The sequence below is a fragment of the Vallitalea sediminicola genome (assembly GCF_054408565.1).
Genome location: NZ_BTPT01000044.1, coordinates 1 through 102,539, shown reverse-complemented (window position 1 = coordinate 102,539; position 102,539 = coordinate 1). Strand labels below are relative to the sequence as shown.

The following is a 102,539-nucleotide window of genomic DNA, read 5'->3' as shown; positions in this document are numbered from 1 at the left end:
ATATATTTAGTATACAAGGAGTTTATATGAAGAATGAAGTCGAAGTAGAAAATGTAAAAAAGAATAATATAACAATAAGAAAAAAAATAATATTTTGCGTAAATATAATATTTTTATTAGCACTAGGGGTATTAACAATAATTAATATATTTACTGTAAACAAATATGTGGGCAGTGATACATATAATGGTGCAATGATAAGAGAATCAATATTGATAGCGGTCATTTGCTTAATAGTAGTTGGAGGAATCCTTACTATCATCATCAATAAATTATTAAAACCATTAAAAATAGCTTCAAAACATTTAGAATCCATGGCAGATGGAGATTATTCAAAAGAAATATCCAAAGATAAAATTAATATGAACGATGAAATCGGAGTCATGGCAAAATCTTTAATAAAAATGCAGGAGAATTCAATTGAATTAATTAATAAGATTAAATACGAATCTAATAATGTATCTGATTCTTCTAATACCCTTTCATCAATTGCAGATAATTCAGAGAAACAAGCAAAAGAACTTGCAAAAGCAATGGAGAGCCTTGCTGATAGGACTGTAAGAGAAGTATCATACAGTGATAAGATTATAGATATATCCAAAACGTTAGAAGAAGATATATCAGAAACTATCGAACATCTTGATGAATCACTTGAGATATCCGAAGATACAATGAAGCTAGGTAATAAAGGTGTTAAAATAATGGATGAATTATACAACACTACTGAAGATAGTACTAGACAGATAAAAGATATAGTTAAAATTATAGATATCGTACATAAATCATCTTTGAATGCAGAGAATATTATTGGTTTGATAGAGAATATTGCCAGCCAAACTAATCTATTAGCACTAAATGCAAGTATTGAAGCAGCAAGAGCAGGAGAAGCGGGAAAAGGATTTGCTGTAGTAGCAGGGGAGATAAGAGACCTTGCAGAAAATACTGGTAAAGCGACGAAGGATATTCAGGAACTGATTACTAACATACAAGAAAAAACAGGAGTAGCAGTTGATTCCATACAAAAAATTGATAATGTAGTAAGTACAGGTGCTGATTATATGGTTAGTACAAAAGAAATATTTGATAAGACTGTAAAGTATATTGATAGTATAGTAGATAACCTAGATGACTTGAAAAATGACCATGCCACTAGTATGGTCAAAAGCAAAAAAGATATTCTAGATGCTATAAATGAAATATCTCAAATAACTCATGAAACTGATTCCAGTACACAGCAAGTTCTAGCATCAACAGAAGAACAAATCGCATCAATAGAAGAAATATCAGCAAAAGCAGAAGAAAGTAAAGAGGCTACAGCAAGGTTAACCAAAACAGTAGATTTATTCAAAATATAATCATTTATTTTTTCTGTGTTACTTGCAAATAACGTAATCAAGTTTGACTTTTGATAACACCTATGATAATATCTTTATAGAATATGAGCCATGAAGGCTTAATATAGAGACTTATAGAAACTTAAGTTTACGACATAAACAGCCCATGAAGGGTACTAATTTAATTAGTACTTTTCATGGGCTGTTTTACGTTATAAGAAACTCTTATGAAATGTATACATAAGGCAAAATACAAAATTTGAGTGCAAATAGTATAGGAGAATATGGAGCAGTGAGCCATATAAATAAGGAGGAATATCATGAATAAAAAGTTATGGGAAAAATGTAAAGAATTCCACGGACATGAATGTCCAGGTCTAGCTATTGGATACAGAGCATGTGAAATAGCTATGGAAAAAATCAATTTAAAATTCTCTGAAGATGAGGAATTAGTATGTATTACAGAAAATGATGCCTGCGGAGTAGATGCCGTCCAAGTGATTACAGGCTGTACAATGGGAAAAGGCAATCTAATATATAAGGATACCGGCAAGATGGCATTCTCATTTTTTAATCGTACCAATGGAGATAGTATAAGATTGATACTAAATGAAGTTAAAAGTGAAATGACCAGAGATGAGAAAAAAATACATATATTAGAAGCACCAGCAGACGAAGTATTCAGTATAAAAAAACCTAACTATGAAGTACCTTCTCGTGCCAGAATATTTAATACTGTAATATGTGAAAATTGTGGTGAAGGAGCCAAAGAAAGTAATATAAGAATTAGTAATGGAAAAAAACTATGTCTTGATTGTTATGAAGAATACTCAAGAGGCTGGTAAAACACAATGATATGAAAGATGTGATAAAAATCAATTATAAATCAGCTGTAAAAAAGAATGGAATAGAAGCATATAAAAGCTATACAAATAAAAAAATAGCTATAGGAATCTGTTCTATCATCATAATGTTTATATTGTCAATTGTTGCAATAAATGCAGGTTCTACCAATATAAGTTTCCATGAAATATTGGGATCAATTATTGGTCGGGGAACAGAAATTTCTAATGTTGTTGTTTTACGAATTCGCTTACCAAGAATTATTGCTGCTATTGTTGCTGGTGCTGGTCTATCCGTATCAGGTTGTGTTATGCAAAATAACTTGCGAAACCCCTTGGCATCACCGTCAACATTAGGAATATCTAACGCAGCAGCTTTTGGAGCTAATCTAGCTATAATTATATTTGGAGCAGGTAGTTTTCGAAGCTTGGGAGCTGATGCAGTTATTATTAATAATCCTTATATTGTCACTTTATCAGCGTTTACTCTATCCATGGTAGCTGCTTTTGTCATTTTGCTATTAGCGAAGCTGAGAAGTTTTTCACCTCAATCAATCATATTAGCAGGTGTTGCACTAGGTTCTCTTTTCTCTGCGGGAACTACTTTAATTCAATATTTTGCTGATGATGTACAGGTGGCAGCAGCAGTTTTCTGGACTTTTGGTGATCTTGGCAGAGTATCATGGAATGAAGTATTAATAATGACTGTTATCATAGGTGTCGCACTAATCTATTTCATGCTGAAAAGATGGGATTATAATGCGCTGGATAGCGGCGAAGAGTCTGCCAAAAGTCTAGGTGTCAATGTGGAAAGAGTACGTTTTGGCGGGATGTTTGTTTCATCATTAATAACATCAGTGGCAGTGGCATTTCTTGGAATAATCGGGTTCATTGGACTCATATCTCCACAGATAGTAAGAAGGATTATTGGTGGTGACCATAGATTCTTAATACCCATATCTGCTGTAACTGGTTCAATAATTCTATTGTTCGCTGATACATTAGCAAGAACGATTATAGCACCAGTAGTATTGCCAGTAGGAGCAATAACATCTTTTCTAGGTGCTCCATTATTTCTATATTTACTGTTAAGGGGGCAAAAGAGAAAATGATTCTATCAGTACAAGGGTTAGAATTTAGTTACCCAAGTAATAAGGTTTTGGAAGATATTTCTTTTTCAATACAAAAAGGTGAATGTATTGCAATACTAGGTACTAATGGGACAGGAAAATCAACCCTTCTAAAATGTATAAACAGAATTTTAAAACCCCAAAAGGGAACAGTTCTTATTAATAAATCAGATATTCAAAAATTAAGCCAAATAGAGTTAGCTAAGAGGATAGGTTATGTTTCTCAGAGCAATCAGTCATTTAGAACGACAGTATTCGATACTGTACTTATTGGTAGGAAACCATATATTAAATGGGACGTTACAGAAAAAGATTTTGACATTGTTAATAGTGCCATAGAAATGCTTGAGTTACAGAAACATGCGTTAAGGTATATAGATGAATTAAGTGGTGGAGAACTACAAAAAGTAATTATAGCCAGGGCATTAGCACAAGAGCCTAAAATACTTATGTTTGATGAACCTACAAGCAGTCTTGATCTTAAAAATCAGTTGGAAGTTATTAATATTATTAAAAATGTAGTTGAAAGCAAGAAAATATCTGCTTTAGTCACTATACATGATTTGAATTTAGCTTTGAGATTTGCGGATAAATTCATCCTATTAAAAGAGGGCAAAATATATGCAGCTGGAGGAATAGAAATTATGACTTCAGAAAATATAGAGTTTGTCTACTCAGTTCCAGTGAAAGTTGAAAAATTGAACAGTAAGATGGTTGTAGTACCAATATAATGAATAGTATATAAGTTGAATTGAATAATTGATATAGAGACAGCAATTATATGGTTCTATTCAACTTATAAAATCATGGAGAATATATTGAATTTATGGATATGAGTGATAGATGTTTAAGTTCAATAGATAAAAGGAGATTTATGAATATGAATAACAAAAATATAAAAGTAGTGATTATAACGTTTTTGATAACGACAATGTTGTTTATTGGATGTGATTCCAAATCTACAATTAGCAAAGATTCAAGTACAGATGAGTTAACCTTGACAGATATGCTAGGAAGAACTGTCTCTATGGATAACAATGCAAAGAAAATAGTTGCTATTGGACCAGGAGCATTAAGGCTGTATTGTTACATAGATAGTACAGACAAAGTAGTCGGTATAGAACAGATTGAAAAGGATCATCCTACAGGAAGACCATATGCTCTTGCTAATGAGTCATTAAAAGAACTAGAGGTAATCGGTCAAGGAGGACCAAATAATTCCCCAGATGCTGAAAAACTTCTATCAGTCAAACCAGATGTAATATTTTCTATGTATGCATTTGATAAGGCTACTGTAGATGAACTCCAAGCTAAGACTGGTATACCAGTAGTGGCATTAAGTTATGGTAAAGTATCTACTTTTGATCCTGCTGTATACCAATCACTAGAAATTATTGGAAAAGTTATGGGTGAGGATAATAGAGCCAAAGAAGTCATTGATTTTATGAAAGATTGTCATGATGATTTGAACAATAGAACAAAAGATATTGAAGAAGATAAAAAGTTAAGTGCATATATAGGCGCTTTATCATATAAAGGAAGTCATGGTATAGAAAGTACCTATGGTGATTATTCCCTATTTAAAGCGATAGGTGCTAAGAATGTTGTAGATGAAGTTGGAAAAACAGGTTCTATCATGATAGATAAAGAAAAGCTCATTGAGTGGAATCCAGATAAGATATTTATTGACTATGGTGGACTTAATCTTGTAAAAGATGATTATAACAAGAATCCAGATTTCTATAATACATTATCTGCCTTCAAAAACGGTGAGCTGTATTCACAGTTGCCATATAATTTCTATCATACCAACATAGGAACTGCAATGGCAGATGCATATTACCTTGGAAAAGTTCTTTACCCTGATAGCTTCAAGGATATAGAGCCTGAGGAAAAAGCAGAGGAGATTTATAAGTTTCTACTTGGAAAAGAAGTTTATAAAAAAATGGCTGAGGATTTTGGTGAGTTCGGTAAAATCTCAATAAATTGATTAATCTTAATGAAATAAATGATTGATATCCATGAAAATGATAAGGAGTAGACTTTTATGAAAATTTTATACTATGATTGTTTCGCTGGAATCAGTGGAGATATGAACTTAGGTGCATTAATAGATTTAGGTGTGGATAAAGAATATCTAATAAAAGAACTTAACAAGCTTACAATATCACAAGAATTCAAGATTAAGGTTGAAACAAAACAAAAGATGGGAATTACAGGAACGAAAGTAGACGTGATTTTAGAAAATAGTAATCATACTCATGAACATGTGCACACACATACGCATAATCACGAGCATAGAAATCTAAGTAGTATATATAAAATTATTAACGATAGTGATTTAAACGGGAATGTCAAAAAATTGAGTAAGGATATGTTTTTAATTGTAGCAAAAGCTGAGGCAAAAGTACATGGGAAATCTATAGATGAAGTCCATTTTCATGAAGTAGGTGCTGTTGATTCCATAGTTGATATTATAGGAGCAGCTATAAGTATTGATAATCTTAAGGTAGATAGAATTATGTCTTCTACAGTAGAGTTAGGTGGTGGTTTCGTTAAATGTGCTCATGGAATTATCCCTGTTCCAGCCCCTGCAACTACAGAGATTCTTACTCACATACCTGTACACATGGGAAAAGTGAATTCTGAGACAACAACTCCTACTGGAGCTGCCATATTAAAGACTATGGTTAATGAATTCACTGATGAAATGGATTTTAAAATAATAAGAACAGGGTATGGACTAGGTACCAAAGATTTTGAAATACCAAATGTATTAAGAACTTTTTTAGGTGAAGTTGATGATAAAGTCAAAGATATGCAGACGATGTTAGAAATCAATATTGATGATATGAATTCAGAGCTATTCGGCTATATAGAAGATAAACTTTTTGAAAATGGAGCATTGGATGTATATAAAACACCTATCATCATGAAAAAAGGAAGACCAGCCATTAAATTAAGTGTCTTAGCTGACTCAACTAGTTTACATAAAATAGAGAATGTATTACTAGTAGAGACAACTACCTTAGGTCTTAGAAAATATACAGTTGAAAAAGTAATGCTGGATAGAGAGTTCATAACCCTTTCAACAAAATATGGAGACATACCTATAAAAAGAGGGATACTAGATGGGAAAGTCATAAAAATGAAACCAGAATATGAAGAATGTAAGAGGTTAGCAAATGAAAATGGAGTACCAATAAGAACTATTTATGATGAAATATATAAATTAACTTGAGTGGAGAATGATTATGGACAAATATAATACTCTAATACAATACTTAAAAAAATTAGAAAAAGTAATAATAGCTTTCTCAGGTGGAGTAGACAGTACTTTTCTATTATATGCAGCAAAAGAAGCATTGGGCGATAATGTGAAGGCTGTAACAATAAACTCACCTTATATAGCAAATTGGGAAATAGAAGAGGCCAAAGAGTTTACACAAAAAATAGGAGTAGAACACGATTTTTTTCAGGTAGATATCTTGGAAGATATAAAAAATAATCCCATAAATAGATGTTATCTATGCAAGAATTACATTTTTCAAAAAATAAAAGAAAAAGCCAAACGAGAAAATTTCAAATACGTTATTGATGGAACTAATTTTGATGATATTAAAGATTATAGACCAGGTATGATGGCATTGAAAGAATTAGGAATTGTAAGTCCTTTATTATCATGTGAAATCACTAAATCAGATATTAGGGAAATGGCAAAAAGTAAACAGTTGGAAGTATGGAATAAACCTTCCTACGCTTGTCTTTTAACAAGAATTCCACATGATACAATAATTGAAGTAGATACATTAGACAGAATAGAAAAAGCTGAAAAATATCTGATGAATAAGGGCATGAAAGCATGTAGAGTGAGGGTACATGGAACCTTGGCTAGAATAGAAATAGATAAAAATGAATTGACCAAGATTTATGATCCAGAAGTGAGGGAAGATATTATAGAATATTTTTCTGAGATAGGATTTAACTATACTACGTTAGATTTACAAGGCTATAAGATGGGCGACTTCAGTAAAAAAGATATAGAGGCAGGTGCTGAAAATGAATGAAAAAGATATAATTAAACTATTAGAGCAATTAAAAGAAAATAATATATCTGTAGATGAGGCATATGAGGTAATAAAAGACTTGCCATTCAAGGATCTGGGTTTTGCTAAGATTGATAATCATAGAGAAATAAGAGTAGGATATCCAGAAGTAATATACTGTGAGAGTAAAACCATATCTCAAGTAAGAGAAATAATAAAATTCATGTTAACTAAAAATAATAATATTTTAGCAACAAGAGCTAGTAAGGAAATGTTTGAAGAAGTTAAGGAGCTGAATAAAGATTTAAAATACAACGAATTAGGTAGAACAATCACTTATGAGGTGAAGAAAGTTCCAAGAACAGAATCATATATTGCTATAGTCTCAGCAGGAACTTCTGATCTTGCAGTAGTTGAAGAGGCAAAAGAAACCGCATTGATATTAGGAAATAGAGTAGAGGTAATAACGGATGTTGGTGTAGCAGGTATACACAGATTATATGCTAGATTAGAAATCATTAGAGCTGCAAAGGTCATTATTGTCATAGCTGGTATGGAAGGAGCTCTAGCGAGTGTAGTAGGAGGATTAGTAGATAAGCCAATTATAGCTGTTCCTACAAGTGTTGGATATGGTGCTAATTTTAATGGTTTGTCAGCGCTGCTTTCAATGCTGAATAGCTGTGCATCTGGCGTTTCGGTAGTTAATATTGATAATGGATTCGGTGCTGCTTATAATGCCAGTATGATTAATCAGATATAATTAATATAAAACTTTAGAAAATCTTAAGAAATAGTTCATCAAATATCAATTTTCCCATTCTGCATCTATGATATAGTTTAATAAAAATAGGAAAGGGAAGATTGATGTGGAAAACTATCCAGATAATTATAGAAAAGCACAAAGGAATACCCGTAGAAAACAAAACAACCAAATAGGAAAGGGTGTTATACTCTTTTTAATAAGTTGCAGTTTAATAGCTTTTATGGCTTATAAAATAATTAATCCTAATAATGGAGTTACAAACAATATTAGAAGTGAAGAGATAAACTTTAAATATGATAGAGAAGTTACAGGAAGAGAAAATATAACTACCAGTGACTCTCTAGAGGACTATCCAGTTGATTTACCTAATAGAGAAAAGCTCATAGAACTAGCTAAAGAATATCCAGATGTAAAAACGATACTAGAAAATGCTGAAGAATATTCAGATGAACTTTTGGAACTTGTAGTAAGGAATCCAGAGACAATTAAATTTGTATTAGATTATCCTAATCAATATCCAGCTTTAGATAATAAAAGTTCTATAGATATCTCGAAGGAATACCAAGCAGGAGGAATTCCATTGTTCTTACAATGGGACCAACGCTGGGGATACTATAATTATGGTGATTCACCAATAGGATTGTCTGGTTGTGGACCAACAGTTTTATCAATGGTTATAGTTGCACTTACTGGTGATACTGATAAAAATCCAAAAGTTATAGCAGATTTTAGTTATGAGAACGGATACTTTGTTGAAGGAGCTGGTTCTAGTTGGTCTCTTATGTCAGATGGTGCCCAATCCTTTGGATTACAATCAAAAGAATTACCATTAAACGAAAAGACTATTAAGTCAACTCTAAGAGATGGTAAACCTATTATTGTCAGTTTGAGACCAGGAGATTTTACTACAACAGGTCATTTCGTTGTTATGACAGGTATTACAGATGAGGGGAAAGTCATAGTAAATGACCCGAATAGTATAGAAAGAAGTAATAAAGAATGGGATATGGAAGTTTTTATGAAACAATCAAAAAATCTATGGGCATTCAGTAGTTAACGCTTTACATATACTTGTATGTATGCTAACATTAACTTATACGAACAAGTTAAGATGAGGTGTACTGTAAATGATTAACAGAAACGAACCAAAGTATAAGCAATTAATGAATTTTATTATAGAATATATAAAAAATGGTGATCTAAAACATAACGATAAGATTTTTTCAGAAAATGAACTAATGGAGAAATTTGATATCAGCAGACATACTGTAAGAACAGCCGTAAATAAATTGGTTAATGAAGGATGGTTATATAAACAACAAGGGAAAGGTACATTTGTATCTGACCCATCCGCTTATCTGAAAAATAAGGGTAAACTAATTGGTGTTGTAATAACTTATTTAAAAGATTATATATTTCCTGATATAATAACAGGTGTGGAAGAAGTATTGAGCAAAGAGAATTATAGTATAATTTTGGGTAGTACCAATAATAAAATTGAAAAAGAGAGACTGGTTCTTTCCAATTTATTAAACAATAATTTGGCAGGTCTTATTATTGAACCTACAAAAAGTGTTTTCCCTAATCCTAATAAAGATATATACCAAAAATTTATTAATAGAGGGATACCAATTATATATATACATGGACATTATAATAATATACCATCTTCTTACATAGAAGAAGATGATACTTTAGCCGGTTATATGGCAACTGAACATTTAGTGAAATTAGGACATGAGAATATCGGAGGAATCTTCAAAGGCGATGATATTCAAGGTCATGGACGTTATGAAGGATTTTTGGATTGCTTGAGAAAGCATGAGTTACCAATATCTGAAAGAGGTACAATGTGGTTCAGTACAGAAGATATTGATACATTATACAATGATGAGTCATATAGTAAAATAATAATAGAAAGATTAAGTAACTGTACAGCAGTGGTTTGTTATAATGATCAAATAGCTCTTAGAATATTAGAGATATTTAATGAAGCTGGAATTAATGTACCAGAAGACTATTCAGTAATAGGTTTTGATAATTCCAAGATAGCTGATTCTGCTAAACTAACAACAATAGCACATCCTAAGTCTGCTCTTGGTTCAAAAGCTGCAAAGTCCTTAATTAGTATTATAAATAATCAAAATTTAGTTATTAGAGAAAAGATGAAGCCGACTTTAATAGTGAGAGAATCGACAAAAAAAATAAAATAATTTTTTTTAGAATAACTTGTACGTACAAATTATAGTTAAGTAGTAATATATGTAAGTATATATTATTCATAATATAACATAAAAAAAGAAAGAAGGAGATTTATGTGGAGAACATAAAAAAAATGGAAGTTTGGTTTGTTACAGGAAGTCAACATTTGTATGGTGAAGAGACTTTAAGGCAAGTTGCAATTGATGCAGAAACAATAGCAAATGGGTTAAATACAAAAATTAACTTTCCTGTTTCAATTATCTATAAGCCAACTGTCAAAACAAGTGATGAAATCTACAAAATATGTTTAGAAGCAAATCATAATGAAAACTGTATTGGAATAATTACATGGATGCATACATTTTCACCAGCGAAAATGTGGATAGCAGGGCTTACTAACTTAAAAAAACCTTTTGTTCAATTTCATACACAATCTAATAGATGTATTCCTTGGTCAGAAATTGATATGGATTTTATGAATCTCAATCAAACTGCTCATGGTGGTAGAGAATTCGGTTTTATTGGAAGTAGATTAAGAAAAGAAAGAAAAGTCATAGTAGGTTATTGGGAAGATAAAGAACCAATACATGAGTTGGAAACTTTTATGAGAGCTGCGGCAGCATGGCATGATAGTAAACAATTAAAGATAGCAAGATTTGGTGACAATATGCGAGAAGTGGCAGTTACCGAAGGAGATAAGGTCGAAGCTCAGATCAAGTTTGGATATTCAGTAAGTGGATATGGACTAGGTGATTTAACTAAACATCTTGCGACAATACAACAAGATGATATAGATGCATTATTAAAAGACTATGAAAAAAAATATATTGTAGATGAGAAATTAAAAGAAAATGGTGGAATGAGAGAATCTCTTATTGAGGCTGCCAAGATAGAAATAGCATTGACTAGATTTTTAGAGGAAGGCGAATTCAAAGCTTTTACGACCACTTTTGAGAATCTATACGGATTAACACAGTTACCTGGTTTGGCTGTACAACGTTTGATGGAAAAAGGTTACGGATTTGGTGCAGAAGGAGATTGGAAAACTGCTGCTTTAGTTCGTGCTATGAAAGTTATGAGTTATGGATTAGAAGGTGGCACTTCATTCATGGAAGATTATACTTATAACATGGATAAAGAAAATGAAATTGTTCTAGGGTCACATATGTTGGAAGTTTGTCCATCGATTGCAGAAGGAACTAAACTATCTCTTGAAGTTCATCCACTAGGTATAGGTGGTAAAGAAGATCCTGCTAGACTAGTATTCAATACTCCAGAAGGGAAAGCAGTTAATGCTTCAATAATGGATATGGGAAGTAGATTTCGTATGGTAGTTAATGAATTAGAAGTTGTGAAACCTCTTGCTGATTTACCTAACTTACCTGTTGCGAGAGTATGTTGGAAGCCATTACCTGATCTAAAAACTTCTGTAGCAGCATGGATATATGCTGGTGGTGCACATCATGCTGGATTTAGTAAAGCAATAACTACTGAACATCTAAGGGATTTTGCATCTATGGCGGACATTGAATTAGTTGTCATTGATAAGGACACTAAGGTAGAAGAGTTCAAGAAAGAATTAAGATGGAATGATATTTATTACCATATAGGTAAAGGAATCTAAGCATAAATGATATTTCAATTATCAGAAAGGGGATTAATATGAGTAAATATACAATTGGTATAGATTATGGAACACAATCTGGTCGAGCTGTTATTATTGATGTTAATACGGGAGAGCAGATAGGAGAAGCTGTTACATCATATCCAGATGGAGTAATTGATGAAAAATTACCTAATAGTGATATCAAGTTAGAACATGACTGGGCTCTTGAAAATCCAGATGATTACTTATATGTATTAGAAACAGCAGTACCACAAGCAGTTGAAATGTCAGGTGTAGATACTGGAGATATTATCGGAATAGGAATTGACTTTACATCATGTACTATGATGCCTGTCAATAAAGAGGGAAAAGTTTTATGTCAACTTGACAAATACAAAGAGAATCCTCACGCATGGGTAAAGTTATGGAAACATCATGCAGCTCAAGATGAAGCAGACAGATTAAATGCTATTGCTAGAGAACGAAATGAAGAATTTCTTAGTAAATATGGAGGCAAAATATCTTCTGAATGGTTAATACCAAAGATATGGCAGATATTAAATGAAGCACCAGAAATATATGAAGCAACAGACTATTTCATGGAAGCAACAGATTGGGTTACAATGCAGCTTACAGGGAATCTAGTAAGAAACAGTTGTACGGCTGGATATAAAGCCATATGGAATAAGCAAAAAGGATTTCCGAATAAAGAGTTTTTCAAAGCTCTAGATAACAGATTAGAGAATCTAGTAGATGAGAAATTAACAGGTCCTATTGAACCTATTGGAAGTAAAGCAGGAGAATTAACAAAAGTTATGGCTGATAAGTTGGGACTGAAATCAGGTATTGCGGTATCTGTTGGTAATGTAGATGCTCATGTTGCGGCTCCAGCAGTAAAAGTGGTTAAACCAGGAAAAATGCTTATGATAATGGGGACATCAACATGTGATATTTTACTAGGAGACAAAGAAAAAATAGTTGAGGGTATGTGTGGAGTAGTAGAAGATGGAGCAGTTGCAGGATATTTTGCATATGAAGCAGGTCAATCAGCTGTAGGAGATATTTTTGAATGGTTCGTCAATAACTGTATTCCTGAGAGTTATATGCAAGAGGCAAAAGAAAGAAATATAAATATACATAATCTACTAGAAGAAAAAGCTGATAAGTTACAGCCAGGGGAAAGCGGTCTGTTGGCTCTTGATTGGTGGAATGGGAATAGATCAACATTAGTTGATACTAATCTTACAGGTATGTTTTTAGGAATGACATTATTGTCAAAGACAGAAGAAATGTATAGAGCACTAATTGAAGCTACAGCTTTTGGTAAAAGAATGATTATAGAAACATTCAGGGAAGCAGGGGTTCCGGTTAAAGAACTATATGCATGTGGTGGTTTACCAGAAAAAAATAGAATGTTAATGCAGATATATTCTGATGTAACTAATATGGAGATTAAGATTTCAGCTTCAAAACAGACTCCAGCACTAGGTTCAGCTATGTTTGGAGCAGTAGCAGCAGGAAAATGTAATGGTGGATATGATTCCATTATAGAAGCAGCTGAGCATATGGCAAAAGTAAAAGATGAAAGTTATGTGCCAATTGAAGAGAATGTTCATATATATAACAAGTTATTTGCTGAGTACAAAAGGTTATACCAATATTTTGGTACAGGTGAAAATGACGTAATGAAAAGGCTAAAAAAATTAAGTCGAATCTCTAACTAGGGAGGGATAATATGTTAGAAGAATTGAAGCAGGAAGTTTTGGAAGCTAACTTAGAATTACCCCAAAAAGGCTTAGTGGTCTATACATGGGGAAATGTTAGTGGTATTGATAGAGATAAGAATCTAGTTGTAATAAAACCTAGTGGAGTAAAATACGAAGATATGACTATAGATAAATTAGTTGTAGTTGATTTGGATGGAAATGTTGTAGAAGGTGATTATAAACCATCTTCTGATACAGCTACACATCTAGAATTATATAAAGCATTCCAAGAAATCGGTGGAGTTGCCCACACTCATTCAGAATGGGCGACAAGTTATGCACAAGCAGGTGTTAATATTCCACCACTAGGTACAACTCATGCTGACTACTTTTATGGAGACATTCCATGTACGAGAGCTATGAGAGCTGAAGAAATACAAAATGAGTATGAAAAACAGACAGGTAAGGTTATAATAGAGACATTTGACGGTCATAATCCCTTGGAAGTTCCAGCTGTATTAGTAAAAGAACATGGACCATTTACATGGGGCACAGATGCTCATAATGCTGTTTATAATTCAGTAGTTCTTGAAGAAGTTGCTAAGATGGCAGTTAAAACATTTACTATAAAAAATGATATATTTAAACATAAGATGAGTCAAGATTTGCTAGATAAACATTATCTAAGAAAACATGGTGTTAATGCTTATTATGGACAGTAAAAGATTGGCAAATAAACCATCCTCAATTCGTAATTAAATTGAGGATGGTTTATTATTTTATCTATTTAACAATCACTTCCACAGTGTAATAAAACTATATAAACCAAGAAGATACCGATATAAGTATAGAATAATACTTTATGATAATAATAATGAACATAAGGACAATTGTCCTTTTTTATATTTTTCAAGTTACTATAATAAAAATATAATATATTACAAATTTCGATAGTGAATTTCATTGAATATAGATATTTATTTATATAAAGAAATGAGGAATTAATATGTTATTGGAAGAATTTATGAAAAAAAATACTGAATTGCAAGAATTATTGAGCAGTATGCCTAAAAACATTAAAGAGAGATGTTATATCAAAAAGTTTAGGAAGAAAAATCTTATTCTTAAAAAAGATGAAAATGTTAAATTTGTTTATATAATATGCGAAGGAGAAGCGAAAGGCGTTAATGAGTTCGCAAATGGGAATTTATATGTTGTTGAAAAGATAACACCTTTTGCCTTTATTGGAGAATTATCCGTTTTAGCTGAAAAATTAAAAGCATCAGTTACAATTGAAGCATCTACAGATTGTACAACAATCCAAATATCAAGAGAAGATTTTTGTAAATGGCTTGAAAAAGATCACATCATAACTATGACAGTTGTAAGAGGTATTGCTAAGAAATACTATCAATTCGCATATAATAAAGGGATTCAACATTTCTATCCAAGTCTTTATATGCTACAACTATTTATTATTAGACAAGTTAGAGCAAAAATAGAAAATAATGAGTATGTGATTATTAATGAAAGACGTCAGCAAATTGCAGATGAAATGGGAGTCAATATAAAAACGGTTAATAGAGGTATTAAAATATTAAAAGATGATAATCTAATATCAATAAATAGAGGAAAACTATATGTCAATAGAAATCAATATTTAAAAATAATTAATATTTTAGAAGAATGGGATAGAGGTTAAGTAATCCAATATATCGTTATCCTCTAATAACATAATAAAAGACAAAAATATATAAGGAGGGATAAAATGCAAAAAATACCAGTCATTATTGATTGTGATACAGGAATTGATGACGCTCTAGCACTTATTATTGCTTGTGCATATGAAAAAATAGATATAAAGGCTATAACAACAGTTATGGGGAATGAAAGATTAGATAATACCACTAAAAATACTCTTGGTGTTATGGAACTGTTAGGTATGGATATTGAAGTAGCTCGAGGAAGTGATAAACCAATAGCTAGAGATATTATAACTGCTAGTTATATACATGGTGAATCAGGATTAGGAGATTATAAATTTAAAAGTTTGAATTTACATGAAAGCAATAGGTCTGCTAATGAAGTATTATATGACGAAATTAATAATAGTCGAAAAAAGATAACAATTATAGCTTTAGGTCCTTTAACTAATATTGCTGTTTTATTTCAAAAACATCCAAAAATTAAAGACAAGATTGATAAAATTATATTTATGGGTGGTTCAATTCGTAGTGGTAATCCTACTGCAGTTTCTACGTTTAATGTTTATGCTGATCCAGAATCAGCAAAAATAGTTTTTGAATCAGGGGTACATTTTGTAATGTGTGGTTTAGACGTAACACGTCAAGCATACATAACAGCTGACGAAATCGAAGAAGTTTCAAAACTAAAAGGAGAAGTAGCAGAAATGGCTGCAACACTTATGAATTATTATACAAGTACTGCATATAATTCAAAAAGATTTAAAGGATTATGTTTACATGACCCTGCAACAGTAGCCTATGTAGTAAATCCAGATATATTTACATCCACTTTTTATCATGTAGATGTAGAAACAAAGGGAGAATTTACTACAGGTTGTACAGTTGTTGATGATGAAGATGTTATGGGACAAGATAAGAATATTGAAGTTTTATTAACTATAGATAGAGAAAAATTTATAAAAATGTTTATAGATGCTATTAAGTCGTATTTATAATTTTATATTACCTAAATAAGCAAGAATAATATTATAAATTATTGGAAAAATTCAAAAGTAGCCAATATACTGTTAATGACAGAGCGTTTTTGAAAATACTAACAAATATTAAGGAGGGATTATTGACACCTAAAAGATAAGCTTCATATCAGATATTCATATTTTGGTTAAAAAATTAAATCAATGGAGGTAATAAGAATGAAAAAAATTTTAGTATTTATGTTAGCTTTATCAATGATGTCAATTGTTATATTTACAGGTTGTGGTAGTAAAGATATTAGTGATAATACAAATGAGCAAGATCAAACAAATAATGATAGTAAAGATAATGATAGTAAAGATGATGATATTAAAGATGAAGAACCACTTAAAATAATACTAACACTATGTGGTGAATTAGGAGACAAAGCATTTAATGATTCTTCTGCTCATGGATTAGATTTAATTAAGGATAAGTATGGAGATAAAGTAGATGTTAAGTTAGTTGAAATGGGATTTGATGAACAAAAATGGGAACCTGGATTTTTAGATGCAGCTGAATCAGATGCTGATATTATTATTTCTGGTACTTGGTCTATGCAAAAGTTTGCTGAAAGATATGCACCAGATTATAAAGATAAAACATTTATTTTATTTGATGCATCTCCAAATTATGAAGAATATGACTTGCCAAATGTTTATTCAATGCTATATAAGCAAAATGAAGCAACTTTTCTTGCTGGTGCCTTAGCAGCTAGTGTAACTAGTTCAGATATGGCATTAGCAAATGATGAGAATCGTATTGGATTTATTGGTGGAATGGATATCCCAGTTATTAATGATTTCTTAATAGGATATATCAAAGGAGCACAATATATAAATGCTGATATTAAAGTTTCAGTTTCATATGTAGGTTCTTGGACAGATACTGCAAAAGGGAAAGAACTTGCTCTTGCACAGTATAATCAGGGCACAGATATTATATTGAATTCAGCAGGACAAGCAGGATTAGGATCAGTAGATGCAGCGAAAAAAGTTCAAAAATACACAATTGGCGGCGGTGCTGATCAAGAACAGATATTTAAAGAAATTGATCCTGAGAAAGCTGAGTTAATTACTACATCAGTGATTAAAGACGTCGATATTTCATTATTAAGAGCCATAGATCAATATTTTGAGGGAACATTAAAATTTAATGAAACTGAAACTTTAGGATTAAAAGAAGGTTGTGTAAGTATAGCTACTCCTAATAAAATAGTAAATCAAGATATTGTTGATAAGATTGATGAAATTAAATCAAAAATAGCTAATGGAGAAATAGAGGTGCCATCAGTATATGGTATGACTACAGAACAAATTGACCAATTGAAAAATGCTGTAAAATAATAGTGAGATTTTGAGACGGTATCGTGAGTGGTATTGTCTCAAAATATTCAAAGCATTAAATAAAATATAAAGAATTATATATAATATCATATAAATTTTTAATTAGATTATTTTAATAGAAAGGGATAATTATAATGGATGAATTATTAAGAATGGAAAATATCATAAAGGTTTATCCCAATGGTATACTTGCTAATAATGATGTATCTTTTTCTGTTGAACGTGGAGAAATTCATGCATTAATAGGAGAAAATGGAGCAGGAAAATCTACATTGATGAAAATATTGTTTGGCATTGAATCCGCTGATAAAGGTTTTATATTTTTAAAAGGTAAAAAAATAGAAATATCATCTCCAAATGTTGCTCTTGAAAACGAAATAGGTATGGTTCACCAACACTTTATGCTTGTCTCATCATTTACTGTTGCACAGAATTTAGTATTAGGAATGGAACCTAAAAAAGGTGTTTTTGTAGATAGTGAAAAAGCAGTAAAAATTACAGAAGAATTATCAGAGAAATATAATTTGCATGTAGATCCGAAAGCCTTAGTAAAAGATATATCTGTTGGTACTAAGCAGAAAGTAGAAATTTTAAAAGCTCTATTTAGGGGGGCTAAAATACTGATATTAGATGAACCTACAGCAGTTTTGACACCTCAAGAAACTGAAGAACTTTTTATACAACTTAAATTATTAAAAGAAAAAGGACATACAATAATTTTTATTTCTCATAAACTGAATGAGCTAACTGCAATATGTGATAGAGTTACTATTATGAGACATGGAAAAGCTTTGGGAGTATATAATATTAAAGATGTTAATGAAGAAGACATTTCAAGGATTATGGTTGGTAGAGAAGTAATATTGAAAGTTGAAAAAGAAAAAAGTAATCCCCGAGAAAATATACTCGGCGTAAAGAACTTACAATATGTTAATAAAGCTGGAAAAGAAAAATTAAAAAATATTTCTATTGGTGTAAGAAAAGGAGAAATAGTAGGAGTTGCAGGAGTAGAGGGAAATGGACAGAAAGAATTAGTGGAGATAATTACAGGAATTAATAAAGATTTCAATGGAAATGTAGAGATTAATAATCAAAAGATAAATAACTTAAGTATTAAACAAATTAGAAATCTAGGTACATCTCATATACCTGAAGATAGAATGACACAAGGTGTTGCAGGGCAAGCCAATATTGAACAAAATCTTATATCTGTCAAATTTGATTCAAGTGAATTACATGGAAAATTTCTAATGAAAACACAAAAAATTAAGAATTTAGCTAAATCATTGGTTAAAGAATATACAGTATTATGTAATTCACCATATCAAGGCGTAGCAATGCTTTCAGGTGGAAATATACAAAAAGTTGTTGTAGCTAGAGAATGTTCAGCTAATCCAGAGCTACTAATTGCAAATCAACCTACAAGAGGTATAGATGTAGGAGCTACTGAATTTATTAGAAAACGAATTGTTGAATTAAGAGATGAAGGTACTGGCGTATTATTAATAACAGCAGACCTTAATGAAGTTTTAGAACTAAGTGATAGTCTTGTAGTAATGTATAATGGTGAAATTACTGCTTATTTTGAAGATGCTTCAAAAATAACAGAAGAAGAATTAGGTTTATATATGTTGGGGATCAGGAAACAATCATCAGAAGAAATAAGGAGGGCATTAAATGAATAAGAAAAAGCATTTTGGCATTAAATTAGATAGTTATCTTCAAATAATACGAACACTAGTAGCGTTGTCTATAGCTATCATTATTGCTGTAGTAATTATTTTTATGGTTAGTGATGAACCATTAAATGCTCTTAACTATTTTTTCATTTCTCCTTTTAGATCTTTAAGATATTTTGGTAATATTATTGAAATGGCGATACCTTTAACATTTACAGGATTAGCAATTAGTATTATGTTTCAAGGAGGACAGTTTAATCTTGGAGCAACAGGTAATTTCTGGGTAGGAGGAGTTATAGCAGCTATTCTTGCAATTAAATTAGATTTACCATTTGGAATTAATGCTATTGTTATTTTGATATTCAGTGGAATATGTGGTGGACTAGTTGGATTTATTCCTGGGTATTTGAAGGCTAAGTTTAAAACTAATGAAATGGTTACATCATTAATGTTGAATTACGTAGTATTTTATTTAGGATTTTTTATCATTCGTCAATATTTTAGAGATTCAAGCGCTAGTGATATGGTATCCCTTACATTTCATAAATCAGCGGAATTAATAAAAATAATTCCCGGTACTAGAATACATATGGGGTTATTAGTAGCAATTGGTGTTATTGTATTATGTTATTTATTCTTATATAAATCTAAATGGGGTTACCAGATAAGAATGTTAGGATTCAATAAAAAATTCGCAGAATATTCAGGTATAAATACATTTAGGACTATTATTTACGTACAAGTCATTGGAGGAATAATAGCTGCAATTGGTGGAGCTACTGAAATGTTAGGTATGTATGATAGATTTGTTTGGAAAGAAGAAAGAACATATGGATGGGATGGTATTATGATAGCTATATTAGCTAGACGTAATCCTGCCTTAGTACCTGTAGCAGCTATATTCTTAGCATATATTAGGGTTGGTGCTGATATTATGGGTAGACATACCAATGTACAGAGTGAAATTGTTGCGTTAATTCAAGGTATTTTAATATTATTTATTGCTGCAGAACGTTTCTTATATGCATGGAGGAATAAGATGATATTTAAAAAAGCGACAAAAGAAGCTGAAGGAGGAACTACGGTATGAATGAAATATTTGAAATAATTTTTTCTGCTAATTTTGGATATTCGGTTTTAAGGGTAGCAACTCCAATATTGTTTGCGGCACTTGCTTCATTAATTAGTTTAAAAGTAGGCATATTAAATATAGCTATTGAGGGTATGATGTTAACTTCAGCATTAATGGCAGTTGTAGTGAGTGCATTTTCTGGGAATATATGGCTGGGTCTTATAACAGGAGTGTTCACTGGTGGATTAATAGGGCTGATTTTAGTATATTTTTCATTAAAGTTAAAAACGAATACTACACTTACTGGAATTGCTTTGAATCTTATGGCTGGTGGAGGAACAGTATTCCTTTTATATATAGTAAGTGGTAATAAAGGGATATCTTCCTCATTACAAAGCGGTGTATTACCTAATATAGATTTACCATTAATTAATAAGATACCCATAATTGGAGAAATATTATCTGGACATAATGTCTTAACGTATATTGCATTATTAATGGTAATAGTTATTTATTATTTTATATATAAAACACCATTAGGTTTTAAAATTAGAGCAGTTGGAGAAAATCCCGATGCAGCAGATTCAGTAGGTATAAATTTGATGAAAATTAGATATATAGCTGTAATAATAAGTGGTGCTTTAGCGGGATTCGGTGGAACTTATATGTCTATGAGTTATGTATCTTGGTTTTCAAGAAATATGTCAGCGGGAAGAGGATTTATAGGTATTGCTGCAGAATCAATGGGTGGAGGTACCCCAATTGGAACATTTATAGCTACATTGATATTTGGTTTTGCAGATGCTCTCTCTAATAACTTACAATTTTTAAAAATTCCTTCTGAGTTAATTCAAATGATACCATATATTCTTACTATAATTGGTGTTGTGTTAATCCCTTTAATTCATAAAAAAAGAAATATTAATAAATAAAAGAAAAGGAGAGTTGCATTATGAAATATCAACCATTAACAAGAAAAGAAATAATTTCTGTTATTGAAGGCAAAGGTATTGCTACTCGTATTCCTATCATGCTTCAATACTCAACTCATGAAGAACAATTTGGTGATCGCAAAGAGGTAGTTACTGAAATCAAAGATAGTTATCCTGAAGATGTACAAATTATTAGAATCAACATGCCCGAGATGTTTGATGCTCCAAAAAATGAACCTGAGTATCGATGGGTTAATTTTGATAATCCCTATAAGGATCAAGTGGTTGGTATTGATGCACAAGTAGCGCTTAAAGATTGGGAGAATTTTGATGAAATACTTAAAGATTTTCCAGATCCTAATTATGAAGGTTTGTTCTGTCAAAATCCTGAAGATGATGGTAGATATCGTTTAGTTAATTGGTGGAATTTATTATTTGAAAGACATTGGAAATTTAGAGGAATGACTGATGCTTTAATGGATTTCTATATTGCTCCTAATGAAGTTCATCGTCTATATAGAGCCGTGACAGATTTTTATCTAGTTGTTATAGAACGTGCAAAAAAAGAATTAAATGCAGATGGAATTTTTGTTAGTGATGATCTAGGGACACAAAACAGTTCTTTTTTTGCGCCAGAAATCTTTGATGAGTTTTTTAAGCCATACTATAAAGAAATAATTGAAAAAGCACATAGTTTAGGAATGCATTTTTGGTTACACACTTGTGGTAATGTTGAAATATTATTGCCAAAATTTGTAGAAATTGGCTTGGATGTAATTCATCCTATTCAAAAATATACAATGGATGAGAAAGAAGTTGCTTTACAATATGGGAATGACATTTGTATTTGGGCAGGTTTTGATGTTCAGCAAATAATTCCTTGGGGAACTTCTGATGAAGTAAGACAAGAAGTTCGTTATTTAATGGAGACTTATTACAGACAAGATGGTAGATTTATGTTTACTGCTGGTAACGCTATTAATGGAGATTGTAGATTGGATAGTTTAGAAGCATTGTACGATGAATCTTTTAAATATGGTAGTTTAATAAGCAGACATAATGATTAGGAGGATAAAAAATGAAACAAACACCAATAAAAATTTTTGTGGATACAGATTTTGGAAATGTATATGATGATATTGGAGCACTAGCAGTATTACACTCACTAAAGAACAAAGGGGAAGCAGAAATTATTGGGATGACAACATGTGTTGGAGCACCTTATTCTGCAGGTGCATTAGATGTTGTTAATACTTTTTATGGGTGTAGTGATATACCTTTAGGAGCAGTACATGACTTGAATTTATGGCCTGATATGGATAGGTATTCAAAAGAGTTGGTAGAACTATTTCCAAGTAAAATCAAGAGGAATACAGAAGCAATGAATTCAGTGACACTTATGAGAAAAGTGTTTTCTAACCAGCCAGATAACAGTGTGATTTTGGTAGCATTAGGAGCGACAAATAACTTAGCAAATCTATTGAAATCACAGAAGGACGAGTATAGTGACAAAGATGGAATAGAGCTTGTTGAAACAAAAGTAAAAAAATTATGTATTATGGGTGGATCCTTTGATGATGAAACCACATGTAGAATAGATAATCCTAATAATGTATCAAAGGGATGGACGTATAACTGGTCATATTATTCACCTATGGATTCAAAATATGTTTTTGAGAATTGGCCTACACAAGTTGATATAACTACATCAGAAGCTGGATATATTATTAGAACTGGAGAATTAATTTATAAAGATTGTTTTAATGAAAATCCTGTTAGACTAGCTTATGAAATATATGATAAGAAGAAAGAAAGAGGACATACAATTGATGGTGCCTGGGATCAAATGACTATACTACAGGCAGTTAGAGATTATGGAAAGTATTATGATATTGTAGATAATGGAAGCTGTGAATGTGATGATAATGGTTGTTCAATATGGAATACTGATAAGAAGAAAGATCATAGATTTGGAATTATTAATAAAGAATATGCAGAAGAATTATCTTATTTATTGGATGATTTAATGGTAGAGGGATTAAAGAATAAGTAAATATAATAATTAGTTAGGCGGTGATAAGAATGATCAAATTAGTACCAAGTGTTGCTTGTGCAGATTGCTTGAATTTAGAAAAAGATATATTGGAAATGGAAAGAGCAAAGGTTGATATATATCATATTGATATAATGGATGGACATTATGTACCTAATTTATGTTTGAATTTTGACATAGTAAAGCAGATAAAAAATATTACTGATACACCTATTGATGTACATCTCATGGTGGAAAATCCCGAAGAATATGTTGATTTACTTGCACAATTAGGTGTTGAATATATATGTTTTCATAATGAAACAACTAGATTTCATATAAAATTAATTCAGAAGATTAAAAGTTATGGTATAAAGGTAGGCGTTGCTTTAAACCCAGCCACTAAGATTGATATACTGACTCATTACATAGATATGGTAGATTATGTACATGTAATGACAGTAGAGCCTGGATTTTCGGGACAAACTTTTATTGAAGAAATGTATAAAAAAATTGAAGAACTTAGCGAATGGAGAGAAAAAAATAATTTGGAATTTGCCATAGAAGTAGATGGTGGAATTGACTTAAATAATGGAAAAGAATGTGTGAAAAGAGGAGCTAATTATTTTGTGGGTGGAGTTTTTTGCATATTCAATCAAGAAATAGGTATTTATGAAGCATGTAAGCAATTTAAAAAAGAATTAGAAGGGGTAGAATATGTTAAATCAAAAGCAAATCAATGAACTGAAAAAAATGGCAACGAAAATTAGAATGCATGTTGTTGAAGAAACTTATCATGCAAGTTCAGGACATCCAGGAGGAGCACTTTCAATAACAGACGTATTAACAGTACTATTTTTTAATGAAATGAATGTAGATGTTAATAATTCAAAATGGGAAAATAGAGATAGATTTGTATTATCAAAAGGACATTCTGCACCTGCATACTATGGAGTACTTGCGGAAAAAGGATATTTTCCTAAAGATGAATTAACAAAATTACGCTCATTTGATAGTTTCCTTCAAGGTCATCCTGATATGAACAAAATAAATGGAGTTGATATGTCTACTGGTTCTTTAGGACAGGGATTATCTGCTGCTAATGGTATGGCTTTAATGGGTAAGAAAAAGAATTTTAGAGTCTATTGTGTATTGGGAGATGGAGAGATTGAGGAAGGTCAAGTATGGGAAGCAGCAATGACTGCTGCACATTATAAACTTAATAATCTTATTGCTTTTGTTGATAATAATGGGCTTCAGATTGATGGTGAAATAACTAAAATAATGAATCCACAACCTATTAGCGACAAATTTGCTTCATTTGGTTGGAATGTTATAAGCATAGATGGTAATAATATTGAGCAGATTTTAGAGGCACTGGAAGAAGCTAAAAAAGATATTGACAAGCCAACTGTAATTATATGTGATACAGTAAAAGGTAAGGGCGTATCATATATGGAAAATAAAGTTGAATGGCACGGAGCAGCGCCTAATAAAGAATTAAGAGATAGAGCAATAGAGGAATTAGAAGAACAACTTAATAATCTGGAGGTATTGTAATATGGATAAAATTTCTACTAGACAAGGATTTGGAGAAGCTTTGAATACATATGCTAAGGAACATGATTTTTATGTATTAGATGCAGATTTATCAAAAGCCACACAAACTATTAAGTTTTCTAAGAATTATCCTGAAAGATTCTATAATATTGGAATAGCAGAAGGAGATATGATGACAACAGCTGCTGGAATAGCGAGTTGTGGGGAAATAGTAGTGGCAAGTACATTTGCTATGTTTGCCGCTGGTAGAGCTTTTGAGCAAATAAGAAATTCAATTGCTTATCCAAATCTAAATGTTAAAATAGCTGGAACTCATGGAGGTATATTAATAGGAGAAGATGGAGGTTCTCATCAATGTATAGAGGACATTTCATTAATGAGAACAATACCAAACATGACTGTATTAGTACCAGCCGATGTTCAAGAAGCAAAGGAAGTTGTTAAAAAGGCTCTATTACACTCAGGACCTGTATATATGAGATTTGGAAGATTAGCTGTTCCACAAATATATGATAAGGATATGGATTTTGAAATTGGAAAAGGAAAACAATTGATTGATGGAACAGATGGTACAATTATTGCTGTTGGTGATATGGTATATGAAGCGTTAGAAGCAGCTAAAGAATTAAAAAAAGAAGGTATTTCTATTAGAGTTATTGATATGTGTTCGGTTAAACCTATTGATAAAGATTTAATTATTAAAGCTGCAAGAGAAACAGGTGCTATTATTACTGCAGAAGATCATAATATTATTGGTGGTTTAGGCAGTGCTGTTGCAGAAATTCTAAGTGAAAATTCTCCTGTACCCATGAAAAGAATTGGAGTTATGGACATATTTGGAAGATCAGGGAAACATGATGATTTAGCAAAACATTATGGGCTTAATTCAGAAAATATATCAAATAATGTTAAAAAATTATTAAAAAAATAATATTTGGTACTTAATTACTTTTTGTAGATTAATCTTAATGTTATTAAAACTAGACATAGGGAGCGAATAGAATGATAGCTATAGGCAGTGATCATGGTGGATTTGAATTAAAAGAGTCCATAGAAGAGTATTTAATTAAAAAAGGGTATAAAGTTAAAGATTTTGGTGTGGATAGTTTTACAGAAGTTGATTATCCAGATATCGCAGAGGATATTTGTACAGCTGTTATAAATGGAAAATGTGAAAAAGGAATATTGGTATGTGGTACTGGGATTGGTATTTCCATTGCTGCAAATAAAATAGATGGAATTAGAGCTGCATTATGTTCAGATAGTTATTCGGCTAGAATGGCTAAAGAACATAATAATGCTAATATTATTACTATGGGTGGAAGAGTTATTGGTGTTAATCTTGCATATGAAATTGTTGACGCATGGATAGAAGCTGAATTTATGGGAGATAAACATCAAGTTAGAGTAGATAAAATACATTCATTGGAAAATAAGGAATAAATCTAATTAATCCAATACATGTAAGTGAATGTGCAAGAATAGGCGCTCATATAGCTGCGATACCTTATAATATAATTGAACAAATGGCTAAACATCCATTAACATATATTGGTATTGAAAAGTTTCTAAAAGATTGGGAAGATGTAAAATAGAATTAATATAGATAAAATCCCCTTGATTCGTTAATAATCAAGGGGATTTTTTTATAGGTATCTATGGGTTTTAGCATAGTTGGATATGGTCATTCCTGTTACTTTCTTGAATATCCGACTAAAGTAATATTGATTATTATATCCAACATATTGCCCTATCTCATAATATTTCATGGAAGTACTTGCAACTAGTGATTTAGCTGTGTCAATCCTGATTTTTGTTAGATATTCCATAATAGTATAGTTAGTATTTTTCTTAAATAATCTATTCATATAGTCATAATTAAAATGAGTTATATCTTCAACAATTTCAATAGTTATATTTTTAGAGTAATTCTTGTTGAGAAAAAATATCAGATTGGAAATAGTATGATATGTATTCTTATTCTCATTATCCTCGATACACGAATTAATATAAGCTTTTGCATATAGAATAAGTGTCTCATTGAAGATACATGAGATTTGAAGTTTGTAGTATTCTGTTTTGGAAAAAATTATATCCAGGGCTTTATCAAGCAGATTAAATATTTCATTATATAAATTACCAATATTACATGATAGAGGAACATATATATAAGAATCATCTTCTTTATATGTGGACCATATAGAACTGGATATCCAATTTTTTCTGATATCTCTCATAAAAGTATTAATCTTAGCAGTACTAATATGTACATTAGAAATATTAGTATGTTCAAAATGTATATAATAGTAGCTGCAAGGAGCTTTTTTATATCCAGAGTGAAATAATCCTTTTTCTATAAAAAGGGCATCATTTTCTTTTAAGTGATAATTCTTATTATCTACAGTTAAATATAAATCACCAGTTTTAATTATATACAGTATATATTCATCAGAGACTCTTTCAAAATGAGACCAAGGGGTGACATAATTAATGAAACCCATATTTATTGTTTTTGGCAGGATATTTGTTTTGATTTTGAACACAAGAATCACACTCCATATTTTAAGTCGAAATAGGATAAAAAATACGATTTTGTTTATTTTATTATAGCACATTGTTTGCTACAATACAGGTGTATTTTAAAAAGAATATTATTTTATAATTATTTATTAATATCCTGTTAATTATGGACTTTACAGTGTTGTCAGTCATGGATATTAACTTAATATTAGAAAGGGGAGGTATAAAATGAAGAATAAAATTAGAATGGGAGTAATAGGATTAGGACAAATTTCTGATACTCATATTAATGGTATTGTTTACAGCCATGGGGGAGAAGTTGTAGCATTATGTGATGTAGATGGAAAAAGGTTAAATGAATATAGCCATAAGCTTAATATTTCTGATAACATGTGTTACATGGGATATAAGGAAATGATTGATGATAAGAATGTAGATGCTGTTTCCATATGTACTCCCAATGATACTCATTTTGACATTGCTAGGTATGCTATAGAGAAAAACAAACCTTTTGCTTTAGAGAAACCTATAACGTTGAATAGGGAACAGGCAAAAATATTATGTGACATGTGCTACAGTAAAAATGTTAACCATATGGTATGTTTTTCGTACAGGTTCAAATCAGCAGCTAGATATGCAAGACATCTAGTCAAAAGTGGTTTTATTGGTAAGATTCGTCATGTGTATGGTAGTTATTATCAATCATGGGCTAATTCTGAAGAAATACCACTTTACTGGAGATTCAACAAAGCAAGGAGCGGTTCTGGTACATTAGGTGATATAGGGTGTCACATGATAGACTTAATCTCATTTATTGTGGGAGATATAACAGAAGTCTCAGGGGATAGTGGTACTATTATAAACTCTAGACGAGAAGAAAATGGTGATAAAATGTTACCAGTTGATGTAGATGATTATTTTAATGCGCTTATAAAGATTAAAGATAATATTTCGGGTACTATTACTAGTTCACGTTTTGCATATGGTAGAGGGAATTATCAATCTTTAGAAATATATGGTGAAAAGGGTGCAATAAAATATAATTTAGAACAGAAGGATACCTTAGAAATTTGTTATAGTGAAGTTATGTCAAGAGGATGCCAATTTGTAGAAGTTACTATTCCAGATGAATACAAAATGCAACAAATGCAGCAATTTTTTAACATACTCAATGGAAAAGGTGATGATTTAGCAGGAACGTTAAAAGATGGTTATATAAATCAAGTTATAATGGATAGCATGTTAGAAGCTGATGAAAAAAGACAATGGATAAAAATTAATTATTAGGAGGATAATGATGGAAAATATCAAAGTAACTATTTGGAATGAATTCAGACATGAAAAAAGTGATGAAAAAGTAAGGAAAGTATATCCTAATGGAATACATGAAGAATTAAAAAAACAGTTGGGTTCAGATAAACAATTTGTAATTAGAACTGCTACACTGGATGAGCCAGAAAATGGACTTGCAGATGAGGTATTGAAAGATACAGATGTATTATTATGGTGGGGACATATGAGCCACGAAGAAGTTTTAGATGAGGTAGTTGAAAGAGTAAGGCAAAGAGTGTTACATGGAATGGGACTTATAGTATTACATTCAGGACATGGTTCAAAGATTTTTACAAAACTATGTGGAACCAATACTGGAGAGTTAAAATGGAGAGAACAAGGAGAAAAAGAGAGACTATGGGTAGTTGATTATTCTCATCCAATAGTTGAAGGAATAGGAGAATACATAGAATTAGAGCATGAAGAAATGTATGGAGAACCATTTGGAATACCAGCACCTGATGAACTTGTTTTCATAAGTTGGTTTGCAGGTGGAGAAGTATTCAGAAGCGGTGTAACTTATAAAAGGGGATTAGGTAAAATATTCTATTTCCGTCCAGGACACGAATCCTATCCAACTTATAAGAACGAAGATGTCATCAAAGTAATCACAAATGCTGTAAAATGGGCTAAACCATTGAATTATCCAAAATCAGTAGTGGGTAATACTAAACCATTGGAAGAGATATAAATGAAAAAAATTATTTACTTACGTCGAATTTTGAAGATAAATGGACAGAATTAAATAAATTAATGGATTATTAATTAAGTAGGAAGGTATCTAGCTTGACAAACTGGCTTATAAAGTTTGACAAGCTAGATTTTATTATGGATTTCTTTACAATAGAAATTAAATTACATAAAAATATAAAAAACAATGAAATAATATTGCATAATTCTATAAAAGCTTATATAATTATAATGAACAAAAAATAGGGATAAATAACAGCAAGAATCCTATTAAGAAATGATTTACAAATCATCATAATATAATATAATAAATATATAAGGTCAAACGAAATCACATTAATGATGCAAAAAAACTTAATTAGAAAGAGTGATATTATGGGTTGTTTATCAATAATTAATCAGTTATCTGAAGAATTTACTGTTTCAGAGAGTAAAATATCTAATTATATACTTAAGAACACTAACAAAGTATTGGGATTAAATGCCAATGAACTTGCAAAAATAAGTAAAGTATCGCCTGCATCTGTTGTGAGATTTACTAGGAAATTAGGATATGATAGCTATAGTGAAATGATGATTCAGCTTGCCAGAGATGTTGAATCTCAAAATAGTGAATATCTAGACTTTCTTTTGCATTCAGATGATAGTTTTGAAGAGATGACTAAAAAAGTTATGCTTAACATTACATCCACATTGAATGAGACTTATAATCTAATAAAACCAAAACAATTAGAAGCTGCAATTGATGTACTCAGGAAAGCCGAAACCATATATCTATTTGGAATAGGTGCCTCAGGTATCGTAGCCGAGGACATGCTTCAAAAACTTGTAAGAATAAATAAAAAATGTGTATATTATCCGGACTATAACCTTGGAGTAGCCAGTTCTGTTCATATTACAGATAAGGATGCAGTAGTTGCATTTTCATATGGTGGGAAAACCAAGGAAGTTAATATAGCAGTACAGACTGCAAAGAGTAAAGGTGCTAAGTGTATAGCAGTTACCAAGTGTGGCAAATCACCTTTATCAACTATAGCAGATATGTGTTTGCTTTTACCTAATAGAGAAAATGAAATACGAATTGGAGCAGTACAATCTAGATATGCTCAATTATTTATTGTGGACTTATTATTTGTTGGAGTAGTTAAAGATAACTTTGACAAAAATGAGGAGTATCTACAAAAAACAAGAGAAATAATAGGTCAATTAAGATTATAAATCAGATTTAAATATTACCCTGCAAACAGGAATTTACAGCTTATGCAGGGTAATATAATAGATAATTATTGAAATAATATTTCACATAATACAAATAAAGGTTGAAATCAGATTCTATATACTATATAATAAATATACTAGAAATATTCAAAATAATAACTTGTGTTAGGATTAAAGGTGATACTTATATGCAATATATTATAGGAGTTGATGCAGGAGGCACCAAAACAAGTTGTGAAGCTTATAGTCTTGGAGGCAAACTTTTATCTAGTTCAACTAGTTCTTTCGGTAGTGTTGTTGTAGATAAGAATGAGGCTCTATGGAATATTAAAACAGGAATAGATGAATGTATGAGTTCCTTGACAGCTTCAGAATGTAAAGGGATTGTAATTGGTGCAGCTGGAGCAGAAACAGGTAATGCATTAGAAGAGATAAAATCTTATCTGACTAAATATTACGATACTAAAATTATTGTGACTAATGACGCAAAACTAGCTATGTATGGTTATTTAGAAGGAAAAGATGGAATATTACTTATTTCTGGAACAGGTTCAATTGGTTATGGAAAGAAAAGTAACACTATTGAAAGATGTGGTGGCTGGGGACATTTAATTGATGATAAAGGTAGTGGATATTATATTGCAATGGAAGCTATAAGATGTATTGTAAAAGAGCGAGATGAAAAGAGAGAATTCAGTAATCTAAGCAAGAAGATATTAAAACATATGGGCATTGACGAAATAAAATATCTTATTGACTTTGTTTATAATTCTCCAAAAGGGCAAATTGCTTCCATAGTACCTGTAATATTGAACGAAGCTGAAAATAATGATAAAACAGCTATAGATATCTTAGTAAGGGCAGGGCAATGTTTATTTGATATAATAAAGACTTTATACAACTCTATGGATTTCAAAAATGATTACATAACATTTTCAGGAAGTATAATGAAGATACCGCTAGTTAAAAATACCGTAATTCATAGAATGAAAAACGAATTACCCAATTTACAATTGTTAGACAAAGAATGTTCTCCTACTATTGGAGGATATTACATATTTATTGAAGAGAGTTCTATCTAGCCTTGGAGGAGTTATAAAAATGAGCATTAAAGTTAAAAACGGAATAGACAATATTAATAACATAAATAATTTATTAAAGGGTAAAAAAATAGGGCTTATAACTAATCCAACAGGTGTAGATAAGAATCTAGAGGCAACAATTGATATTATTGACAGGGACTATAATCTTTGTTGCCTCTATTCTCCAGAACATGGAGTAAGAGGGAATGTACAAGCAGGGGCGAAAGTTGAATCATATGTGGATGAAGATACTAATAAACCTGTATATTCCTTATATGGTAAGAATAAGCGTCTTTCAGGTGATATGTTAAAAGATATAGATATGGTCATATTTGATATTCAAGATGTAGGAGCTAGATTTTATACATATCTATATACAATGACATATGCTATGGAAGGGTGCCGAGATAAAGGAATACCTTTTGTAGTATTAGATAGAATCAATCCATTAGGCGGAACTAAAGTTGAGGGAACTTTATTAGATGAAAGATTTCAATCTTTTGTAGGAAAATATTCTATACCTACAAGATATTCTTTGACCATAGGGGAGTTTGCTAAGCTGATAAATGCTCAGAAAAATATTAATTGTGATTTGACAGTTGTGCCTTGCACAGGGTGGAAGAGAGAAATGTATTATGATGAAACAGATCTACAGTGGATTATGCCATCACCTAATATACCAACAATCCAATCTGCATTGGTATACATAGGTACCTGTGTTTTTGAGGGAACTAATGTTTCAGAAGGGAGAGGGACAACGAAACCTTTTGAAATAATAGGGGCACCTTGGCTTGATACTATCAAAGTTATTGAAGCCATGAACAAAAAAAGTTTGAAAGGTGTAAAATTCAGACAAACGTATTTTAAGCCTACTTTCTCTAAGTATAAGGATATGGACTGCAAAGGAATACAGATACATGTAATGGACAGAAATAGTTTTGAACCTTTTAAGACCGGTTTATACTTATTGGATGAGATTAAAAATAGCAATAAAGAATTTGAATGGTTAAAACCTTTCAAAGAAGGTGGGCATCATTTCATTGATCTTCTACTTGGGACTGATGAAATAAGAGAGAAAGATTTTCATGTAGAGAAATTCATTGAAAAACAGAGTGAGCGTGTTATGGATTTTGATAAAGTACTAAAGAAATACTATCTTTATCGTTAAGGGAATAATCCTTATAACATAAATTATAGAACCTGATAAATAAAGGTTCTTTTTTTTATGTTTTGAAAGTTATTATTTTGTGTAAATAATATGAATAGCCAATAGCTATGTTTAAGTAGAAGAAAAGATATATCTAGTATTGATATATAATATATCTATATTCGATATATGGAGGTCTTAGAAATGGCAAGAAAACAACTCCAAAATTTAACAGAACCTATGTATTATATCCTTCTTAACTTAATTAAGCCGATTCATGGATACGGTATAATGAAAAATATAAAAGAAATGACAGAAGGTAGAGTAAAGGTAGGGGCAGGAACCTTATATTCACTCTTATCTAGGTTTGAAAAAGAAGATATTGCTATGAGAGTATCTACGGAAGAAAGTAAAAAGATATATAAGCTTACTGATAAAGGAAGGCACATATTAAGACAAGAACATGATAGATTAAAACAATTGGTAGCAGATGGCGATTTGCTGTTAGGAGATGATAAAAATGAGTAAAGACACTAAAAAAGTAATTAGGCTTAATTCTATCACAGAGTATAAAACTCTAGAAAAATATCTTGAAAAGAAAGCAGCTAGGGGACTGATGCTTTGTGAGATTAAAAGGAATACACTTGTATTTAAGAAAACTACTCCTAGGATGTTAATATTTAATGTCAGCCTTTTTTATCATTCGACACCATTTGATTATCCAAATTATGAAAAGGAAAAAGATTATAGAGAGTTATGTGAAGATAGTGGATGGGAATATTGTACAAGTAATGAAATATATCAGATCTTTTATAAAGAGAAGAATGTAGATGCCGTACCAATACATACTGATAGTGAAGAAGAATATAGAATAATTAAGAATATATTTCTAAAAACAGATTTTATTTCTATGCTTGTTATAGCTCTAATGTTAGTCATGGGACTTGTTCAAGCACTGAACTTTGACTATAGTGATTTGTTTAGTAATATCTCATTATTTGTTATAATATCTCCTGTTTTTTTATTACTAATTATTTTGTTTTTGTATATACCAACACTAATCTGGTTCATAAGAAATAAGATTAATGTAGCTAGAGGTAATGAATTAGTTTATATATCCTATAGAACCAAGTTGGTTTTAACGGTAATGACATGGATTTTGATTGCGGTATATATAATTTGTACTTTTTTAGCTGTTACTGATGGTTATATAAATATTAAGGGAGTAATAGCTTTTATTCCTGCTATTATTGTTTTTATAGTTGGAAGGTATTGTGACAAAAGAATCAAAACAAAGAAAAATACCCGTAAACATAATATTATATTGGTTTTGACGGTTAGTATAATAACGGCTATTATTTTTACAGCTAGTATTACAATGGGCATTATGCTTAATTTTAGAAGTTTTGAAAACAATGATGATGTTCCTGAACAAATAACAGTTTTGAAACTTTCGGATTTTGGTACCATGGATGAGCCAAAAAGATTTCATACCTATAAAAAATCAAGTATATTGGTTCCTGTATATGTTGAGTATTATGAAAGTCTTGGAAGAAAAGGGAAAGAGAATGAAATTACGACTGTAAGTACTACATTCATTGAATGTAGAGATAAGAGCATAGCAGATTATGTCTTTGATGGATATATGAAAGAACAGCAAAAATGGCTGGAAAGAACAATATTGGAGTATAAAGAATATGGTGAATTAGAAAAAGCTAAGGAAGAAGAGGATAATATTAGTAAAATCTACAATGATTTATGGAAAGTGGACAGAGGATACTATTTAACAGATAATAAATCAAGAATTATAGTTCAAAAAGATAATATTATATATATCCTTGAGAGCGACGTTGATTTTTCAGAAGAAGAAATAATCAATAACTGTAAACGAAAATTACATTTATAGAATAAGTATTTATGATATACAGTTAATCGTATTTATTTATCATTACTGAGTCGATAGGTAATATAGTTAATGCCAATTAAATAAAGATGCAGAGACATGATTTCTCTGTATCTTTATTTATTAGTCTAGTTTCAATATTACAAGTTATCATAGCATCCTACATTTTTATGTAGATATTATTTCATTTAAAGTGAGTTCTTTTTTAGATAATCGATTAATGTATCAACTGTAGTGAAAGCCATACCTGTTACTGTATCTGCACATCCATAATACAAGGATATCTTTCCAGTATCAGCATCTGTAAGCGCGGCACATGGGAATATAACATTTGGTACATCACCGATGCATTCATAATCTGTTATTGGTGTCATTATATAATCTTTGGATCTGTATTTTACTTTCCATGGTTCATTGATATCAAGCAACGCACAACCCATTCTATAGACAAATCCATTACATGTTGTAATAACTCCGTGATATATTAATAACCATCCTTCATCTGTTTCAATTGGAATTGGCCCAGGTCCTATTTTAGTAGACTGCCAAGCTGAATCATTACCAGGTATAGTAGCCATAACATGACGGTGGTGACCCCAATATTCCAAGTTGTTACTTTGACTATAAAATATATCTCCAAAAGGTGTATGCCCATTGTCACTAGGTCTACTGAGCATAGCATATTTTCCATTTATTTTTCGAGGGAAAAGTACACCGTTTCTATTGAAAGGAAGAAAAGCATTTTCCATCTGAAAGAATTCTTTGAAGTCGAATGTATATCCTATACCTATTGTAGGACCATGATAACCGTTACACCATGTAATGTAATATCTATCTTCTATGAAGCAGATTCTTGGGTCGTAACGAAATTCTTTATTCAATATTTCTATATTGTCACTCTTGAATATAATAGGTTCATGTTCTATTTCCCAATTAACACCATCTTTACTAAACCCTGCAAAAATATCCATACTAACTGATTTGCTATCACAGCGAAAAGCACCTGCATAACCGTCTTTGAATGGTACAACTGCACTATTAAAGATACTGTTAGATGAAGGTATAGCATTTCGTTTGATTATAGGGTTGTTCTCATACCTCCATATAGGCATTTCATAACCTTCAGGTTTTTCCTGCCATGGGATATTAGGTAGACTATTTCCAATAATTTTTGCCATTAGCATGACCTCCTTACTCTATTTACATTTGTAACCCATATTATTCATGACATTCTAATCTATGTAATCTTGAAGTCTTAGTTCTATTATGAATAATATGGGTTAAATTAAAATATTTTAATGGCAAGCATTAACAATAAGTATTAATCTTTAATAGTAATGACCTTCTTAAAAGATTAGTGACTTAACCTTAACGCTTGCCATAAAAGATTATATATATTACGTTACATATTAATAGGATAGATTATTTACTGAACTCATCAACTTGCTTTTGTGCTTCAGTAATTATTTTTTGATATCCAGCAGAGTCTAATTCTTCAGTAATTTTTTTAGTTAACTCTATAGGATCTTTTGCTCCTGTTAATAGTTCACTTCTGTATTTTAGATATATAGCTCTACATTCTGCTAATTCTGTTTCAATACTAGAAGTATTTAAACTAAAACCTATTAAAACTGAAGGGGTAGCATTGGCATTTAATTCTTTTACTTCATCCCATTGATTGAATGTGCTAATATCTTCTTGGGATACATTGAAGAAAGTACCTTGAGTATATCCAGCCATTGTCCAATCAGAATTGAATTTATGGACTTTTCCATCGTCAGTATATTCGAAGTTTTCTCCTTCAAGTCCATAGTAGAATGCATCTCTCACATATGAATCTTGATTCATTAATTCTATAAGTTTTAAACATTTCTCAGGATATTTAGTACCTGAATAAATACCGTTAAGTGAACCACCAACTGTTGTATTAGAAACAATAGTTTCTGATAATTGTACTGCTTCTGCTTCTATACCTGTGTTAGGTCCCCATGTTGTTTTTGCAGCAGATGGCCATCCTTGTGCAACAAATGCAACTCTATAGCCTGATTGTTCGTCAAGTGCTGGTGCATCAGCATTGATGATACCTTCCTTATACCAATTGTGTAATATACTTAAATTATCAAGTACATCTTTTTGTTCTAAAGTGTTGACAACAGTTCTCTTATCATCATCAAAACGAACTCCTAATGTTGGTAAACCTGCTTGCATAGTATCATAGTTAAAGAATATATAGTCCAAACCATTCTTATATAACTTGAAAGGAGGAATATTTTCTCCGTCTCTCACTTCTCTGAAAACATCAGTTAATTGATCAAGACTTTTGAGGTTTTTAATATCTATGTCATATTTATCAACCATAGCAGTATCCCATACTAAATATTGTGTTGCTGAACTATCTTTGTATGTTGGTACAGAGAAGATTTTTCCGTCTATTGAAACAGCATCCCAGTAATCTTTAGGAATATAATTGTATAGATCAGGAGTTGCTGTTTTCACTAATTCAGTAATGTCTTTGAATGTACCTAATGAAACTTCTGTATTATATCTTCCTTCATTTGTAAATAGTATGTCAAAGTATTCGCCAGAGTTGACGATTAGACTCTTTTTATCATCCCATTCTCCCCAAGGAATGACACTTACATCAACATGAGCTCCTATTTTTTCTTCTAGATATTCATTGATGTGCTTTTGCCACTTATCATAATTGGTTGGCATTCCGTTACCGACTGTATACCATTTAAGAGTTGGAATTTTTTCTTTACTACTATCATTATTTTGATCTTCTTTAGAAGTCTGACCAGATGTATCGTTATCTTTTGTGTCTGTTTTTTTTGCACATCCTGCAATAGATATCAACATTGCAATTAATACTACCCATAGAACTAACTTATTTCTTTTCATTATGTTTTTCCTCCTTTTTTTGAATAGACATAAACTGTCTATTTATATCATTGATTATGTATATATATATTATACAAGCATTGATTTTGCTAATATAATATGATATATCAATGTTATCCTTTTACAGCACCAATAGTTAATCCTGTAATAAAATATTTCTGGAAGAATGGATAGATACAAGCGATTGGTAAAGCAATTATAATCGCAATAGCCATTCTAACGCCTTCTTTTGGCATCTGATTTTTATATTGTTGTAAAGATACTCCTGCGGTAGGATTATTAGCTAGGTATTCAATATTCTTTTGTATATTATTTAGTAAAGCTTGTAATGAAATTAAATCGGAATCATTTATATATAAAGAAGATAAAAACCAGTCATTCCAATATCCAAAACTTAAAAACAGACTAATAGTAGCTAATACAGGTTTGGATATAGGTAATACAATACGAATGAATATATTCAGTTGTGAGGCTCCGTCTATCCTAGCAGATTCAATAATGGACTCAGGTATTGTTGTTCTGAAAAATGTCTTACAGATTATGACATTGAATGAACTAACTGCTAAGGGTAATATTAAACTCCAGATAGAATCTTTTAATCCAAGGAAATTGGTGTACACTACATAAGTAGCAATCATTCCACCATTAAATATCATTGGTATAAATACTATCCAAGTTAAAAAACCTTTTAATTTGTAATCAGGTCTTGATAAGACATACCCCATTGTTGTTGTAAGGATAACACCTATCAGGGTTCCTAAGCAGGTAACCAGAATTGATATAAACAATGCTTTTATAATAACATCTGCTTCTTGGTATAAAAACATGTACGCATCTAATGAAAATTCTTTTGGTATTAAATGATAACCATATTTTGCCAAAGATTTTTCTGATGTTATAGATATCATGAAGACAAATATAATAGGAGCAATACATATAATCGAAGCAATTATAAAAATAATATTAAATATGCCATTGGAAGATTTTTTTATTTTATTAAATTTTAGTGTTTCAGTTTTTTCTTTATTCTTTTTTAACATAATGCTCAATCCTCCATTCTATATGATAGCATTTTCATTATCTATTTTACGTACAATCCAGTTTGCTAATAAAATAGTAATACAGCCGGTTACTGATTGAAAGAACGTTGCTGCTGCAGTCATTCCTATAGGTGAAGCAGAACGGAGCGCAGTATATACATATGTATCAAGAGTGGATGCTACATTATATAACGATCCTGGAATGCTTCTTGTTATTTGATAGAACAATCCAAAATCTGTATTAAGTATACGACCTACATTAAGAATGAACATCATGACAACGATTGTTTTAAGTGATGGAAGAGTTATGTATTTTATCTGTTGCCATTTAGTTGCACCATCAATTACGGCTGCTTCATATAATTGTCCACTAATTCCTGCGATACTTGCTAAGTAGATGACCATGTTATATCCAACTGTTTTCCATAGTTGCATAAAAATTAGAATATAGGGCCAATATTTTGATTCCATATACCATTTGATCGTATCTTTACCAAAAAAGGATAATACGTTATTGAATACACCTTTATCCATACTCAAGAAAGCATATACAAAATAACTAACGACAACCCATGACATGAAATGAGGGAAGAACATCATGGTTTGATAAGCTTTTGATCTCCTTTTATTATATATAAGGCTTATCATTATAGCTAAAGTAACTGGAACTATAATTCCTAATAGGATGAAAATGAGATTATATCCTATTGTATTTCTTAGTAAAATAAATATTGTATTTGATTTGATAAGATATCTGAAATTATCAAAGCCAACCCACTCACTGCTAAACAAGTTGTAGAGGAATCCTTTTCCCGGGAAAGTTACATATTTCTTAAATGCTATAATGATTCCAAACATAGGAAGAAAACTAAATAATATATACCATATTAAAGTGGGAGCTGCTAACAATGTTAATTCAAAATCATCTTTTCGCCATTTTCTTTTAATTTTAATAGTATGGTTTTTTTTCTTTTTTGTTCCCTTAACTATTACCATAAACCATTTTCTCCTCTCCAGTTTTATTATATATATACTTTATCATATTTAACAAATAAATACAACTTTTTTTAACATTATTAAGCTTTTAGTTGTCAAATATACCTATTATATGAGGTATATTAATGGATTTTAGTATAAAATAAATAACTGAAATTGAAAAATATTGATGGGTTAACATATATTTTAATAAAATGTTAAAATTAATGTTAACAATATATTTAACATTTTTACATTATTATTTTTTTATACAGTGTATTAGTTATAAATAACACTTTACAATTGTTGTACTCTTTTTATCATTATGCTATAATCTATAAAGTAATTGTTAATGTTAAAAATAGATACCGTATCATTGATGTATCTAATTGTATTAAAACAAACATAGTAGTATAATGTTAAAATAATTTGATTCGTATGTTAAATAACCGTATTGATAGGGGTAGTATAATGAAAAAAATAACTATGCAAACAATCGCAGACCTACTTAATATATCTCGTGTAACTGTTTGGAAAGTCCACAATAACTATCCGGGGGTTTCTGATTCATTACGCAAGAAAATCTTAGATAAATCTAAAGAGTTGGGGTATGAAAAATTACGCCCTACTGATGATGAAGAGGATTATAATATAGAAGTCCTCAATTCTAATGTAGAGAAAACAACTATATCCGTAATTGTCTGTCGTCCAGAATCTTCAATTTTTTGGATGGATATAATTCATAATATAGCTAAAACCTTATCGTTGCTTAACATAAATTTGATGTATACATATCTTCCTGCTGAAGTAAAAGGGGATTATAGATTACCTGATATTTTAGTTGATGGAACAGTTCAAGGTACTATTGTATTGAATGTATATGACTATAATATATTGTCGTTGATAAACAACCTTGCGATTCCAAAAGTGTTTTTGGATATGGTACCAACCATACCAGTAACAAAACTTACTGGAGATTTGGTTTTGCTAGAAGGTCATAATGCATTGTTTGACATAACTGAGAACATCATAAAAAAAGGAAGAAAAGAAATAGGATTCATTGGTGATATTAATTATGCTGTAACCAATCATACTAGATATGAAGGTTATGTTGCAGCAATGAAAAAAAATAATTTAACTATAAATACAGATTTTTGTCTTGTTCATAGTATAGGTATATACTCATATGCTGACGAGATAAATGATTTTCTATCTAAACTTGATAAGCTACCAGAAGCTTTTGTTTGTGCAAGTGATTATATTGCGAATTTTGTTTTGGATTATCTTAAAAGGAATGACTATAGCGTACCTAACGATATAGCAATTTCAGGGTATGATGATAGTAGAGAATATACTCATCTATCCGGAGATCTAACCACTGTTCAAGTTAAAAATGATGCATTAGGAGAAAGGCTTGTTAGACAACTTTTGTATAGAGTAGAACATCCTGATTATCCAACTGAAATAATATCAATTCAATCAAAAATTCTTTTTAAGAAATCTACTGATTTCTAATTTCGTAGATACTATTACATAAGAATATTAAAATAAACCACACCCGGTCATTCATACACTATCATTAGATTGTCAAGAGCTAAACAGTAAAAAACTAGTAAAAATAACACAAGGAATATATTGCACATGTGTAATATATTCCTTGTGTTATTTTTATTAAAGTGGTACATGAATCTATTTTGAAATAAATACTGTAGAAAATTTCAATCTTTATCTAGTTAAATGATTGCGTATTCTACCGACTCACTACAAGAGTATTTGTAAAAGCATCATACATTGTAGAATCCGCATTTTTTTCTTTTTACTCCTAGGAATCCCCTATAATTTGCTGAAAATAAATCCTCTCCATACCTATCATATATATCTTTAAGCCATTTCCCTGTTGCTGAGAATACAACAGAATTCCAACAATCTCCTGACTCATGAAAATACTTATCTGCCTTTATTTTTATATTTTCTTTTATTACAATTAGACTGTTTTTATTTATATAAAGTTTTTCTATCATTTCAATTCCAAGTTCTTTTCCACTAACTTGAATATTATCATTTTCAAACGCTTGTTGCGCACACTTAACAACTGTATCTATTTCCTGTTTAACATTAACTGATTCAGATACGTTATGTACATTATTTGTAGTACAGTAATAACCCTGTGCTATGATTATTCTATTATCGCTTAAATCAATAAAATCTATTTTTTTATCGTTATTTCCATCTGTAATTCCATTCGTTGCTAATTCTTTAATATCATTTCTATCTAGGTACAACGCCATTACCCATGCAAGATGCGCATTACCTTCTGAAAATTCTTCTATTAATTCAGTATTAGGGGTACCGCCAACATTTCCGACAAAACTCACGTTAAGACAATATTTGGAAATAAAAAAGACGATTTTGTTCACGCTAAGGAGTAACAATTACAAAAACCCCATGAATACTTAACGTTGTTACTTCTCATCTTACTGGTGCTACCCTTTAAAAAATAATCAATAATCTAAAGTTCCTAAAATATTTTATTTTATGTCGTGTTAATGTCGTGTTGGATAATGTTATGATATATTCAAGTCAAACAAATTGGTTATATTATATAAAATCGCGATTTATATATACAAATTAAAAAAGAAAGAAGGAAAAAGTATGTCAAACACAAGATGGGCTTTAAGAGACGCTGATACCTATTCTACGTATCAAGCCACTGAAGTAATAGGTGAAATTTATAAAGACGAAGAAGTGGAATACCTTAATCAAAAAGTAAATGGATATGCGTATATTGAATATAATACTTCCAGTGGTAGAAAGAGAGCTTGGGTTTATGCTAATAATTTAGGAACATCTAAACCACCAGTTAAAATTATGAAGGATCCTATTTCTCCATCATTAAATTACACATATCCTAATCACAAAGATTATCCAGTAGGAAAAGGAACTCCTGTATATGCAATGTGTGATGGAACATTTAAATTTGGGTATTATTGGGGTAAATTAAAAGAAGATAGTTCATACTCTTATATCAGTTTAGGTCGAGGATTCAGATTAACTCCTGATTCGGGTTGGCAAACTGCAGATGGAAGAAAAGCTTCATATATTGAATACGGTCACTTATCAAAACTTAATGGATATTCAACGCCAGATTATGTTGAAAGATGTCCAAACTCAACATATAGTAATTGTGTTGAGGCAAATGTTAAAACACTAGCTACGAAACATGTGCAATGTGGAGAACTCATTGGATATAGCGGTAATTCAGGAAATACATTAGGGGCAAATGGTCTACACTTACACATCCGCCTTAAGTAATACATAAAAATAAAGAGCTATTCACAAGTTATAAAATGAATAGCTCTTTATTTTATACCCTCAATTATTCTAATATCATTAATATTTATAATTATTGAGTTAATAGCTTATTATTTTACATGATTTGTACATAAATGGCAAAACATTATCGTCTGTTAAAATAAATTGTATAGTAACCTTTTCTGTCATATCTAATATCTCATTATAATTTTCTTTTAGAAAAATACTAAGTATTGTTTCCTTAAATTCATTGCCTTGCATGTAATCCTTAGTACCTGCAGCATCTCTAATCGCTTTGATGTTCGAAGAAGCAAGCTCATATTCATCTACTATTTCCACTTCTCCAAAAAATAATCCATCAAATGTTGCAGTATAAAGTCCGGCTTCATCTTTTGAAATGTTTGTCAAACGGTAATATCCAGATCTCATAGTATCTCCTGGTTTACAGATATAAGTACTATTTGAATATTCAAGATAGGAAGATTCTTTATCTGTATATTTCATTTCACCCCAATATTTATTTATAGTTTTTTTGAAATCTTCTTTACTAAATTCCGCAATATAATTTTGAGACTCATTTATAAAATTTAAATATGTATATAATGTAAGTTGATCCCAATCAGGTTGACTTGATGAATTAAATTGAGGCAATTCTGCTAATTCATATAAATGCATGTTATAATAATCAAAAAAAAGCCTAATAAAATCATCTGATAATTCCAGTTTATCAACAATAAGTAATTTAACTAAATCGTTATTCGTTGATACAGGTATTGAGTTTATGTTTGTCTCTTTTGAAATATTTTCTGATTGCTGGGAATCAGTAGGATGTGATTCTTGAGGCGGATTAATTTGGTTATTGGTTTCATTTTTTAAAGATTCACATGAACATAAAACTAAAATAAGTGTAATAATGGTAAAAATAACTTTTAATGTTCTCATTTTTTATACTCTCCCTTATTCTTAAATAGTTCCTTTACATTATTTCTGAAAATATATTATACTATATTTAGTTATATACCATAAAAATAATGTGAAATTGCAAAAGATTACTGTTTGTTCAAAATTATTATAACATTATTGTTTTAGATGTCAAAGAATTATAGTAACAGTGTTCTTTCATAAAACAAAAAATGATAGAAGATATGTATGCAACATAAGATAAATTATGTTGTATTCTAGTTATTGGAATGCTTATTTAAACCTTTGAGCACAACATAATTGAGATTGTACTATTAAAAAGTCAGTGCAACATAATTGCTTAGCGTGAGTTTTGTCGGAAATGTTGGCGGTATCCCTATTAGCTCTAAACTTATCTAAATGTCTCATATTATCTCCCCTTAACTAAATTATTATTTGGTAATCAATAAAACTCACAATTATCATAACAAATAAATTGCTATTACACAACTTAAACAGACTATTTTAAATATGAACTTTATATATTGTAATTAATTTACTTTTTTATAAATATCGCCATAAGCGACTTTTAACTGTTCTCTTAACTCCTTATTTTCTTTTTTTACCCTGTTTAATTTGCGTTTTAAAGATTCAATTATTGCATCCTTGTTATTTTCATCCATTTGGTACTTAACATGTGAAGGATTAGCTACTTTTGATTGTTGATGTCGTAATGATTCAATCCTTTCCTTATATCAGGATGATTATATAATGTTTTTTTAAACAAACCCGATATAGTTGCAATACTATTAAAATTTATTTTGTTATTTAATCTAATAAGCTTATTAATTGCCTCATCTACTTATTTGCTCGACCATATATTATGTTCCCTGTTTTAATAGTAGCTGCAATATCTTCATACAGCCTCAATAATTCTTCATTTTCTTTAGCCATTTCATTCCTTCCATGTTTTTTAGCTTGATCAATAAGCGATTTTGTAGAATTTATATGTATTTGGTACTTTTTTATATCTCCTTCAAATGCTCCTATACACAAATCTTTACATGGGTTACCACCATTACAAGTTAGGCAAGGAGGCTGTTTAGCAAAAGAGCATTTACCGTTACTTCGTTGTAAGCATGTTCCGTAGGATGTATCAATTGCATTTAGTTTATGATTAGTCCAAAGCATTTTGAATACATCTTCAGATATTTCTTCTCTTATTTTAAACCCTGTATCTAGACTAAAAACTCCTTGTTTTACTGCATTATCAAAAACTCTTCGTTTCGTATCATCAAGTAATCTGGCATATCTAATTGTCATTTCAGGAGAGGCGTGGGCCAACAATTCTTGAACTGTTAATATATCAGCCCCACCATTAATCATTTTAACAGCATAAGTGTGCCTAAATGAATGATTTTTAAAATGATATAAGTTTCCTAATTCATCAGTAATATTACATTTCCTTGCAAATTCGTTTAATTTTGCTTGAACCCATCCGCTTATATACGGTCTTCCTTTTCTACTACCCTTATATCTGATGAATATAAATTTATCAGGATTGTTATTTGGATTACTGTGTTTCTTAGATTTGTTAATAAGAACTGCAAGAATATCTGCTAATTTATTGTCAATAGGTATTCTATGGTTTTCTATTTTCATTATGGTAATACTAGTTTCTATCCAATATGATAACACTTTTATTCTACGTTGAGGCTCCTTAAGTTTTAGTATATTTTTTCCAACAGGAGTTCCTTTGTTTAAATGGTACAGAAAATCTTTGTATTTTTTCCCTTTACCAGAGTAAGTATATCTCATTAGTTGTTTAAGTATATTATTTTTATTCTCTTCTGTTTTGTATAGATAATCATAAAAATTACCAATCACAGTTATTGCGTGATTTACTGTAGTTTCTGATCTCTTAGCTTTTGCTGGTTGCATACCAGTTACTTTACTATTCCCATAGGGATTTCTTAACCATCCCACAAAATTAGATAGATCATTAATAGTAATCTGTAGGTAGTTCTTATCTATTTCCTGTAGGTATTGAAAATATAACTTTAAATCATAGCAATATGATTTTAAGGTGGTGCTACTTTTAGCTATATTATCTAGATGCTTTAAGTATCTAACTACAGAGACTATAGGTATACCATCATCATCAAGCAAGATATATCTACGCCTATAACCTTCTAATATTATCTCTTGTACTTTCACTTTTTCCTCCCATATCTTATTGTTTATATATTTTTATTCCAAATATATATTGTACATATTCTACTAAATATTTATGCTCCTTTTAATAATTTTCTTACATAAAAATTATAGGGTAAATAGTAATATACGTTACTATTTACCCTATACAAATTATACTATATTTAAATAGTGGAGAGTGACTGGATTTTTTTATCTATAAAATCATTATAATGTCCGTATATGATTCTTACATATGATGTACCAATGAAAAAGTATATGAGTTGTAAATTGATGATTTATTTTTGGGGAATTATTCTATATAATGAATATATGAATTTTATTTCATTATGAAAAATAACAACTATAGAATGCAATAAAGTAATATAAGAGGTGAAGAATATGATGAATATATTAATGATTATTTGTGATCAATTAAGTGCTACAGCACTTAAGGCATATGGCAATGATTATGTTAAGGCACCCAACATTGATAGTTTATCTGATAATGGTGTTATATTTGAGAATGCTTATACATCATGTCCTTTGTGTCAACCTGCAAGGGCATCTTTTTGGAGTTCCAAATATCCACATCAAACAAAAGTGCTTAGTAATTTACCTGATCAAGGGTTTGATAAATTCTCTACAGAGATTGAAACACTGGGAGACCTATTCAGTAAAAATGGTTATGATTGTGTACATATAGGTAAAAGACATGACTATGGAGCGTTAAGAGGTTTTAAAATAACGGATTATGAGCAGATAAAGAGTGAAAGAGAAAATCCTGCTATAACTGTTAACTACGAGACATTTTATGATGAAGATACAACTAGGAAGATGGTTCATTATCTAAAAGAAGAAGCTTCTGATAATCCATTTTTAGCGGTTGCAGATTTGCAAAATCCACATAATATATGTTCATACATTGGTGAAAATGAATTGGGTCATAAGGATTTTGGAATTGGCAAAGTAAAATTGCCTACATTACCAGATAATTATAATTTTGATGATGCGCCAAATCGTCCTGAATTTATACAATATATGTGCTGTGGTCATAGACGTCAGAGCCAAACAATTCATTGGGGAGAAGATGATTTCAAACATTATCTATATGCTTATTATCATTACATAGGTGTTGTGGATAAGCAAATAGGTAAGATATTAAAAGCTCTAGAAGAATCAGGAAAGAAAGATGACACTATGATAGTATTTTTTGCAGATCATGGTGAAGGAATGGCATCTCATCGCTTGGTTACTAAGTACGGTGCTTTCTACGAAGAGACTAATAGGGTTCCTCTTATCTTTGCAGGAAATGGAGTGAAGGGTAATAGAAATATTGACGGATTAGTTTCACTTCTAGATATATACCCAACACTAGCTGACTATGCAGGTATACCAACTTACAAAAAGGAAGAAGGCAGAAGTCATTATAAACAGATTATAGGAGAAAGTGATACTGCAGATAATGAATATGTAAGTGCCCAGTGGTATGATGAATATGATGGTTACATAGTTCCAGGTAGAATGTATCTTGATAAGGATTATAAATATACCGTATATCAAGAGGATAATAGCGAAGAGTTATTTGACATGAAAAATGATAGATTAGAAAATATCAATTTAGCTGTAAAACCAGAATATAAACATATTCTAGAACAATATAGGGAAAAGCTAAAGAATCACATAGAAAAGACTAATGATAACTTCTTCAGTCTTAAGAGTGAATACGATAAAAAATATAGACAGCATAAACCTGGAATGGAAAATCACACTGGTCCTAATGCGGTACTGGATTATTCGGAAAGATTGAAACAGAAAAAATAGGTTGATTTGATAATTATAAAGTAATAGATTGAAAGGTATAGATTAATTATTTGTTAGGTATACAAATATTAACCTATACCTTTTTTATGATTTTTAGTACTAAAAATTTATATATGAATCATTTATTTAGATATATTGAATTTTCGTATTTTATCAAATCTACACCCATCTACTTCTGGTAATGAAGGGTATTCTTTCTCATTTACTAGAAAAAATGTATCATCTGGAGACCACCAAAAAGATAGATTTAATTGGACTTCTTTATATAAACACTTTTTTGATATAATAATGTTTTTATCAATATGTGCTAGATACATACTTTTGTTTCCATGATTTTCATTAATACAATAGAGTATCTTTGTTTTGTCATTAGACAGAGTGTATGAACTGATGTTAGATGTAAACACTATATTTGTAATTTCTTCCGTATCAATATCATATATAAATATTCCTCTATGTTTTTCGTAAGTTCCCGAGAATATTATACTTTTTCCATCATTAATAAAATTAAACTGGCTTATATAATATGAATCGTTTGGACTTTTGTCTATGGTGCAAATTATTTCAGGAAATAAAAGTATTGGGTCGTCTATGTTCAGTGTTTCTGTATCCAAACTATATATACCTATATTATGACGAGCCATTTTTTCATCTTCTTTATCTAGTCCTTCATATATTATATGATCTCCTACAAAATATAATTTATTATTAGAAAAAGGATGGTTACTATTACTATCTACAAAATATGTCCATGTACCATGATTATTATCATAAGTTTTGAGCTTTCCAGTATCCAAATCTAAGATTTTATTAAAATCATCACTTAATACATATCGACCATTGTAATCTGCAAAAATTGCTTTATACCAACCAGTTATAAGATCAGTTTTGTTTTTTTCAATATCATAGATATAGATATTTCGATATTTACTCGTATTACTATTGTTAGTAGAATAAAGTATTTTTTTCCTATCTGTGGATAAGTAGTTAAAATTCAAATTTTTACCCGTACCTATTTCTTTTAATATGTATGTATTAATATTATATAGACAAAAATTATCTTCTGAATCTTCACTATTTTGAATTAGAATCATTAAGTTTTCGTTATCTATAAATCCATAAGTTTTAACGGTATTTTCGGGTAAAGAAATTGTAGTCCCATCTTCAATATCCTTTTTTATTGGGTTTGATTCATCTTTAATATTAGAGACATTTTGACATACATCATTAACTTCAACCTCAGTAGCTTCGTCTTTAGAATCAAAGCCACATGATGTTACAAGTATAGATATTATAATAATAACAGTTAATATTTTAAAATTATAGTTTTTCATTTGGTACCTCCGAACAAATTTTAGAGATATTTATTAATAGCTAGTTGTTACAATAATAGCAATTACTACCAATATTAAATGGACTAAAATACTAGTTGGTTTTGAAGATAGATTTCAAAAAAATAAAATAAATCAACGTGGATAAACAGCTCTGCTGTTAAAACACGTTGATTTATTCTGTCCATCTCATAGGTCTATGATAATTTTAATCATTTCTGATATTGCTTTGATTTTCTTGGAGGAACAATCTTTTAATAATGCATTGATTTCAGGACTTAGATAGTCATCTGATTCTGTATTTATTCCTGTTAATAAATAAGCTGGTGAAATGTTTAATATATTACTCATTTTTACGAGCATTTCTAGATTTATCTTTGCTGTTCCTGTCTCTATTCGACTAATATATTCTGGAGAAACTTTGAGTATTTCTGAAACATTTTCTTGAGTTAGCTTCATTGATTTTCTGCTATCTTTAATTCTCTTACCAATCAGTTTGTAATCTATCATTTTTATCACCCTATTCAATATATCAATAATAACTAATAAGTTTAACGAACTTATAGGTTAACGTTTAACTTATAGGTTATTTATATTATAAAAAATATTATTAACCTTTTGTATTGATATCTTCGCAAAAATAGTTAGTAGAATTAATAAAAATTCAAGATAAGTTTAAAGCTCCATTTTTTGTTGGATTCGTTCTATACCTACATCGCTTAAATCTACTTCCAAATTAAAGCATTTTTTTAGAGCAATTGTTCTTTCGATACAAGCATAACTATACCAAAAACAATTACTATCAGATAGCTGATCGTAAATATCGACCTTTGCATATAGTAATTTAGCTTTTTTATAATATTCTATTGCTTTATCTTTATCTAATAGTAGGTATAAATCACCCATTAATTCTACATTTAACGCATATTCATTAACAAAGCGAGAATTAATATCTGTAAATTCATTTAGTACACTCTGATGTGAATATATAATTGATTGTAGAAGTAATCTATAGTATTCATTTTCAGCATATTTGTAATAATAACAACTTATATTTAGTAGACTAATTGCATAGTAGTTAATAGTTATATAATTATTAAAGAATAAATTATTCATACTCTTATAATGATTACCAATAAGTTCATACATAGACGCTAGATTGCTGTATTCCTCCTTGTTCAATAAGTTTATTCTAGCATCAGCCATGAAATTATCTAATAGAACAGGACAAGCTAAATTGTTTTTTAAGCATAGTTGCGATTCTTTAATCAATGATTCTATATAATCTTTATAAAGATTAGTTGAATTTTTAATCATGAAAATATCCTCTCTTCTACATTAAATATATTATGAATTATATACCCCATCTTATATATTTATAAGATGGGATATTTAAAACTATTTATCTGATTGAGATAATGTTATTGATTTAAATCCAAATAGTTTTTGGTGCTAATTGGCGAGTTTTTAGATTGCTCAATTGCCTTCCTCCTATTATTTTATCAGAAATCAAATATATTTCCAATAATTAAGTAATTCAATAATAATTCTGTATTTAATTACTCATATAATAATTACACCAAAAAATGGATAATTTTCTATATAAAGTTAATAAAATCACTGAAAAGTAATAAAAAATTTGCCCGAAAACAAGAAATAGTAGATAGTTGAAAAATGCACATTTTAAAATATGCATATAAAAAAGTTGATTATAATTAATTATTTGTGATAAAAGCACATAAGTTGTAAATTAATGATTTATTTAATGTTTAATATTATGTATAATCCATGCGTATAGGAATAAATAATGATGCAAATAAACAAAATGCAGGTGGGTTTTTGGATAATCGCTGTAAAATGATGATTATTTTATAGTTGATGATTATTGTTTGTAGTGATTGTCTTGAAAAATATACATTCTGTAACAATATTAACTAAGCAATTGTTACAGATATGTAAAATAACATAGGAGGTATTTAAGAATGAGAACATTTAAAAAAGGGGTACTATTATTACTGATACTTAGTATGTGTATTATGCCGATTAACCAAGTACATGCTACGGATTCAAAGAGTGAGCCTAAATATGAAACTGAAGCAAAAAAACTATATGATTTTGGGTTCATAAAAGGCAGTTCTGAAGTAAATCAGGAGTTGGATTTAGAATCTTCTGTAACAAAAGAAGAAGCAATAATATTAGCATTAAGATTAAGTGACAATGAGCAGGAAGTAGAGAATTTGACAGAGGATGATATAGTAGAGCAATTAGGTAAATACACAGATGGTAATCATGTGTCACAGTGGGCAAAAGAATACGTTGCATATGCTATCAAAAAAGAAATTATAATTGGAAAGAAGATTGAACCTCAGAAAAATATTGATGGCGAGAGCTTCGCAATGATGCTATTAAAACTTTTAGGGTATGAAGAAAACGAAGATACTAAATTGCTGGAATTATTAGTAGGAGAAAAGAATGGTTGGACAACAGAACAGATTGAAGAGTTCGATAAACCATTAACTAGAGATGATATAGCTGGAATGATGTACAAATCATTGAATCTAAGAAATGCCAGTGGTACTTCTATTATTACTAACGTTATAGAAAGAAAAGCTAAAGAAATAGATACCAAGCTATACACATTTGAATCAGGAATACCAGATGACTTGAAATCAGATAATGAATCAGAGATTTCACTAAGCGAAAAACATTTCAAGGGTGGTTATAGATCACTGGAGTGGAATTATTCCAAAGATTCTAGTTTGGTATTATCAACACCTATAGGTTTTGAATTGTTTGATGAGAATTCTGGTTCCAATAAATTAGATACATTTGCTTTTTGGGTATACAATGAAAAGCCGGTAGATGATAAGTTAACAGTGGAGTTTGGAAGAGGAGATGAGGTTGATTGTTACTTCACATTTAATCTTGATTTCACTGGATGGCGTACTGCATGGGTATCTTACGAGAGAGATATGCAGGGCGAACCACGTGAAGACATGGATACAATGAGAATTAAAGCTCCTTCTAATGTAGAATCAGGAACACTATATTTTGACCAAATCGTATTAGCTAATCCTGTAGATTCAAGACATCAAAATAGAGATTTTCAAGTGCCTTTTGTAAATATAGAAGCTGATAACATGGCTAACAAACATTGGGTATCTCTATGCAAATTTTATAACTTGAAAAGTAAAGAAAAACTACAAGAAAAAGTTACTACTGAAGACATTGAAGGTTTTAACCTGATATCACAAAGATTATATGATAATCTATTCATCAAAAAGAATATTGATGAAAAAGCTATGGATGCCATTAGAGAAAAATTCTCTACTTATAACATAGTCAGAAATGAAGGTACAATAACTGGTAATTCAGTAGACCTGCCATTTGTAAAACAAATCTATCCGCAGGAGATCATGGATGCAGTATATATTGATTTAAGACATACCAATGTAAGAAAGCAATATACAGATATAATGTATAACGTTGCCAATATGTATCATTCCACTGATAATGCTGAGTATAAAAAAGAATTGAATCAAATCTTCATTGATATGACGGAACATATGTTGGATCAAGGATGGGAAGCAGGAAGTATACTTGGAACAGTACACCACATAGGCTACAATGTGAGAGGATTCTATAATTCTGTTTTTCTTATGAGAGAACAGTTAAAAGAGGCAGGATTATTAGATAGAGTACAAAAATCTATTTACTGGTTCACTGGAATGGGAAGAATATTTGACTACGAAGATAAAGAACCAGGTAATGTAGACATATTGAATACTACAATACAAGGTATGTTAATCAGCATATTGATAGAGGAAAATACTACTGATAAAGTAAGAGATTTTGAAGGATTCTCCGATTGGATGAATAGATGCATGATAACTACACCTGGTCTAAGCGGTGGATTCAAGGAAGATGGATCGGGATTCCATCATAGAAATGGATATCCAGGTTATGCTAATCCTGCTTTTAATGGATTGACTCCAGTTGTGTATTACATGAGTGGAACTAAGTACCGATTAGAAGAACAAGCTCATGAACTACTTAAAAAAGTAATAATGGTAACAAGGCTCTACACTAACAAATATCAATGGTTAGTAAGTCTTTCGGGACGTGGTGTTGATGGAACCTCAAAAATAACAGATAAATGCTTTGGATTCTTAGCTTTAGCAGGTACACCAGACGGTAAAGAAGAAATAGATTCAGAAGCCGCAGCTGCATACTTACGATTAACTAATATTAAGAAGCCAAGTAAAACAGCAAAAATACTCCTTGATAAAGGATATACTCCAGAGAATAATCCTATTGGTAACTGGACTATGAACTATTCTAATCTTGGATTACATAGAAGAGATGACTGGTTGGCAGGGGTTAGAGGTCATAGCAAATATCTTTGGGGTAATGAAACATATACCAATTCCAATCTGTATGGACGATACATTGCTTATGGACAAGTGCAGATTATGAGTCAAGGTGACCCAATAAACAACAAGGATAGTGGTTATAATCCTAATGGTTACAATTGGAACCGTTGGCCTGGAACAACTACAATTCAATTGCCAATTGATGAGCTGAAATCAGATGTTCGTAATCTTGATGAATTTTCAGGATTTGAGGAAATGTTAATCTCTGATGAATCATATTCAGGAGCGCTTAATATTGAAGGGGAAAATGGTATGTTCGCTATGAAACTTCATGAACACCCTAAATATGATGAATCTCATAGAGCGAGAAAATCTGTATTTTTCTTTGATGACAGAATAATATTATTAGGTTCAGATATAGAGAATGATAATGAAAAATATGAAACACAAACAACAATATTCCAGAATTATCTAGCCAATAAAGATATGACTGTATGGGTTAACAGTAAAGAGAGTGTCAAAGAATTCCCTTACGAACAAGAGTTACAGTTAGATAAAGACTTTTGGGTAATGGACAATAACAGTAACGGATATTATATTCCAAAAGGTTATAATGTTGAAATAACTCGTTCAACTCAAGATTCTAAGAATCACAAGAATGGAAAAGATACAAAAGGAGATTTTGCAACTGCTGTCATAGATCATGGGAAAGCACCTAAGAACCAAGAATATGAATATGCAATTCTTGTAAAAACAGATGTAGAAGGTATAAGTGACTTCACTGAACAAATGGTCAATGTAGAAACTGCTTTATATAAAGTATTACAAAAAGATAGAAATGCTCATATAGTAAAAGATAGATTGACTAATACAACTGGTTATGCAATATTTGAAGCAAATGATAATATAGACAAAGGGATTGTAAAAGGGGTAGATACTCCAACAATGATTATGACTAAAAAAACAGAAAATGATATGGTTCTTAGTATTGTTGATCCTGATTTACGACTATACGAAGGAATAGATACTACTCAATATGATGAAGATGGCAATAGAAAAGAAGTTAGTATATATTCAAGAGAGTGGTGCAAAAATGAAAGTAAACCATCAACTGTAAAATTAACAATTGTTGGGGAATGGAATCTGAAAAATGTAAATGAAAACTGTAAAATAATAAGTAAAGACTCATCCAAGACTCAGTTGGAATTTATCTGTAAAGATGCCAAACCTATAGAAATAAAACTTAGTAAGAATTAAATGAGGAATACAGAAATATTATGAAAAACCTATAAAAATAAAGAGGTTTTCTTAACAAGTTGGGACTTATAATGAATAGTTATAACTCCTTTCTTGTTTTTTTTGTGCATTAATGTTATTATTATACTTGCATTATGAAGCGATTTATATATAATAGATAAAAATGGCAATAATAGGCCTTTTTTTATTACTATAAAAGATCCATCATTTTTTAAATAAGCTAAATAATTGATGATATGACATATATATTAAAGGATGTGGGAAGGATTATGGTACGTGGCAAATACAAGAAAAAATTGAATACAGTATTTTTACTTGTGTTTACGTTAATCATTGCAAGTTTCATGAGTATTTTTGTGAAAATAGTTATTGACCAGAGGTCTAAAGAATACGAAACTACCATTATCAATACTATTAAGACGACTCTTAACAATAGTCAGATAAAACTAGAAGTCATTAATAGTACATTAGATTTGGTAATGGAGAGTGATGAAGCCAAGAACTGGTCAGAAAGCGATAACAATGAGATGTTTTACTTGGGACTATTAAAAGTTCAACAAAAAATCAGGAAATCATCTTCCAAAGTTAATAATGTTAATTTTCAAATCTCAGCAACTTTCTTAGACGAAGATTCATTAGTTATTACACCAGTTTCCAGTGAAGCAAAAGAATATTATTTTGAAAAGAATCTTGGTTTAACCAAAGATAAAGTACGGGAGATCTACGATCATTTTCAAAATAAATCTAGTTATATGGCTTTCACTATCAAGAATAGAGATGGTTCTTCACAGATATGTTACATCACCAAGAAAGCATATAGAAAAAGAGATATATTATACTTAACAACTATAAATTACAATTCATTTGTTGAGGAAAACCTAGAGCAAGATTGGTATTTATGTAATAACAGCGGTATATTTGCGATGAAAGAAGATGCAAGAATTCCATCCAATGAAATTTTTGAGGCATTCCAAAATAGTGATTTAGCCTCTAACAAATTTATCTACAAGGATTACAATGTTTTTAAACAGTCATTTTATAATATCGATTGGATATTATTGTATTCATATAAAGATAAGAATGTTGATACAGCAGTGATTTTTATATACTTTATGATTCCATTTATATTACTTACGTTATTATCAATATTTCTATCAAGAGTTATCACCAACAAATTATATCGTCCAATAAAGGAAGTATTAGATGATTTCTTCTCTGATGATAATTATCAGAAGGATGTAGATGAATTCAAGATACTTAAACAAAATTCCAATATGATAAAAACGCTTAACCAACAGCTGAAAGTGGCTATTAGTGAGAGAAATAACCTTATAGTACAGAGATTGAACAGGGATCTGTTATTTGGTATTAATATTAATAAATCTATATACAAAGACCATCTAATAGGAGATGATAACTATTGTGTAGCTGTATTAGAATTCCTTAACAATCCTTACGAAGATGTAGATGACAATATTTTCTTATATAAAAATGAAATTCTTGCATACACACAAGATATCAACAAGCTTAGGTATGCCAATATCAATTACTACACATGTGCTATTATAATACAATGTGATAAAGTTAAAGATGCTATTGCTATGGTGCATACACTTCTAGAGACTGTTGAGATAGATTATGATTATGATATCAGAGTAGCGATAAGTAATGTAGCATATGGAACTAAAATGATTAAAGAGTGTTTTGAAGAAAGTAAAAAAATATTAGAATATAAATTTTTATATAATCAAAGAACCATACTGACGATGAAACAGATCAAAGAAGATTTAGACCGTAATACCTATTATTATCCTCTAGTAATAGAGAATAAACTCATTCATAGCGTACTTAATGGGGATATAAAGGCGGTAGAAATATTCAATGAATTGATTAATGAAAATAGTGCAGGTGATAAGTTATCACCAAAAGCATTTAAGAATTTGATATTTGCTATTATAGGTACAATTAGTAGAATAGTACAGGAGCTTAAAATTGATCCTCGTAAATTCCTAACGGATAATGATGATTTTTCCACTCTTTCTGATCAATGGAGCAGAAAAGATATCATACCAAGGTTAAGAAAGATATTAGAAGATATCTTACTGTATGTAAATAACAATAAAAAAGATAGTGAGAATTCTATTGCAGAAGAGATGCTCACGTATATACATGAACATTATTGGGAAGATATCATGTTAGTGGATATGGCTAAAAAAATGAATGTATCAGAAAAATATTGCGGCATTCTATTTAAAAAGGCTGTAGGGGATAATTATAAAAATTACTTGAATAACTACAGGATAGAAAAGGCAAAGGAGATTATGTACAGTAATACTAAAATAAAGGTTTCAACATTAGGTAAACAAGTAGGTTTCAACAGTTCTAATACTTTTATACGAGTATTCACTAAGTATACAGGGATGACACCAAAAGCTTTTGCCGAGCAGACTAAACACTTATAAGTAAAAAATAATAGTGAAGAGATATAGTAGATTGCAATCCTTGATGAAAAATGGATATAAAATCAATTATATCTCAATTTTTTTTGTCTATTTTTTTGGAGTTGGATAAATCACCATAATAAAGTATTGATAGAATTTTACATGTTGAAATGTGTGATTTTCTATTTTTTATTACTAAAATCATTAAAAAGCAATAGAAAAATGGTGAAAAAGTGGCAAAATGCATATAGTTGAAAAATGTACATGAAAAAACTATTGATATAATCAGTCCTAAAAACAATGTCTCTTTGTACAAAAAGTAAATGAGTTGTAAATTGATGATTTATTTTTTGTTCAAAACTATGTATAATTCGTTCATAAACAACTTTTGATTGTACAAAACAAACAATTGAGAAAGGAAAAGAAAAGGAGACAATAATATGAGCAAAACAAGTAAGGCATTACCCATGCATAATAAAGGATATGTCAAAGGCAAAAGAAAATTCACTAAACGATTTAGAAGAGATTGGGATTTGCTTCTTTTATTATTGCCAGGTTTGATATGGTATATTATGTTTGCTTACAAACCTATGATAGGACTTAGAACAGCATTTTATGATTACAATATATTTAAAGGCTTTTCAGGTAGTACATTTGTAGGTTTAGATAATTTCATTCAATTTATACAAGGTGCTGATTTCGCTAGAACGGTAACAAATACCTTGATGATTGCTTTTTGGCAGTTGGTTATTTGTTTCCCTATACCTATTATATTAGCTATAGCGGTTACCGAAATGAAGAACAAATTTGTAAGTAAGTTAACTCAAACAGCTACATTCCTACCATATTTCATTTCAATAGTAGTAGTTTGTGGTATGACAATTAACTTTCTTTCACCAAGTACAGGAGTTATTAATTTCATATTAGAGAAATTAGGATTCGACTCAGTTTATTTTATGGTGAAACCTGAGTATTTCAGAGGAATATATACTACTATGACACTATGGAAGACCGCTGGTTTTAGTGCTATCGTTTATATCGCAGCTATTATGGGTATTGACGGCCAGCTTTATGAAGCTGCAAGAGTTGACGGTGCAGGAAAATGGAAACAGATTAGGCACGTAACCATACCAGGGATTTTACCTATTGTTGTTGTAATGCTTGTACTGAATATAGGTAAAATGGTTAAAGTAGGATATGAAGCGATTTTACTTCTTTACAAACCAACAACTTATAGCACTGGTGATGTAATTGCAACTTATGTATATAGAACTGGTATAACAAATGGAAATTACGGACTAGCTACTGCAGCTGGGCTTTTTGAAGCATTTGTTGCACTAATATTGGTAGTTCTTGCAAATAAAATAAGTAAACGTCTTTCAGAGACATCACTATGGTAAGAAAGGAGATAAATCATGACGAAATCAGATAAACTAGTTTCTAGAAATGAAAATGTATTCAATGTTGTAATGACGGTAGTAGGAATAATAGTATCAATCATTGCACTTTATCCTATATTTTATGTTTTAATAGCTTCATTTAGTAAACCTATATTTGTTGAAAATGGAGATGTAATGTTTTGGTTCAAAGGCTTCAATCTTGAAAGTTATAAACAAGCTTTCATGAAAGATGGTATTTGGATAGCATATGGAAATACTATATTTTATACAGTAGCTGGTGTTTTTGTTAATATGTTTTTTACAACAACAATGGCTTATGCGCTATCAAGAGAAAGATTGATATTTAGAAAGTTTTTTACACTAATGGCAATATTCACTATGTGGTTCAATGCAGGAATGATTCCATTATATATGACTTTCAAAGACTTCAATCTATTAGATACAAGAACAGCAATAATAGTTGGATTCGCTATTAACACGTATAATCTTGTAATCATGAAAAGTTTCTTTGAACAAATACCAAAATCACTTGAAGAAGCAGCTTTTATTGATGGTGCCAACAACCTAAAGATATTCTCAAGAATATTCTTGCCACTTTCAAAACCTGCACTTGCAACAGTAGGCATGTTCTATGCAGTAACAAGATGGAATGGTTATTTCTGGGCTATGAACTTACTTCAAGATGATAATAAAGTACCTTTACAAGTATTATTGAAGAAACTGATTGTAGATAAAGTAGCTAATGAGACAGAGGCTGCAATTGTAACTCCGAATTCATTATTTTCTCCAACGACAGTTATTTATGCAATTATAATCATTGCAATAATACCTATGATGATTGCTTATCCTTTTGTACAAAAGTATTTTAAGAAGGGTGCTACAGTTGGAGCGGTTAAAGGCTAATTTTTACATAACGATTTTTCCACAGATAATGGTATTATTAATTATATAACTTATTAAGATATCAGCTGTGAAAAAATAAATTTGAAAACTAAAAGAAAAGGAGTAAGGATTATGAAAACAAAAAAGATATTAGCACTTTTGTTAACATTAACTTTAGTGGGGACATTATTTATTGGTTGTGGTAAAAAAGATGATAATGAAAAGGATAAAGATACACAGACAAAAGCAAAAACAACATCTGATAAAACAGAGAAAGAAGAACTAGAAGGTAGCTTAATCAGTTCTGAACCACAGACATTTTCAGTATTCTTAAACTTTAATAATATGCCTTTTAATCCTGAATGGCGTGTTTGGCAAGAGATTGCAGAGAGAACAAATATTTCTCTTGAAGGTGTAATTTCACAATCTAATTCCAATGAAGAAGAAGCTTTCAATTTAATGCTCTCCTCTGGAAAACTTGCTGACATTATTGGATTCAAGAATCCAGCTGAATTAGAGAAGTTAGGTCGTGATGGTGGCTTAATTCCACTTAATGATTTAATCAAAGAACATGCACCAAATATTCAAAAGATACTTGATAATGATGCAAAATTCAGACAAGGTGCAACTGCTCTTGATGGAAATATATATTATATACCCAAAAATCAAACTTTAGTTTCTGCTGAATTCTGGTGGGTTCGTCAGGATTGGTTAGATAAATTAGATCTAAAAGTTCCAACAACAGTAGATGAATTATACACTGTACTTACAGCTTTCAGAAATGATGACCCTAATGGAAATAATGAAAAAGATGAAATACCTCTATTTGATAGAGCTGGGTGGAAAATGCCAGATGAATATTTATACTTATGGGATACAAGTACTGAATTCTATCCTCGTGATGGAAAAATGACTTTTGAACCACTGGAAGAAAACTTTAAAACAGGTGTTACTAATCTTGTAAAGTGGTATAAAGAAGGATTAATCGATCCAGAGATATTGACTCGTGGTGCAAAATCCAGAGATATTTTATACAGTGCAAATATTGGTGGTATGACTCATGACTGGCCAAGTACAGGAAACTATAATAGAAGCCTTGCAGAAGATATACCAGGATTCAACAATGTAAGTATTGCACCACCGGCAAACCAAAATGGCGAAGTTATTGAAAGAACAACTAGATATCCAGGAGTGGGTTGGGGAATTTCTTCTCAATGTAAAGATCCTGTAACGCTTATGAAATTCTTTGATTTCATGTTTACAGAAGAAGGTTCAACTCTTATGAACTGGGGTATTGAAGGTGAAACATATACTGTTAATACTGATGGAACAAAAGCTTATACTGATACAGTACTTAATAACGAACAAACACCTTTGGGATACTTACGTTCATTAGGTATTCAATACCGTATTGGTATGTTGCAAGATGCTGAATATGAATATGCATTCATGACACCAGAAGCTAGTGCGGCTGCAAAATTATATAACAGTAACACTCAATGGTTCTTGAAAGACATGCCTCCATATCTTGATGGTGAGCTAGGATTAAAATATTCTTCAGAAGATGAAGCTGAATATAAAAAAATCATGTCAGAAGTTAGACCTTATGTAGATGAAATGTTCCAAAAATGGTTATTAGGAGCTTCAGATTTCGAAAAGGATTATGATGGATTCATCAAAGAATTAAATAAAAGAGGAATCGAAAGAGCTATTGAAATTAACCAAAAAGCATATGATACTTTCTTAGGAAAATAATATATTAAGGATGGAAAATTAAAATGAAGCTTAGGTATAATAACTTTTCAAAAGACTGGAAAGAGGGATTACTTATTGGAAATGGTAGACTTAATGGTATCCTATGGGGAGATAAGAATAAAGACATTCTCAGCCTTAATCATGAACGTCTATGGACTGGTAAGTATGGAGATAGAAAGAGCAGAACTTCATATGAATACTTACCTGAAGTAAGAGAACTTCTAAAAGAAAAAGATTACTTTAGAGGAACAGCCTTAGCTTCCTTGGCATTTGGTGGTGATGGGGGAATTTCCCCCTATCCACGCCAAGAAGATTCATATAAGCCTGCTGGGGAATTAGTATTTACATATGATGAAGAACAAGAGAATCTTGTAGAGAGAATACTTGATCTACATAGTGGAACAGCAACAGTAGTAAGAAAAGATATGATGACAGAAGTTTTTGCAGACTGTGTAACAGAAATTATGGTTGCCTCATGGGAGAGTAGAAATGAGTTCAGTGGTACTCTTTATTATGAAAGACAAGAAGACGGTGCCATAGAAGATATAATAATAGATAGAAAGCATATAATTTATAGTTGTAAAATAGATTCAGTAAGTAGTTTTAAAGTTATTGTAAAAGTAGATACAGATGGTATCTTAGAATATGGTAAAAAAGAAATGTATATCAGGAATGCTACCTATATAAAAACATTCACTAATATAGGAGTATCATTTAATGATATTGAAAAAGAACTTGGTAGTTATTCTTTTCCAGTAGAAGATATAGATAAGTTGAAAGAAAGACATAGACAAAAGTTCTTAGTAGCAATGAGTAAAACTGATATTAGTATAACTGATAACAAAACAGATGATTTATCTGATTTATATATAAATGAAAGAATTGAAAGAGTTAGAAAAGGAAATAAAGACGTTAATTTGATAGAGATATATGCAAAATTCGGTATATATTTATTGGTATCAGGTTCAATCTGTGGAGAACTACCATTGAATCTACAAGGAAAATGGAACTGTGATATAGTACCTCCTTGGTTTAGTGATTATCATTTTAACATTAATATACAGATGAACTACTGGTTCACAGAGCAATTAGGTTATCCAGAGTATTCAGAGCAATTATTTGATTACGTCAATAAATTTGCAGAAAGCGGTAGAGGAACAGCTAAATCATTATATGGTTGTAAGGGTACGGTGTTATCACTTAATGGAGACCATTGGGCAGTGTCAACACCAGAGGCTTATAATTATGCCGCATGGATTGGCGGAGCTGCTTGGATGGGACAACATTATTGGTGGCATTACCAATATAATGGAGATAAGACTTTCCTTAGGGAGGTAGCTTATCCTTTGTTTAAATCAACTGTAGACTTTTATATGGATTATATTGAAGTTGATGATAGTGATATAGCTCAGATAATGCCAAGTCAATCTCCAGAAAATCGTTTTGAAGGTACAGGTTATTTTCCAGTAAGTATGTGCATATCATCAGCTATGGATGTACAATTAGCCTATGATGCTTTTACTTATGCAATAGATACTTCAAAATTATTAGAAATTGATCAAGAAGAGTGTACTGAATGGGAACAAATACGAGATAGATTACCTGACTTCAAAGTTGGAGAAGATGGACGGTTGCTAGAATGGGATAATGAAGATAAGATTGAAGTTGAAAAAGGGCATCGTCATTATTCTCATTTATATGGTGTATTTCCATCAACTTTATTCAATTCCATTAATAGAACCGAGCAATTTGAGGCAGGTAGAAAATCATTAGAATATAGATTAGCCCAGAATGGAGGAGGTACTGGCTGGAGTAGGGCATGGGCAGCATGTTTATTTGCACGTCTACAAGATGGTGAAGAAGCTAACCATCAATTAAGCTATTTACTCACAGAACTGTCATCCTCTGCATTGCTTGATTTACACCCTAGACCTCCTAGATGTACAGTGAGGAATGATGATACTGAATTCGTTTTTCAGATTGATGGAAATCTTGGAGCAACGAGAGCGGTGCTTGAATGTATTATTCAATATTACGAAGGGAAGATATTCTTATTGCCTGCGCTTCCGACTTCATGGGAAAAGGGAAGTATAACAGGTATAAAGACAGTAGGTGGGCATAAGATAGACCTTACTTATGAAAAGGGTAAGATAACATCATTAGGGATTGAAATGGGATTTGAAGAAAAGATAATAATTGACAATAGTAATGGACTTTTAGACGGAGAAAAAGATATTGTTTTACAAGGTGAAAAAGGAAAAGTCTATAAGTTGGTGTAAGTTTTTTGGAAGGAGATTCATATGGCTAAGAAAAATTTATTATATATTTTCGCAGACCAATGGCGAAAGATAGCAGTAGGAATAGAAGGACAAGATGAGATAATAACCCCTAACATGGATAGATTCGCAACAGAGAGTAAAGTATTTGATAATGCTATTAGTACATATCCACTTTGCTCACCTCATAGAGCTGCACTGATGACAGGGAAATATCCTTATAGCTGTGGCATGTGGACAAATTGTAAAATAGGATTAGATGAAACAGTAATGTTAAAACCACAAGAAGAAACCATAGGAAAAACTCTTAAAAGAAATGGATATGAAACGGCTTATATAGGTAAATGGCATTTAGATGCAAGTGAATTGAACTTTGATAATAATCCTGAATCTGGTGCTATTAATTGGGATGCTTATACACCTGAAGGAGAAAGACGGCAAGGATTTGACTATTGGTTCTCATATGGAGCTATGGACAAACATTTAAATCCACATTATTGGAAAAACACACCCATAAAGATTGAGCCAGGGAAATGGTCGCCAGAAGTAGAGACAGATGTAGCACTTGATTATCTTGAGAATAGGGATAAGAGCAAACCATTCTGTATGTTTGTTTCATGGAATCCACCTCATCCTCCTTACGATAAAGTACCTGAGAAATATGTAGATATGTATGATGATATTCCTCTTAGAGTAAATGTACCAGAAGAAATGAGAGAAGATAAAGAATATCTGAGAACTATCAAAGAATATTTTGCAGCTGTTACAGGGCTTGATGAAAACTTCAAAAGGATACTTGATTATCTAAAAGAAAACAAATTGGAAGAAGATACTATCGTAGTATTATCAGCAGATCATGGAGACATGATGGGTTCACAAGGAATATATGGCAAAAATATATGGTATGAAGAATCAATAAATATCCCTTTCATGATTAGAGGAAAGGATATAGAAGCTGGAAGGACGGATTGTCTATTCTCAAGTATTGACCATATGCCGACTCTACTTGATTTATTAGAGGTTGATATTCCAGATACAGTACAAGGGCAAAGCTTTAGAGATATTATAGAAGATAAAAAGATGGACGAACCAGACTCAGTATTTTTATCAATGATTCCAGGAATGCCTGAACTTATTGAACCTTATAGAAAAAGGGGATTAAATAATAAGTCTTTCGGATGGAGAGGAATCAGGACTAAAAAATGTACCTATGTTATTGACAATGGCACTCATCCAGATGAAAAACAAAAAAGGTATCTATATGATAATGAAAAGGATCCTTATCAATTGAATCCAGTAATATTGAGTTCAGACGATGAACAATGTAAGAAGTATGATGAATGTTTAGAAGATTATTTGCAAGAAATCAAGGACCCATTCTTAATGAAAGGATTAGATAATAATGGTTGATATATCCAAGTACAAAAAGCCAACAGATGCAGAAATAGAGCAAGCATCCGATAATGCCGTAGCACAAGTAGAAGCAGACTTAGCAGATTTTACGTATAAATTCAAGATAAATGGAACTACAGATAACTTTTATGAACCTAATGATAATATCTCATGGACATCAGGGTTTTGGACAGGACAGATCTGGATGGCATATGAAATGTCAGGTGATGAAAAATATAAAAAAGCGGCAGAAATTCAAGTAGACAGTTTCCTTCATAGGATAGAGAATAAAATTGAAACCAACAATCATGATATGGGATTTTTATATAGTCTATCATGTGTAGCGGCTTATAAATTATCAGGTAATGAGAATGCAAAGAAAGCGGCTATATTAGCAGCAGATAATCTTATTTCACGTTATAGAGAAGATGGGAAATTCATACAAGCTTGGGGTAACGTTGGAGCAGATGATAATTATCGTTTGATTATTGATTGCCTTCTCAATCTACCATTATTATATTGGGCAAGTGATGTAACTAGTGATGATAAGTATGCTAAGATTGCCAAACAACATATAGATACATCACTAAAGGTTATTATGCGTAATGATTGTTCTACATATCACACATTTTATTTTGAACAGGGAACGGGGAAGCCACTATATGGTGAAACAAGACAAGGCTACAGTAATGATTCATCATGGTCAAGAGGTCAGGCTTGGGGTGTATATGGAACAGCGTTAAGTTATATGTATACTAGTAATCCAGAGTATATTGAAAAATTCTATAAGATAACAGACTTTTTCATTGAGAATTTACCAGAGGACTTAGTACCTTATTGGGATTTCAAGTTCAATGATGGAAGTGAGGAACCAAAAGATAGTTCAGCTGCTGCAATAGCTGTATGTGGTATGCTAGAAATGTCAAAATACCTTGATGAAGAAAAATCTAGGTACTACAAAGATATAGCGCTTAAGATACTAAAATCTCTGATTGATAATTATGCAGTTAATGATCCCAAGATTTCCAATGGTCAATTATTACATGGTGTGTATGCAAGAAAATCACCTTATAATCCATGTAGGAATAGAAATGTTGATGAATGTAATACATGGGGCGATTATTATTACATGGAAGCACTTATAAGATTAACTAGAGATTGGAAATTATATTGGTAGTAAAATGCTGAAAAGAGTAGGCTTAAAATAGCCAATATCATTTAGTACCAAAAAAGCATCTAAGACCCAAAAGTGGTTGCTAAAAAAAGAAAAAAGGCATTGCTGCCTTTTTGATTTAACTATTGACTAGCATAATTTATTTTTCTTTGAAGTTTAACAGCGAATATGACAGTAAGTATTGTAGTCATAACATCAACTATAGGTTGTGTAAATATGATGCCATTTAATCCTAGAATGCTTGGTAAAATAAGAATTACTGGGATAAAAAAGATACCTTGTCGAGCAATACTTAATATTGTACCTTTGAATGCTTTTCCAAGAGCTAAGAATAATGTTGTGTATATATATTGAAAACCAAACAAAATAAAAGTAATGCTGCTTGCTCTTAAAGCAGCACTACCTATTGCAATAACAGAGGCATCTTTACTAAAGAGACTAATAATTTGTCTTGAAAAAATCAAGAGTATAATTTCAGTTACTGCACAAAAAATGGTGGACCATTTCAGTGAAACTAAAATAGCTTCTTTCAATCTTTTATAATTTTTTGCACCAAAATTAAACCCTGCAACAGTTTGGAATCCTTTTGCATATCCAAATATAACATACGAACCGAGAGCTAAAACCCTTGTAACGACTCCCATTGCTGCAACAGCTGAGTCACCATAATGGCTTGATGCAGTGTTTGTCAATCCCATTGAAGCGCTTGATAATAACTGAAAAAGTAAAGTTGGTATCCCAATCTTCAATATTTGAGCATATATTGTCTTATCTATAGAAAAATGTTTAATCGAAATATGCAAGTTGCTTTTCCCACTGGATATATACCACACATAAATAAGGGTGGTAACTCCTTGTGCAATCACAGTTGCAATTGCGGAACCTTTAATTCCCCACTGAAATGTATATATAAAAATTGGATCAAGAACAACATTTAACCCAGCTCCCATAAGCATTGATGTCATGCTGATTTTTGTAGCACCCTCTGATGCTGAAATATTATTCATTGTTACGTTAATAACATTTAATATTGACCCTGGTATATAGATAATAGCAAACTCTTTTGCATAAGGCAAAATTGTTTGAGTAGCACCTAAAAAAATTAACACTTTATCAAGAAAACACATTGTTACCCCAATAGTTATCAATCCTACAATGATACTAGTAAATAATGCTGTTGAAGCAGTAAAATCAGCTTGTTTATTATTCTTTTCACCTAAAAGTCTTGATATGTAAGATGCAGAACCGCTTCCAAATGTTAACCCTAATCCAATAATTACCTGCACAATCGGATATGCAATTGAGACAGCACCCATTTGACTTGTCCCCAATCCTCCAACAAACATAGCATCCACAACATTATAAAGTGAAGTCACAAGCATTCCGATAATAACTGGTATACCAAGCTGGAATAATACTTTTGTAATATTACCTTCACTCATCATTTTAAGTTTATTTTCTTTTTTATTCATTGATATGAACCTCCTATAATTTATTTACGATACAGAGTATAGTAGCTATACACTTTAAGCAAAAAAAATATTTTCAACATACTCATTAACTGAAAAATGCTTATATAGAGATTTACCGTTAATGAGTATAGCAGCTATACACTTTGAGCAAAAAACATTTATTATGTAAACTTTTCTTCAAAATCTTCAATTTGCTCTTCGACTTTATTTAAAACATTCTTTAGGAATGTAATTTCTTCATTTGAAGCATCTTTTAATATATCATTAATTAATGTATCAAATTTTTTATGCAATTTTAAATGATTTGCGTCTGCAATTTCACCTTTTGAAGTTAATTTTATAATAAGTTTTGATTGATTATATAAATCAGCTTCTTTTTTTACGAAACCCTTTTTATTCAGTTTATTAACAATTTGTGATACAGCCCCTTTTGTTACACCTAATTTATTTGCCAATCCTGTAATATGAATACCCTCCTCTTCTTTAATTGCTCTTATCATATGTATTTCTGAGCTGAATAAAGGTGTATCAGTCCCATAATAACGAGTTTGTTTATCATTTTCGTTAAATTTGTAAATTACCCTTAATAAAGAATAACTTATTTTATTTTTTCGTTCATTATTTAAATTCATCATACTAAAAGAGTATAGTAGCTATACACTTTTGTCAAGTCCTATCTTTTATAAAGATTTTTAATTTTTCAAAACATATATTTCCTCTTAACTGGGAACATATCACTTTCCTAGGTGAATATTCTTTTGATGTCAATGTACAGTTTGAGACAGATAATTTAAGAAAGCTTAATATATGATGGGATAACTCGTCAATATTTCTTGTTGGTGTGATTCAGAGAAATATTGGCGAGACCCCTATTTCAAGTATAAAACTCTCCTTAAATTGCTTAACTAAATGACATTGTTAAAATAGCCTGCTTTTTTATGTTATAGAAAAATATTACATACAATATTCATATCACAACTTGTGTTAATAATTCAAATAATAAATACTAAGTTATAAAAAGTAATTTTATCTGTAAAGAATGATTATTAAATGAATGAAAGATGAAGAATCACTTTTATATACGTTAATTATGAAGTATTTGGTCATAAAATAATTAAGAATTGACCATATAACTTTACTTGACAAGAGTCGAATTATAGTCCATTATATTATAACAATGCTTAAAAAAACTAGATAAGGGGGATGATTTGGTAGTGATTATAAAATCATTTAAACAGTACATAGGTTTGCCGAAAGAGATCTATATTCTGGCTATTCAGAGATTTGTTAATTCGCTTGGTGGTTTTGTTTATGCCTTTTTAACTCTGTTTCTGAGTAAGAGATTAGGTTTACAAGAAGATGTTATTGGTAGATTTATGTTGATATGTTCTCTAGTAGGTATACCTGGTTCGCTTATTTCCGGTCATTTAGTTGATAGATGTAATAGAAAAACAATTTTGCTTGTTTCTAGAACTATATCAGCTTTCATTTTTATTATTTGCGGTTTCCTCGGTAATTCAATAATGGTTGTCTATTTACTAATTATATCAAGTTTCATATCAAGTTTTTCAGGTCCAGCAAGTGGTGCTATGACTGCTGATTTAACAACTCCTGAAAATAGAAAACAAAGTTTTTCTTTATTATATTTAGGTATGAATGTCGGATTAGCTTTAGGTTTCACCATTGCAGGTTATTTATTTAAACATTACACTAGATGGATTTTTTGGGGTGATGGTATAACTTCTTTGCTTAGTTTATTATTAGTAGTTTTTTATATAAAGGATACTAGACCAACAAAAGCTCAAATAGAAGAAATCAATGAATCAGATAGAGATGGAGAAAAAGAAGAAAAGGGTTCTATTATTACTGCTCTATTCAAAAGACCATTTTTATTGGGATTTGTATTAATATCTTCTGTTATAGGTTTTATATATAATCAGCATGGTTTTATTATGCCGCTGCATTTGGAGAAATTATTCCCAGATAATGGAGCAAGATATTTTGGTAATGTTATGACTATTAATACATTAATTGTTGTTTTATTTACACCAATTATAATGCATTTTATAAGAAAAATTAAACCAGTTGTCAATGTGGCGATTGCAACCTTAACATATATTGTAGGTTTTGGTATGATGGGTTATTCTAATGAATTATGGGTCTTTTTTGTTGCGGTATTCATATGGACTACAGGTGAGATTATTGCAACTACAAACACCGGAGTTTATATTTCCAACCATTCACCAGTTAACCACAGAGGTAGATTTAATTCCATAATAGGTATGATTCAAGCTGCTGGACGTTCTTTTGCTCCATTCTTCATGGGAATGTACTTAGTATCACACAGCAACTCACAGGGTTGGATATTAACTGCTTTTGTTGGTATAATCGCATTCATTATGCTTTGTGTTCTATTTTATAGTGAAAAGCGTCACAATAATAGAGTTGAAGAATTAAGCAAATAGATATAGGATATATAGAAAGGATTTATTTATGAAGAACAAAAATATTGATACTACTAAAGGAGATATTAAGAAAAATCTGTGGATATTGGCATGGCCTATAATGATAGGTAATCTGATACAGGTTATTTATAATATGACAGATACATATTGGGTAGGGAAACTTGATAACAGTACTGAAGCAATTGCAGCTGTAACAATAACATTTTCGGTTGTATTTGTATTAGTCTCATTAGCAGCCGGATTAGGTATAGGATCAGCAACATTAGCATCTCAATATTATGGTGCTAGAGAATATAAGAAAGTTGATCAAGTAACGTATACATCATTAATTGTTATTGGAGCAATAGCACTGATATTTGTTGCTTGTGGTATTATTTTCTATAGACAACTATTTGATTTGTTACAGACACCAGCTAATATCATACCCATTGCAAAAGACTATTTTATAATAATCATGGTAGGTATGATATTCATGTTTATATTTTTTATCATGAGTGGTATATTACGTGGAGTCGGTGATACGAGAACACCAATGATTGCAGGAATAGTATCAGGTATAATAAATATGATATTAGACCCATTCCTTATATTTGGTTGGTGGATATTCCCTGAGTTAGGTATTTCAGGAGCTGCTTATGCTACAGTGATTTCTAGAGTATTTGCTTCGGGTTATATTTTCTATGTAGTACTTAGAGGTAAAACATTCCTTAAAATGAATTTACGTAATTTCAAGGTGGACTTAAAAATTACAAAACAACTATTTAAAATAGGAGTGCCATCTAGTATATCTCAAGCAGTTATTAGTTTGGGTGGAACAGTTATAATGAGTAGAGTAAATATGTTCGGTGATGTTGCAATTGCAACTCACGGTATTGGAAATAGATTAGAATCATTATTAGCCATGCCTACTATGGGGCTAGCTCAAGCGGCAAGTTCAATCGTTGGACAGAATCTTGGTGCTGGGCAAAAGGAACGAGCTTTTAAAAGTGGTCAATATGCTATGAAGTTTTCCTTTATTATCCTAATAATAATGGGGGCTATATTTGCTATTTTCCCTACTGTATTCTTTGATGTATTTTCAGATGATACGCAAGTAATTGAGATGGGACGTTACTATATATATGGAGTAACACTATTATATGCATTTGTAGGTTGTAGAATTGTTATGTCCAATGTTTTTCAAGGTGCAGGAGCCGCTTCGGTGTCAATGTGGTTAAGCCTTATCTGTTTATGGGCATTCAGAGTTCCGCTTTCTTATGCACTATCCTATACTCCATTAGGGATAAAAGGAGTTTGGTTAGGTGTTGGATTATCATTCATTGTTAGTTTCTTTTTTATGTATTATTTCTATAAAAAAGGTAACTGGATGAATAAGGTTGTTGTAGAAAAGAAAGAACCTGTAGAAGCATAGCTTAACAATTGATTACAATATGGGCCTGTAAGGGCTCTTTTTTTATAATTCTAAAAATGTTATGTTATTACATTATTTAATTTTTATATATTTTCACACTTTAAAAAAATTATCATATGTGGTATTGTTGTATTAAAAACTATTGGAATAATATTCAATAGAATTTCTAATAAACGGAGTGTGAGGAAAATGAACCCAAAAAGACAATACATAAAGAAAAAAGATATGTATAAAAAAGAATTAGAAAAACTTAATCATAAAATTAATGTTTATGGTAATGTAAGACTTATTGTAATACTTGCAGGATTAGCACTTACTATATGGTCATATACTAGAAAATCATATTTACTGAGCTTGAATAGTTTAATTATTACACTTGTATTATTTATCAGTCTAATAATTATACATCAGAAGAATATCGATTTAAGACCTAGATTAACAGCTCTACATAAAATTAATGAAAACGGTATTAAACGTTTAAAAGGTGAATGGAAAAAATTTCAGAAGACAGGTGAAGAATTTATTGATGAAGACCATAATTATTCATGGGATCTAGATATATTTGGTAAAAATTCATTATTTCAATGGATAAACCATACCAATACCCCGATGGGTAAGAAAAAGTTAAGGGATTCACTTATAAAACCTAATAAAAATATTGGATTAATAAGAAAAAGACAGGAAGCGATAACAGAACTTTCCCAAAATATGGATTGGGTCCATGAATTAGAAGCAGCAGGTATGATAGAAGATAATAATAATATAGATGAAGGTGAGTTAATAAAATGGAGTAAAGATGTAGTGCCATTTTATCTAAACAACTTATTAGGATTATTTGTGAAGATACTTCCTATTGTTTCAGTATCAACTATAGTACTACCTTTTTGTATACCTTCTTTCTCTCATGTATATGGTATTATATTTATGAGCTTACAAATACTTATTGTGTTTAAAGGTCTAGGTAAAAGACATAGTAGGTTATCTACTATTGACAGTTTCCAAAAGCAAATAGCAATTTATGATAAAATGATAAAATTGATTGAATCAAGGGATTTCGAATCAAGTCTATTGATGGATTTAAAAAAACAAATGGAAAGTGAAAATGAGATTACTTCTAGTCAAATAAAGAAATTAGATAGTATTATGGATATGATAAATGTTAGACATGTACAATTCTATTTAATATTTGATATAATTACTCTATGGGATTATCAATGTGCTATTTCACTTGAAAATTGGAAAAGCAGGTATGGAAATAACTTTACAAAATGGTTAGATTCGTTAGGTGAATTTGAAGCTTTAGCTAGTTTGGCTACAATAGCTTATGAACAACCAGATTGGGTAATGCCTACAATAATCAATGAATATAAAGTATCAGCTACTAAGGTAGGACATCCTCTGATAAATGATAATGATAGAGTATGTAACAATGTTATTTTTGGCGGTAGGCATTCTTCTCTATTGGTTACAGGTTCTAATATGTCCGGTAAAAGTACATTCCTTAGAACTATAGGTATCAATTTAGTATTAGCTTATGCAGGGGCTCCGGTTTGTGCCAAAGAGTTTTGCTGTCCTCTTATGGATTTATATACATCTATGAGGGTAAAAGATGATATAGACAATAAAATATCTTCATTCTATGCAGAATTGTTAAGGATTAAAAAAATAATTAAAGCTACTAATGATGGGGAAAAAGTATTCTATTTATTAGATGAAATATTTAAAGGTACCAATTCAAGAGATAGACATATAGGGGCTAAGACCTTAATTAAAAAATTATGTAAAGGAAACACACTAGGACTTGTTTCAACTCATGATCTAGAATTAGCTGATTTAGAAATAGATCCAGATTCAAGAGTTAAGAATTATCATTTCCAAGAGCACTATAAAGATAATAAGATTCTATTTGATTACAAATTATATTCAGGTGTCTCCAATACATTTAATGCGGTATTTTTAATGAAGGAGATAGGGATAGATATATAGAAAGGAGAACCTCATGAGTTTACAGGCTTACGGACTACTAAAGGGTAAAGCAGTAGATACAAAAGAGGAAAGGGATAATAATAGACCTCATTATCATATTCTTGTTAAAGCTAATGAAGAAAATTATAGGATATCAATCAATATAATGTCCAATGATGTGTTATCTGAATTACTTTTTTATACAAACGAAAATTTTGACCATCCTATGACAAAGGTGATAACTAAATTACCTTATGGTTTTTATTTTAGTAATGATTGTTCTATTGACTATATAAGAGGTAATATGGGATTTGTCAGAGAGGATATGAAAAAGATTCCTCATGACAAAGTGGGTCCTAATAATGATCTTAATGAAAAACTTAATCATTACATAGATAAAGCCATTTCATCAGATGATACAGATATTTATATATATGGTTCAAAATGGAAAACTGGTAATTATTGTAAACCTGATAGAATTTTTGGTTTCAGTCCATCAATGGGTATGCATGATATTCATATGAATCAAGGTAATATCAGAAAATGGAAAAAAGATAGTGGAGTATGGCAAGATGGGTGCCTTATGATACATTATAAAGAGATAAACAAATGGGTTGGAATATTTCTTGCCTTCCAATCTCAATCATGGGATAATAATGATTGTACAGGTCAGGCTAACTATAAATATAAGAAGAAAAAAAGATAAGGAGGATTAACATGTATTATGGAATACTTAATTCGCCTTTATTTCCTATTATTGTTGTAGGAGATGAAAAGGGGCTATCTTATATACATCTTCAAACTAAATCAGGTAAAGAACTTAGTCTATCTGAAGATTGGATTAGAAATGATAATTTTTTTACAGAGACATTTAACCAATTAGATGAATATTTCAGTGGCAGGAGAAAAGAATTCAATCTAAAATTAAATCCACAGGGTACCGAATTCCAAAAAAAAGTATGGAATGCATTAACTAAAATACCTTATGGTGAAGTGTGTTCATACAAAGATATAGCCATAGCAGTAGGTAATGTTAAAGCATGTAGAGCAGTAGGAATGGCTAATTCAAAAAATCCCATATCTATTGTAGTTCCATGTCATAGGGTAATAGGCAGTAGCGGAAAACTCGTTGGATATGCTGGGGGATTAGATACAAAAGATGAACTTTTGAAATTAGAAAGAAAATATAATGAATAATGATAAATTAAGGGGCAGTTTCAATAATATATTTGACTTTGTTAGTCAAGAATGTATATGAGACTGCCCCTTAGATATTAATATGTAATTAAATAATTATTATTTATATAAAATATTTATTCAGAAACAATAAAGCTTTCAAATCCTGCCTTATCTACAAGGTCTTTTCTTTTAGTAGCATTTTTCATTTGTGAAAAAGTACCTGCAATAACTCTATGCTTGTTATTGTTAGGAGCTACATATGCGTCAATATTCTTGGCAATAAGTTCTTCTTTTAATTTAGTAGCATTTGCTTTTTGGTCAAAAGAACCTACAATAACTCTAAAATATTTTTTAGTACTAGTTGAAGTCTTGGTTGAGCTTGAAGTCGAACTTGATTTTGAATCAGATGAACTAGTATTTACTGTAGAAGAATTAGATTTCTCTTCTTCTTTTTCTTCTATTTTTTTAGTAAGTTCTTCCTTTTGACTTGTGAGGTCTTCGATAATCTTATCTTTTTCTGATAATGAATTTTCAAGTTCTTTGATTTTTTCCATTGATTCATTGTCTTCAGTTGATTGGTCAGAGTCATCATTAGTTGTAATGTCAGTAGTTTCTTGTTGCTTATTTGTTTGAGTATCTTCATCATTCACCATGTCATTTAGAGATGGTTTCTTCTGACAACCAACAAGAACTAAGGTTAATAGTAACATGCTTATTAATACTTTTTTAATCATTTATTATCCTCCTCGATATGATTATTATACATAAGTCAGGTTAATTGACATGAGTAATCTTACCACTAATAGTGAGGATGAATTAATCATGTGTTAATTATTGTAATAACTTATGTCATATTAGATTATATAGCAGATAAATGTCGATTTCAATAGTAGATATGTTTGAGGGTTGACTTTTTATGCATAGAACAGTATATTTATATTATTATATTTACATTTATTAATTTCCATGGTTTAATGTAATAAAAAGGCAAAGCGTTAAAGCTTACACTAAGGAGGCAACATGAAGCGATTAATGATTATTGACGGTTACGATTCAAAAATGAGTCTCATGGAGACAGAAATAGCAGTAAAACAGACAAAAGATTATTTTGAGAGTTCTTTATCAAAAGTCTTGAACCTTACTAGAGTATCAGCCCCATTATTTGTATTACCAGAGACCGGGCTTAATGATAATTTGAACGGTTACGAAAGACCTGTAAGTTTTGATATAAAAGAAACTGGTAAAGTTGCAGAAATTGTACACTCTCTAGCCAAATGGAAAAGAATGGCTCTTCACCGTTATAATGTTGAAGCAGGAAATGGTATCTATACAGATATGAATGCCATCAGAAGAGACGAAGAAATGGATAATCTCCATTCTATTTATGTAGATCAATGGGATTGGGAAAGAGTTGTTACAAAAGAGCAGAGAAATGAAGAATTCCTAAAAGATATAGTAAAGAAAATTTATCAAGTGTTTAAGGATACAGAGGATTTTTTGTGTGAAAAATATCCATTTTTAGGCAAACATCTACCTGACAACATCAAATTTATTACTACACAAGAATTAGAAGACATGTACCCAGATGTAGATCCTTCAGAAAGAGAAGATAAAGCAGCAAAAGAATATTATGCTATTTTTATCATGAAAATAGGTGGAGTGTTAAAATCGGGTAAAAAACATGATGGAAGAGCACCAGACTATGATGATTGGGAACTAAATGGAGATATAGTATTTTGGAATCCAATATTGAATAGAGCTTTTGAATTATCATCTATGGGTATTCGTGTTGATGAAGAATCACTTGAAAGCCAATTGACCATTGCTGGAGCAGGGGAAAGAAAAGAATTGAAATATCATAAGATGATATTGGATAAAACACTTCCTTATACAATTGGTGGTGGTATAGGTCAATCAAGAATATGTATGTATTTCTTAAGAAAAGCACATATTGGTGAAGTACAAGCCAGTATTTGGCCAGAAGAAATGATAGTAGACTGTGAATCTCATGGGATTAATTTATTATAAATTATTTTTTTATGTTAAATGTTTTTTGTACTAATTTATTTTTTATGTTTTTCAAGTATGAGTATAGTTATCATTTCTTTAGGAATATTTGACAATAATTCTTGAATGATAATAAGTAAAATGTATGTTTGTTACAAAAAATACTGGGTTATCCTAGCTATTTCATTAAAAGCAAAAAAGTTGACAAAGGGATTATCGTTAAATATAATAGTAAAAGTAATGAAAACCATATAGTATTGGTAAATGAGTTTGAGTATCTTTGGATAAACAATTTTATGGACCAGTTTCTCTTATAGCTTTCTATAAATATAAGCTCTAATTGAACTGGTCTTTTATATGGATTTTTTTAATTAAATTTATTTTTTCTAGGGAGGGTCAGACATGACTAAAGGACAATTAGAAGCATTGATAAGTACTAAAATGGTAGCTTTCCAAAGAGAACAATTAGGTAGAGGAGCTGAAGGAACAAAAACTTATATTAGTGGAGATATGATTATTATAAGGATGAAAAATGTTCTTACACCAGCTGAAAAACAATTAGCAATCACTGATCAAGGCAAAGGTTTAATAAAAGAAATAAGGATTCAGTTAGAAAGTATCATTCGTCCAAAATTAGAAGATTTGATGCAGAATTTGACTGGAGCAAAAGTAATAAGTATACACAATGATATTAGTACGAAAACAGGTGAACGTATTGATATGTTCATATTGGATTGTAATCTAGAAGATAGATTAAAACTAGATTAATCTTCACAATTTTTACGGATTTATTAATATATTAAAACATTGAAGCAGTTCAAGTTTTTAATATGATAATAAATGATTACATTGATATGATTAATAAACTAGAATTTAAAATAAGGAGAGTGTCATAATGTTATCATATGGTTTTTTCTTGGATTTAGCGATTATCTTACTTAGTACAAAATTATTAGGTTTAATAACTAGAAAAATACGTATGCCACAAGTAGTAGGAGCACTTCTTGCGGGATTAATACTTGGACCAGCATTACTGAATGTTGTTCATGAAAGTGATTTTATAGATAAAATGGCCGAATTAGGCGTTATAGTTTTGATGTTTTCAGCAGGTCTTGAAACAGATTTGAAAGAATTGAAAAAATGTGGAAAAGCTTCTTTTATTATTGCAGTATTAGGGGTTGTATTGCCACTTGTTGGAGGTCTTGTAGTAGCTGGATTGTTTGCAGGAAATCTAGCGCATATGACTCAAAAAGAATTACTTGAAAATATATTTATAGGAGTGGTTCTTACAGCAACATCTGTTAGTATTACAGTTGAAACACTAAGAGAAATGGGGAAATTAAAATCTTCATCTGGAACTGCTATTCTGGGAGCAGCGGTTATTGATGATGTACTTGGAATAATAATCCTAACAGTTATTTCTAGTTTCGCTGACCCTAGTGTGAGTATTGTAAGTATTTTAGTAAGAATATTATTATTCTTTGTATTTGCAGCAGTTTGCGCATTTGTTTTTTACTATTTGTTTAATAAGATGTCTAATAAGTATGGGAAGAAAAGAAGACTTCCAATATATAGTTTAGCATTCTGTTTGATTTTAGCCTACATAGCTGAAGAGTTCTTTGGAGTAGCAGATATAACGGGGGCATTCTTGGCAGGGATAATTATTTCTAACGTAACTCATGCAGATTATGTTTCAGAAAAACTGGATATTACGTCATACATGCTTTTATCACCTATTTTCTTTGCGAGTATAGGTATAAAAACAAGTGTTGATAATATGGATATGAAGATTATTCTATTTGCAGCCGTATTGCTTATCATTGCCATTCTTACAAAGGTAGTAGGATGTGGATTAGGTGCTAAGATGTGTGGATATAATAGCGCAGAATCTATGCAAATTGGAGTTGGAATGATTTCCAGGGGTGAAGTTGCACTTATTGTAGCCGATAAAGGAGCTTCTATCGGGCTAATGAATCATACATATTTTGCTCCGCTTATTATAGTTGTTATCATCACGACAATAATTACACCAATACTTTTGAAGGTAGTTTACAATAATAAAAAGAATAAACAAGTTAGTATGTCATAGATTAAAATTGGAGGCATGACAAAATGTATTTGGTATTATGTACAATAAATGACGAAAGCAAAAAGAATGTTTTTGAGAGTGTATTAACAACAAAAAATGGAGTACATAGTGTTTTATGGTTAACAGTAAAAGATGGATTAGATAAAAAACTTAAGAATACAATAATAGGTGGTTCTATTTCAGGATTATATGAGAATAAGTATAAATTGACAAGTTTGATTACAATGGAAAAGGAATCATATAAAGATATATATCAAAAGTTGCAGAAATTAGGACTAGAAGATTATATTGACAGTTATGCCACATTGCCGATACTAGAAGAGTGCAAATCTATTTCATTAGCCTAAGGAGTGCTTAACGTGAGTAACAGTAATAAAACTACGGATACATTGAATCATTGGTATACTCTAGACTTAAAGGTTATACTAGAAGGAATAATCATAGGATTTTTGACAGGACTTATTATTGTCGCATATAGAGTATGCTTAAGTCATGCAGATGTGATTAGAGATAGAGCTTATGAATTTATGTCTGGTAAAACTGGAATGATTATTCTATGGTTTGTACTATTGATTATAGTTGGAATCATACTTGGTTGGTTAATAAAAAAATATCCAATGATAAAAGGTAGTGGTATCCCTCAGATAAAAGGCTTCTTAGTTAGACAGCTTAGTATCAGTTGGTTAAAAGAATTAGTACTAAAATTCTTTGGTGGAATACTGTCTATTGGGTTTGGACTTTCATTAGGAAGAGAAGGTCCCTCAGTTCAAATGGGAGCTACTGCTGGACTTGGATTCAGCCGTATTTTTAAGAGATTCCATTTAGAGGAAAAATATTTAGTTACTGCTGGTGCAAGTGCGGGACTGGCAGCAGCTTTTAATGCACCACTTGCAGGTGTTATATTTGCACTAGAAGAATTACATCGTAATTTTTCCCCAATTATACTTATGTGTGCTATGGGGGCATCTATAACAGCAGATTTTGTTTCGAGTAATTTCTTTGGGCTTAAGCCTATATTTGATTTTACTAACTTAGAGATTCTACCTCTAAAATACTATTTGATGATTGTTGGTTTAGGAATAATAGCAGCAGTACTTGGAAAATTATTTAATAATCTACTATTATTAGCTTCTAAATATATAGATGGTTCTAAAAAGATTAAACCAATATGTAAACCAGTGATACCTCTTATAATATCAGGTATTCTAGGATTCACAATTCCAAGTGTATTAGGTGGAGGTCATGAATTAATTGTTAGATTGACCAATGAGAATGTACTGATTAAAGCTTTAATAGTTTTATTTATCTTAAAACTATTATTCACAGTTATATCCTACGGTTCTGGTGTACCAGGTGGTATATTCCTACCTGTTCTTGTCCTAGGAGCATTAATAGGAAAAACTTATGGACAAGTATGTGTATCAGTATTTAATATAGATGAAGTGTATATACTCAATTTTATAACTTTGGCTATGGCAGCGTATTTTACAGCAATTGTAAAAGCGCCAATAACAGGAAGTATATTGGTTACAGAGATGACAGGTTCTTTTAATCATCTATTACCACTTATAACAATCTGTTTAGTAGCACAAGTTGTAACTGGAGTAATTAATTCAGGAGCAATATATGATTTATTGTTAGAAAAATTATTGAAGAACAAAAAAGGTAATTACATGAAAGAAGCAGGCGATAAAAAAGTAATACTTGAAATTCCAGTAATGTTTGGTTCGGAGATTGAACATAGTAAGATTAAGAATATAACATGGCCTTCTAATTGCCTGGTAGTTGGAATTAGAAGAGGAGAAAAAGAATTGATTCCCAATGGAGAATATAAAATATATGCTGGAGACTTTTTGATCATACTGACAGATTCCAATGACGCAGATACAATGAAATTGGAATTACTTGATATGGCTACAGTTGAATAGGTATTTATATTTACTCAACTGTTTTACATATAAACCCTAATATAATTTAATAGAAAAACACCTCATAAAAAGATTGATTTATCTCTTTTGTGGGGTGTTTTTTGTATCTATAATTAAATGTTTGATGGGTTTGCAAGTGTGAAATGTAGAACTTGCAATAATTTAATGAATATGGTATTATCTTAATGGAAAAATGCAAAGGAAGGGTTTCGGATGGATTAACCAGCTTGAACCAAGCCAATAGCGTGGAAATTGATGGGAGAATATTTATGACAAAGGGACAGAAGGAAGCAAAAATATGTGAGGTAATTGCACGATTTGAAGCTGAATATATGGGAAGAGGTCCTGAAAGAATTAATGCAAAAATTATGGATGATGTTATTTTTGTAAGACAATGGGGTTTTTTGACGTTGGCTGAGGAATCACTTGCAGAAACTAATGATGGAATAGAACTCATTAAACAGATTCGTTCACGTCTTTTTGAAAAGGCTAATGATAGATTTAGGAATGTTATCAATGGAGTGATTAACTCAAATATTATTAGTATTCACTCAGATGTAAGTACAATTACAGGAGAAAAGATTATCGTTGTTACATTTGATGAAAATATCGAAGCAAAGTTTTTTGGTAATTAAAAGCAGAATTTAGATCATTGGAAGACAATTAAATGGTATTTAACCAGTTATAAGTAAGCCAATATTCACGATTGTAAGTAGTGGATATTGGCTTGCTTTAAAGTTGATTATATGATGAACGGAATTGGTTTAGATGAAGAAGCATATGATAAGGGTGCTAATATCAATGAAATAGGATAGGAGTAGGTATATGAATATCTTTAAAAACAGTAGTACAAGTAGTTCAACAAATAATTATAAGTTCAAAAGATGGATGTTTGTTATTCTAGGGATGATAATGTTTATGTGTCTAGGAACAGTATATTCATGGAGTGTGTTTAGAACTCCAATAGAAGAGCAGTATCAGATTGATGCTACCTTGAGTGGTTTACCATATTTAGTATTTTTATTAGCATATACAGCATCTATGGTGATAACTGGTAAATTGATTGACCGCATTAATCCTAAAATCATGATTTTAATAGGTGGTATTATGGTAGGTATAGGTTGGTTTTTATCAGGTATTGCAGTATCGTTTAGTATGATTATAATCTCATACGGTGCAATATCAGGCGCAGGTGTCGGCATTGCTTATGGACCTCCAATAAAAGTTATATCAAGTTGTTTTACAAAAAAACGTGGTGTAGCTATAGGATTATTGCTTGGAGGATTTGGTTTATCACCTTTGATAACAGCTCCAATAGCAAAGGCTTTAATTAATCAAATAGGCGTTAATAGTACTTTCAAAGTTATAGGGATTTTTTTCTTGATAGTGATACCTTTGATAGGACTGTATTTTGAAAAGCCTGTTCAAGTAACAGAAGGTAATGATGAAATGAAAAATGTTAACAATATTACCCATGAAAGTAGTGTTTTTGAATTAATTAAAAGTACTAAATTTCAAGGATTGTGGCTATGTTTTGTTATTGGTACTTCTATTGGTCTCATGATTATAGGTATTTCAAGTCAGATTGGCGAAGAGTTGTTCAAGATTAATTCTAATACAACAGCCTCTCTTTTATCCATTTTTGCAATTTTTAATGCAGTTGGGCGTCCGCTTTTTGGTTGGATTACAGATAGATTTAGTCCCTTTGTATCTGCTATGACTTCATTCATACTTATTTTTATTACAGCGGGTTTAATGTATGTGACAAAAGACTACACAATATTAATATATATAATAGCACTATCAGTGCTTTGGATGAATTTAGGTGCCTGGCTTTCAATTGCACCAACAACTATAGCCATGTATTTTGGTGAAGCAAACTATAGTCGTAATTATGGTGTGTTATTTACTGCATACGGCATAGGTGCAGTAATAGGAACACCTTTGGCTGGTTTTATTAGAACACAGTTTGGAAGCTATCAATATATCTTTTTACCTATAATGGTTATGGCGATTATTGGAATGATTATAGCTCTATTAACAATAAAACCTAAGAAAACTTCAAAATCATAATAGAAACTACTGTTCAGCAATTTTCTTAACTTTTTCAAATATACCCTTGACTATAACGTAACGTAATAGTATATAATTAATTTTAGTGATATTACTAATATAAATAAAAGGTGATTATAATGACCGTAAAAGAAGTAAGCAAAATTGCTGGTATAAGTGTAAGAACTCTTCACTATTATGACGAAATAGGTTTACTTAAACCAAAGACAATAAGTGATTCAGGTTATAGGATATACAGTGACGATGAACTAGAAACATTGTTCCAAATACTATTCTTTAAAGAACTTGATTTCAAACTAGATAAAATAAAAGAAATAATAAGTAACCCCGGTTTTAATAAAGAAGAAGCACTAAAACAGCATAAAAAACTGTTACTGGAAAAGAAAAAAAGACTTGATAATATTATAAGTTCTATAGACACATCTTTAAAGAAAGGATTTGACAAAAAAATGATGAATCTATTTAGTATGGAAAATTATGAAAAATATAAAGAAGAAGCTATTGAAAAATATGGAGATACAGCAGTTGATAGCTACAAAAAAACAAGCAAATATAGTAAAAAGAAATGGGAAGAAATAATGAACGAAGCTAATACAATCTATAGTAACCTAGCCGACAACATGGATAAAGATGTTAGCGATTCTTATGTACAACAATTAATTGGTCAGTGGAAAACCCATATTACAACATATTACTATGATTGTAATTTAGAAATATTTAGAGGGCTTGGACAATTATATGTAGCGGATGAACGCTTTACTAAAAATATTGATAAAACCAAAAAGGGTTTAGCTAGTTACATGAAAGAAGCAATGACATATTACTGTGACAATTACCAAGGTTAATGTAACAAAAAACAATTATCTCTCTTATAATAATATTAAGGTATATTAATATTATGTAGGAGAGATGCTTATGGATATGTTTGATTGTGGAATTTATTCTTTTGTAAATGCTATTACCATAGAAACGATTAGATACTGGGCAAAAAATTCATACCAGCACATTGATGTTTTATTAAATTCTGCAAAACCAAACCAAGGAATTTTATTTGAAAGTTTTAACAATGACTTAAAGAGGCTCTATAAATCATTTCAAAATATTTATGATGAGCTAGAGGATGTAAAAAGAGATACTAATGTTTATTTTATGATAAAAAGATTTCTTATAGCAAATGATCATTTTATCTTAATATTACAAAGGTTAAAATTCGAAGGTTTCAATGGTTTTCCTATATTATATCAAGTTACATATCATATATTATATGAACAGATGTATGTTAAGGAAATCTTTCTACCGCTGATGTCAACTGAAGATGTCCAGCCTGATAATGTAATTATCAACTCTAATTTTAGAAGGATGGCTCTTGGTACTAATCCAATACAATGTATATATGGACAAATATATTTTTGGAGTATTATAGGTGCTGAACATCCATCAATAATTATGAATATCAGTCCTAACGAAATGGAGCAATTGCCTAAAAAAACAATTAAGGAATTTGAAAAGATTGCTATTGAATTTAATAAAATAAATTATAAACTCTCTACCATCTATTCTAAATTAAATAATATGAACATTGGTATTATCTTAAAAGAATTTGATAATGTGAATAAAGAATTTCTTAGACTGTTAGATATGTTTAAAACTAATGTTCAACAGTTACCTGCTAATATTAAGAATAACTTACCGAAATTATTTTTTTCAATTCTTGAACATATCATCAGAGAACATGAATATGCAGAATTATTAACTAAGAAAATCATGGAAAGTCAATATGGAAAAAGTAACTAAAAGATATTATATTATAATGCGAGAAATAGATTCTATTTAATTTTATAGAGTCTATTTTTTACATTTATTTGAATAAGTACCAGAACAATTCTTTTAAATTAATATGAAATGGAGTATACTAAATATGAGAATTCATATATTACATATTTTTTAATTACTACCAACTTACAATTGACTATAGAAGGCAATCAGGAGGAAAAAACATGATTAAAATAATTTCGGATTCAACTTGTGATTTATCACCAGATATTATTAAGAAATATAATATAGGAATAGCTCCACTTACTATAAATATCAATGGCAAAGTATTTAGAGATAAAATAGATATATCAGCAGATAGATTCTATAGAATTATTGAAGAATTAGAAAATGAACCTACTACTTCAATGCCTAACCCAGCTGATTTCTTAAGAATCATTAATCAGGCAGTTGAAGAAGGAGACACTGAGATATTATGTATATGTATGTCTAGTGGGACTAGTGGTTCATACCAATCAGCAGAACTTGCAAAAACGTATTTTTATGAAGAAAATGAAAAATCAGAAGTTAAAATACAGGTGATTGATTCTAAGTGTATGAGCCATGGTAGCGGTTGGTTAATCATGAAAGCTGCTATTTATAGAGATAGAGGAGCAAATTTTGATAGATTAGTTAGTTGGATAGAAGCTCATAAAAAACAGGTAAAACATTTTTTGACAGTAGATGACTTGGATCATCTTATTAAAAGTGGAAGGCTTACCAATGCTAGTGCTTTCATAGGTAAAATTCTAAGAATTAAACCAATAATGACTATGAAAAAAGGAAAAGGTTCAATAATTGCTAAAGAACGTGGAAGAAAGAAAGTTCTATCTTTCTTAACTAATGAATTAAATAAAAGAATAGATGTAAGGTATAGTAATTTCATCATAATAGGTTATACATCTGATATTAAATATGCTGAGAATCTAAAGGAAAGAATAAAGAGAGATTCAGATTTTACAGGTGAGATTTTAATAATGCAAATGGGAGTGGCTGTAGGTACTCATGTTGGACTTGGAGCAGTTTCTTTATTCTTTATGGAAAAAAAGAAAGGTCAAGTTTTCGATAATCTATTAGTTAATAGAATGCATGAATTTGTCGATAAAACTAATGATTTTATTGGTAAGATTAAGAACTAATATAATTAATTGATATATATAATGGAAATGCTAAAGACATACTAGAAACATAAGGATACTAAAGATGAATAGAAAATTAAATTTACTGTTGAAAAATATTAAGATCTATAAAATGAAAAGTACATTTATAAAATTATTTATTAGTTATATAATAATAATTTTATTTATAGCTATAATAAATATTTTTACTTATAACTATTTGAAAACTACATTGGTAACAAAGGAAATGGATATAAATAAAAACTATCTTAATTACTATGGTAAAGTGATAGATGAAAAATTCATCAATGTCAGTAAAGAAATATTTTCTTTCTTACATAGTAGTGAGAACAAGTCCAGATTCAAGAAGATGGATAATATTTATGATAAAAATCATTTAATAAGTGAATTGAACAAATTAGCATATAATAATTCACTATTAGATATGTGCATGATCTATTGTAAAAACAGGGATAGTATCTTGTATAATGAAGGCAGTATTAATAAACAGTATATGTTTAAAGAGTATTATCGGTTTGAAGGTATGGAACAAGAGGTTATTCATGAAGTTATTGAGTCAAACTCTAGATTTAAGTATCTTCCTACACAAAAAGTGTTTATAAATAATAAAACTAAAAGTTTTAGAAATTTTTTAATGTTTTATACAAGCTTGAATTACTCAAATAATATAGAAAAATTTATAGCTTTGGTTGATGAAGAAGAAATCATATCCTCTATTAAAGATGGAGTTATAAGTGATTATGGCATCCTTTATATTGTTGATAAAGAGGGCAATATTATTTCAAGTACTGATAAAGATGCTGTAACTCACAAAATAGAAAGAAAATATATAGAAGAAATCAATAAAAATAATGGATTTAATTTTAATTATGATAATAAATTGATAGTATACTCTAAATCACAGTTTACAGATTGGTATTATATAACAGTCACACCTTATAATAGTATCTTGAAAAATATTGAACATATTAAAAAATTTATGTTATATAGTCTTTTATTCCTTGTTATTCTAGGAGTGATAATAGCATTTATAGCAAGTAGATTATATTATAAACCTATTGTTCAAATACTTGAAAGCTTTGATGATTTACAAAATAGTAAAGAATACAAAAATGAATTTGCTCAGATAATGAGTAATGTTAATCATCTTCAAATTGAAAGTGAACGAAATAAAGAGAATAGAATTATGTTACAAGCAATAAAAAATGGTAAAATAGAAGGAAAACTAAAGGATACATTCAAATATGATCAATTTATTGTTATGCAAATAATTTGTAATGACAGTGATGCGTTATACGACTACATAATACATATAAAAAAATATTTTATAAAAAATTGTGTCATGAAAGTGATTAATGAAAATGAACATACTTGTATTGCTATTTTAAATCAAAATAACATAAATAATGAACATATAACTGAATATCTATATGATATAAAATGCGAATATGATTTAAATGTGATGATAGGAATTGGAAATATTGTTACTACTATTTATGACATGAGCGATTCTTATGAACAAGCAGTCAATATTATTAAGTATGGAAATAGTAGTAATGAAACATGTATATATAGTTATAATGTAGATATTGCTACGAATAATAGTATATACATACCGCTGGATTTTAAGCAAAAATTAGTAGAGAACATATATTTAGGAAATAGAGATGCCATAGAAAATATTATTATTGATATTTTTAATAAAAATGCAGGTATCCCAAATAGTTATATGCATAATTTATTGGTGGAAATTATTAATGCTTATATGAGAATATCTAATAAATTCAATTATAAATGCGATATTGATAAGATTACTACAAATATTGATAAAATACATTCAGTAGAAGAAAGAAAAAAGTATTTTTGTGATTGTTTCAAGTCATTAATAAAAGATAACCAAATCCAAGAAGATAAAAGTATGTATGTGGGAGAATATGTTATTAATTATATAGAAAAAAATTACAGGAAAAGTGATCTCTCAATAGAATTAATTAGTGAATCAATAAATCTATCAACAGCATACATATCCACGTTATTTAAAAAGTATCAAGGTATTGCATTTTCTCAATATCTGGTAGAGTATAGAGTTGATAAATCAAAAGATCTTCTTACAAATACTAACAAAAAGATAAAAGATATATCAGAGCATGTAGGGTTTGGTACATATAATAATTTTGCCAGAACGTTTAAGAAAAAAGTTGGAATTTCTCCAAATGAATATAGGTTGAATAAAGTAGAAAGCAAACCCTTATCTGAAATATAGATAAGGGTTTGCTTTTGGTGTAAATGTATAAAAAGACATGGTAATATCTACTAATAATATACATAAAAACAAGTATTTAATAAAGTGCATTATAGTAATTTAAAATAATGCACTATATTTTTAAAGAAATGCACTGTTTTTAATAATGCTACTCTTTACCAAAAGTATAGTTCTTTGATAATGTTATATATGCCATTTACTTGTGCAAGAAGACATCTAGGCTTGGAATATAAAAACATGTGAAGGAGTTGTTAATATTGATTGCAAGTAATAAAAATAAATGTACTGCATTCAAAAAGATCAAGAAACAAAAATATTTATTGTTATTGCTACTACCAGGTTTACTATATTATATTATTTTTAGATATATACCTATGTATGGAGTTTTAATAGCATTTAAAAAATATGATTTTAGATTAGGGATATGGGGGAGCCCTTGGGTAGGATTAAAATATTTCGAACAGTTTGTTTTTGGTCCATATTTTTGGAGATTGGTTAAAAATACGTTTTTACTAAGTTTTTATGATTTGATCTTTGGATTTCCTATTCCAATTATATTTGCATTACTATTAAATGAAATTAAGAGTAAAAAATTCAAAAGTACTGTACAGACTATAAGTTATTTACCCCATTTTATCTCAGTGGTTATAGTAGTCGGATTATTAAAAACAATGCTTTCTCCTAATGGAGGAGCTATAAATAATATTATTGAATTTCTAGGTGGTCAACAGATAAACTTTTTTATGGAAAAAAACTGGTTTAGAACATTATATGTTTCTTCTGGTATATGGCAGGGATTTGGATGGGGATCTATCATTTATTTAGCAACTATGGCTGGTATAAATCCTCAACTTTATGAAGCAGCAAGAATGGATGGTGCAGGTAGATTTAAATGCATGTGGCATGTTACATTACCAGGGATTAAACCTACAATTGTTGTCTTACTGATTCTTAGATTAGGAAGGATTTTAAGTGTAGGATTTGAAAAAGTTATTTTGATGTACAATCCCAAAATTTATGAAACCGCTGATATTATTTCAACGTATGTTTATAGATATGGAATTCTAAAGGCTAATTATAGCTTTGGTACAGCGGTTGGGTTAATGAATTCATTAGTTGCATTGATGCTTATTGTTATTACAAATAAAATTAGTAAAAAAGTATCAGATACAAGTTTATGGTAAGGAGTGTAAATAAATGATAAAAGATAAAAGCGTTGGTTCAAGAACATTTGACATTGTGAATACAGTATTAATGGTTTTAGTATTAGTTATTACTCTATATCCATTACTTTATGTATTGGCAATTTCATTAAGTTCAACAGAGTATGTACAAGCTAATTTAATAACGATTATACCAAAAGGATTTAATTTACAAGCTTATCATCAGGTTTTCTTAGATAAATATTTTTGGATTGCATATAAAAATACAATTATTTATACATTGATAGGAACTACACTGAATGTTTTTTTAACAAGTTCCTTTGCTTTTTGCTTGTCCAGGAAAGAGTTGATTGCTAAAAACACAATTACTATATTAGTAATCATTACAATGTTTTTTAGTGGTGGATTAATACCTAATTTCTTATTAGTTAAAAATATAGGAATTTATAATAGTTTATGGGCTATAATATTACCTGGTGCCATTAACACTTATAACATGATAATAACTAGAACTTATATGCAGGGATTACCAGAAGAGATTTTTGAATCTGTAAGAATAGATGGAGGTAATGATTTACAGATATATAGTAGAATTGTATTACCATTATCAAAACCAGTTCTTGCAACAATAGGTTTATTTTATGCAGTGGCACACTGGAATGCATATTTCTACCCTATGATTTATTTGAAAGATAAAGTCAAATATCCTCTACAAGTAATATTAAAAGATATGATTGTTGAACAAGATTTTGCAGGTATGGAAGAAATGGAAGCATTGGGACAGATACCGCCAACAAGTGATATGCTAGTTGGAGCTTCAATAATAGTGGCGTTGATTCCAATACTATGTGTTTATCCATTTGTTCAAAAATATTTTGTAAAAGGTGTTATGATTGGTTCTTTAAAAGGTTAAGTTTATAACTGTTCTATATATATAGAACTTTATAATATAAAAAATTATTAAATTATAATTATAAAATTTTACAGGAGGCTTTAAATATGAAAATAGCTAAAAAGATGATTACAATGATTTTAACAATTGCGTTAGTAGGTTCGTTGATTACTGGTTGTGGTAATAAGAAAAATGATAATGAAAGTGAAGCTACTAATAAACAAACGGATAATGCAAGTGGTCAAGCAACAAATGATAAGAAACCTATTGATATTGAATTTATGTTACTTAATAATAAAAACAACGGCGGAGAAGATTTTATTATTAGAGATATCATGAAAGATGAATTCAATATTAATATTAAATTTAACTGTAATACTAAAGACGCTCATATGGAAAAACTTGATCTATTAATAGCTTCAAATGAGCTTCCAGATATAATATCTCCAATTAACAGCGATAAAGCAAAAGAAGTTGGTCCTAAAGGTGCATTAATTGCCTTTGACGAATATTTTGATAAAATGCCGAACGTAGTTAAAAAAATTAAAGAAGATCCAAATATCTATGCTTCATTAATAGCTAGTGATGGACATATTTATAATCTACCAAGATTTTCTGAAAAAATACAGTTCAAGAGTGTTCCTATGATTAGGAAAGATTTAGTACAAGAAGTGAACATGGAGATGCCTAAAAACTTTGATGAATTACATAATGTATTAAAAGCTATTAAAGAAAAACATCCAGACATGGTTGGTATGGTAAATAGAAATAAAATGCAATTCTTATGGGCTTATGGTGTTCATTATAATACAAATCAAAATACATTTTATGATGAAACTAAAGACAAATGGGTATATGGACCATTGAATGATGGATTCAAAGAATTAGTTGAAGACTTCAGTGGATTCTGGAATGATGGGTTAATGGATCAAGAATTTTTCACTGCTTCAAGACAACAATGGGAAGAAAAACTATTAGATGAAACTGGAGTATTTACTATAGATTATGCATCTAGAGCAAGAACAGAAACAGAAGCATTTAAAAAACTACACCCTGATAATAATGATTTCCAATTATCATTAATGATGCCTTTAACAACAGAATATTATAGTACACCAAGATTGAATATATCTGAAAGAGTTGGTATGTGGACTTCAATCGGAGTAGGGGCTAATACTAAAAAACTAGACAGAATTTTAGAAATGATTGATTATATGTATGCTGAAGATGCATCTACATTGCTTCAATGGGGTGAAGAAGGGGAAAATTATATAGTAGAAAATGATAAGAAAAAATATGCAGCTAATATAAAAGCTCCTTATAATCCAGAAGGAACTATTGATGCTGAAAATGATTTGGGGTTAAATCATAATCGCTTAATGAGAATAGAAAAAGATGATGCCTTTGAAGAATTTATTGATGGATATACAGATGTAAAAGAACAATACAAAGAACAAGTAGAATTATTTGAAAATAATAGTAGAATTAATTTAACTTTTACAGAAGAAGAACTAGAAGAAAAAGCAGAAATAGAAACTAACTTATTAACTTATGTAGAAGAAGGTGCATTGAAATTCATTACAGGTGAAACTCCAATGTCAGAATATGATAGTTTTATTAATTTCTTAGAAAAAAATGGTAGTGCACGATTAGAGGAATTATATGCAGCAGCTTATGAGAGATATAAAGAAAAAGTTAATAGTATAAAATAAGTTTTGATCTCTATAATATATGACTTGGATTAGCTACTATCATATGCTGATTCAAGTCATATTGGAGATTTTATTATAAGTCTAAGTTATATAAAAATGGAGGTAGTTGTTATGAATAAGTTCAAGAAATCTATTATCTATTTGGTATTCGTTGTTTTAACTATTGGAATAGTATCAGTTAGTAATTTAGAAATTTATGCAATACAGGAACAAAATGAAGTTGATCCAAATTGTCCTAATAATATAGCCTATAAGAAAGATACAATAGCAAGTGAAGCTTTATCCAATGGACCTTCATCAAATGCGGTAGATGGTATTATTGCTGATAATTCAAGGTGGTTGTCAACTAATAAAAGTCAAGAATATTGGATAGAAATAGACTTGGGCAAAGTATATGATATTGTTAAAGCCAATGTGTATACTGGAAAAGATGATACTTCATGGGCTGTCCATAACTTTGTTATTCAATACTGGAATAAAGATGAATGGGTGGATATAAACGAGACTAGAGCTGTGAATAATAAAGATGCTTTTAGAAGTTTTGAATTTGAAGTAACAACAGATAAAGTAAGATTTTTTTCAACAGATGGTAGTAGAGGGGTAAGAATTCGTGAATTACAAATTCTAAAAAACGAATCAGAAGAAGAGGATAGGAAAACTCTTTATACGAATAAAAAAGTATATGCTGACTATCATGGACCAAGATATACTAGAGAGCATGATGGGAATTTAGGTAATTGGAAATTTGTTGGAGATGCTAAAAAAAGTAACACTGATAAGCATTTTTTTGCATATAACGGAGATTTGATTGATGAGAATGGAAAAAATCAGATAGCTGCAACCGCTTACCCAATTGTAGGGATGCAGTCGCAACTAGATAAAGACTATATAGAATATCAAGTTTTATTAGCTAAAATGGCGCATATAGATGGCTTTTTTGTGGAGTGGGGATTCCCAGGTCATGGCTCAGATAAGCAATTAAAGATTATGCAAGAAATTGCAGAAAAATATGATTTTGAAGTAGGCGTTAATTGGTGTGATGCATGGCATATGAAAGATTGGATCAAAAGTGTTAGACCAGATATTAAGACAGATGAAGATAAAGTAGAAGCAGCAAAAGATAGCTTACAATATTTATTAGATGAAGTCTATAATACTCCTACAGGTGCATTATTTGAACAACATCCTGTTATTTATTTGTTTGGAGGTGGATTTAACGCAGATCAATTTAATGAATTAATCGAGTCTACTACAACACCAGAAGGTATTCTACAACCCTGGTATTTTAGAAGAACATCAATGTCAGGACTACTAGAAGGGGATAATGTAAAGTACAACTATAATTATAATGGTTCAGAGTGGAGTAATGTATTGAATGGACCTTTTGGATGGATTCCAAATAGAATAAGAGATGCTAACAATGCAGATTTCAATGATTTTGATTTTTATGCTACTACAGAAGATACTATAGAGTACTTGAAGACTTTGAAACAAGTATTTTTAGATAACTATCAAAAGATTGAATTGAGAAATAGTGTTGTGACACCTGCAATGGACAATAGAGCATGTGCAGGTTGGGGAACAAATTTAAAAATGATAGATAGAGCTAATGGTAAAGTTTATGAAGAAATGTGGAAGTACAATCTAGATAACAGAGATTATATCGACACTGTATATATTGCTTCATGGAACGATTATACAGAAGGCCATCAGATAGAACCAACACAAGAAGATGGATATAGAGAATTAATAACCACTGAGAAATATACTTCTCTATTAAAACAAATATCTTCAAATACTACAGGAATTTATTTGCCTGAAAGAGTATTCAAATTAAGAAAAAGAGTAAGTAAATTAGAACGAATTGGATTTGATATAGATTCTGTAAAAAATCAAATTGATGATGTTGCATTAAAAATCAGTCTCCAAGAATATAATGATGCTGAAACTATATTGCAGGATATGGAATATAATATAAATACACTAGAAGCACAAGTGAAAAATAAAAAAATTAGTTTACAAGTACCATCCACAGAAGTGAATATTATTACATCTTCTGCTAAGAATGTTGCGTTTAACAAAGAAATAACAACTAATGGTAATAATGAAAATCTTGAATTCATTGTAGATGGTGTTACGTCAGGTAATTGTGCGTGGGAGAGCACTGTTTCAACAGAACCAATATGGCTTGATATGAATTTAGGTAATACTTTTAATATAACAAATATGTTTATTGCTACAGGTATCAATGACAATAGCATATTAAAAACTTTCAAGGTACAATATTTAGAAAATGGTAATTGGATAGATATACCAAGTGCTGTAATAAAAAATAATACCATAGCTAATCTTAACATCAATTTTGAAACATCAATTACTACAAATCATGTTAGAGTTTTGGTAGAGGATGATATGTCTATTAAGATAAGAGAAATGAAATTGTTTTCCAATGAGATTCCAACTGTTAAGATCATTAGTCCTCAAAACAATGAAGAATACGAATGTGGTCAAGATGTAATTATAACTGTAGAAGCAGAGGATATAGATGGCGATATTGTAAAGATTGATTTATTGGATGAAGATGTTAATTTAGGTGAAATGGGAAAAGAGGCTAATACTTATACTTATAAAATTTTTAATATAGCTGGCAAACATCATCATTTTAGGGCAGTTGCTTATGATAATGATGGGGCAAAGACTGAGTCAGATATTGTAGCAATTTATTTACCTATAGAAAATATTGCATTAAATAAACCAGTAAAAGCCAATGCTGTTTTTGGTAATTATGGACCTGAAAGGGCTGTTGATGGAATTATTTCTTTAGATTCAAGGTGGCGAACACCAGGAAGTATTGATGAACATTGGTTAATCATTGATTTAGAGAAGGAATATGAAATCATAAAAGCCGAATTGCATATGGGTGATGAGACAGGTTGGGCTGTTAGGAATTTTGAACTTCAATATATGAATGAAGATGATTGTATAGTTGAACAAGGTTGTATGACTGAAGAAGATAAAGAAAAATTATGGAAAACCATTAATAGTACATCTTTTACAGAAAACAAAGAAAAGGATATGGAATTTGAATTTGAAATACCTATCAAAGCAAGAAAAATAAGATTTTACTCTAATGAAATAAAAGGTAGAGGAGTAAGAATCAAAGAAATTAAACTTTTTGCTTATAAAGAACAAATACAAGATAATGAAAAAATCATTCGATCACAATCAATTAATGATGTAAGCAACGATAAAATGGATAAAGACAGTGTAATAGTAGATGATAAAGCAATTAAAGAAGATTATGATATAAGTAATGGGGCTTTTATAACTTTTAGTGATGAAATTTGTAGTAAATTGATAGAAGATTATTATGAAGGCTATTTAAAATTTGAGTATCTTGATGATGATAAGAAAAGCATAAAAGTGTTTTCAGATACTGATAAAATAGGAGATTTTGGGAATTTTACATATGTATGTAGTATATCTAAAACAGGAACAGGTGAATGGAAACAAGCTAAAGTAAGATTATATAAAGATAATATCAAACTTAATCATAGTGCAGAAAATGACTCGGATCTTGTTTTTAAAGGAAATGGAAAAGTTAGAAATATCACATTTGAATTTGAACAATTCATGAAATGAAAAATGGCAAAATTAAAGGAGTTGGATGATTATGAATAAGGTATATGCAGACTATCATGGACCTAGATGTACTAGAGTCATTGATGGAGAATTAGGACATTGGAAATTTGCAGGATGCGCTAAGAAAAGTAAAGTAAAAGATAGGACAGTTAATTATAATGGAGATTTAATATTACAAAATGGATTAAATGATATAGCTGCTATGTGTTATCCCATGGTAGGTATGCAGTCTCAAAATGATCCTCATTATATTGAATATCAGATTCTACTTGCTAAAACAGCACATATTGATGGTTTTTTTGTTGAGTGGGGATTTAAAGAACATAGAAGCAATAAAGAGTTATTCAATATAATGGAAATTGCAGAAAAATATAGTTTTGAAGTAGGTATCAATTGGTGTGATGCATGGCATTTCTATGATTGGATAGAAGAGTTTTACCCAATAAATAGTAGACAAGATAAAGTTGATTTATTTAAAAAATCACTTCAATATTTACTTGAGAATGTGTTCAATCAAAAAACAGGTGTAACATTTAATGGACATCCATTGATATTTATGTTTGGTGGAGGTCCTACCGTTGACGAATTTAAAGATATATTAAGCGAAAATTATAGAATTCCGAATGGTTTAAGCAATCCTTGGTTTTTTACAAGAGCACCAATAAACGGTGATATTGATGAAAATTCTAATAAGATTAATTATGAATTGACACATACTGAATGGTTAGACATTATGCAAGGTGTTTTTGGATGGATGCCTACTAGAGTTAGAAAAGGTGAAAAAACAAAATATGATAAGTGGGATAGATATGCTACAGTAGAAGATACAGTAGATTATTTGGATACATTAATTACTAAGCAAAATGAGTTAGAAAACTCCTTTGAAATTAAAATAAGCAGTGTAGCACCAGGTATGGATAATAGAGCGTGTGCTTCATGGGATAAGCATGATTTATCACATATACATAGAGAACATGGTAAGACATATGAAGAAATGTGGAAGTATAATGTGGTACATAAAGATGAAATCGATATTGTATATATCGTATCGTGGAATGATTATACAGAAAAGCATCAAATAGAGCCAACAATCATCGATGGATATAGAGAATTGATAACTACTGAAAAATATGCTTCGCAATTTAAAGGTATTGATAATAATAATAAGGGTATTGGTTTACCTATACAACTTTTTCATCTTAGGAAACAAGTAGATTTTCTAAGTAAAGTAGGATTGGATATGAATGGTTTTGAGTATATATTGGATGAAATAGGAATGATGATTTCTCAAGAAGGATATTTGAATGCAAGACTTAAGATGGAAGGGTTAATACCACTTCTAGAGGATATGCAGAAACAATTAAAGTGCAATAATATCCAATTGAAATGTCCTAATGAAGACATTCAAACTACTACTGATGAAAAAGGTTTATATATAAGAATTGAAGATAACATAGCTGAACAATTACGCAATAATTATTATAGAGGGTATTTGGTTTTTAAATATTTTGATGATGATAAAAACACATTTAGAATATATGGTGATACTAATCGAAATAAAGAATATCAAGATTATTCAGTGATAGCTGAAGTGAAGAAAGATGGAAGTAATAGATGGAAAAAAGCTAAAGTTCAAATATATAAAGAAAATATTGTATTTAGTCATAGATTAAATAATGGATATGATATTTTATTTGATAATAATGTAATGGTAAAGAATATAGAATTTGATTTTTGTACTTATAAAAGTTAGCTAAAGGAGGACATCATGCTTTATCCTGTAGAAAGTTATTCAAGAGAAGTTAAAGATATATCAGGTATTTGGAATTTCAGATTAGATAAAGATAATATAGGAAGAAAAGAAAAATGGTATTTGAATGATTTGCAAGAAACTATTTTTATGCCAGTACCAGCTAGTTATAATGATATTACTCAAGATAGTGAAATCAAAGACCATATTGGAGATGTTTGGTATGAAAAAAAAGTTGTTATACCAAAGACTTGGCAAAATCAAAGAATAGTATTAAGAATTGGAAGCGCAACTCATTATGGTATTGTATGGGTTAATGGTAAAAAGGTGGCTGAACATAAGGGAGGCTATCTGCCATTTGAAGCAGAATTAAATGAAGGTATAGAATATGGTAGAGAAGCTAGAATTACTATTTGTGTCAATAATATATTGGATTGGACAACTCTTCCACCAGGAGAAGTCGTTGAAATGGAAGAGTCATTAAAATATCCTAAAGGATATAGGATGCAGAAGTATTTCCATGATTTTTATAATTATGCTGGTTTACATAGACCAATTAAGCTATATACAACACCTAGTAGGTTTATAGAAGAAGTAGAAGTAGATTCAGATGTCAAGGATGATAATGGAATAATAAACTATAAAATTACTAGTAATAATAATTCAGGACAGATTAAAGTTTCTATTTATGATGAATGCAATAAATTAATAGGTTCCAATATGGGGGAAAAGGGTAGGATTGTAATTACTAATCCTAATCTGTGGAAACCTGGACATGGATATCTTTATAAGATGGTCATACACATTATGGATAATGATGAAATAGAAGATGAATATTCCTTGAAGGTTGGAATTCGTACAGTCTGCATAAGTGATGGAAAATTTCTAATAAATAACGAACCTTTTTATTTTAAAGGATTTGGTAAGCATGAAGATATGGATATCAAAGGGAAAGGGATGGACCATTCCATAATTATTAAGGACTTCAATTTGATGAATTGGATAGGTGCTAATTCATTTAGAACATCTCATTATCCATATGCTGAGGAAGTATTACAATTAGCGGATGAATTAGGAATTGTAGTCATCGATGAATCACCAGCAGTAGGTATGACTTTTTTCAATGAAAGTCGAAAGGTTTTTGTGGATGAAAGAGTTAATGATGTTACTTTAGATCATCATTTAAACGTTATGGAAGAATTAATAGTAAGAGATAAAAATCATCCATCAGTTATTATGTGGAGTGTAGCCAATGAACCATCTTCATGGGAAGATGGTGCTGTAGAATATTTTACTAAAGTAGCGAAGAAAACAAGGCAATTAGATGGTACAAGACCCATAACCATGGTAAATTATGCATTCCCATATGGTGAAAAAACATGTAAAGTGGCAGGATTATTCGATATAATTTGTTTAAATAAATATTACTCATGGTATGAAGATTGTGGACAATTAGATTTAATTGAATATCAGTTGCAAAACGAATTAACTGCTTGGAATGAAAAATATAACTTGCCTATTATTATCACAGAATATGGGGCTGATACTATTGAAGGATTCCATTCAGACCCTCCAGAGATGTTTACAGAAGAGTATCAATGTGAGATGTTAAAATGTTTTCATAGAGTTTTTGATAAATTAGATTATGTTATTGGAGAACATATATGGAATTTTGCTGATTTTAGTACAAAACAGGGAACTACAAGAATAATGGGAAATAGGAAGGGTATATTTACAAGACAAAGACAGCCCAAAGCAGCAGCACATATGTTAAAAAAACGTTGGCATCGCTTTTAATTTTATCTAAAAACAATTATACTTATTATTAAGAATAAAATATTATTAAATACAATGTATTGAACTAATATTTTATAATTTTAGTAGTATAATTTAAATGGGGGAGATAAATATGGACATTATTTTGTATAATGGTAAAGTGATTACAATGGATAAGGACAAACCTTATGCTACAGGGGTATGCATAAAAGACAATAAAATATGCAAAGTGGGTACTGATGCACAGATATTAGAACATATAAAAGATAATTCCTTATTGATAGATTTACAAGGAAGGTCTCTTTTACCAGGATTTAATGACAGTCATATGCATTTAATCAATTTTGCTTATACTAATAGTATGATTAGATTAGCAGGACTTAATTCTGTTGAAGAAATCATTAATAGGTCAAAAGAAATTATTAGCAAAGATACTACAGGTACTAGTTGGATTAAAGGAAGAGGCTGGAATCAGAACAATTTTGATAAACCAAGAATGCTTGATAGATATGATTTGGATGAAATAAGTGTGGATAAACCTATTTGTTTTATAAGAGCCTGTGGACATGTTTTAGTCATTAATTCATATGCTCTTGAAATGTTGGATATAACCGGAGATACTGAACAAGTAGCTGGAGGACATTTTGATGTAGACGATAATAATGAACCTACAGGTATTTTCAGAGAAAATGCTATGAATATAGTATATGAAAATATGTCTTCACCAACTATTGATGAAATAAAAGAGATGATTATAGGTGCTTGTGAATTAGCACTAAGTGAAGGAATAACATCAATACAAACAGATGATTTAGATAATTTCTCAGATAAAGATTACGAAAAGATAATAAGAGCATATGAAGAACTGAGAGATGATGGAAAACTACCTGTCAGGATATATGAACAATGTTTATTGGGAGATATTGAAACTTTTCAAGAATTCTTGAATAAAGGATATAGAACAGGTGACGGTGATGATTTTTTCAAAATAGGTCCATTGAAAATACTTGCAGATGGTTCTCTTGGAGCTAGGACAGCTTATTTATCAAAACCTTACGAAGACGATAGTAGTACTTGTGGTATAGGTAAATTGACACAAGCTCAATTAGACCAGTTAGTTTTATGTGCTCATAGAAATAACATGCAGATAGCGATTCATTGTATTGGCGATAAGATAATGGATATGGCTTTTAAGAGTATAAAAAAAGCCATTAAGGAGTATCCAAGAAAAGACCATCGTCATGGTATTGTACATAGTCAGATTACTACAAAACAATTACTCAATGAATTTAAAGAAATCAATGCAGTTGCGTATATTCAACCTATTTTTTTAGATGGTGATATATCTATAGTAGAAAAAAGAATAGGCAAAGAAAGAGCAAAAGATAGCTATAATTTTAAAACATTGATTGACATGGGGGTACATACGCCATATGGTTCCGATTGTCCCGTAGAGCCTTTTAATGTATTGCATGGAATATATTGTGCTGTAACAAGAAAAACATTGGACGGTCATCTAATGGAAGGATGGTTGCCAGAGCAAAAGGTAACTATAAAGCAAGCTATCAGTGCTTTTACTAAAGAAGGAGCATATGCTTCTTTTGATGAAGACATAAAAGGAATTATTAAAGAAGGTATGTTAGCGGATTTAGTAGTTCTTGATAATGATATATTTGCAGTAGATGGTGATAATATAAAAGATATGAATGTTGATTTAACAATGGTTGACGGGGTTATTGTATATGATAGAATAAGATAAGACTGATTAGTTTTAACTATAATAGGCTGTCTTAATATATTTTTATGTAAGTTTGATAAATATATTAAGACAGCCATTATTTATATTATCTTTGTTATATTATTCTATAGAGAAGTTCTCGTATCACAATATTCGCAACTATACTCTTTTTTTTCTGCATCCACTAGAGTAAATGTAATATCTTCAGTCTTTTCAATTGTGGTTACACACCTAGGATTATTACATTTTAGGATACCAACAACTTTTTTAGGGATAGATAATTTAATCTTATCAACTATTTTTTCACCATCAATAATTGTAATTGTAAGACCTGGGTCAATTAGACCAAGAACATTAAGATCAAGATCAATTACATTATCTATTTTTATTAAATCTTTTTTTCCAAGTTTATTGGAGGGTGCATTTTTGATAAGAGCTGTAGTACAATCTGCTTCATCTAATTTTAGTTCTTTAAATATTTTATAGCCCAGTCCAGCTTTTATATGATCTATAACAATCCCTTTTCTGATTCCATTAATTTTTAACATTAATATCTCCTCCTAGAAGTTTTAATATTAGTGCCATTCTAACATACATACCATACTTAGCTTGGTTAAAATAAACTGCTCTTGGATCAGAATCTATTTCTGTGCTTATTTCATCTACTCTTGGTAATGGATGTAGAATAATCATATCTTTCTTAGCATTTATTAATTTATCATTATCTAATAGATAATAACCTTTTAGTCTGAGATATTCTTCTTCGTTAAAAAATCTTTCTTTTTGGATACGAGTCATATATAGTATATCAAGTTCAGGGATAGCTTCTTCTAGATTAGATGTTTGGTAAAATTCATGATTAGTCAATTCTTCAGTAATATAAGATGGAATTTCAAGTTCTGGTGGAGCTATAAAGACAAATTTAATATTTTCATATCGACTAAGGGCTTTAACTAATGAATGAACTGTTCTTCCAAATTTTAAGTCTCCGCATAAACCAATAACATTATTTGAAAAACTTTTTTTGTATGAACGGATTGTAAGCAAATCAGTCAATGTTTGAGTAGGATGTTGATGTCCTCCGTCACCTGCGTTAATTACAGGAATGTCAGAATATTTGGATGCAAGTTTTGGAGCACCTTCTTTTGGATGTCTCATTACAGCGATATCAGCATAGCAACCTACCACTCTAATTGTATCTGCAATACTTTCACCTTTGGAAACAGATGATGATGAAGCTTCGGAGAATCCAAATACCCCGCCTCCTAATCTTAACATAGCTGCTTCGAAACTGAATCTTGTTCGTGTAGATGGTTCATAGAATAGAGTAGCTAATAGTTTGCCTTTGCAAACGTCTAAGTATTTATTGGGAGCTTTAATAATATCATCTGCTAATGTAAATATTTCTTCTAATTCCTGAACAGTAAAATCATCAGGTTGTATTAAATGTTTTCCTTTTAACATGGTATTTCCTCCTTTTTAGCATCACGGTACTAGATTAAAGGTTATAATTTATAGGTATTTGATAGGAAGCGTCTATAATTAAAAATATTTATTTAGACATAAAAAAAACTTCCGTATTGGAAGGTTATGTTCATGCTAATATGATATTAGGTTAGTATGATACACCTAATAATCATGTTATACGTTACCTTCCTAGCCTCTCTTGGACTAAATTAAAGATATCTATCATTCAATAGATTAACACTTAGTTTTATATAAGTCAAGCAATATATATATAAATTTAAAATATTTTATGATTGATTTATGATAAT

82 protein-coding genes and 1 pseudogene are annotated in these 102,539 nt (G+C 30.3%); 67 read left to right on the top strand and 16 right to left on the bottom strand.

The window, feature by feature from the left end; all coding sequences use genetic code 11:
- The 26 genes and pseudogenes from ACX6CF_RS18265 to ACX6CF_RS18140 all read left to right on the top strand — a co-directional run.
- Positions 1-1,355: methyl-accepting chemotaxis protein (locus tag ACX6CF_RS18265; RefSeq protein ID WP_458786802.1), on the top strand; the 1,355-nt coding region annotated here is incomplete at its 5' end.
- A gap of 299 nt (positions 1,356-1,654) precedes the next feature.
- The gene (locus ACX6CF_RS18260) at positions 1,655-2,179 is read left to right on the top strand and encodes an FmdE family protein (RefSeq protein ID WP_458786801.1); all 525 of its coding nucleotides are present in this window, start codon (positions 1,655-1,657) and stop codon (positions 2,177-2,179) included.
- An 11-nt stretch (positions 2,180-2,190) separates the two neighbouring features.
- Positions 2,191-3,288, top strand: coding sequence for a FecCD family ABC transporter permease (locus tag ACX6CF_RS18255; RefSeq protein WP_458786800.1), 1,098 nt, complete (start codon positions 2,191-2,193; stop codon positions 3,286-3,288).
- Positions 3,285-4,037, top strand: a complete 753-nt coding sequence (locus ACX6CF_RS18250; RefSeq protein ID WP_458786799.1) for an ABC transporter ATP-binding protein — start codon at positions 3,285-3,287, stop codon at positions 4,035-4,037. Before ACX6CF_RS18255 ends, ACX6CF_RS18250 begins: the two co-directional genes overlap by 4 nt.
- Before the next feature lie 149 nt (positions 4,038-4,186).
- Complete coding sequence (locus ACX6CF_RS18245; protein ID WP_458786798.1) at positions 4,187-5,296, top strand: iron ABC transporter substrate-binding protein; 1,110 nt, start codon at positions 4,187-4,189, stop codon at positions 5,294-5,296.
- Positions 5,297-5,353: 57 nt separating this feature from the next.
- A complete protein-coding gene (gene larC / locus ACX6CF_RS18240) occupies positions 5,354-6,547 on the top strand; it encodes a nickel pincer cofactor biosynthesis protein LarC (protein WP_458786797.1) in 1,194 nt (397 codons plus the stop codon).
- A 13-nt stretch (positions 6,548-6,560) separates the two neighbouring features.
- Positions 6,561-7,373 carry an ATP-dependent sacrificial sulfur transferase LarE gene (gene larE / locus ACX6CF_RS18235; RefSeq protein WP_458786796.1) on the top strand — a complete coding sequence of 271 codons (813 nt, stop codon included), beginning with the start codon at positions 6,561-6,563 and terminating at the stop codon, positions 7,371-7,373.
- Positions 7,366-8,112 (top strand): nickel pincer cofactor biosynthesis protein LarB, encoded by a 747-nt coding sequence (gene larB / locus ACX6CF_RS18230; protein WP_458786795.1) that lies wholly within the window; start codon positions 7,366-7,368, stop codon positions 8,110-8,112. The genes larE and larB overlap by 8 nt, the downstream gene beginning before the upstream one ends.
- Before the next feature lie 106 nt (positions 8,113-8,218).
- Positions 8,219-9,172 (top strand): C39 family peptidase, encoded by a 954-nt coding sequence (locus ACX6CF_RS18225; RefSeq protein WP_458786794.1) that lies wholly within the window; start codon positions 8,219-8,221, stop codon positions 9,170-9,172.
- A 70-nt stretch (positions 9,173-9,242) separates the two neighbouring features.
- The gene (locus tag ACX6CF_RS18220) at positions 9,243-10,328 is read left to right on the top strand and encodes a substrate-binding domain-containing protein (RefSeq protein WP_458786793.1); all 1,086 of its coding nucleotides are present in this window, start codon (positions 9,243-9,245) and stop codon (positions 10,326-10,328) included.
- 104 nt (positions 10,329-10,432) lie between these two features.
- Positions 10,433-11,941: an L-arabinose isomerase gene (gene araA / locus ACX6CF_RS18215; RefSeq protein ID WP_458786792.1), complete on the top strand. Its 1,509-nt coding sequence runs from the start codon at positions 10,433-10,435 to the stop codon at positions 11,939-11,941.
- A 38-nt stretch (positions 11,942-11,979) separates the two neighbouring features.
- Complete coding sequence (locus tag ACX6CF_RS18210; protein ID WP_458786791.1) at positions 11,980-13,647, top strand: ribulokinase; 1,668 nt, start codon at positions 11,980-11,982, stop codon at positions 13,645-13,647.
- Positions 13,648-13,658: 11 nt separating this feature from the next.
- Positions 13,659-14,351, top strand: a complete 693-nt coding sequence (locus ACX6CF_RS18205) for an L-ribulose-5-phosphate 4-epimerase (protein WP_458786790.1) — start codon at positions 13,659-13,661, stop codon at positions 14,349-14,351.
- 302 nt (positions 14,352-14,653) lie between these two features.
- Positions 14,654-15,331 (top strand): Crp/Fnr family transcriptional regulator, encoded by a 678-nt coding sequence (locus ACX6CF_RS18200; RefSeq protein WP_458786789.1) that lies wholly within the window; start codon positions 14,654-14,656, stop codon positions 15,329-15,331.
- Between the two features lie 66 nt (positions 15,332-15,397).
- Positions 15,398-16,330, top strand: coding sequence for a nucleoside hydrolase (locus ACX6CF_RS18195; protein ID WP_458786788.1), 933 nt, complete (start codon positions 15,398-15,400; stop codon positions 16,328-16,330).
- Between the two features lie 198 nt (positions 16,331-16,528).
- Positions 16,529-17,695, top strand: coding sequence for a BMP family ABC transporter substrate-binding protein (locus ACX6CF_RS18190; protein ID WP_458786787.1), 1,167 nt, complete (start codon positions 16,529-16,531; stop codon positions 17,693-17,695).
- 134 nt (positions 17,696-17,829) lie between these two features.
- Positions 17,830-19,380: an ABC transporter ATP-binding protein gene (locus ACX6CF_RS18185; RefSeq protein WP_458786786.1), complete on the top strand. Its 1,551-nt coding sequence runs from the start codon at positions 17,830-17,832 to the stop codon at positions 19,378-19,380.
- Positions 19,373-20,464: an ABC transporter permease gene (locus ACX6CF_RS18180; RefSeq protein WP_458786785.1), complete on the top strand. Its 1,092-nt coding sequence runs from the start codon at positions 19,373-19,375 to the stop codon at positions 20,462-20,464. The genes ACX6CF_RS18185 and ACX6CF_RS18180 overlap by 8 nt, the downstream gene beginning before the upstream one ends.
- Positions 20,461-21,378 carry an ABC transporter permease gene (locus ACX6CF_RS18175; RefSeq protein ID WP_458786784.1) on the top strand — a complete coding sequence of 306 codons (918 nt, stop codon included), beginning with the start codon at positions 20,461-20,463 and terminating at the stop codon, positions 21,376-21,378. The genes ACX6CF_RS18180 and ACX6CF_RS18175 overlap by 4 nt, the downstream gene beginning before the upstream one ends.
- A 20-nt stretch (positions 21,379-21,398) precedes the next feature.
- Positions 21,399-22,445, top strand: coding sequence for a uroporphyrinogen decarboxylase family protein (locus tag ACX6CF_RS18170; RefSeq protein WP_458786783.1), 1,047 nt, complete (start codon positions 21,399-21,401; stop codon positions 22,443-22,445).
- Positions 22,446-22,456: 11 nt separating this feature from the next.
- On the top strand, positions 22,457-23,431 hold the full coding sequence (locus ACX6CF_RS18165) for a nucleoside hydrolase (protein ID WP_458786782.1): 975 nt from the start codon (positions 22,457-22,459) through the stop codon (positions 23,429-23,431).
- 29 nt (positions 23,432-23,460) lie between these two features.
- Positions 23,461-24,153, top strand: a complete 693-nt coding sequence (rpe, locus tag ACX6CF_RS18160) for a ribulose-phosphate 3-epimerase (protein ID WP_458786781.1) — start codon at positions 23,461-23,463, stop codon at positions 24,151-24,153.
- On the top strand, positions 24,128-24,970 hold the full coding sequence (locus ACX6CF_RS18155) for a transketolase (RefSeq protein WP_458786780.1): 843 nt from the start codon (positions 24,128-24,130) through the stop codon (positions 24,968-24,970). The genes rpe and ACX6CF_RS18155 overlap by 26 nt, the downstream gene beginning before the upstream one ends.
- 1 nt (position 24,971) lies before the next feature.
- Positions 24,972-25,901 carry a transketolase family protein gene (locus ACX6CF_RS18150; protein ID WP_458786779.1) on the top strand — a complete coding sequence of 310 codons (930 nt, stop codon included), beginning with the start codon at positions 24,972-24,974 and terminating at the stop codon, positions 25,899-25,901.
- Between the two features lie 71 nt (positions 25,902-25,972).
- Positions 25,973-26,413, top strand: coding sequence for a ribose 5-phosphate isomerase B (gene rpiB, locus ACX6CF_RS18145; protein WP_458786778.1), 441 nt, complete (start codon positions 25,973-25,975; stop codon positions 26,411-26,413).
- 8 nt (positions 26,414-26,421) lie between these two features.
- A pseudogene (locus ACX6CF_RS18140) lies at positions 26,422-26,565 on the top strand (fructose-6-phosphate aldolase); the annotation flags it as partial.
- A 51-nt stretch (positions 26,566-26,616) separates the two neighbouring features.
- Here the strand turns inward: ACX6CF_RS18140 and ACX6CF_RS18135 are convergent.
- Positions 26,617-27,513: an AraC family transcriptional regulator gene (locus tag ACX6CF_RS18135; RefSeq protein ID WP_458786777.1), complete on the bottom strand. Its 897-nt coding sequence runs from the start codon at positions 27,511-27,513 to the stop codon at positions 26,617-26,619.
- A gap of 205 nt (positions 27,514-27,718) precedes the next feature.
- Here ACX6CF_RS18135 and ACX6CF_RS18130 point away from each other — a divergent pair, with 205 nt between their 5' ends.
- The 7 genes from ACX6CF_RS18130 to ACX6CF_RS18100 all read left to right on the top strand — a co-directional run bounded on the left by ACX6CF_RS18130 (position 27,719) and on the right by ACX6CF_RS18100 (position 34,865).
- Positions 27,719-28,777 carry a Gfo/Idh/MocA family protein gene (locus ACX6CF_RS18130; RefSeq protein WP_458786776.1) on the top strand — a complete coding sequence of 353 codons (1,059 nt, stop codon included), beginning with the start codon at positions 27,719-27,721 and terminating at the stop codon, positions 28,775-28,777.
- 10 nt (positions 28,778-28,787) lie between these two features.
- On the top strand, positions 28,788-29,513 hold the full coding sequence (locus ACX6CF_RS18125; RefSeq protein WP_458786775.1) for a ThuA domain-containing protein: 726 nt from the start codon (positions 28,788-28,790) through the stop codon (positions 29,511-29,513).
- A 374-nt stretch (positions 29,514-29,887) separates the two neighbouring features.
- Entirely contained in the window at positions 29,888-30,730 is an 843-nt protein-coding gene (locus tag ACX6CF_RS18120; RefSeq protein ID WP_458786774.1) for a MurR/RpiR family transcriptional regulator, read from the top strand.
- A gap of 188 nt (positions 30,731-30,918) precedes the next feature.
- The gene (locus tag ACX6CF_RS18115) at positions 30,919-31,812 is read left to right on the top strand and encodes a BadF/BadG/BcrA/BcrD ATPase family protein (RefSeq protein ID WP_458786773.1); all 894 of its coding nucleotides are present in this window, start codon (positions 30,919-30,921) and stop codon (positions 31,810-31,812) included.
- 19 nt (positions 31,813-31,831) lie between these two features.
- The gene (locus tag ACX6CF_RS18110) at positions 31,832-32,980 is read left to right on the top strand and encodes an exo-beta-N-acetylmuramidase NamZ family protein (protein WP_458786772.1); all 1,149 of its coding nucleotides are present in this window, start codon (positions 31,832-31,834) and stop codon (positions 32,978-32,980) included.
- Positions 32,981-33,163: 183 nt separating this feature from the next.
- Complete coding sequence (locus tag ACX6CF_RS18105; RefSeq protein WP_458786771.1) at positions 33,164-33,487, top strand: PadR family transcriptional regulator; 324 nt, start codon at positions 33,164-33,166, stop codon at positions 33,485-33,487.
- Positions 33,480-34,865: a DUF2812 domain-containing protein gene (locus tag ACX6CF_RS18100; protein ID WP_458786770.1), complete on the top strand. Its 1,386-nt coding sequence runs from the start codon at positions 33,480-33,482 to the stop codon at positions 34,863-34,865. Before ACX6CF_RS18105 ends, ACX6CF_RS18100 begins: the two co-directional genes overlap by 8 nt.
- A 185-nt stretch (positions 34,866-35,050) precedes the next feature.
- Here ACX6CF_RS18100 and ACX6CF_RS18095 read toward each other — a convergent pair whose 3' ends face one another.
- The 4 genes from ACX6CF_RS18095 to ACX6CF_RS18080 form a co-directional block, all read right to left on the bottom strand.
- Positions 35,051-36,040, bottom strand: a complete 990-nt coding sequence (locus ACX6CF_RS18095) for a glycoside hydrolase family 130 protein (protein ID WP_458786769.1) — start codon at positions 36,038-36,040, stop codon at positions 35,051-35,053.
- Positions 36,041-36,284: 244 nt separating this feature from the next.
- The gene (locus ACX6CF_RS18090; RefSeq protein WP_458786768.1) at positions 36,285-37,763 is read right to left on the bottom strand and encodes an ABC transporter substrate-binding protein; all 1,479 of its coding nucleotides are present in this window, start codon (positions 37,761-37,763) and stop codon (positions 36,285-36,287) included.
- A gap of 113 nt (positions 37,764-37,876) precedes the next feature.
- Positions 37,877-38,803, bottom strand: a complete 927-nt coding sequence (locus ACX6CF_RS18085) for a carbohydrate ABC transporter permease (protein ID WP_458786767.1) — start codon at positions 38,801-38,803, stop codon at positions 37,877-37,879.
- 18 nt (positions 38,804-38,821) lie between these two features.
- Entirely contained in the window at positions 38,822-39,799 is a 978-nt protein-coding gene (locus ACX6CF_RS18080; protein ID WP_458786766.1) for an ABC transporter permease, read from the bottom strand.
- Between the two features lie 450 nt (positions 39,800-40,249).
- On the opposite strand from ACX6CF_RS18080, the gene ACX6CF_RS18075 reads away from it, so the two are divergent.
- Positions 40,250-41,293 (top strand): substrate-binding domain-containing protein, encoded by a 1,044-nt coding sequence (locus tag ACX6CF_RS18075; protein WP_458786765.1) that lies wholly within the window; start codon positions 40,250-40,252, stop codon positions 41,291-41,293.
- 269 nt (positions 41,294-41,562) lie between these two features.
- Here the strand turns inward: ACX6CF_RS18075 and ACX6CF_RS18070 are convergent, their stop codons facing one another.
- The gene (locus tag ACX6CF_RS18070; protein ID WP_458786764.1) at positions 41,563-42,153 is read right to left on the bottom strand and encodes a hypothetical protein; all 591 of its coding nucleotides are present in this window, start codon (positions 42,151-42,153) and stop codon (positions 41,563-41,565) included.
- A 277-nt stretch (positions 42,154-42,430) separates the two neighbouring features.
- Between ACX6CF_RS18070 and ACX6CF_RS18065 the strand changes: the two genes are divergently transcribed.
- A complete protein-coding gene (locus tag ACX6CF_RS18065) occupies positions 42,431-43,090 on the top strand; it encodes a M23 family metallopeptidase (RefSeq protein ID WP_458786763.1) in 660 nt (219 codons plus the stop codon).
- A gap of 99 nt (positions 43,091-43,189) precedes the next feature.
- Here the strand turns inward: ACX6CF_RS18065 and ACX6CF_RS18060 are convergent, their stop codons facing one another.
- A complete protein-coding gene (locus tag ACX6CF_RS18060; RefSeq protein ID WP_458786762.1) occupies positions 43,190-44,032 on the bottom strand; it encodes a hypothetical protein in 843 nt (280 codons plus the stop codon).
- 816 nt (positions 44,033-44,848) lie between these two features.
- Positions 44,849-46,207 carry a tyrosine-type recombinase/integrase gene (locus ACX6CF_RS18055; RefSeq protein ID WP_458786761.1) on the bottom strand — a complete coding sequence of 453 codons (1,359 nt, stop codon included), beginning with the start codon at positions 46,205-46,207 and terminating at the stop codon, positions 44,849-44,851.
- Positions 46,208-46,585: 378 nt separating this feature from the next.
- On the opposite strand from ACX6CF_RS18055, the gene ACX6CF_RS18050 reads away from it, so the two are divergent.
- On the top strand, positions 46,586-48,007 hold the full coding sequence (locus ACX6CF_RS18050) for a sulfatase family protein (RefSeq protein WP_458786760.1): 1,422 nt from the start codon (positions 46,586-46,588) through the stop codon (positions 48,005-48,007).
- Between the two features lie 122 nt (positions 48,008-48,129).
- Here ACX6CF_RS18050 and ACX6CF_RS18045 read toward each other — a convergent pair whose 3' ends face one another.
- The 3 genes from ACX6CF_RS18045 to ACX6CF_RS18035 all read right to left on the bottom strand — a co-directional run bounded on the left by ACX6CF_RS18045 (position 48,130) and on the right by ACX6CF_RS18035 (position 50,655).
- Positions 48,130-49,341, bottom strand: a complete 1,212-nt coding sequence (locus ACX6CF_RS18045) for a TolB-like translocation protein (protein ID WP_458786759.1) — start codon at positions 49,339-49,341, stop codon at positions 48,130-48,132.
- 186 nt (positions 49,342-49,527) lie between these two features.
- Positions 49,528-49,848: a helix-turn-helix domain-containing protein gene (locus ACX6CF_RS18040; protein ID WP_458786758.1), complete on the bottom strand. Its 321-nt coding sequence runs from the start codon at positions 49,846-49,848 to the stop codon at positions 49,528-49,530.
- Between the two features lie 165 nt (positions 49,849-50,013).
- Complete coding sequence (locus tag ACX6CF_RS18035; protein ID WP_458786757.1) at positions 50,014-50,655, bottom strand: hypothetical protein; 642 nt, start codon at positions 50,653-50,655, stop codon at positions 50,014-50,016.
- A 665-nt stretch (positions 50,656-51,320) separates the two neighbouring features.
- Here ACX6CF_RS18035 and ACX6CF_RS18030 point away from each other — a divergent pair.
- The 8 genes from ACX6CF_RS18030 (at position 51,321) to ACX6CF_RS17995 (ending at position 66,291) form a co-directional block, all read left to right on the top strand.
- The gene (locus ACX6CF_RS18030) at positions 51,321-54,968 is read left to right on the top strand and encodes a chondroitinase family polysaccharide lyase (protein ID WP_458786756.1); all 3,648 of its coding nucleotides are present in this window, start codon (positions 51,321-51,323) and stop codon (positions 54,966-54,968) included.
- 269 nt (positions 54,969-55,237) lie between these two features.
- On the top strand, positions 55,238-57,430 hold the full coding sequence (locus tag ACX6CF_RS18025; RefSeq protein ID WP_458786755.1) for an AraC family transcriptional regulator: 2,193 nt from the start codon (positions 55,238-55,240) through the stop codon (positions 57,428-57,430).
- A gap of 419 nt (positions 57,431-57,849) precedes the next feature.
- Positions 57,850-58,809: an ABC transporter permease gene (locus tag ACX6CF_RS18020; RefSeq protein WP_458786754.1), complete on the top strand. Its 960-nt coding sequence runs from the start codon at positions 57,850-57,852 to the stop codon at positions 58,807-58,809.
- Positions 58,810-58,824: 15 nt separating this feature from the next.
- Positions 58,825-59,712, top strand: a complete 888-nt coding sequence (locus tag ACX6CF_RS18015) for a carbohydrate ABC transporter permease (protein ID WP_458786753.1) — start codon at positions 58,825-58,827, stop codon at positions 59,710-59,712.
- A 111-nt stretch (positions 59,713-59,823) separates the two neighbouring features.
- A complete protein-coding gene (locus ACX6CF_RS18010; protein WP_458786752.1) occupies positions 59,824-61,446 on the top strand; it encodes an extracellular solute-binding protein in 1,623 nt (540 codons plus the stop codon).
- A gap of 23 nt (positions 61,447-61,469) precedes the next feature.
- Positions 61,470-63,725 carry a glycosyl hydrolase family 95 catalytic domain-containing protein gene (locus ACX6CF_RS18005; RefSeq protein ID WP_458786751.1) on the top strand — a complete coding sequence of 752 codons (2,256 nt, stop codon included), beginning with the start codon at positions 61,470-61,472 and terminating at the stop codon, positions 63,723-63,725.
- 21 nt (positions 63,726-63,746) lie between these two features.
- Entirely contained in the window at positions 63,747-65,132 is a 1,386-nt protein-coding gene (locus ACX6CF_RS18000) for a sulfatase family protein (protein ID WP_458786750.1), read from the top strand.
- A complete protein-coding gene (locus ACX6CF_RS17995) occupies positions 65,125-66,291 on the top strand; it encodes a glycoside hydrolase family 88 protein (RefSeq protein ID WP_458786749.1) in 1,167 nt (388 codons plus the stop codon). Before ACX6CF_RS18000 ends, ACX6CF_RS17995 begins: the two co-directional genes overlap by 8 nt.
- A gap of 119 nt (positions 66,292-66,410) precedes the next feature.
- On the opposite strand, the gene ACX6CF_RS17990 is transcribed toward ACX6CF_RS17995, so the two are convergent.
- Both ACX6CF_RS17990 and ACX6CF_RS17985 read right to left on the bottom strand, forming a co-directional pair.
- On the bottom strand, positions 66,411-67,760 hold the full coding sequence (locus ACX6CF_RS17990; protein WP_458786748.1) for an MATE family efflux transporter: 1,350 nt from the start codon (positions 67,758-67,760) through the stop codon (positions 66,411-66,413).
- Positions 67,761-67,921: 161 nt separating this feature from the next.
- Positions 67,922-68,392, bottom strand: a complete 471-nt coding sequence (locus tag ACX6CF_RS17985) for a MarR family winged helix-turn-helix transcriptional regulator (RefSeq protein ID WP_458786747.1) — start codon at positions 68,390-68,392, stop codon at positions 67,922-67,924.
- A gap of 582 nt (positions 68,393-68,974) precedes the next feature.
- Between ACX6CF_RS17985 and ACX6CF_RS17980 the strand changes: the two genes are divergently transcribed.
- The 5 genes from ACX6CF_RS17980 to ACX6CF_RS17960 all read left to right on the top strand — a co-directional run bounded on the left by ACX6CF_RS17980 (position 68,975) and on the right by ACX6CF_RS17960 (position 74,798).
- The gene (locus ACX6CF_RS17980; protein ID WP_458786803.1) at positions 68,975-70,225 is read left to right on the top strand and encodes an MDR family MFS transporter; all 1,251 of its coding nucleotides are present in this window, start codon (positions 68,975-68,977) and stop codon (positions 70,223-70,225) included.
- A gap of 28 nt (positions 70,226-70,253) precedes the next feature.
- Positions 70,254-71,636, top strand: coding sequence for an MATE family efflux transporter (locus ACX6CF_RS17975; protein WP_458786746.1), 1,383 nt, complete (start codon positions 70,254-70,256; stop codon positions 71,634-71,636).
- 189 nt (positions 71,637-71,825) lie between these two features.
- Positions 71,826-73,622 (top strand): MutS-related protein, encoded by a 1,797-nt coding sequence (locus ACX6CF_RS17970; protein ID WP_458786745.1) that lies wholly within the window; start codon positions 71,826-71,828, stop codon positions 73,620-73,622.
- 13 nt (positions 73,623-73,635) lie between these two features.
- A complete protein-coding gene (locus ACX6CF_RS17965) occupies positions 73,636-74,307 on the top strand; it encodes a DUF2278 family protein (RefSeq protein WP_458786744.1) in 672 nt (223 codons plus the stop codon).
- 11 nt (positions 74,308-74,318) lie between these two features.
- On the top strand, positions 74,319-74,798 hold the full coding sequence (locus tag ACX6CF_RS17960) for a methylated-DNA--[protein]-cysteine S-methyltransferase (protein WP_458786743.1): 480 nt from the start codon (positions 74,319-74,321) through the stop codon (positions 74,796-74,798).
- Positions 74,799-74,914: 116 nt separating this feature from the next.
- On the opposite strand, the gene ACX6CF_RS17955 is transcribed toward ACX6CF_RS17960, so the two are convergent.
- Positions 74,915-75,514, bottom strand: coding sequence for an SPOR domain-containing protein (locus ACX6CF_RS17955; RefSeq protein ID WP_458786742.1), 600 nt, complete (start codon positions 75,512-75,514; stop codon positions 74,915-74,917).
- Positions 75,515-75,800: 286 nt separating this feature from the next.
- Here ACX6CF_RS17955 and asnA point away from each other — a divergent pair, with 286 nt between their 5' ends.
- From asnA to ACX6CF_RS17865, 18 genes are all read left to right on the top strand, one after another.
- Positions 75,801-76,808, top strand: coding sequence for an aspartate--ammonia ligase (gene asnA / locus ACX6CF_RS17950; RefSeq protein WP_458786741.1), 1,008 nt, complete (start codon positions 75,801-75,803; stop codon positions 76,806-76,808).
- 381 nt (positions 76,809-77,189) lie between these two features.
- Complete coding sequence (locus ACX6CF_RS17945) at positions 77,190-77,555, top strand: Na-translocating system protein MpsC family protein (protein ID WP_458786740.1); 366 nt, start codon at positions 77,190-77,192, stop codon at positions 77,553-77,555.
- 127 nt (positions 77,556-77,682) lie between these two features.
- Complete coding sequence (locus ACX6CF_RS17940) at positions 77,683-78,876, top strand: cation:proton antiporter (protein WP_458786739.1); 1,194 nt, start codon at positions 77,683-77,685, stop codon at positions 78,874-78,876.
- Between the two features lie 23 nt (positions 78,877-78,899).
- Positions 78,900-79,223, top strand: coding sequence for a hypothetical protein (locus ACX6CF_RS17935; protein ID WP_458786738.1), 324 nt, complete (start codon positions 78,900-78,902; stop codon positions 79,221-79,223).
- Positions 79,224-79,235: 12 nt separating this feature from the next.
- A complete protein-coding gene (locus ACX6CF_RS17930) occupies positions 79,236-80,804 on the top strand; it encodes a ClC family H(+)/Cl(-) exchange transporter (RefSeq protein ID WP_458786737.1) in 1,569 nt (522 codons plus the stop codon).
- A 269-nt stretch (positions 80,805-81,073) separates the two neighbouring features.
- Positions 81,074-81,439 (top strand): Na-translocating system protein MpsC family protein, encoded by a 366-nt coding sequence (locus ACX6CF_RS17925; RefSeq protein ID WP_458786736.1) that lies wholly within the window; start codon positions 81,074-81,076, stop codon positions 81,437-81,439.
- A gap of 190 nt (positions 81,440-81,629) precedes the next feature.
- Positions 81,630-82,877 carry an L-lactate MFS transporter gene (locus ACX6CF_RS17920; RefSeq protein ID WP_458786735.1) on the top strand — a complete coding sequence of 416 codons (1,248 nt, stop codon included), beginning with the start codon at positions 81,630-81,632 and terminating at the stop codon, positions 82,875-82,877.
- A 119-nt stretch (positions 82,878-82,996) separates the two neighbouring features.
- Positions 82,997-83,722 (top strand): MerR family transcriptional regulator, encoded by a 726-nt coding sequence (locus tag ACX6CF_RS17915; protein WP_458786734.1) that lies wholly within the window; start codon positions 82,997-82,999, stop codon positions 83,720-83,722.
- A gap of 70 nt (positions 83,723-83,792) precedes the next feature.
- Complete coding sequence (locus tag ACX6CF_RS17910; RefSeq protein WP_458786733.1) at positions 83,793-84,671, top strand: hypothetical protein; 879 nt, start codon at positions 83,793-83,795, stop codon at positions 84,669-84,671.
- Positions 84,672-84,874: 203 nt separating this feature from the next.
- Positions 84,875-85,828: a DegV family protein gene (locus ACX6CF_RS17905; protein WP_458786732.1), complete on the top strand. Its 954-nt coding sequence runs from the start codon at positions 84,875-84,877 to the stop codon at positions 85,826-85,828.
- A gap of 64 nt (positions 85,829-85,892) precedes the next feature.
- Positions 85,893-88,091: a helix-turn-helix domain-containing protein gene (locus ACX6CF_RS17900; protein WP_458786731.1), complete on the top strand. Its 2,199-nt coding sequence runs from the start codon at positions 85,893-85,895 to the stop codon at positions 88,089-88,091.
- Between the two features lie 257 nt (positions 88,092-88,348).
- Positions 88,349-89,275: an ABC transporter permease gene (locus ACX6CF_RS17895; RefSeq protein ID WP_458786730.1), complete on the top strand. Its 927-nt coding sequence runs from the start codon at positions 88,349-88,351 to the stop codon at positions 89,273-89,275.
- 13 nt (positions 89,276-89,288) lie between these two features.
- Positions 89,289-90,167: a carbohydrate ABC transporter permease gene (locus tag ACX6CF_RS17890; RefSeq protein ID WP_458786729.1), complete on the top strand. Its 879-nt coding sequence runs from the start codon at positions 89,289-89,291 to the stop codon at positions 90,165-90,167.
- An 86-nt stretch (positions 90,168-90,253) separates the two neighbouring features.
- A complete protein-coding gene (locus ACX6CF_RS17885; RefSeq protein WP_458786728.1) occupies positions 90,254-91,858 on the top strand; it encodes an extracellular solute-binding protein in 1,605 nt (534 codons plus the stop codon).
- 111 nt (positions 91,859-91,969) lie between these two features.
- On the top strand, positions 91,970-95,500 hold the full coding sequence (locus tag ACX6CF_RS17880; RefSeq protein ID WP_458786727.1) for a discoidin domain-containing protein: 3,531 nt from the start codon (positions 91,970-91,972) through the stop codon (positions 95,498-95,500).
- A gap of 31 nt (positions 95,501-95,531) precedes the next feature.
- Complete coding sequence (locus ACX6CF_RS17875; RefSeq protein WP_458786726.1) at positions 95,532-97,253, top strand: glycoside hydrolase family 71/99 protein; 1,722 nt, start codon at positions 95,532-95,534, stop codon at positions 97,251-97,253.
- A 15-nt stretch (positions 97,254-97,268) separates the two neighbouring features.
- Positions 97,269-99,047, top strand: a complete 1,779-nt coding sequence (uidA, locus tag ACX6CF_RS17870; RefSeq protein ID WP_458786725.1) for a beta-glucuronidase — start codon at positions 97,269-97,271, stop codon at positions 99,045-99,047.
- 112 nt (positions 99,048-99,159) lie between these two features.
- Positions 99,160-100,785, top strand: coding sequence for an amidohydrolase (locus ACX6CF_RS17865; RefSeq protein ID WP_458786724.1), 1,626 nt, complete (start codon positions 99,160-99,162; stop codon positions 100,783-100,785).
- A gap of 104 nt (positions 100,786-100,889) precedes the next feature.
- Here ACX6CF_RS17865 and ACX6CF_RS17860 read toward each other — a convergent pair whose 3' ends face one another.
- A complete protein-coding gene (locus ACX6CF_RS17860) occupies positions 100,890-101,312 on the bottom strand; it encodes an aspartate carbamoyltransferase regulatory subunit (protein ID WP_458786723.1) in 423 nt (140 codons plus the stop codon).
- Positions 101,299-102,228, bottom strand: a complete 930-nt coding sequence (pyrB, locus tag ACX6CF_RS17855; RefSeq protein WP_458786722.1) for an aspartate carbamoyltransferase — start codon at positions 102,226-102,228, stop codon at positions 101,299-101,301. Before pyrB ends, ACX6CF_RS17860 begins: the two co-directional genes overlap by 14 nt.
- Positions 102,229-102,539 lie beyond the last annotated feature (311 nt).

Coding starts and splice junctions, on each gene's coding strand:
- ACX6CF_RS18035 (WP_458786757.1), bottom strand. CDS start 50,655: ATGATTAAAAATTCAACTAATCTTTATAAAGATTATATAGAATCATTG.
- ACX6CF_RS18190 (WP_458786787.1), top strand. CDS start 16,529: ATGAAAAAAATTTTAGTATTTATGTTAGCTTTATCAATGATGTCAATT.
- ACX6CF_RS18205 (WP_458786790.1), top strand. CDS start 13,659: ATGTTAGAAGAATTGAAGCAGGAAGTTTTGGAAGCTAACTTAGAATTA.
- asnA (WP_458786741.1), top strand. CDS start 75,801: ATGAAGCGATTAATGATTATTGACGGTTACGATTCAAAAATGAGTCTC.
- ACX6CF_RS18060 (WP_458786762.1), bottom strand. CDS start 44,032: ATGAGAACATTAAAAGTTATTTTTACCATTATTACACTTATTTTAGTT.
- rpe (WP_458786781.1), top strand. CDS start 23,461: ATGATCAAATTAGTACCAAGTGTTGCTTGTGCAGATTGCTTGAATTTA.
- ACX6CF_RS18065 (WP_458786763.1), top strand. CDS start 42,431: ATGTCAAACACAAGATGGGCTTTAAGAGACGCTGATACCTATTCTACG.
- ACX6CF_RS18115 (WP_458786773.1), top strand. CDS start 30,919: ATGCAATATATTATAGGAGTTGATGCAGGAGGCACCAAAACAAGTTGT.
- ACX6CF_RS17875 (WP_458786726.1), top strand. CDS start 95,532: ATGAATAAGGTATATGCAGACTATCATGGACCTAGATGTACTAGAGTC.
- ACX6CF_RS18185 (WP_458786786.1), top strand. CDS start 17,830: ATGGATGAATTATTAAGAATGGAAAATATCATAAAGGTTTATCCCAAT.
- ACX6CF_RS18000 (WP_458786750.1), top strand. CDS start 63,747: ATGGCTAAGAAAAATTTATTATATATTTTCGCAGACCAATGGCGAAAG.
- ACX6CF_RS18075 (WP_458786765.1), top strand. CDS start 40,250: ATGAAAAAAATAACTATGCAAACAATCGCAGACCTACTTAATATATCT.
- ACX6CF_RS18170 (WP_458786783.1), top strand. CDS start 21,399: ATGAAATATCAACCATTAACAAGAAAAGAAATAATTTCTGTTATTGAA.
- ACX6CF_RS17960 (WP_458786743.1), top strand. CDS start 74,319: ATGTATTATGGAATACTTAATTCGCCTTTATTTCCTATTATTGTTGTA.
- ACX6CF_RS17940 (WP_458786739.1), top strand. CDS start 77,683: ATGTTATCATATGGTTTTTTCTTGGATTTAGCGATTATCTTACTTAGT.
- rpiB (WP_458786778.1), top strand. CDS start 25,973: ATGATAGCTATAGGCAGTGATCATGGTGGATTTGAATTAAAAGAGTCC.
- ACX6CF_RS18090 (WP_458786768.1), bottom strand. CDS start 37,763: ATGAAAAGAAATAAGTTAGTTCTATGGGTAGTATTAATTGCAATGTTG.
- ACX6CF_RS17860 (WP_458786723.1), bottom strand. CDS start 101,312: ATGTTAAAAATTAATGGAATCAGAAAAGGGATTGTTATAGATCATATA.
- ACX6CF_RS17945 (WP_458786740.1), top strand. CDS start 77,190: ATGACTAAAGGACAATTAGAAGCATTGATAAGTACTAAAATGGTAGCT.
- ACX6CF_RS18120 (WP_458786774.1), top strand. CDS start 29,888: ATGGGTTGTTTATCAATAATTAATCAGTTATCTGAAGAATTTACTGTT.
- ACX6CF_RS17865 (WP_458786724.1), top strand. CDS start 99,160: ATGGACATTATTTTGTATAATGGTAAAGTGATTACAATGGATAAGGAC.
- ACX6CF_RS18245 (WP_458786798.1), top strand. CDS start 4,187: ATGAATAACAAAAATATAAAAGTAGTGATTATAACGTTTTTGATAACG.
- ACX6CF_RS18125 (WP_458786775.1), top strand. CDS start 28,788: ATGGAAAATATCAAAGTAACTATTTGGAATGAATTCAGACATGAAAAA.
- uidA (WP_458786725.1), top strand. CDS start 97,269: ATGCTTTATCCTGTAGAAAGTTATTCAAGAGAAGTTAAAGATATATCA.
- ACX6CF_RS18100 (WP_458786770.1), top strand. CDS start 33,480: ATGAGTAAAGACACTAAAAAAGTAATTAGGCTTAATTCTATCACAGAG.
- ACX6CF_RS18255 (WP_458786800.1), top strand. CDS start 2,191: ATGAAAGATGTGATAAAAATCAATTATAAATCAGCTGTAAAAAAGAAT.
- ACX6CF_RS18030 (WP_458786756.1), top strand. CDS start 51,321: ATGAGAACATTTAAAAAAGGGGTACTATTATTACTGATACTTAGTATG.
- ACX6CF_RS18040 (WP_458786758.1), bottom strand. CDS start 49,848: ATGATAGATTACAAACTGATTGGTAAGAGAATTAAAGATAGCAGAAAA.
- ACX6CF_RS17900 (WP_458786731.1), top strand. CDS start 85,893: ATGAATAGAAAATTAAATTTACTGTTGAAAAATATTAAGATCTATAAA.
- ACX6CF_RS17905 (WP_458786732.1), top strand. CDS start 84,875: ATGATTAAAATAATTTCGGATTCAACTTGTGATTTATCACCAGATATT.
- ACX6CF_RS17995 (WP_458786749.1), top strand. CDS start 65,125: ATGGTTGATATATCCAAGTACAAAAAGCCAACAGATGCAGAAATAGAG.
- ACX6CF_RS18015 (WP_458786753.1), top strand. CDS start 58,825: ATGACGAAATCAGATAAACTAGTTTCTAGAAATGAAAATGTATTCAAT.
- larC (WP_458786797.1), top strand. CDS start 5,354: ATGAAAATTTTATACTATGATTGTTTCGCTGGAATCAGTGGAGATATG.
- ACX6CF_RS17985 (WP_458786747.1), bottom strand. CDS start 68,392: ATGAATTTAAATAATGAACGAAAAAATAAAATAAGTTATTCTTTATTA.
- ACX6CF_RS17910 (WP_458786733.1), top strand. CDS start 83,793: ATGGATATGTTTGATTGTGGAATTTATTCTTTTGTAAATGCTATTACC.
- ACX6CF_RS18260 (WP_458786801.1), top strand. CDS start 1,655: ATGAATAAAAAGTTATGGGAAAAATGTAAAGAATTCCACGGACATGAA.
- ACX6CF_RS17925 (WP_458786736.1), top strand. CDS start 81,074: ATGACAAAGGGACAGAAGGAAGCAAAAATATGTGAGGTAATTGCACGA.
- ACX6CF_RS18180 (WP_458786785.1), top strand. CDS start 19,373: ATGAATAAGAAAAAGCATTTTGGCATTAAATTAGATAGTTATCTTCAA.
- ACX6CF_RS18130 (WP_458786776.1), top strand. CDS start 27,719: ATGAAGAATAAAATTAGAATGGGAGTAATAGGATTAGGACAAATTTCT.
- ACX6CF_RS18150 (WP_458786779.1), top strand. CDS start 24,972: ATGGATAAAATTTCTACTAGACAAGGATTTGGAGAAGCTTTGAATACA.
- ACX6CF_RS18080 (WP_458786766.1), bottom strand. CDS start 39,799: ATGGTAATAGTTAAGGGAACAAAAAAGAAAAAAAACCATACTATTAAA.
- ACX6CF_RS17935 (WP_458786738.1), top strand. CDS start 78,900: ATGTATTTGGTATTATGTACAATAAATGACGAAAGCAAAAAGAATGTT.
- ACX6CF_RS17965 (WP_458786744.1), top strand. CDS start 73,636: ATGAGTTTACAGGCTTACGGACTACTAAAGGGTAAAGCAGTAGATACA.
- ACX6CF_RS18110 (WP_458786772.1), top strand. CDS start 31,832: ATGAGCATTAAAGTTAAAAACGGAATAGACAATATTAATAACATAAAT.
- ACX6CF_RS17955 (WP_458786742.1), bottom strand. CDS start 75,514: ATGATTAAAAAAGTATTAATAAGCATGTTACTATTAACCTTAGTTCTT.
- ACX6CF_RS18010 (WP_458786752.1), top strand. CDS start 59,824: ATGAAAACAAAAAAGATATTAGCACTTTTGTTAACATTAACTTTAGTG.
- ACX6CF_RS18050 (WP_458786760.1), top strand. CDS start 46,586: ATGATGAATATATTAATGATTATTTGTGATCAATTAAGTGCTACAGCA.
- ACX6CF_RS18155 (WP_458786780.1), top strand. CDS start 24,128: ATGTTAAATCAAAAGCAAATCAATGAACTGAAAAAAATGGCAACGAAA.
- ACX6CF_RS18210 (WP_458786791.1), top strand. CDS start 11,980: ATGAGTAAATATACAATTGGTATAGATTATGGAACACAATCTGGTCGA.
- ACX6CF_RS18105 (WP_458786771.1), top strand. CDS start 33,164: ATGGCAAGAAAACAACTCCAAAATTTAACAGAACCTATGTATTATATC.
- ACX6CF_RS18165 (WP_458786782.1), top strand. CDS start 22,457: ATGAAACAAACACCAATAAAAATTTTTGTGGATACAGATTTTGGAAAT.
- larB (WP_458786795.1), top strand. CDS start 7,366: ATGAATGAAAAAGATATAATTAAACTATTAGAGCAATTAAAAGAAAAT.
- ACX6CF_RS17970 (WP_458786745.1), top strand. CDS start 71,826: ATGAACCCAAAAAGACAATACATAAAGAAAAAAGATATGTATAAAAAA.
- ACX6CF_RS18005 (WP_458786751.1), top strand. CDS start 61,470: ATGAAGCTTAGGTATAATAACTTTTCAAAAGACTGGAAAGAGGGATTA.
- ACX6CF_RS17920 (WP_458786735.1), top strand. CDS start 81,630: ATGAATATCTTTAAAAACAGTAGTACAAGTAGTTCAACAAATAATTAT.
- ACX6CF_RS18195 (WP_458786788.1), top strand. CDS start 15,398: ATGCAAAAAATACCAGTCATTATTGATTGTGATACAGGAATTGATGAC.
- ACX6CF_RS18020 (WP_458786754.1), top strand. CDS start 57,850: ATGAGCAAAACAAGTAAGGCATTACCCATGCATAATAAAGGATATGTC.
- ACX6CF_RS18045 (WP_458786759.1), bottom strand. CDS start 49,341: ATGAAAAACTATAATTTTAAAATATTAACTGTTATTATTATAATATCT.
- ACX6CF_RS17975 (WP_458786746.1), top strand. CDS start 70,254: ATGAAGAACAAAAATATTGATACTACTAAAGGAGATATTAAGAAAAAT.
- ACX6CF_RS18220 (WP_458786793.1), top strand. CDS start 9,243: ATGATTAACAGAAACGAACCAAAGTATAAGCAATTAATGAATTTTATT.
- ACX6CF_RS17885 (WP_458786728.1), top strand. CDS start 90,254: ATGAAAATAGCTAAAAAGATGATTACAATGATTTTAACAATTGCGTTA.
- ACX6CF_RS18085 (WP_458786767.1), bottom strand. CDS start 38,803: ATGTTAAAAAAGAATAAAGAAAAAACTGAAACACTAAAATTTAATAAA.
- ACX6CF_RS17990 (WP_458786748.1), bottom strand. CDS start 67,760: ATGAATAAAAAAGAAAATAAACTTAAAATGATGAGTGAAGGTAATATT.
- ACX6CF_RS17880 (WP_458786727.1), top strand. CDS start 91,970: ATGAATAAGTTCAAGAAATCTATTATCTATTTGGTATTCGTTGTTTTA.
- ACX6CF_RS18250 (WP_458786799.1), top strand. CDS start 3,285: ATGATTCTATCAGTACAAGGGTTAGAATTTAGTTACCCAAGTAATAAG.
- ACX6CF_RS17890 (WP_458786729.1), top strand. CDS start 89,289: ATGATAAAAGATAAAAGCGTTGGTTCAAGAACATTTGACATTGTGAAT.
- ACX6CF_RS17915 (WP_458786734.1), top strand. CDS start 82,997: ATGACCGTAAAAGAAGTAAGCAAAATTGCTGGTATAAGTGTAAGAACT.
- ACX6CF_RS18025 (WP_458786755.1), top strand. CDS start 55,238: ATGGTACGTGGCAAATACAAGAAAAAATTGAATACAGTATTTTTACTT.
- ACX6CF_RS18175 (WP_458786784.1), top strand. CDS start 20,461: ATGAATGAAATATTTGAAATAATTTTTTCTGCTAATTTTGGATATTCG.
- pyrB (WP_458786722.1), bottom strand. CDS start 102,228: ATGTTAAAAGGAAAACATTTAATACAACCTGATGATTTTACTGTTCAG.
- larE (WP_458786796.1), top strand. CDS start 6,561: ATGGACAAATATAATACTCTAATACAATACTTAAAAAAATTAGAAAAA.
- ACX6CF_RS18200 (WP_458786789.1), top strand. CDS start 14,654: ATGAAAAAAAATACTGAATTGCAAGAATTATTGAGCAGTATGCCTAAA.
- ACX6CF_RS18095 (WP_458786769.1), bottom strand. CDS start 36,040: ATGGCAAAAATTATTGGAAATAGTCTACCTAATATCCCATGGCAGGAA.